This is a genomic window from Citrobacter europaeus, assembly GCF_037482245.1.
GTDB lineage: Bacteria > Pseudomonadota > Gammaproteobacteria > Enterobacterales > Enterobacteriaceae > Citrobacter > Citrobacter europaeus.
This window is the reverse complement of sequence record NZ_CP148084.1, coordinates 1152814-1268156: the sequence shown is the minus strand read 5'-3', so window position 1 is coordinate 1268156 and position 115343 is coordinate 1152814. Positions and strand designations below refer to the sequence as shown.

Annotated in this window: 92 protein-coding genes and 1 other RNA gene (2 of these 93 only partly in view); 42 read left to right on the top strand and 51 right to left on the bottom strand. The window is 48.1% G+C overall.

Annotation, left to right across the window (positions count from 1 at the left end; all coding sequences use genetic code 11):
• The 6 genes from WHR59_RS05855 to WHR59_RS05830 all read left to right on the top strand — a co-directional run.
• Positions 1 to 2750, top strand: partial view of a BapA/Bap/LapF family large adhesin gene (locus WHR59_RS05855; RefSeq protein WP_338843725.1) — the 3' end only. It extends 8491 nt beyond the left edge of the window; 2750 of the gene's 11241 nt are visible here — the last part of the coding sequence; the start codon falls outside the window, past its left edge; it ends in the stop codon at positions 2748 to 2750.
• Between the two features lie 100 nt (positions 2751 to 2850).
• Positions 2851 to 4260, top strand: a complete 1410-nt coding sequence (locus WHR59_RS05850; protein ID WP_338843723.1) for a TolC family outer membrane protein — start codon at positions 2851 to 2853, stop codon at positions 4258 to 4260.
• The gene (locus WHR59_RS05845) at positions 4257 to 6443 is read left to right on the top strand and encodes a type I secretion system permease/ATPase (RefSeq protein WP_075145811.1); all 2187 of its coding nucleotides are present in this window, start codon (positions 4257 to 4259) and stop codon (positions 6441 to 6443) included. Before WHR59_RS05850 ends, WHR59_RS05845 begins: the two co-directional genes overlap by 4 nt.
• A gap of 7 nt (positions 6444 to 6450) precedes the next feature.
• Positions 6451 to 7614: an HlyD family efflux transporter periplasmic adaptor subunit gene (locus WHR59_RS05840; protein WP_087050841.1), complete on the top strand. Its 1164-nt coding sequence runs from the start codon at positions 6451 to 6453 to the stop codon at positions 7612 to 7614.
• A gap of 72 nt (positions 7615 to 7686) precedes the next feature.
• Positions 7687 to 8050, top strand: a transfer-messenger RNA (tmRNA) gene (gene ssrA, locus WHR59_RS05835).
• Between the two features lie 165 nt (positions 8051 to 8215).
• On the top strand, positions 8216 to 9445 hold the full coding sequence (locus tag WHR59_RS05830; RefSeq protein ID WP_338843722.1) for an integrase domain-containing protein: 1230 nt from the start codon (positions 8216 to 8218) through the stop codon (positions 9443 to 9445).
• 121 nt (positions 9446 to 9566) lie between these two features.
• Here the strand turns inward: WHR59_RS05830 and WHR59_RS05825 are convergent, their stop codons facing one another.
• The 5 genes from WHR59_RS05825 to WHR59_RS05805 form a co-directional block, all read right to left on the bottom strand.
• Positions 9567 to 10247 (bottom strand): hypothetical protein, encoded by a 681-nt coding sequence (locus tag WHR59_RS05825; protein ID WP_258884153.1) that lies wholly within the window; start codon positions 10245 to 10247, stop codon positions 9567 to 9569.
• A 297-nt stretch (positions 10248 to 10544) separates the two neighbouring features.
• Positions 10545 to 12293 (bottom strand): response regulator receiver domain, encoded by a 1749-nt coding sequence (locus tag WHR59_RS05820; protein ID WP_338843720.1) that lies wholly within the window; start codon positions 12291 to 12293, stop codon positions 10545 to 10547.
• 1 nt (position 12294) lies between these two features.
• Positions 12295 to 15273 carry an ATP-binding protein gene (locus WHR59_RS05815; protein ID WP_258884151.1) on the bottom strand — a complete coding sequence of 993 codons (2979 nt, stop codon included), beginning with the start codon at positions 15271 to 15273 and terminating at the stop codon, positions 12295 to 12297.
• Positions 15254 to 16414, bottom strand: coding sequence for a DNA cytosine methyltransferase (locus tag WHR59_RS05810; RefSeq protein ID WP_422388590.1), 1161 nt, complete (start codon positions 16412 to 16414; stop codon positions 15254 to 15256). Before WHR59_RS05810 ends, WHR59_RS05815 begins: the two co-directional genes overlap by 20 nt.
• A 175-nt stretch (positions 16415 to 16589) precedes the next feature.
• Positions 16590 to 17174 (bottom strand): hypothetical protein, encoded by a 585-nt coding sequence (locus tag WHR59_RS05805; RefSeq protein WP_258884150.1) that lies wholly within the window; start codon positions 17172 to 17174, stop codon positions 16590 to 16592.
• Positions 17175 to 17283: 109 nt separating this feature from the next.
• Here WHR59_RS05805 and WHR59_RS05800 point away from each other — a divergent pair, with 109 nt between their 5' ends.
• Both WHR59_RS05800 and WHR59_RS05795 read left to right on the top strand, forming a co-directional pair.
• Positions 17284 to 17829, top strand: a complete 546-nt coding sequence (locus WHR59_RS05800; RefSeq protein WP_338843718.1) for a hypothetical protein — start codon at positions 17284 to 17286, stop codon at positions 17827 to 17829.
• A 368-nt stretch (positions 17830 to 18197) separates the two neighbouring features.
• Complete coding sequence (locus tag WHR59_RS05795) at positions 18198 to 19085, top strand: hypothetical protein (RefSeq protein WP_258884148.1); 888 nt, start codon at positions 18198 to 18200, stop codon at positions 19083 to 19085.
• Between the two features lie 128 nt (positions 19086 to 19213).
• Here WHR59_RS05795 and WHR59_RS05790 read toward each other — a convergent pair whose 3' ends face one another.
• The gene (locus tag WHR59_RS05790; RefSeq protein WP_338843716.1) at positions 19214 to 19981 is read right to left on the bottom strand and encodes a hypothetical protein; all 768 of its coding nucleotides are present in this window, start codon (positions 19979 to 19981) and stop codon (positions 19214 to 19216) included.
• 208 nt (positions 19982 to 20189) lie between these two features.
• On the opposite strand from WHR59_RS05790, the gene WHR59_RS05785 reads away from it, so the two are divergent.
• The 5 genes from WHR59_RS05785 to WHR59_RS05765 all read left to right on the top strand — a co-directional run bounded on the left by WHR59_RS05785 (position 20190) and on the right by WHR59_RS05765 (position 23056).
• Complete coding sequence (locus tag WHR59_RS05785; protein ID WP_338844061.1) at positions 20190 to 20612, top strand: hypothetical protein; 423 nt, start codon at positions 20190 to 20192, stop codon at positions 20610 to 20612.
• Positions 20581 to 21798, top strand: coding sequence for a relaxase/mobilization nuclease domain-containing protein (locus WHR59_RS05780; protein ID WP_338844060.1), 1218 nt, complete (start codon positions 20581 to 20583; stop codon positions 21796 to 21798). The genes WHR59_RS05785 and WHR59_RS05780 overlap by 32 nt, the downstream gene beginning before the upstream one ends.
• A gap of 224 nt (positions 21799 to 22022) precedes the next feature.
• Entirely contained in the window at positions 22023 to 22295 is a 273-nt protein-coding gene (locus WHR59_RS05775; protein ID WP_000651083.1) for a hypothetical protein, read from the top strand.
• A 41-nt stretch (positions 22296 to 22336) separates the two neighbouring features.
• Entirely contained in the window at positions 22337 to 22723 is a 387-nt protein-coding gene (locus tag WHR59_RS05770; protein WP_022065656.1) for a hypothetical protein, read from the top strand.
• A gap of 18 nt (positions 22724 to 22741) precedes the next feature.
• Positions 22742 to 23056 (top strand): cell wall-binding protein, encoded by a 315-nt coding sequence (locus WHR59_RS05765; RefSeq protein ID WP_338843715.1) that lies wholly within the window; start codon positions 22742 to 22744, stop codon positions 23054 to 23056.
• Between the two features lie 52 nt (positions 23057 to 23108).
• Here the strand turns inward: WHR59_RS05765 and WHR59_RS05760 are convergent, their stop codons facing one another.
• The 8 genes from WHR59_RS05760 to WHR59_RS05725 all read right to left on the bottom strand — a co-directional run bounded on the left by WHR59_RS05760 (position 23109) and on the right by WHR59_RS05725 (position 30351).
• The gene (locus WHR59_RS05760) at positions 23109 to 23534 is read right to left on the bottom strand and encodes a hypothetical protein (RefSeq protein ID WP_338843714.1); all 426 of its coding nucleotides are present in this window, start codon (positions 23532 to 23534) and stop codon (positions 23109 to 23111) included.
• Positions 23535 to 23630: 96 nt separating this feature from the next.
• Positions 23631 to 24017 (bottom strand): hypothetical protein, encoded by a 387-nt coding sequence (locus tag WHR59_RS05755; RefSeq protein ID WP_001062149.1) that lies wholly within the window; start codon positions 24015 to 24017, stop codon positions 23631 to 23633.
• Between the two features lie 14 nt (positions 24018 to 24031).
• Complete coding sequence (locus WHR59_RS05750; RefSeq protein ID WP_099705486.1) at positions 24032 to 25906, bottom strand: DNA-binding protein; 1875 nt, start codon at positions 25904 to 25906, stop codon at positions 24032 to 24034.
• Positions 25903 to 27207, bottom strand: a complete 1305-nt coding sequence (locus WHR59_RS05745) for a tyrosine-type recombinase/integrase (protein WP_338843712.1) — start codon at positions 27205 to 27207, stop codon at positions 25903 to 25905. The genes WHR59_RS05750 and WHR59_RS05745 overlap by 4 nt, the downstream gene beginning before the upstream one ends.
• Complete coding sequence (locus WHR59_RS05740; RefSeq protein ID WP_024135620.1) at positions 27200 to 28402, bottom strand: tyrosine-type recombinase/integrase; 1203 nt, start codon at positions 28400 to 28402, stop codon at positions 27200 to 27202. The genes WHR59_RS05745 and WHR59_RS05740 overlap by 8 nt, the downstream gene beginning before the upstream one ends.
• 295 nt (positions 28403 to 28697) lie before the next feature.
• The gene (locus tag WHR59_RS05735; RefSeq protein WP_338843711.1) at positions 28698 to 28997 is read right to left on the bottom strand and encodes a hypothetical protein; all 300 of its coding nucleotides are present in this window, start codon (positions 28995 to 28997) and stop codon (positions 28698 to 28700) included.
• Between the two features lie 20 nt (positions 28998 to 29017).
• Complete coding sequence (locus tag WHR59_RS05730; RefSeq protein ID WP_000795663.1) at positions 29018 to 29224, bottom strand: helix-turn-helix transcriptional regulator; 207 nt, start codon at positions 29222 to 29224, stop codon at positions 29018 to 29020.
• A gap of 281 nt (positions 29225 to 29505) precedes the next feature.
• Entirely contained in the window at positions 29506 to 30351 is an 846-nt protein-coding gene (locus tag WHR59_RS05725; protein WP_338843710.1) for a DUF6387 family protein, read from the bottom strand.
• A gap of 689 nt (positions 30352 to 31040) precedes the next feature.
• On the opposite strand from WHR59_RS05725, the gene WHR59_RS05720 reads away from it, so the two are divergent.
• Positions 31041 to 31397: a hypothetical protein gene (locus tag WHR59_RS05720; RefSeq protein ID WP_003826111.1), complete on the top strand. Its 357-nt coding sequence runs from the start codon at positions 31041 to 31043 to the stop codon at positions 31395 to 31397.
• 58 nt (positions 31398 to 31455) lie between these two features.
• Here WHR59_RS05720 and WHR59_RS05715 read toward each other — a convergent pair whose 3' ends face one another.
• On the bottom strand, positions 31456 to 32970 hold the full coding sequence (locus tag WHR59_RS05715) for an EAL domain-containing protein (RefSeq protein WP_080626216.1): 1515 nt from the start codon (positions 32968 to 32970) through the stop codon (positions 31456 to 31458).
• Positions 32971 to 33006: 36 nt separating this feature from the next.
• Complete coding sequence (locus WHR59_RS05710; RefSeq protein ID WP_338843709.1) at positions 33007 to 39945, bottom strand: autotransporter outer membrane beta-barrel domain-containing protein; 6939 nt, start codon at positions 39943 to 39945, stop codon at positions 33007 to 33009.
• Between the two features lie 975 nt (positions 39946 to 40920).
• On the opposite strand from WHR59_RS05710, the gene WHR59_RS05705 reads away from it, so the two are divergent.
• Together WHR59_RS05705 and WHR59_RS05700 are read left to right on the top strand one after the other, a co-directional pair.
• On the top strand, positions 40921 to 41691 hold the full coding sequence (locus WHR59_RS05705; RefSeq protein ID WP_087052111.1) for a winged helix-turn-helix domain-containing protein: 771 nt from the start codon (positions 40921 to 40923) through the stop codon (positions 41689 to 41691).
• Positions 41681 to 42193, top strand: a complete 513-nt coding sequence (locus WHR59_RS05700; protein WP_043017248.1) for a hypothetical protein — start codon at positions 41681 to 41683, stop codon at positions 42191 to 42193. Before WHR59_RS05705 ends, WHR59_RS05700 begins: the two co-directional genes overlap by 11 nt.
• Before the next feature lie 129 nt (positions 42194 to 42322).
• On the opposite strand, the gene iolB is transcribed toward WHR59_RS05700, so the two are convergent.
• The 10 genes from iolB to WHR59_RS05650 all read right to left on the bottom strand — a co-directional run bounded on the left by iolB (position 42323) and on the right by WHR59_RS05650 (position 55504).
• Positions 42323 to 43141 (bottom strand): 5-deoxy-glucuronate isomerase, encoded by an 819-nt coding sequence (gene iolB / locus WHR59_RS05695; RefSeq protein WP_047409379.1) that lies wholly within the window; start codon positions 43139 to 43141, stop codon positions 42323 to 42325.
• Positions 43142 to 43150: 9 nt separating this feature from the next.
• A complete protein-coding gene (iolE, locus tag WHR59_RS05690) occupies positions 43151 to 44041 on the bottom strand; it encodes a myo-inosose-2 dehydratase (RefSeq protein WP_043017250.1) in 891 nt (296 codons plus the stop codon).
• A 14-nt stretch (positions 44042 to 44055) separates the two neighbouring features.
• The gene (locus tag WHR59_RS05685; protein ID WP_043017251.1) at positions 44056 to 45960 is read right to left on the bottom strand and encodes a bifunctional 5-dehydro-2-deoxygluconokinase/5-dehydro-2-deoxyphosphogluconate aldolase; all 1905 of its coding nucleotides are present in this window, start codon (positions 45958 to 45960) and stop codon (positions 44056 to 44058) included.
• 12 nt (positions 45961 to 45972) lie between these two features.
• On the bottom strand, positions 45973 to 47106 hold the full coding sequence (locus WHR59_RS05680; protein WP_338844059.1) for a Gfo/Idh/MocA family oxidoreductase: 1134 nt from the start codon (positions 47104 to 47106) through the stop codon (positions 45973 to 45975).
• Positions 47107 to 47114: 8 nt separating this feature from the next.
• Positions 47115 to 48143 (bottom strand): ABC transporter permease, encoded by a 1029-nt coding sequence (locus WHR59_RS05675; RefSeq protein WP_003826102.1) that lies wholly within the window; start codon positions 48141 to 48143, stop codon positions 47115 to 47117.
• A gap of 11 nt (positions 48144 to 48154) precedes the next feature.
• Complete coding sequence (locus tag WHR59_RS05670; RefSeq protein ID WP_043017253.1) at positions 48155 to 49702, bottom strand: sugar ABC transporter ATP-binding protein; 1548 nt, start codon at positions 49700 to 49702, stop codon at positions 48155 to 48157.
• 60 nt (positions 49703 to 49762) lie between these two features.
• The gene (locus WHR59_RS05665; protein WP_043017254.1) at positions 49763 to 50692 is read right to left on the bottom strand and encodes a sugar ABC transporter substrate-binding protein; all 930 of its coding nucleotides are present in this window, start codon (positions 50690 to 50692) and stop codon (positions 49763 to 49765) included.
• A 38-nt stretch (positions 50693 to 50730) separates the two neighbouring features.
• A complete protein-coding gene (gene iolG / locus WHR59_RS05660) occupies positions 50731 to 51717 on the bottom strand; it encodes an inositol 2-dehydrogenase (protein WP_043017255.1) in 987 nt (328 codons plus the stop codon).
• 344 nt (positions 51718 to 52061) lie between these two features.
• Entirely contained in the window at positions 52062 to 53987 is a 1926-nt protein-coding gene (gene iolD / locus WHR59_RS05655; protein ID WP_075145771.1) for a 3D-(3,5/4)-trihydroxycyclohexane-1,2-dione acylhydrolase (decyclizing), read from the bottom strand.
• A gap of 11 nt (positions 53988 to 53998) precedes the next feature.
• Positions 53999 to 55504, bottom strand: coding sequence for a CoA-acylating methylmalonate-semialdehyde dehydrogenase (locus tag WHR59_RS05650; protein ID WP_087050862.1), 1506 nt, complete (start codon positions 55502 to 55504; stop codon positions 53999 to 54001).
• Between the two features lie 293 nt (positions 55505 to 55797).
• Between WHR59_RS05650 and WHR59_RS05645 the strand changes: the two genes are divergently transcribed.
• From WHR59_RS05645 to WHR59_RS05630, 4 genes are all read left to right on the top strand, one after another.
• Complete coding sequence (locus WHR59_RS05645; RefSeq protein ID WP_043017258.1) at positions 55798 to 56652, top strand: MurR/RpiR family transcriptional regulator; 855 nt, start codon at positions 55798 to 55800, stop codon at positions 56650 to 56652.
• 242 nt (positions 56653 to 56894) lie between these two features.
• Positions 56895 to 57461, top strand: coding sequence for a Slp family lipoprotein (locus WHR59_RS05640; RefSeq protein WP_075145769.1), 567 nt, complete (start codon positions 56895 to 56897; stop codon positions 57459 to 57461).
• Between the two features lie 279 nt (positions 57462 to 57740).
• Positions 57741 to 58898 (top strand): efflux RND transporter periplasmic adaptor subunit, encoded by a 1158-nt coding sequence (locus tag WHR59_RS05635; protein WP_047409348.1) that lies wholly within the window; start codon positions 57741 to 57743, stop codon positions 58896 to 58898.
• A 28-nt stretch (positions 58899 to 58926) separates the two neighbouring features.
• Positions 58927 to 62043, top strand: coding sequence for an efflux RND transporter permease subunit (locus WHR59_RS05630; protein ID WP_075145768.1), 3117 nt, complete (start codon positions 58927 to 58929; stop codon positions 62041 to 62043).
• A 202-nt stretch (positions 62044 to 62245) separates the two neighbouring features.
• Here WHR59_RS05630 and WHR59_RS05625 read toward each other — a convergent pair whose 3' ends face one another.
• The gene (locus tag WHR59_RS05625) at positions 62246 to 62593 is read right to left on the bottom strand and encodes an HdeA/HdeB family chaperone (protein WP_422388587.1); all 348 of its coding nucleotides are present in this window, start codon (positions 62591 to 62593) and stop codon (positions 62246 to 62248) included.
• Positions 62593 to 63189: an HdeD family acid-resistance protein gene (locus WHR59_RS05620; RefSeq protein ID WP_043017263.1), complete on the bottom strand. Its 597-nt coding sequence runs from the start codon at positions 63187 to 63189 to the stop codon at positions 62593 to 62595. Before WHR59_RS05620 ends, WHR59_RS05625 begins: the two co-directional genes overlap by 1 nt.
• Positions 63190 to 63469: 280 nt before the next feature.
• Between WHR59_RS05620 and WHR59_RS05615 the strand changes: the two genes are divergently transcribed.
• Entirely contained in the window at positions 63470 to 64096 is a 627-nt protein-coding gene (locus WHR59_RS05615; RefSeq protein WP_172862294.1) for a YfdX family protein, read from the top strand.
• A 74-nt stretch (positions 64097 to 64170) separates the two neighbouring features.
• Here WHR59_RS05615 and WHR59_RS05610 read toward each other — a convergent pair whose 3' ends face one another.
• Both WHR59_RS05610 and evgA read right to left on the bottom strand, forming a co-directional pair.
• Positions 64171 to 67413: an ATP-binding protein gene (locus tag WHR59_RS05610; RefSeq protein WP_338843706.1), complete on the bottom strand. Its 3243-nt coding sequence runs from the start codon at positions 67411 to 67413 to the stop codon at positions 64171 to 64173.
• Positions 67414 to 67417: 4 nt separating this feature from the next.
• On the bottom strand, positions 67418 to 68032 hold the full coding sequence (gene evgA, locus WHR59_RS05605; protein ID WP_043017266.1) for an acid-sensing system DNA-binding response regulator EvgA: 615 nt from the start codon (positions 68030 to 68032) through the stop codon (positions 67418 to 67420).
• 609 nt (positions 68033 to 68641) lie between these two features.
• On the opposite strand from evgA, the gene WHR59_RS05600 reads away from it, so the two are divergent.
• Complete coding sequence (locus WHR59_RS05600; RefSeq protein WP_075145766.1) at positions 68642 to 68884, top strand: hypothetical protein; 243 nt, start codon at positions 68642 to 68644, stop codon at positions 68882 to 68884.
• A 12-nt stretch (positions 68885 to 68896) separates the two neighbouring features.
• Here the strand turns inward: WHR59_RS05600 and WHR59_RS05595 are convergent, their stop codons facing one another.
• The 4 genes from WHR59_RS05595 to WHR59_RS05580 form a co-directional block, all read right to left on the bottom strand.
• A complete protein-coding gene (locus tag WHR59_RS05595) occupies positions 68897 to 70072 on the bottom strand; it encodes an ROK family transcriptional regulator (protein WP_338843704.1) in 1176 nt (391 codons plus the stop codon).
• Positions 70073 to 70311: 239 nt separating this feature from the next.
• On the bottom strand, positions 70312 to 71340 hold the full coding sequence (locus WHR59_RS05590; protein WP_080626205.1) for an N-acetylglucosamine-6-phosphate deacetylase: 1029 nt from the start codon (positions 71338 to 71340) through the stop codon (positions 70312 to 70314).
• A gap of 10 nt (positions 71341 to 71350) precedes the next feature.
• Positions 71351 to 72091: a glucosamine-6-phosphate deaminase gene (locus tag WHR59_RS05585; protein WP_047409330.1), complete on the bottom strand. Its 741-nt coding sequence runs from the start codon at positions 72089 to 72091 to the stop codon at positions 71351 to 71353.
• A gap of 43 nt (positions 72092 to 72134) precedes the next feature.
• Positions 72135 to 73472 carry an MFS transporter gene (locus tag WHR59_RS05580; RefSeq protein WP_075145764.1) on the bottom strand — a complete coding sequence of 446 codons (1338 nt, stop codon included), beginning with the start codon at positions 73470 to 73472 and terminating at the stop codon, positions 72135 to 72137.
• A 556-nt stretch (positions 73473 to 74028) separates the two neighbouring features.
• On the opposite strand from WHR59_RS05580, the gene melR reads away from it, so the two are divergent.
• From melR to galE, 6 genes are all read left to right on the top strand, one after another.
• On the top strand, positions 74029 to 74967 hold the full coding sequence (gene melR / locus WHR59_RS05575) for a transcriptional regulator MelR (protein WP_043017272.1): 939 nt from the start codon (positions 74029 to 74031) through the stop codon (positions 74965 to 74967).
• Positions 74968 to 75235: 268 nt separating this feature from the next.
• Positions 75236 to 76621, top strand: a complete 1386-nt coding sequence (gene nhaC / locus WHR59_RS05570) for a Na+/H+ antiporter NhaC (protein ID WP_231125731.1) — start codon at positions 75236 to 75238, stop codon at positions 76619 to 76621.
• A 122-nt stretch (positions 76622 to 76743) separates the two neighbouring features.
• Positions 76744 to 77916, top strand: a complete 1173-nt coding sequence (locus WHR59_RS05565; protein WP_075145762.1) for a MalY/PatB family protein — start codon at positions 76744 to 76746, stop codon at positions 77914 to 77916.
• A 154-nt stretch (positions 77917 to 78070) separates the two neighbouring features.
• Positions 78071 to 78706 (top strand): carbonic anhydrase, encoded by a 636-nt coding sequence (locus WHR59_RS05560; protein WP_043017275.1) that lies wholly within the window; start codon positions 78071 to 78073, stop codon positions 78704 to 78706.
• 207 nt (positions 78707 to 78913) lie between these two features.
• On the top strand, positions 78914 to 79852 hold the full coding sequence (locus WHR59_RS05555) for a glucosamine inositolphosphorylceramide transferase family protein (protein ID WP_043017276.1): 939 nt from the start codon (positions 78914 to 78916) through the stop codon (positions 79850 to 79852).
• A 62-nt stretch (positions 79853 to 79914) separates the two neighbouring features.
• Entirely contained in the window at positions 79915 to 80931 is a 1017-nt protein-coding gene (gene galE, locus WHR59_RS05550) for a UDP-glucose 4-epimerase GalE (protein WP_075145761.1), read from the top strand.
• A gap of 46 nt (positions 80932 to 80977) precedes the next feature.
• On the opposite strand, the gene WHR59_RS05545 is transcribed toward galE, so the two are convergent.
• From WHR59_RS05545 to tctD, 13 genes are all read right to left on the bottom strand, one after another.
• Positions 80978 to 82369: a DUF4832 domain-containing protein gene (locus WHR59_RS05545; protein ID WP_338843701.1), complete on the bottom strand. Its 1392-nt coding sequence runs from the start codon at positions 82367 to 82369 to the stop codon at positions 80978 to 80980.
• A gap of 31 nt (positions 82370 to 82400) precedes the next feature.
• Complete coding sequence (locus tag WHR59_RS05540) at positions 82401 to 82808, bottom strand: hypothetical protein (protein ID WP_043017279.1); 408 nt, start codon at positions 82806 to 82808, stop codon at positions 82401 to 82403.
• A gap of 2 nt (positions 82809 to 82810) precedes the next feature.
• A complete protein-coding gene (locus WHR59_RS05535) occupies positions 82811 to 83923 on the bottom strand; it encodes a glycosyltransferase family 4 protein (RefSeq protein WP_087050855.1) in 1113 nt (370 codons plus the stop codon).
• Between the two features lies 1 nt (position 83924).
• Positions 83925 to 85136 (bottom strand): glycosyltransferase family 4 protein, encoded by a 1212-nt coding sequence (locus WHR59_RS05530; RefSeq protein WP_080626199.1) that lies wholly within the window; start codon positions 85134 to 85136, stop codon positions 83925 to 83927.
• A 14-nt stretch (positions 85137 to 85150) separates the two neighbouring features.
• Positions 85151 to 86140 (bottom strand): glycosyltransferase, encoded by a 990-nt coding sequence (locus WHR59_RS05525; protein WP_043017282.1) that lies wholly within the window; start codon positions 86138 to 86140, stop codon positions 85151 to 85153.
• 4 nt (positions 86141 to 86144) lie between these two features.
• Positions 86145 to 87515, bottom strand: a complete 1371-nt coding sequence (locus tag WHR59_RS05520; RefSeq protein WP_047409313.1) for a hypothetical protein — start codon at positions 87513 to 87515, stop codon at positions 86145 to 86147.
• Entirely contained in the window at positions 87512 to 88723 is a 1212-nt protein-coding gene (locus WHR59_RS05515) for a lipopolysaccharide biosynthesis protein (protein ID WP_075145756.1), read from the bottom strand. The genes WHR59_RS05520 and WHR59_RS05515 overlap by 4 nt, the downstream gene beginning before the upstream one ends.
• Complete coding sequence (locus WHR59_RS05510) at positions 88720 to 90849, bottom strand: GumC family protein (protein WP_181634375.1); 2130 nt, start codon at positions 90847 to 90849, stop codon at positions 88720 to 88722. Before WHR59_RS05510 ends, WHR59_RS05515 begins: the two co-directional genes overlap by 4 nt.
• A 2-nt stretch (positions 90850 to 90851) precedes the next feature.
• On the bottom strand, positions 90852 to 91409 hold the full coding sequence (locus tag WHR59_RS05505) for a polysaccharide biosynthesis/export family protein (protein WP_043017286.1): 558 nt from the start codon (positions 91407 to 91409) through the stop codon (positions 90852 to 90854).
• Between the two features lies 1 nt (position 91410).
• Complete coding sequence (locus WHR59_RS05500; protein WP_047409304.1) at positions 91411 to 92697, bottom strand: outer membrane beta-barrel protein; 1287 nt, start codon at positions 92695 to 92697, stop codon at positions 91411 to 91413.
• Complete coding sequence (locus tag WHR59_RS05495; RefSeq protein WP_043017288.1) at positions 92687 to 94102, bottom strand: undecaprenyl-phosphate glucose phosphotransferase; 1416 nt, start codon at positions 94100 to 94102, stop codon at positions 92687 to 92689. Before WHR59_RS05495 ends, WHR59_RS05500 begins: the two co-directional genes overlap by 11 nt.
• A 452-nt stretch (positions 94103 to 94554) precedes the next feature.
• Positions 94555 to 95967: a sensor histidine kinase gene (locus tag WHR59_RS05490; protein ID WP_338843699.1), complete on the bottom strand. Its 1413-nt coding sequence runs from the start codon at positions 95965 to 95967 to the stop codon at positions 94555 to 94557.
• Entirely contained in the window at positions 95954 to 96628 is a 675-nt protein-coding gene (tctD, locus tag WHR59_RS05485) for a transcriptional regulator TctD (protein WP_003826032.1), read from the bottom strand. The genes WHR59_RS05490 and tctD overlap by 14 nt, the downstream gene beginning before the upstream one ends.
• 153 nt (positions 96629 to 96781) lie before the next feature.
• On the opposite strand from tctD, the gene WHR59_RS05480 reads away from it, so the two are divergent.
• The 3 genes from WHR59_RS05480 to WHR59_RS05470 are packed head-to-tail and all read left to right on the top strand — an operon-like array spanning position 96782 to position 99733.
• Positions 96782 to 97759, top strand: coding sequence for a Bug family tripartite tricarboxylate transporter substrate binding protein (locus tag WHR59_RS05480; protein WP_047409299.1), 978 nt, complete (start codon positions 96782 to 96784; stop codon positions 97757 to 97759).
• 14 nt (positions 97760 to 97773) lie between these two features.
• On the top strand, positions 97774 to 98208 hold the full coding sequence (locus WHR59_RS05475; protein WP_100194759.1) for a tripartite tricarboxylate transporter TctB family protein: 435 nt from the start codon (positions 97774 to 97776) through the stop codon (positions 98206 to 98208).
• Between the two features lie 10 nt (positions 98209 to 98218).
• The gene (locus tag WHR59_RS05470; RefSeq protein ID WP_043017292.1) at positions 98219 to 99733 is read left to right on the top strand and encodes a tripartite tricarboxylate transporter permease; all 1515 of its coding nucleotides are present in this window, start codon (positions 98219 to 98221) and stop codon (positions 99731 to 99733) included.
• A gap of 41 nt (positions 99734 to 99774) precedes the next feature.
• On the opposite strand, the gene WHR59_RS05465 is transcribed toward WHR59_RS05470, so the two are convergent.
• A complete protein-coding gene (locus tag WHR59_RS05465) occupies positions 99775 to 100665 on the bottom strand; it encodes a LysR family transcriptional regulator (protein ID WP_080626194.1) in 891 nt (296 codons plus the stop codon).
• Positions 100666 to 100763: 98 nt separating this feature from the next.
• On the opposite strand from WHR59_RS05465, the gene WHR59_RS05460 reads away from it, so the two are divergent.
• Positions 100764 to 101366, top strand: coding sequence for a short chain dehydrogenase (locus tag WHR59_RS05460; protein ID WP_172862302.1), 603 nt, complete (start codon positions 100764 to 100766; stop codon positions 101364 to 101366).
• 43 nt (positions 101367 to 101409) lie between these two features.
• Here WHR59_RS05460 and WHR59_RS05455 read toward each other — a convergent pair whose 3' ends face one another.
• Positions 101410 to 103584, bottom strand: a complete 2175-nt coding sequence (locus WHR59_RS05455) for an extracellular solute-binding protein (RefSeq protein ID WP_043017295.1) — start codon at positions 103582 to 103584, stop codon at positions 101410 to 101412.
• 338 nt (positions 103585 to 103922) lie between these two features.
• On the opposite strand from WHR59_RS05455, the gene WHR59_RS05450 reads away from it, so the two are divergent.
• The 9 genes from WHR59_RS05450 to csiR all read left to right on the top strand — a co-directional run bounded on the left by WHR59_RS05450 (position 103923) and on the right by csiR (position 114302).
• The gene (locus WHR59_RS05450) at positions 103923 to 104747 is read left to right on the top strand and encodes an MBL fold metallo-hydrolase (RefSeq protein ID WP_043017296.1); all 825 of its coding nucleotides are present in this window, start codon (positions 103923 to 103925) and stop codon (positions 104745 to 104747) included.
• An 11-nt stretch (positions 104748 to 104758) separates the two neighbouring features.
• Complete coding sequence (locus WHR59_RS05445; RefSeq protein WP_043017297.1) at positions 104759 to 105994, top strand: MFS transporter; 1236 nt, start codon at positions 104759 to 104761, stop codon at positions 105992 to 105994.
• A 31-nt stretch (positions 105995 to 106025) separates the two neighbouring features.
• Positions 106026 to 106739: an MgtC/SapB family protein gene (locus WHR59_RS05440; RefSeq protein WP_043017298.1), complete on the top strand. Its 714-nt coding sequence runs from the start codon at positions 106026 to 106028 to the stop codon at positions 106737 to 106739.
• Between the two features lie 240 nt (positions 106740 to 106979).
• A complete protein-coding gene (glaH, locus tag WHR59_RS05435) occupies positions 106980 to 107957 on the top strand; it encodes a glutarate dioxygenase GlaH (protein WP_047409287.1) in 978 nt (325 codons plus the stop codon).
• Between the two features lie 19 nt (positions 107958 to 107976).
• A complete protein-coding gene (lhgO, locus tag WHR59_RS05430; RefSeq protein WP_047409284.1) occupies positions 107977 to 109245 on the top strand; it encodes an L-2-hydroxyglutarate oxidase in 1269 nt (422 codons plus the stop codon).
• A gap of 23 nt (positions 109246 to 109268) precedes the next feature.
• On the top strand, positions 109269 to 110717 hold the full coding sequence (gabD, locus tag WHR59_RS05425) for an NADP-dependent succinate-semialdehyde dehydrogenase (protein WP_047409279.1): 1449 nt from the start codon (positions 109269 to 109271) through the stop codon (positions 110715 to 110717).
• 25 nt (positions 110718 to 110742) lie between these two features.
• Positions 110743 to 112026 (top strand): 4-aminobutyrate--2-oxoglutarate transaminase, encoded by a 1284-nt coding sequence (gene gabT / locus WHR59_RS05420; RefSeq protein WP_043017302.1) that lies wholly within the window; start codon positions 110743 to 110745, stop codon positions 112024 to 112026.
• Between the two features lie 144 nt (positions 112027 to 112170).
• Complete coding sequence (gene gabP / locus WHR59_RS05415) at positions 112171 to 113571, top strand: GABA permease (protein ID WP_043017303.1); 1401 nt, start codon at positions 112171 to 112173, stop codon at positions 113569 to 113571.
• 44 nt (positions 113572 to 113615) lie between these two features.
• A complete protein-coding gene (gene csiR, locus WHR59_RS05410; protein WP_043017304.1) occupies positions 113616 to 114302 on the top strand; it encodes a DNA-binding transcriptional regulator CsiR in 687 nt (228 codons plus the stop codon).
• A gap of 12 nt (positions 114303 to 114314) precedes the next feature.
• Here the strand turns inward: csiR and lysM are convergent, their stop codons facing one another.
• The gene (gene lysM / locus WHR59_RS05405; RefSeq protein WP_016154138.1) at positions 114315 to 114764 is read right to left on the bottom strand and encodes a peptidoglycan-binding protein LysM; all 450 of its coding nucleotides are present in this window, start codon (positions 114762 to 114764) and stop codon (positions 114315 to 114317) included.
• 96 nt (positions 114765 to 114860) lie between these two features.
• Positions 114861 to 115019, bottom strand: a complete 159-nt coding sequence (locus WHR59_RS05400; RefSeq protein WP_003037242.1) for a YqaE/Pmp3 family membrane protein — start codon at positions 115017 to 115019, stop codon at positions 114861 to 114863.
• Between the two features lie 184 nt (positions 115020 to 115203).
• Between WHR59_RS05400 and WHR59_RS05395 the strand changes: the two genes are divergently transcribed.
• Positions 115204 to 115343: the start of an ArsR/SmtB family transcription factor gene (locus WHR59_RS05395; RefSeq protein ID WP_006687216.1), read on the top strand. Its footprint extends 160 nt past the window's final position; only the first 140 of its 300 coding nucleotides appear in the window; its start codon is at positions 115204 to 115206; its stop codon lies off the right edge, out of view.

Sequence of the window (115343 nt, the reverse complement as noted above, 5' to 3'; positions counted from 1 at the left end):
TTCGCCAGATTGAAGGACAGTCGCTGTCCGCCACGGCGACCGATGCGGCGGGAAATACTTCATCGCCGACAAGCGCTCTCGCACCGGTATTGCCGCTGCTGGCGGAAGACAATGTCACCAGCCTGCCGCTACAAACCGATGTGACCGTCAGCACCGAGCATCAAAGCGATTATGGCTTCCTGTTGGTCAATGCGCTGGGGAATGTCGCCAACGTACTGGGGAACGATACGGCAAGCGTGAATTTCAGCATCGCTTCTGGCGGCAGCGGATCCATTACAATCAATGCCGCTGCGACCGGCGTGGTGCTGTCACTGCTAAACACGCTTGAAGTCGTTATCCAGCGCTTTGACACCGGGCTGAATGCCTGGGTGACAGTGGTGGATACCGGGAAACCAGACTTCGCCAGCCTGCTCACCCTGGGTGCCTCGGGCGTAACGCTCAATTACAGCGGGCTGACTGGCGGTGATTACCGCGTGGTCAGCTACAACACCAACCTGCTGGCGACCGGGGCATACACCAGCCTTGATGTCTCAGTGGTAAAAGCCAGCGCAGGGACCATCATCGGTGGTACCACGGAATCCGGGAATATCATCACCGATACCGATCCCGCCAACGGGCAGGATAACGCGCCTTCCGGCACGCTGGTCACCGCCATCACCGACGGCAACGGCAACGTTGTGAACATCCCGACGGGCGGCATTGATGTGCAAGGGAAATACGGTATTCTGCATATCAATCAGAACGGTAGCTACACCTATACCCTGACCAATACGTCAATCTCGGTGTATGGTCGTTCTGAAAGTTTCACCTACACGCTGACGCATGGCAGCGATCACTCCTCGGCAAAACTGGTGGTAACGCTCGGTCAGGCTCCAACCACCAGTACGGTAACCGCGGCAGACGATGTAGCTGCGCTGACTTACGGGACGCAGGTCATCGCAGTTGATCATGGCACATCACAGCAAACCGGGTTCACGCTCGCCAACGTCGGACTGGGTAATGTGCTGGATGTCAGCCTGGTTAACGGTTTAACCAATCCGATCAAATTTAACGTAGATGACGGCGCAACCCGCACGCTGACCGTCAAGGCCAGCGTGCTCGGCGTCACGGTGGGCGGTTTTGATCTCTATGTTTATCGCTTCAACGAGTCTATTCAGCAGTATGAACAGTTCCGCGTGAAACCTAACTGGGTCACGGCGCTGTTAGGTGGTAACTCAACGGACTACACCATCACCCTGCCGGGCGGTGACTATCTGTTCCTGCTTAACGCCTCCGGCGGTCTGACGCTGCTGACCGGTTACACCCTGGATATTAAGGCGGATCACACCTACGCCGTCGACAGTCTGACAGCGACAACCAATGGAAACCTGCTGGTCAACGATTCGGCTCCGGCCAATACCGTTATTACCGAAGTGAATGGTGTCGCCGTTAGCGGCACCGGCATTACCACCATTAACGGGCAGTACGGCACGCTGACTATCGATGCGAGAGGGAACTACACCTACACGCTGAGAAGCGGACTGGGCGCAGACGGTATCAACACGCCGGACAGCTTCGTGTATAAGGTCAGAGCGCCAAATGGCGATACCGGCAGCGCATCGCTGAACATTACGGCAACCCCACAGGCGCTGGATGCCGTAAACGACATCAGCAGCCAGATGGCGGTCACCACCCAGGCCGATACATCCAGGTCGTTTACCGACAACAGCGTTGGGAACGCCAGCTGGAGCGCCCAACTCCTTTCACCCACCTCACAAAATGGTACTGGCGTCATTGAAGTCGCGACGGGAACGGCGGTGCAAAACGCCATACTGCATTTTAACGTCGCTTCAGGTCTGACGCTGGGCGGACTGACCGTCACCTGGGCGCTGTATGACAGCAACAACGTCAAGATTGCCGGTAACTCATTCAATGGCGGATTGCTGATTGGCGGCAATATCGATATTGCCCTCAGCGGGGTAGTACTGCACCCCGGCAACTATCGCCTCGACTATACCGGCAGCGTCGGGGCTCTGGGGCTGGGGAATATCACCATCACCCCCAGCGTGAAAGGCACGATAATCGACCTGCAAAACTTCGAGACTTCAACAGCGAACAGCGTCACCGGCAATATTTATGACGGAGACCATATTGCCAGCGTGCATACCTTGCTAACGGTGAATGGCACGGGCGGTAGCGCCGCCACGCTGGATCCGCTGAGCAGCACGACCAGCGCCATCATTAACGGGTTGTACGGCAAACTGACCATTGGCATTGATGGTCATTACACCTATGCCCTCAACAGCGATGTCTCGCTCTCCACCATCGTCACCAAAGAGACATTTACCTACACCCTTAACGACCAGAATGGCCATACCGATACCGCTACGCTGACCATCAATATGAATCCGCAAGTGGTGAGTACCGTCGATGCCGATCGCCTGACTGGCAGCGCCTACGGCGATACGCTGATTTATCACCTGCTCAATGCCAACGACGCTACCGGCGGTAACGGAACAGCGGACACCTGGACCAACTTCTCGCTGGCCCAGGGCGACAAAATCGATATCGGCGACCTGCTGGTGGGCTGGAACGGGCAGAACGCTACGCTCGGCAACTACCTCACCGTGACCACCAGCGGTAACAACACGGTGATTGCTATCGACCGCGACGGTACGGGCAACACTTATCACTCAACCAATCTCATAACGCTGGAGAACGTACACACCACGCTCGATGAGCTGGTGCAACAAAATCACATTGTACCCTGACGTTAACGCAATGCGTTAAAGCGCCATAACTACAGCCCCGGATGCCATGACGTCCGGGGCAATAACAGTCGTCGCTGCCGTATTTTGTAAGGGATAAACTATGAGAAATGTCGCGCCTGTTGCCCTGCTGCTGGCATTAACGCTCTGTACCCTGCGGGTGAATGCCGAAGATGAACCGCAAATTATTACGCCGGAAGGACTGGCTACCAGCCAGATGCTTCCCTCGCTGGACGGCGCGGTTGCCGATCTGCCGCTGAGCGCTGCTGCCCCCGGCAGCCTGACGCTCAACGACGCGGTAAGTCGCGCCGTGAGCTGGCATCCTTCCATTCGTGAATCGATCGGCAAACTGCTTTCGCAAAACGAGCAGATAGACGTGGCGAAATCGAAATATTATCCGCAGGTTTCTGCCGGAATGAACAACGGTTACAGCAATACCTACACCGACCACGGCTTTAGCCCGGCGCTGGTTATTTCGGTGTCACAAATGCTGTACGACTTCGGCAAAGTGGCAAGCCAGGTCCGCGCCGAGACCGCCGGAGCCGCACAACAGCAGGCGAATGTGTTACTCAGTATTGATACCATCGCCCACGCAACCGCCAACGCGATAGTCCAGGTGCAGACATGGCAGCAAATGGTGGATGCCGCCGAAGAGCAACTCACCGCCTTAAACGGCATTGGTCGACTGACCCGTCAACGCAATGATGAAGGGGCAACCTCGCTGTCAGACGTGGTGCAAACCGATGCGCGCATCGAGTCCGCGCGTTCGCAGTGGGCGCAGTATCAGGCCAATCTTGACAGCAGCAAGGCCACTCTGATGAGTTACCTCGGCTGGAACTCGCTTAACGGCATCAGCAACGAATTTCCGGCCAAACTGGACAGCAGCTGCGATGTGGTCAAACCGGAAGATAAACTGGTTCCTGCGGTGCTGGCGGCCTGGGCGCAGGCAAATGTGGCGCAGGCAAACCTCGATTACGCCAACGCGCAGATGACGCCCACTATCTCTCTTGAGCCGTCGGTTCAGCACTATCTCAACGACAAATACCCCAGCCATGAGGTGCTCGACAAAACCCAGTACTCCACGTGGGTAAAGGTCGAGATGCCGCTGTATCAGGGGGGCGGACTCACCGCCAGGCGCAACGCCGCCAGTCACGCGGTAGAGTCTGCACAGTACTCCATCCAGCGCACCCGACTCGAAGTACGGCAGAAATTACTGGAGTCCCGCAGCCAGGCGTTGAGCCTCGCCACCGCTCTGCAGATTCTGCGTCGCCAGCAGCGGCTGAGTGAACAAACGCGTGAGCTTTATCAGCAGCAGTATCTGGACCTTGGCTCGCGTCCGCTGCTCGACGTGCTTAACGCCGAGCAAGAGGTGTATCAGGCCCGTTTTGCGGAACTCCAGACTCAAAACCAGTTGCGCCAGCTCCAGTTGAACTGCCTCTATAACACGGGCTCTCTTCGCCAGGCGTTCGCCTTAAATAACCGCAGTATTCAATCGGTGGAGATCAAGCTATGAGCGACCTCGATTCACATGCGGAAGATGCGATTGGCGAACACGCCCTGAGCCAGTGGGCACAGGCGATGACGCATATTGCCAATCACTATCGCGTTACCTGTTCGCCCGGCGCAATCCAGGCCAACGCCCCATGGTTTGCGGGAAAAAGCCGGGCCACGGCCCTGTCGCAACTGGCACGTCAGGCGGGACTATCATTTCATGCGCTGGATACCGCCACGCAGGCGTTCGGTCAGTGGCGTCTGCCGGTAGTCGCGGAGCTACGCGACGGCCAACTGATGGTGATAGAACATTTCAACGGTGAAGATACGTTAGATGTTTTTATCATCGCCGAAGAAGGCCAGCGTAACCGGTTAACGATTGCAGAACTTCTGCCGGAGATCGTGAGCATTACCGCGCTGCGCCCGCTGTCGGCGCTGAAGGACAGTCGGGTCGACCGCTATATTTCGCGCTTCAAGCCCGACTGGATGCGCGAACTGGTGTTAAAGGACATCCGCCCTTACCTGCCGGTCATGATTGCCGCCTTTTTGATTAACGTTCTGTCGCTCGCCGGGATTATCTTCTCCATGCAGGTCTATGACCGGGTGATCCCTGCCCAGTCTTATCCAACGCTGTATGTTCTCTCCACCGGCGTTCTGGTCGCGGTGCTGTTTGGCTTTTTGCTGCGCGAAGCGCGTACCCACATAATGGACCTGCTCGGCAAACGCGCCGATATGCGCATTTCCGATCGCGTGTTCAGCCACGCGCTGAGGCTGCGCAACAGCGCCGTTCCCCGTTCGACGGGGAGCTTCATTTCTCAACTGCGCGAGCTGGAACAGGTTCGCGAGATGATCACCTCTTCGACCATGTCGACCATTGTCGATCTGCCGTTTTTCTTTTTGTTTATCGTGGTGCTGGCCTTTATCGCCCCGCCGCTGGCATGGATAGCTCCCGTCGCAGCCCTGCTGATGATCCTGCCCGGTTTGCTATTACAGAAGAAGCTGGCGGTGCTCGCCAACCAGGCTGCCCATGAATCCACCCTGCGCAACGCAGTGTTGGTCGAAAGCGTTCAGGGGCTGGAAGACATCAAGCTGATGCAGGCGGAAAACCGCTTTTTACAGCAGTGGAACAGCTACATCCGCATTACCGGAGAGTCCGGGCTGCGCACGCGCAGGCTGACTCAGGGGCTGATTGGTTGGGGTATGTCGGTACAAAGCCTGGTCTACGCCGCCATCATTATGTTCGGCGCGCCGATGGTCATTGAAGGCACCATGACCACCGGGGCTGTGGTGGCCGCTTCGATGCTCGGTTCCAGAATGATTGCCCCGATGGCTAATCTGTGCGGCGTGCTGGCGCGCTGGCAACAGGTCAAGGCCGCGAAGATGGGGTTAGACAGCATCATGCAGCTTCCCACCGAAACGCAGTACGATGAAGACCGGGTGCATCAGGAGATTTTTCACGGTCATTATCTGTTTGAAAACGCGCACTTTCGCTACCACAGCGACGATCAGCGCGTTCCACTGCGCATCTCGCGTCTGGAGGTCATGCCCGGCGAACGGGTGGCGATCCTCGGGCGTAACGGTGCCGGAAAATCAACCCTGCTACAGGCCATGGCGGGCGGAGTGGAGATTATCCAGGGCGATGTCCGACTCGACAACCTCAGTCTGGCGCAGATCGATATGGCTGATTTACGCCGCAACATCGGCTTTCTTAGCCAGAACGCACGGCTGTTTTTCGGCACCCTGCGCGAGAATCTGACCCTCGGCGCACCGCACGCCAGCGACGCGCAGATCTTCGAAGCACTGGAGGTCAGCGGCGCGGCGGCTTTCGTTAAACAACTCGCCAAAGGGCTGGCACATCCCATTATGGAGGGCGGCAACGGTTTGTCCGGTGGACAACGGCAGTCGATCCTGCTGGCAAGAATGCTGCTGCGATCGCCCAATGTCGTGCTGCTCGATGAACCCAGCGCCTCGCTGGATGAACATACCGAGCGGGAGTTTATTCAGCGCCTGAACCAGTGGCTGGGCAACCGCACACTGATTGTCGCCACCCATCGCGTACCGGTCCTGGAACTGGTCGAGCGCGTGGTGGTGTTAAAAGAAGGCCAACTGGTCATGGATGCCCCGAAAGCGCAGGCGTTGAATGCGAGCCGGGCACCCGCCCCAACTCACGGTCGGGAGTGGAAAAATGAAAACCAATCCGCATGACGCCGCCATGGATGACCTTGATATCCGTCGCGAGCACCGTTTTTCCGGGGCCAGCCGCATTATTCTGCTCAGCACGCTGCTGTTTGCCGTCCTGGGTATCTGGGCATATTTCGGCAAGCTGGATGAAGTCTCAACCGGCAGCGGGAAAGTAATACCCAGCTCGCGAGAGCAGATCTTGCAGTCGCTGGATGGCGGCATTCTCGCCGAGCTTACGGTTCGCGAGGGCGATAAAGTGCAGGCCAATCAAATTGTGGCGCGCCTCGACCCCACCCGCTCTGAGTCCAACGTTGGGGAGAGCGCCGCCCGTTATCGCGCCTCACTGGCTTCCAGCGCAAGGCTTAATGCCGAAGTTAACGATCTGCCGCTGGTCTTTCCCGATTCACTGCGCGCCTGGCCGGATCTCATCGCCTCCGAAACTCGCCTGTATAAAAGCCGCCGCGCGCAGCTTGCGGATTCAATGGCGGAACTGCAGGATGCGCTGGTCTCGGTCAATAAAGAGCTGGCCATCACCCAACGGCTGGAGAAAAGCGGCGCGGCCAGCCACGTAGAAGTGCTGCGCCTGCAACGACAAAAAAGCGATCTGGGATTAAAAATCACCGACCTGCGCTCGCAATATTTCGTGCAGGCGCGGGAAGCGCTGTCAAAAGCTAACGCCGAAGTGGACATGCTGGCGGCTATTTTGAAAGGACGCGAGGATTCCGTCACCCGTCTGACCGTTCGCGCGCCGATGCGCGGTATCGTGAAAAACATCCAGGTCACCACCATTGGCGGCGTAATCCCGCCTAATGGCGAGATGATGGAGATTGTGCCGCTTGACGACCATCTGCTGATAGAAACCCGCCTGTCGCCGCGCGATATCGCGTTCATCCACCCCGGTCAGCGGGCACTGGTGAAGATAACCGCCTATGACTACGCCATTTACGGCGGTCTGGAAGGCGTAGTCGAAACCATCTCTCCGGACACCATTCAGGACAAAGTGAAACCGGAAATCTTCTACTACCGCGTGTTTATCCGCACCCATCAGGACTTCTTGCAGAACAAACTGGGACGCCATTTCTCCATCGTACCAGGTATGATTGCCACAGTGGATATAAAAACAGGTGAAAAAACCATCGTCGACTATTTAATCAAACCGTTTAATCGCGCAAAAGAAGCGCTGCGCGAACGATAAATCCTTGAGGATTAGGGGTTGCGGGGGCTGGTCACGCGTGTCACAAGTCTGTTATACTTGCTCTAACACATTGGGGCTGATTCTGGATTCGACGGGATTCGCGAAACCCAAGGTGCATGCCGAGGGGCGGTTGGCCTCGTAAAAAGCCGCAAAAAAATAGTCGCAAACGACGAAAACTACGCTTTAGCAGCTTAATAACCTGCTCTGAGCCCTCTCTCCCTAGCTTCCGCTCTTAAGACGGGGATCAAAGAGAGGTCAAACCCAAAAGAGATCGCGTGGAGGCCCTGCCTGGGGTTGAAGCGTTAAAACTAATCAGGCTAGTCTGGTAGTGGCGTGTCTGTCCGCAGGTGCCAGGCGAATGTAAAGACTGACTAAGCATGTAGTACCGAGGATGTAGGAATTTCGGACGCGGGTTCAACTCCCGCCAGCTCCACCACTTTTTAGTTGTTTGAAGTACAATGAAGTCTACTAAGCCCGCACAGCACAAGCTATGCGGGCTTTTTTACGTCTATTGTCGTCCAGTGAGAATTGCTGAGAACTATCACTTATGGCACCCTGAATGGGACCCACTAGGAAGGGTCCAAAAACCGAGGGTCCCAAAATGGCAAAAATCGCTAAGAAGCTCACTGACACTGAAATCAAAAGCACCAAGCCAGCCGACAAAGAAATCAACTTGTTTGACGGTGATGGCTTGATCTTACGAATCGCTCCTTTGTCGAAAGGAGGCAAGAAAAATTGGTATTTCAGGTATGCAGTGCCAGTGAGTAAGAAAAGAACCAAAATGAGCCTTGGGACCTACCCTCACCTCACACTGGCAAGAGCAAGGGCCTTGCGAGATGAGTACCTCTCCTTGCTTGCCAATGGCATTGATCCTCAAGTCCATAACAACGATAAGGCTAATGCCTTAAAGAATGCTACTGAACACACTCTCCAAACCGTGGCAAGGAAATGGTTGGATGAGAAGGTAAAGACCTCAGGTATCTCACAAGACCATGCAGAAGACATCTGGCGAAGCCTGGAGAGAAATATCTTTCCCGGATTGGGTAATGTTCCTGTCAATGAGATCCGACCCAAACTCTTAAAGCAACATCTTGACCCTATTGAGCAACGAGGAGTCCTCGAAACTTTACGGCGAATAATTTCCCGATTAAATGAAATTTTCCGTTATGCAGCAACTGAGGAACTTATCGAATTTAATCCGGCTGACAACCTGGGGCAACGGTTCAGTAAGCCTAAAAAACAGAATATGCCAGCATTACCCCCTTCCGAGTTACCCCGCTTCCTAATGGTGTTAAACAATGCTTCCGTTCGTTTGGAGACAAGATTGCTGATTAAATGGCAATTGCTGACGTGGGTTCGTCCAGGGGAAGCCGTTCGTGCGAGATGGGCCGATATAGATACTGACAACTCAATGTGGAACATCCCGGCTGAGTTTATGAAAATGAAGAAGCCCCATAAAGTTCCACTAAGCAAAGAAGCTTTGCGAGTCCTAGAGTCAATGAAAGCGATAAGTGGGCACAGAGAGTGGGTTTTTCCCAGTATCAAAGCTCCACTCAATCACATGCATGAACAAACAGCTAATGCGGCCATAATCCGTATGGGCTTCGGAGGTGAGCTTGTAGCTCACGGTATGCGATCAATCGCTAGAACGGCTGCTGAGGAGAGCGGTAAATTCAGGACAGAAGTGCTTGAAGCGGCTCTTGCACACTCAAAAAAGGATGAAATAATAGCAGCTTACAATCGAGCAGAATACTTAACAGAACGAGTTGCTCTTATGCAGTGGTGGAGTGATTATGTTCAAGCTCAAAGGCTAAAAGCCATCGCTGCTTAATTATATAAATATAATTAATTACCTTAAAGGAGTCAGGAAACTTAAGCTATAAAAGGATGACTAAATACACATAGTCATCCTCAGCTTTTAATTCGGAAAATTTGATATAAATATCCAAAGCTCAATCATCTTGTGTAATTTTAAGTTTAATTTGAGCACTTCTTATCTTAGCTATATGTACATAATCTTTCCCGTATGTCTTCCCTCTCCAGAAAAACAAAAGGCAAAACATTCCGGTAATACTAACAAGAGTAAAATAAAAAGGATTAAATGGAGAGGTGAAACGGATGTCAGGTAAACTTTTAAATAGTAGAGCAACCCATAAAATGGTCACAAACAAACTAATTAACTGGTTTATTTTAGACACTGAAAAAGATGTAGGACCTGTTAGTAAATGCTCACAATGTTCCTGAAAACCCTTCGGCATAGGTCGGGTTAAGACAACCTTATATAAAGGTCCGATAGTAGAATCCTCCAACATATCAACATGATTCTCCCAATTTTCTTGCCAGTGTTTGCTACCTCTGTTTACACATAACCATCCCGTAGAAAATATAATCCCAAGACAACATAATATAACGGAAAGATCAGTTTTATTAACGGAAGAAGATGCCTGCAATGTAATAAAACCAGCAAAAGTAGCAGCAATAAAAGTCCAAAAATATGATGCCCTTTTCCAGTAAAGATCAATTTCGAACTTTCGTATGTCTAATGCGTAGGTTAATGCCTTTTCATTTTTTTCAACATCATCCAGAAAACTTTTCTTGTAGTCTTCGCCAGAGAACTCATTAGTATGTTTCACAATATAACCTTATTTCCCTTCTCAGGATTGTTAAATCAACAATAAGAATTTTATATCCCCAGGATATTTACCAAAAATATTACAACAGCTTTAACACCTTGATTACAAATAAACCTAAAATCTAAAGCATTACAAAAAAACTTAAAGAAAATGAACATGCTTTGTCCGATGTTTGAATACTTCTATAATTGCCATAAGGAACACGAAGTTTAGAAGGTCACGAGAAAAGCAAACTATAATGTATGAAAAAAAATAAAAAAGGCATGATGAAAAATCACCATGCCTAAGACATAATCATTATGGCAACATCATTGATACATAATCAACTCCAATCCTTGCACCATATTGAGAGGCTATGGCTTGATATCGTTCAGCATAACCAGTCCTTAGCTGTGATTTAAGTTTAAGACTAACAGGGACATTTTGCACATTACCATCCATATTACTTAGAAAAACTGCGGAGATAACATTCTTTTCTGCACCATCGACCGCTGTCCCGTGATTTAACACCACCATATAATCAACAACTGGAATAGCTTTTTCACCCTCGAAAACAGATAGATACTTCCTTATATTTTTATGCATTACATAGATATACTTCGAATGCTCTGCATACGGCAACGCTTTATTTTGACTGGCATTGAAAAGCTCAAGTACTTTTATAATTCTATGTGGTTTTAATCTATGATGATGAGGTTCATTCCCTTGAGTTGGAACTAAATCACATGCAGCGGAAACACATAAATACCATTTATCCGAATCAGTATCAAAAAATATAGTACCCGTCGATATATGACCATCCTCGAAATTTTTGGAAGAAAGATTCATATTAAGAGCGTGATACATTTGATTGTATGCTTCATCTGTAGCAGGAAGATTCATTTTTGAAGAGCAATATTCAAGTGTTCTAGGAATCCCGCTACTTGCAAAATCATCAGAATAACTATCAAAAACAGTTTTGATAAAATCATCTAACGATCTGTTCTTTTTTAGTCTTTGGTATAATTCTTCTGATAAATTACCAAAAACAAAATCAATATTTCTGCGTCTAATATCTGGAGAGTTAGATCTTAAAATCTCATTTAGCCACCCTGCTTGCCCAAACTGATCATTAGCCAAATGATTAACAAAGGACAAAGCTTCAGATTCGATTGCATTTTGAATCTCAGATTTTATTATCTGATAATAAGAGGGATTCCACTCAATTAATGAATCATTCAGTTTTCTCCAAATTCTGTCCCCATCATCATCATGATCATTATGAACCTTATGAAATAAAGTGACAAATATATTACCAGTCTGAATCCATTTAACCCCATCCTGATCACCAAAGATAACATTATCAGTTATTTTGCTCTGAATAATATTATTTTTGGCTACGGCATATTCTGCAATCATTTCAGCAATAAAATTCTTATCGTTTTGCTCTAATAAAATGGCATCACCATGAATTAGTGTTTTAACTCTTCGACAACATTTTCTGTCTTTAATGTATGAGATAGTTTCTGCTCTTGTAAGGGCTTTATCACCGTTATGGGACAAATTAGGTAATACCGTATCTTCCCAATAACTCTGAAGCAATTCATTTTCTCTCTCAATGATCAATTCATTATAATCTGCAGCTCCCTTGAGAGTTGAGGCAATCTCCATCCATACAGTTTCCAGATCCTCTCTAGTATATATAACAACCATATTTAAATGTTCAGAGTCTTTTAATTCTTGCAACAAACTCAGTGTCTTATCAGGGGCATTATTATCTAAATGATAATCTACTATAATCAAATCTGATTTTCTAATACGATCAACATCAAAATTAACTGAACCATTGTCAATATCACAAATCATATTTTTTGCTTGGAAAAAACTTTCAAGTGTAGCGGCCCTTTTTGATGAGTCAATTTTTTTTGCATCTAGCTGGATTTCTCTGTTAAGGGCTTGTATAGATTCAGAGTATGTTAAAAAATCGTCATCAATCATGACGACAGAACGAATTGCATTATCGCAGAAAGTCTGCTGGACGAGAGAATTATAATTTGCCACTGTCATATTAGTACTCCACTCCATTGAACTGGATCACGAAATTAGCACCATCTTTTATTAAATAATTACCGTCTACATCTGGTTCCGAGTACCATATTTTATGATGTGCAACAGCAAGATTTTCTCGACAAAGATATAAACCCACTCCATGTCCATTAGCCCTTTTACTATAGAATAGTTCAAAGAGTCGAGGAACATCATCGGTATCAATTGCTGGGCCAGAGTTTGCTATGATGACTAAGGAATTTACAAAATCAATTTTTATAAGTCTGTTGTTTGCCAAACTGACCCAATACATCGCATTATTTACAATATTTGTAAAAACAGGATATATGCGTGAAGGTATATCATTGATAGATATGTTCTTGAAATCATCACCGAATTCAATCGTAATGCGTTGTCTTTCAAAACGGTCACCAAAAAATTTCAGGATATAATCCATTATATTTTTCCCGGTAATTTTTTGCCTTGACTGATATCCAGATATTTTCAAAGGTGATAAAAATCTGATTTGTTGTGTTAATGATCTATGTGCATTCAGTGCTAATGTGAAACCGGGATGTTCCTTCGCGGTTGAAGGCAAAGAATTTAGTCCTCGTGTAACCATAGAGTCCATTTCTTCAAGCTCGTGTGAGAGTATTTCGACACTGATACCTAACTGAGCCAGAGCATTTAGACTCTTAGCTTTATCCTCAAAATACTCTCTCTCTTCTTCTGATAGCGAAAAAGCAGAGTCTAAATTTACTCCTTCAAATAACCTTTCCAATCCTTTATTTATTGATTGATATTTGAATGTTAGTGAGTCAATTGTTTCAATATATATACTATCGAGTAAATTTAAAACATTCTCGATCTCAGTATTATTGTTAATTGAGTCAACTATTGATATAGCTTTAGAGTAATATATAGCTCTATCACTTTTAATTTCCTCTCCCCATTTCTTTAAGAGAGCATTTGTTTTTTCATCAATGTTATTACTAAACTTTGTTAATCTGGCATTTATGATCCCTTGATTTTTATCAAGATGATTTTTACCTACTAACGAAGGTTCTAACTTATTTAACTCAGAATCTAATTTATTAACTATTAATTTCATCTCTAATATATACGCAGAGAATTCATTGTATTTATCACGATAATTTCTATATCTCTCCTCATATACACCGATTTTAGGTGGCTTAGTTGGAGTTTTTATTTCTGTTCTTAATGATTCTAAATTAGCAAGGTCAGCATCTATTTCTTTTATATAATTATAATCATGCTTATTTTGATTACTATCTAATTTAGTCTTCAATTTTTTTACAGCTTCAAGCGAAGCATCTAAAACGGGAGTTTGCGTTTTTAGTGCCTCAGAGAAACTCTTTTGTGTAGATTTACGAGCTTGTTGCTGTGCTGATTTTCTTAATTCCTTTTCACGTTTTACTTGCTCAAGAAGTTCTTTACGATCTTCGGACTTTCCACCAAAAAATCTATCCGCTAATGATGTTAATAGATCTGAAACTAATGTTTTCAATTCTCTAGCAGCTTGGTTTCGAATGAAGCCTTCCCTCCCAGATTTATCCTTTAGTTCTTTATTATTTGATTGTGTGATACTGATAAATCCGAAAATCCTGCGGTTAGACCAATAGTACCGCCCAGCATTCCATGACCTTCTTTCCTCGATCTGAAAGAAATCATTATCAACTCGTCCATACGGCAACACTCTTAAATTATCCCGAAATACCATAAGCCCAGCATATTTTTTTGCCTTGAGGTCAAAATGTGTATGCTCTCGCTCGGTGTGCGAGGTATTTTGTGCCAAAAATTCTAATGTTCCAATTTGAATTTCAAATGGTCCGACTCCTGAATCAGAATTAACACTTATGCTGGCAGGAATAACGACTTCGCCCTTATCCTCGCCAAAAGCTTTTACGCGACCTCTAAACCAACCCTTCTCATCAACGTAGCCCACAACAGTGTGCTCTAAAGCATCAAAATCACTTTTACTAAATACATCCGATTGCTTTAATATTTGACGATGGTAACCATTGGCCTTAATTGTATATATCTCATAAGAGAATGATAGATCGTCTAAAATATAAGGATTTACAAATGCTCTTAAAGTGTCAACCAAGCTTTGCTCAACATCAGATAACTCTGCATTATCCTTAGCTAAATCCCCTGCATTGGTTAATAATGACAAATCTCGTCCAAGCTCCAATAAAAACAGAGCGGTACCATGCTTATCACCGTCTATCTTTTCAACTTTGATTAAGATTTCTTCCCAAGGAACGAAGACATTAGGATCAATTTTAAATTGATCACAAAAATTAATTATTTTATCTTGGGTAGTAATAAAGTCACTTTTTTCATTTACAGCTTTCTCATCTTCTGAGAATTTTTCCCAAGCTGATTTTGTGAGAATATGATTAAAATGACGAACTTCATCTTCATCTTTGCTGGGAAAGTATACATTCTTCTTAAGTTCAATGAGCAAATCAGACAAAACATCAGATAGAGAATCTATTTTTTCGAATTCTCTGAATGGAACAGTGACATCGTCAAATGAGAGATACGGGTTTTCGAAAAGCCTCCAATCAATTAGCAAGGCAACATAATTATTATCCATTTTCTTAGTGACAAGAAAAGTTACGGGAGATAGAAAAGCAGCAGATAATCGCCCAATCCCTTTTTCTCCTTGAGTTTTTCGGATACTTAATCCGAACCTCTCATTTTCTTCTAAGGTGTTCTTCCTCGTTTTAGATTCGGTACCAACAACAAGCCAATTATCAATAATTTGTTGCAAGGACATTCCGCAACCGTTATCTATAAGGGCTCCGCAAGGGTAATCGCCATCTATTGTGTATAAAGCCACATCTCTTGCATAAGCATCATATGCATTTTTCCATAGTTCGCTTACAGCAGTTGGGCAATCAGCAATTTGCCCCTTACCGAGATGTTCAATTGTCCTCGCTCTCGCTTTAAAGCTAAGAGATCTCATCTGCATTTTTATCATCCCTTTGAGAGTTACTTAGTATTATTTCAACACAAGATTTCAGAAGAATTTTTCCTAGATTCACAGGAACAGCATTCCCTACCTGTTTCCCTTGGCTAATTATGCCTCCAGAAAAAATGTAATCATCGGGAAATGTTTGAAATCTAGCCGCCTGCCTTACGGTAATTCCATGGTTATCCCACGGATGTAGGAAACGGCCCTTTGAAGGATTAAAACAACCAGTAGTTATTGTGGGGCCAGGTAATGATAGCCTTATCCGACCGTAAACGTCTTTATGACCAACATAGCCATTAGAATGACAAGGCAATCTAAAATCAACATCTTCCCGACTGCCATTAATTGGTGTCAAATTAAATCTTTCAATCATATAATCAGCATGATTCATATGAATATTATTTGGATCACTTTTATTTTCTTTAAGCGTATTTTTAAATTTTAATTTCTGTGCGACATCTTGCCCTAAAACAGCAGTAATTTTTTCAATAATAGAAGGTGTAGGTTTTTCAAAGATTTCAGAAGCATTAACCCAATAAGGTTTTTTATCTTTGAAATGAGTTGGGGAAGGCGGCCAATCACCTTCGCTGATAAAAATATCATCTCTGAGACCTAAGATAAATACCCGGTTTCTGTTTTGAGGGACTCCATAATCTTTTGCATTCAACTTTAATGGACCCAAGATATTATATCCACTATTAGCGGCAAGCCTTTTAAAGTTGTTTAAATAGTCTTTGTGTTTTTCCCAAAGCAAACCTGGCACATTTTCAACAAGAAACATCTTAGGCTGAAAAATTTTAACAAAATCATAGTAGCGAATAAGTAATTCGTTTCTAGGATCATTAACACCAGCATTTTTTATTCTATGTGATGAAAAACCTTGGCAAGGTGGTCCTCCAATGATTAGATCCAACTCTTTTTCTTTTAGTTGTAAGCTATTCATTAACTCATCAGGTGAAATAGTCATAATATCTTTGTTAAGTAATTTTATGCTATTTTCTCTTTTGTGAATTAAATTTTTGCTGTATGTATCACAAGCATCTTTATCAAGTTCTATTGCAGCTAAAATTTCAATACCCAGATCCAGAGCGGCTAACGAAAAGCCTCCCGCACCTGAAAAAAGATCTATGGCCTTGATTTTGTTCAATTTACCCTTCACTCATGTAAACGATTATGTCCCTATAGGAGATTTTACCGTATACCTCTCGTTATCACAATCCATAGATAACATCAAGTGACTGAGTGCGTATTAGAAGGCGCAAAGTTAATTTTTCGTATATCGAGATATTTAAAGTTAATTTACATTTTTTAGATTAAAGAATAATATTAATTTCATTTAGCCTTATTAAACCCAGCACCAACCTTTTAAGGTAAAAAATATTATTATCACAGAATTTTGGTGCAATTATTTTCAAATATTTTATATATAGGTTATATAAATAATAAACATCACCATTACTTAATACATTTCGCATTTTAATAAATTGAATTAAATTAAGTGCTTGTTTTACATCATTCATTTTTAAATGTGATAATAATTCATCAACTTTAACGTATCTCTCTCTGGTGCTTAGTTTGGTGACTAATCGTTTAGAAAAAGAAGTGACACATAACTCACTTTCATCAATTATTTTCTTTTCATCTTCAATACGGATAAATTTATTTATTTCCCCATAATTCATTTCTACATACAACTCCTTTATTCCCATCGACACTTTCATATTGACGATATCTTTGAGGCAACAACCCATAGGGTCATTAGTTTCGTTGTTCATGACGAACTCATAGCAAAACCCACACGCATCGAATTTGTTTAGAAAAACAGTATTTTGTTCTGTGATAAATATTTTAGCTGTGGTCAACAAACAATTACTACAATCAACTTCAATTAAACTCATATTTACCTCCATAGTTATATTGCTTATACACAATGATTTATAGTTGTCAAATCTCATAATAAGATTTAAGATAGTTATCCTTTTAACCTTCATCATTTTGGAAAATGATATGAGTAAACTAAGTTACCGACTTATAAAGGTTTGTTACCCTACTGCATTAATACCAATGAACAACTTCTTCCTAAATATGCTAATCAACAATTGCGGATGTCCTGAAAACCATATTGCAATATATTTCCTTCAAAGCATAAACAGGAGTAGTGAAAGTTATTTCTTCTTCAACTACTCTCAAGCACTAAAGGAATATAAAATATTAAATGGGATTACTAATAAAGATGACAGCAATATTGATGAGAATAATTTTTTGACATTCAAAGTGGAAATAGATAGTAATTTTAATTATTATATCGAAGATATCACCACATATGACTTTTTTGATGTGGGTTGTATAAACCTTGGTAATTATTTTGAAAATGCAAGTACACAATTGCTCAAAGATAAAGCCGAAAAAGAATTGGAATATATTTTAACGCATATAAAAGAAGATTCTTATTATATTTATGACAAGGTAAAAACAGAGAATCTTAACCTAAAAGAAACTTTGGGAAAATTAGTTCCAAATATCAATAATAGCAAAGAAATGCAGTTTAAATAACATGGCAGAATTGATTAAGCAAGGGCTAACTCTCCGAAGCTCCGCTTCTCTGAGTTTCCTTGCTTTTTCTGCTCTTTGATTGAAAAAGATACCAACCCAGTTACATTTAACTAACAATTACAAGATAGAATAATCTGTATTTTATTTGATAAAATCAGCATGTTGATTATTCGTCATATATCTATAAGATTTTTTTCAATATTAAGCCATATACCATTGTGCTTTTAGAACAAAATAAAGATTACCACAGATAACCTTTATTTTGTTGATTATTCACTTGCTAAAACCCTTCACTATAAATATAGTAAACAATTCTTCTCAAGGATTTAATAGACTTAATAATTAAAATTTAATTTAAGGTGATAATCATGAAAAACTTCGATGATAATAACATTGATAGGCTGCAAGCTTTAGCAAGCCTGAAAAGAAGATGTCTTCATTGGGAGTATATGGCGAAAGGACTGATGTTAGGTAGCACCTTCTTTTCAGATCTGAGTGATGAAATTGACATTCCACTATTATTCATAATGAATGATGAATTGACTAACTCCAATCACAGAAGTGGTATTTTCCAACTTATAGAATCTTTTGTATCGGAGAACAAATATTACAATTACATCGAAATTAGCAATGGCGATAAAAATACTGATTTACTATTAGAAGATCTGAGAAAATGCTTCGTCTCCGATGCTGATGATCTCCTGCATAGAGTTCTAACTCGTTTTTTTATCAATGCATTTTCCGTCTTTGAATTCTGGGTTTGCAAAACATATGAAAGCGTTAAATTGGCTAACCCAACAGGTTCAAAAAGACTAATAAAACTTGAAAAAAGATTATGTATTTATGTTGGGTTAATTAACGAAGGTAAACTTGAGGAGGCAGAAAAACTCAAAAATTTAATATTCAAAGATACTAACTCATATATTTCATCAAGAGAAAAAATTGATTTCATTATAAGTAAAATTAGCTATACGGGACTAAGTGACGAAAAATTAAAAAAAGATGCCATTGATTTAATTCATTTTCTATTCCCATTGCGGAACACAATACATAATATTGGAGTTAATAAATCAGGTAAGGACTTTAAATTAGAAATCAACAATACCGTAGTTTATTTGGAAAATGACTGTGCTCCAAAATATGAACACTATGCAAAATTTATAGATTCTCTTCATTTACTTATTGATTTTTATAGTGATCTATTTATGTATGCTGGAGAAAATCTGAGTGATTTCAATGAAATTGTCACAGGATAAACTTAGAAAATAGACCGTTTGCTAATGTGATATTTGTATTCATCTCGATTTGCAATCGTTAGTGCATTTTAGATGAGTTTATCAAGAAAAAATCACTCTAAATAAAGTTGATAAACTCATCGCATATATTACAGTAAATCTTTCAACGATAATTTTTCCACTCTAGTTGCCAGGAGGCAGGATGAGGATGATGGCCATCCCCATAAGATTCCGGTCACTTCAGCCATAGACGGTTCCCAATCCCTCTTTTCAACTAAACAAGCGATGCGTTTGGTATCCCATACCAAAGAACCACTAAAGCCGTGCGGGTCAGGTAGTGAAGAAGTACCATCAACGCTTGTAGCAAGTTCTGGTTTATAAGGTAATGAAAAATGAAAACCTGCATCAGCATCCTGAATATTATCAGGTAATGCAATTTCTTGTGTTAAATATGGAGTGCATCTGCTTATTAAATTGTTATAGTGAAATCCTGAACGTTCGCCACTGTAACCAGCTAAAAATAGCAATTCATTTTTATAAGGATTATGTTTGAGAGCAAATCTGTTGGATGGTATCGCTTGTGCATATTCCGTATGAGTAGACCATAAATTTTTATCAATATGAGATATAGCAACATCGATAGGATACGGTTTATTTTTAAATTTATTTTTTAAGAGATAAATATTATCGTCATTAAAAAACTGATTTTGCAAAGTTGTTTTTTTATCCAAACTACCTACATGCTCGTTAGTTATTAAATATTCTTTGTCATCGAATGTTATATAAGAACCTGTTCCGTGAAGTTTCCCATAATCTTCATCCGTAGTATAAGAAATCGGTGATAAAAACGGCTTAACATGTTCTATCATAGCATCAACAGTATCTTTACATAAATAATTCCATTGATCTTCGTTCATTCCCAATCATCCATTCTTAAATTAAATAGAAAAACAATTTGATCTGTTACAACTAAAGTTATGATAATTCACTTTTTCATAATCACCTACCTATAAAAATTGCATATGTAATAAATTCTAACCACAGGATATTGACCTTTTTTGAAAGTGATATATATTTTATTAAACTGTAATATGAAAAGGAGTTCATATGAAAAACGAACTATTAATGGAAAACATTACCAACACGCCCCCCCCGGTCATAAAAAAACCATCAAACCTTACTAACTTCATACCAGAAACGCTCAGAACCCATTGTGTTAGTGTCCGACTTAATAATGTAGAACTTCAACTTCTCAATACCAAACGCGGCTCTATGTCCAAAGGAGAATGGCTCCGCAAGGCTTTCATTCATAAACTACCCTCCATTATTCCAGAGATCAACATCGATGCATGGAAAGCTTTAACTGACATATCACAAAAGCTAAATAGAATTGCGATCCATATCGATGGTAAGAGCAGAGATAGCCAGCTTACTCATACAGAGCTTTTCGCTGTGAAGCGACAACTTGAAGAGCTTCGTCACAACTTGTTAAGAACAGATTTTTGGAGTGTCCCTCGTGAAGGGTATGCGGAAGATCAAGAGGGGTAAGAGCTTCGCTGGTGTTGTTCGTTATGTATTGCAATCGGGAGCACACCACAAAAGTGATCCAGTCGTCATTGGCGGGAACATGTTAAGTGATTCAGCCGTTGAATTGATCGCTGAATTCGATAGCACCAAGCATCTTCGCCTGGATGTCGCAAAACCAGTTTGGCACAACGCACTTCGCTTACCCGACGGTGAAACACTAACGAATGAACAGTGGTCCATTATCGCAGATGACTACATGAAGAGGATGGGGTTCAGTGATACTCACCTTCGTTGCTATGTGCTCCACGATGATGATGGTCAGCATATACATATCATCGCAAGCAGAATCGACATGGTCGGTGGGAAGCTTTACCTTGGCAGGAATGAGAACCTCATAAGTACCCGCATAATCAGTGAACTCGAAATCACTCATAACCTGACAGTGACCAAGACAGCCTCTTCAATTGCACCAAAGCAACAGAAGCGAAGAAAGGTATCCCGTAATGAACAAATGCTTTCAGAACGGACTGGCCTTCCCTCCTCCAAAGAAGCTCTCCAACAGATACTTGATAAAAGTTTGGAAGATACACCTGACCTTTTAACTTTTATCAAAAGGCTGGAAGAAGCAGAAGTCGGCTGGACGGCTAACATTGCTTCTACCGGTAAGATGAACGGCTTCTCATTCGAATACCGCGATATAGCTTTCAAAGCTTCACAGTTAGGCAAGGGTTACTCTTGGGCAAATCTTCAAAAGCAACTTAACTACAACCCCGACCACTTAGAAGCTTTACGAACCAACACACCGGCAAAAGACCACCCTGCTCCTGCTCCTGCTCCTGCTCCTGCTCCTGCTCCTGCTCCTGCTCCTGCTCCTGCTCCTGCTCCTGCTCCTGCTCCTGCTCCTGCTCCTGCTCCTGCAACAGTTTTGAAAACCGCTGAGAGAAAGGAAAGTATCGTTAAAAAAATTGCAGAACTGGAACTACGGCTCAGAGAAGACAAACGGAACGAAATCGTAGAAAAGATTCTTCAAAAGAATGCAGTCAAACAGCAAAAGCATCTCAGGCTCACCGGCTGGATTCCCTTTTTACAACGGCTCATAGAGCTTCTCAGAAAATATGGAAGGAGCATCCTCCACAAGGTTCCTACAAACTTCTCAGAAGTCTATTCAACACATCATCTGAAACCCGCAAGAAAAATTCGTTTATAGACAGCTAGTTGTAAACACCTTTCGTAACCACACTCTATTCTCTAGTAATAAATTTGTGTTTAGTCAAAAAAATATTGATCGTTATTACAGATCGATAAACCAATTATGATAGATATAAACTATCAAGTAACAACCATTGATCGGTACAAGCAATTTTACTAAAGCGAGCCGGTCATCGAGAATCTCTGTAAACGCACCATTTAATCTTCCACCCTGGGGTTGATATGAAAGACGAAACAATAAAGTGCCCGTTCTGCTTTACACAAAGTCCTCATGGTGTGCGGATTTGCAAAGGGTGTCATGCAAAGGTTGCTTACGGTGAAAGCCCGCTCAGTGTGGCATTCCTGTTTCAATTCGTGGCATTTGGTCTCGCGTGGTTAGCATTTTCGTGGACCGACAGCACTCTTGTATCAGTCATTACGTTTTTCGTAAGCATCATTATTCTTATCTATAAAATCAAAAGAATGTATGCAGACAGAGTTGTTTTTATACGGTGAAATTAATTTCACACAATCGCAAACATAAAATGAGAAAGTAAATGAACCGATTTATAACGTCCTCTTTTTTTATTATTGTCTTCCTGCTTTCTGGCTGTTCAACATCAGGGAACCAGAACCTTAAAAACGAAACACCACAAAGCCTCCAGTCAAAGATCATTAAAAACAAAACAACTAAGACGGAATTACTCTCTAAGTTAGGTGAGCCTGATACAAGAACCACACTCGATGACGGAAATGAGCAGTGGAAATATTTCATGTCTAACAATCAGTTCAGTGCAACGACTTTCATTCCAGTTGTGGGGCTGTTTACTGGCGGTTCTCAGACTCAGTCTAAAACTCTTGAGATCGACTTCAAGGGAGAGACCGTAAGTAAATGGACTTTCTCCTCTGATAACAACAACACCAAGACTGGTATTCTTAATTAATTATTTCTGGATAAGAAAATGAAAATATACTCAATCCTCACAGTTTTCCTTACCACACTTCTTTTAACCGCATGTAACAGTGAGCCATCCCAAGACGATATATACAATGCTTTCAAAAGTGTCGTAGATAGATCAAATGCAAGTATGAAATCTCTGAACTCAAGTATTCCCGAAAAAGACCTTTTGAAAATTGATTATGTAAAAAAAGTTAGTTGCACAGAAGAAGCAAATAATGTTTATAACTGCATTGTCGATGCCTCAATTAGCAATATGAAACAGACAAAGCCTGTTAAGCTTGTGAAAGCTGATGGTATCTGGAAAGAAGTTCAGTAGTAGCCTATATCAAGAAGTCTCTTTTAGCCCCTGCATAGGGGCTATTTATTGCCTATAACCTGACGGTTCTTACGCGAACTTCATGGGTTAACTCTTTCTCAATTACTTTCATTTCATATTGTGCTCTGACAGTAGCATAGATTTCCTCGGCTTTTTCTTGATTGTTATCTATGTAATTAACAAGCGAGTTTAGTTCCCTAATAACTCCTTCTTTGTTATTTAATCGTTGTAGAAGATTGCTTGTCAGACTTTTGTATACCGAGCTAAACATAGTCATTATGTTATCAATATTACGATTGGATTTGGAATAAATCCTTTTAGGGTAGAAATACTTCAAATAGTATCCCACAAAAATTAAGTAAAGCTGGTATGAGAAATTTTTATCACCTGGCTGGTATCGTTTTGAGATATATTTATCGACGATAATGATAAGTTGCTCTTCCAGAGTAAACTCTGGATAGATAATGTTCTTGTCCATAAAATGCATCCTTGCATTAGTTAAATAGTCTTCCTGACCATATATTTATATTTATCGCATTTATTAAACTTGTCAATAGGTGTAACCTATCAAATATTATTTTTTATTAAATGGCCTATTCAACTGTTCCATAGTAAGACCGTGTCTATAAGCATTATACTGCCAATAGCTAAATTGCTCTTTGTATCTATTGTTCTGTTTTTTCAACATTTCGTTTTCGGCTTTAAGGTTTATTATTTGTTGTGCCGCAATAGTTAAGTTAGCTGGTTTCTTTAGACCAGATTTTTTCAAATTGGACAAACTTTTCTTTATTCTATATGCTTCAACAACTTCATCATGAGCACTTAAAGATTGCCTTGTGATAGTTCTGTTTAGATTCTTATACACTGATTCACATAAATCACTCCATGTGATTTTACCGTCCCAAGTCAGTATAATGTGTTTAATTGCCTTTATTTCACTCCTGTTCAAATGTTTTGCCATAAGTATCTCCTGTTTTAATTATTCAAAAGCTTATTAATTCTTTCCAAATTTTTTTCATGGTGTTGCAACCATTTGTCTGCACCATAATCACCATTTTCATAAGCGATCTGAGTTATTCTCTTTAATTGCATTACTTTCTCTCGGACAGATTGCAGTCTAATTCTATCTACTGAGTTAATGTCCGGTGTTTCATTATCACATTCAATAAGATGATTAATTTTTGCACAAGGCTTGATTAAATAGTTATGTACACAGTAACCAAATTCAGTTAAGTGTATTGCACCTTGATTAAGGTTATCAAAATCAATTGTCAATTCATTTGTGGGTATTGACTCCCTTTGACAGTAATTACTCCTATTCAATTTAATAGCTTTGATTTTATCTAACATATCTTCTTCTGACACATGGTTATAAACTCTGTTCTGATTCGCATTGATACGACCAGACCATTTAGCTATATCCAGTTCAGACATTTCACCATAATGGGCTATTGTGTTTAAAAGGTGCCGTGGCTGGTGTGAGCGAATAAGTAGTGGTTTACCTTCATCATCATAATACCCATATCGGGAAAATATATTTTTATAATTCATCTCATAGCTTTTTTTACTTTGTATGTCACTGAAAAAGAAACTTTTAGTAGGTTTGTAAAATGTGAAAATTGAAGTCATTCTTGATAAAGAAAATTGATCAGTATTGAGCAAGCATAAAGCATTACTAAATTTTATGGATTTTTCTTTATCATACCATGGAAAGTCTCTGCTAAAATTAGAACTAATAATTTCCCACAAATTACTCAATGAATAGTTGTAATCATTGTGGTTTAAGAAACTTTTCCCACCATCCAAACTCGTTCTTTTAATTTTTAAAACACATGATTTATGATCAAATAAATTATACCCCAGTGCATGGCAAACTTGTACAACGGTCAATTTAGCTTTTTCATCGACTGTTGGGCAAAGCTCATGTCGGTAAAATTTATCCGGGTACTTTTCGCACCAGTAAGCAAGTGCTCTTGCATTTTGTGATAAGGAAAGTAATCTTCTAATTGCTTTCTTTGCAACTGGTATCATAACCCGTGGAATCCATTTGATATTAGGGCCATACCCTTTTACCGAATAAAATCTCAACCCATATCTTTCGATACCCTTGCCATCTATTTGTGTAATCTCACAATCAGCAGGTAAGGCTAAAATCTCAGAGATTCTGCTCGGACAACAAAGTAGAAGTGCAAATACTGAACTTGTGAACTTATCCCTTGGACTCAGTAACTCATCATTTTGAGAAAAAATATCAGCAATAGCGAGCAATGCCTCTTCATCTGGTAACTTATCGCTTCGGTGATAATCCTCAATCTCAGGAAGATAATTGTTTTTGACTTTCTGTTTTACATGGTTTTTCCATGAGATATATCCTGACTTCACAAGATTATGTTCATATAGAAACTTTGATATTTTTTCAAGCTGTATTCCACATTTAGCCAAAACGTTACCTTCAAAATATTTACTCCCGATCTGCATTGCCTCATCGAAAACAACGGCTGTAACATTATAAATGAGACCAGTGTTCTGAACCTGCAAAAGGGCCTGTTCGAGGCATCGCAAAGCCATCATAATAACCCCATAGTTTTTTAATGGTTTCAATGAGTGTTGATATCTGATATATGCTTTCGCAAAATTGATATAATCTTCGTGCATTGCATCAATGGAATCAAAGACTTTATTTCCAACCCCTATTTTTCTAAATGTGACATATCCTTTCCATGCATACTGCTCCCAATCCTGAGTTTGGGTTAGTCCGGGCAGTTGATAGCGACAAAATTTTATGAACTCATTATAATTTTCTTCTACAAGAATATGTTTTTTTGATTTGAACAAAATAATATTATTCATAGTTGATTCACCTCACTGCACTCAATCGGAATAAAAAACATACATTGATTACAAGGAAATCCTGAATTCTGACTCTGGCATCTACTTGAAGAAAAAAATTTGAAATGATTACTCTTTTTAGATTTGATTCCGTTCATAAAAATATCAGCGACAAATGACAATTGTTCTGAAACAGCGGAATCAATCCTTTCAACACTGTCAGCATGATTTTTAATATAAATACCCGCACTTGAAGTAGAGGAATGATCCAATAACTCAGCTATAGTATTAACATTATGCCCATCCTTAGCCAGCATAGTTGCTATTGTATAACGAAGCCTGCGAGGAGTAATATTTAGTATCGAACCGGTACGGTTGGATATTATATTCCCATTATTAACAATACCTTTCAATGCTACATTAGCAATTATAGGCTTCGCATATAATTTATTATATTCCAGAAGAATTGAACCTGTTATGGATAAATCTGAGAGTTTTTCCTCATTTAAGAAAATAGGAACTTCTCGTTTAGAATAATCATCAAGAGTTTTTCCAAGAGCTTGCTCAACGAGTTTCACTGATTGATTAGCTTGCAATTGAACAATTGATGCAACCTCTGATATTATTGCAAGTTCTCGATATCGTAGTTCTTTACCCCGTTGTTTAACTCGTGGCACTGAAATTACATATTCTACTTTGCCATTATCTAAGTTCTTTTGAAGAAGGTCTTTATATTTCAACATAACTAACTGCTGAGGTCTTCTACCTGTAAGGCTGATCAATAGTGATATTGCATAATGTGGCAGTGACAGTTCACCTTTTCTATATGCATGATTCATAGCCTTAATCAAAGAAGTATGTTCTTCTTTAGTTAGTGGTCCCTCTGTTGGATCATCTTGAAGCACAGACTGACCAGATTTTTTTATCTTTAGGTCCAAATGCTTTAACAGTTCTATCGCACTTTCATCTATTCCTGGATTTCCTAACTCAAACCATTTAATCAAAAATGGTCGTAAAACGCGAAGTGATGCTGGGGCTTTTGATAATTTCTTATTTTGATATTCAATTAGAACCTTATCATCAATATGAGTAGGAGATACTTTACAGATAAGACTCTCCATATTTCCAACAATATTTTTCACATACAAATAGCTGTTGCTATTAAAATAATATTGTACTGTATATACAAATCCACAAACCAAATTTTCGTTCATAGCATATATTAAGTTTGTAAGATTGATTCCATTGCTTTCAATCGAACTGACGATTTTATGCTCATGCAAAGACATTTTATCAGAGTTATATTTAATTAAATTATTCATCAAATTCTCCTTTGAATAGTTGCTCTTGTTGTTGAAGTGCAGTTTTTTTCGATAGCTCAAAAATATGCCTGCGATTATAAATCATTGAAGTTTCTGAACCCGGTCGCCATCCCATGAGATAAGAACGGATTTGTTGCTCTTTTTCATCGGATATGTCCTGATTCTTGTCTATTGCTTTCGAAAACTCATAATTCCATGTATGTCTGAGTTTGTGACCTGTCAATCCCCCTAGAAGTGAGGAGGATTGACGAACAACACTCACCACTTTGTGATATGAAGAAAATGAAATAGGTTGCCCTTGAGTTTTTCCTTCCTTATAAGTAATAAACAGGAAATCATGTTTGTTAGAATTTTTTATCTTTCTTCGATCATTCATAATATAATCTGAAATTTCAAACATGAGCTTTGTATCAGCAATTAATTTCCTCTCACAAGTTTTAACTAATGGCTGATACACTCGCGGATCTGTTTTATCATTTGCTCTTCTTCTTATTGCAATTGTCGATTCTGCAAAATCTATATCACCAATTCGCAGATTCAAAAGTTCACCTGCTCTCAGGCCAAAGCAGTATAATAGCAGGAATATTAGATTGTTTCTTTTTTGCACTTTTTCTGAAAAAGGATTTAATTTACTACCCGGTGCAAGAGTGCTAAACAAAGAATCCAATTGTTCTTTATCTAAGCTTTTTTCTATATCCATATTATATTTATCATTGTTTCTCGGTTTCTTTCGTTTTATGTTGTTAATGAAATCTAAAATATATTTGAGAGTATCCTTCTGCCCTGTATGAGAAAGATGTATTTTGCACAGCCATTCCAGATAGTTAGCTATGGTTGTAATCCGAAAGTACTTAGTTGGTTTTTTGACATTTGAACTCCTAAAATTATCATCCTCGCCATCTCGGAAATTGAATGAAGTGAATTCAATCAAATCTTCAATTTCATGAGGAGCCAGAAATATCTTTTTCTGAATTCTTTCATCAATATTGATCTCTTTCCTCATAAAGAATCGATATAACAATGAAATGCTACCGGCAATAACCTTCATTGTTGATATAGACTCTGACCGATTCCTGACCTGTGTTGTTATATACAAGTTAGGATAATACAATGGTTCACCAGTATTTTTATTTACAATATGACAATATCTCTCACCATTTTCGAACATAAAAGAATCCACACAAATACTACGCATATTTTCCTCCTAAACTTTACAAAAAGTATAATTCCAATATATTAATAATAAGCATTTCGTAGATTTACAAATTTATTTGAATCGATTAAGTCATTTAGTTAAATTGAAACAGTGAGATAGACGATTATTCCTGTCAAATTATCATCTGGTAGATCTAGTTAACATTATGTACACCTAATACTCCGAAAACTATCTCACTGCCTTGCTAATAAACGACAACCAAAATAATGTAATTTATTCTGTAAAGTTTTAAGGTAAATTATGCAGCCAAACTTTACACTTTCATAAAAAGCTCTTAATCCATTAGATATAAAATTATCCGCTTCGCTAGGAGTTTCAATTCATCAGGACATCTAATTAGAGATAACCAGGTCTCGTAAACATATATCTGTTTGCAAGCATTAAGCTCAGAGATCGAGTCTAAAGGTTCTCTCAGATTTCCTACAAGGTACTGACTGAGCCAGTAAATGATTTCTTTATTAAACTCGTTATTAGGTAAGTCATAAATCACTTCTTGGTCAAAGATCTTGTAAAAAAGATCTCCGCATAAATTGCACATATGGTTTTCTTCGCTTACAAATTCTTCGATATTCATAAAACCGCTCCTATGTTCAATTAAGCAACATTATTTCGACTTGTTTCGATAACAGACTGAATCCAGGTATCAATCTCACTTTCAACGAAAGCTACTGCACGACTTCCAATTTTGACAGGAGCAGGAAACTTACCATCGTTGATCAGACGATATATCCAAGCTTTTCCGTAGCCAGTTCGTTCGAGAACTTCTGGTAATCGTATTAGGCGGGTTGCTTGATTTTTCATTTCGTTATCCCTTGTCGTTGCGGTGAAGTCACTATACGAGCAGTTGGGTAAAGAAAAGAGCGAAGCTCCTGAAGCGGAGGTTCTTCGTAGCTATGCAGGATGGTTTTCTCGAAGTTGGTGCCGTACAGAAAAGGGGAACTTGAGAGTAGCTGAAATTCCCCCGTTTTATAGCAAGTGTCAAAATGCCCGGTTTAAAGTAAAAATCGCAAAAAAAAAGCACCATTCACAATGATGCCTTTAGTTAATTTTCACAATTAAAACAAATAGTTATAAATGTAATTCTAATCCGATAGTTTCATTACATCAGAGACTTTCATTTGCTTCAAATGGCTATTTTTGTTCATGAAGTAATGGAATTGTCGGATAAAGTCAGTTGTGCAGGATTTAAGAGCCAAAGGCCTGTCGGTATCTTTGATTTGGCTAGACTGCCTCATTTCGCTTTCTTCGTCATCGTCTGTATATAGCAGTCTGGATAACCTGTCGTCAGAGACACGGATTTTTTTAACGGCTGCCCACACCAGGATATCCAGCATAGGTATCACACGATAACTGATGAGTTTCTTGATAGTTCCATACCCAAAGCGAACTGATTCTAAAGGATCTGGTTCGATACCTTTGATTTTACGCCACTGCGGTAATGCAGCTTTAAGCGACTCTGCAATCTCTTCGTCTGTGCCACTTGCCAAATCAATCTCGAACATGACTGTTCGTGAAAACTGATCTGGCATAATATCTGAAAGTGATTCTTCCCGAAGATCTCTGTTTATTGAATAATTGTCATCACCATCCCAAACAAAACCTCCGCGTTGCATAGCAATGATGCTCGTTTCAGCAAGGCGATCAAGAGTTGTTAGAAAAAAATGGGGAGGCTGAAAAAGTTTGTTGGCAGGAGTCATGTATCCCAGTTGCCCTTCTTCAATTAAAAAAGGATTGCCACTGAAAATTTTTGAGAAGTAACCCATAAGAGTTCTGCTCTCAAACTCTTCCCGATACTCCTTAAAGAACAAGTTACGAGCCCATATCTCATGGTAAAACTGGAGCAATGAGAGGTCTTCAAATTTGTGATATGTATCAATCTTAAACCAACTCTTGATGTTTTTTGTGTGCTCTGGTGACCAGTTGTTCAAAATCCATTCTCCACCTATGCTGGTACTGCCCTACGGATAGAATTCAGTTTTGCTGAAAAACTACCGCATTCACTAATCGGTGAAAAGCAGATCCTGCTTGCGCAGTTCAGCTACCAGCAGGGAGTTGAACTGAAGAATTTGTTTCCTTTTGATACAATTCTCCAATCCGCTAATCGTGAGAACCCATACCATTACGATTTATGGTTCCTTTTTAGAACCACATATAAAATTCAAATTTTAAATAATATTGAAAATCAATGGAATGAATAGCTAATTACAGGGACGCCAGCCCAAACACCGGTGAAAAGCCCTCAGCGCAAGCTGAGGGCTTTTTTGTGTCTGTGTTGCCAGTAGCACTGGTCAAATCCAGAGAAATGGGTACACGTATAGTTTCACGTGTGAACGTGTGATTAAAATTCAACTTCACTTCTGATAAGCGAATTTCAGCCCCAAATAAATATCAGGCAGCATCATGATGCAGGCCCATGCTAAATAATGATGATAACTCGTTATTTAACCCAATATTAAATGTGGATTTCCCCCAAGACAACGTAACCGTATTAATTTCTCACACTGCAAAAGTGGAAAAATAGCGTTATCCGCACTTACAGTTTTTTCCTAAAGCCAGCGCTTCGTTTGTATGCCATGCTTAACCACGCTAATAACTTATAACGCTAAGCGAGGATATTATGAAAAAGACAATTATCGCATTATCTGCAATTCTGCTGGCTTCTCCCGTTATTGCCGCCACGACACACGCAACTGATAATGATGTAGCTGCCGCACACGAAAACGCCAATACTGCAAAAGAAAAACTGCATCAGGCGCAGAATCAGGGCGAAGAGCAAAAATTAAAAGCCAAACATGCTGCTGAAGGCAAACAAGATGACCTGAGCAGCAAAGTAAGTGAAGGTTCACAAAAAGCCTGGAATACAACCAAAGAAGGTACTGAAAAAGGCTGGAATGCAACAAAAGAGGGTACCGAGAAAGGCTGGAATAAGACCAAAGAAGGTGCTGCCTCCGTTGAGAAAAAAGTCAGTGAATAATCTTCCAAACAATGAAAAATAAAAAACCGCGAAAGCGGTTTTTTATTATCAGCTATTCTTATAATAAATGCAGAAACGCATTAAAGGGTACTGGTTTACTGAACAGGTATCCCTGACCAAAGCTAACGTCCATCCGTCGCAGCCTCTCCATCTGCTCTTCACTTTCTATCCCTTCCGCTACCAATGGGATCCTGGCCAGTTCAGAGAGGTGAACAATGTTGCTGATAATGCTATCACTCACGCCACCTTTACCCAATGAATCGATAAACATCTTATCAACTTTCAAAAATCGCGGCGAAATACGTTGCAGCGCAGCATAGTTAGAATACCCGGTCCCAAAGTCATCCAGGGCTAGTGCCGCTCCCGCCTCCTTCAAGCGCTTCAGCACGCTTTCACGAATCAGATTCTGCTGTCGCTCGGTGATTTCCAGCATCACACCAATATGAAACAAGTTCATCCGCCGAATAAAGGCGATAGTGGCATCGGTAAATTCATTATCTTCCAGTGACAGTGGAGGTATGTTAATACCGATGTGAAAGGGTATATCGCAATGATCCCTGAGGCACCGCATATCAGTCTCTACCTGCGTCAAAAGTTTCAGCGTCAGCGCATTGATCAAGCCGCTATGTTCAGCCGTGTGGATAAATTCGTTAGGGGGAATAATTCCCTGCTCAGGGTGATCCCAGCGAGCGAGAACTTCAGCCCCGACGATTTTTCCGGAAGCGAGTTCGACGACGGGCTGATAAAATGGAACAAATTCATCATTATGAATCGCACGCTGCAGTATTTTTATCGGTGAAATCCGCTGCACCCGGCGTAAGTGGAAATATAACAGCAACGACAGTAGAACAAATAAAATAAGAAGATAATGGTTATCTCGCACATAATCTGCAATGCCATCCTGTGAATCCGTCACAATCCAGAAAGGATAGTTTTGTGAGGCCATCTGCACGAAAGGATGTTTTGCTGGATACAATAAAAAATGCACATCAATTTTTGCTTTACGGGCAAAATCCATGAGAATTTTATCGATCGCCGCTTTATATACCGCAACCGCCACCACCTGCCCCTGAAACGGAAAATAGAGGATATACATCTCCGTCTTCAGCCGATAAATCTGTTCAATCATCAGTGAGTGTGTGGTCGTTCCTCTGGAAACAATCCCCGGCGATTCTCTGCCTTCGAGAGAAGAACAGTTCCACTCACCATTCCTGATAATACTGACTGAACGAATCTTCTCGCCAGATGCCGTAAGAAGACGCAATTTTCGTAGCAGATCGTCGGTGCAATTTTCCTGGATATTTGCGCTGGCCAACACAGCCAGCGTATTTACGTCGTCAAATATCGTGTCGATTTCTTCGATCAGGCTATTTATCGCGTGTTCCCTGACAAGTTGTCCCTCTCTATCCCATTGCTGCCATGACGTCAGCACACCGGCCAGAAGAAAAAGCAACACCAGCATGATGGGTGTGATTTTCTTGGTTACAGACATGATTAACTCGTGTTGTTGAACAAAGCGCCCTGAAGGACGCTTTTTAGATGTTATTTCAGGAGGAAATAACCAGACTGACATACGCCAGTCTGGCTGAACTTGCCCGGCAGAATCAGCTTAGAAGTTCCATTTCACACCGACCATCGCAGCGCTGTCGTTATAGCCTTTGTCGCCAGCCTGGACCCCGATGTTGCCCCACAGATTAAGACGCGGACTCACCTGTCCTTCCACACCCACTTTTACCTCGGCGATATTTTTCGCCCCATCCTGACGAACATTCACGCCGTCCATGGTCGTACTGAAATCACGTGAATTGTGCAGCCAGTTCAGTTCGGCAAACGGCTGGAATTCACGCTCTTTACCGTTATCCATCTGATGATGGCTCTTAATCCAGGTTTTCAGGCCCAGCCGGGTCTGTACATTGCCGTTACCGTTGCTGGTGATACGGGTGCCGTTGCTTTCCTGATGATCGTCCGCCTTCACGCCCATCCAGACCGCCTGCGCCTGAGGCTGGATGTACCATTCATTCAGCGTGCCCTGACTGCCGGAAAATTCGCCCATTTTCTGGGCATATCCCATTTCCAGCGAGGCGGTCACCCCTTTCGATTTATATGACTCGCCCTGCAGGTCATCGCCTTTAACATTGTTATCAAACCAGCTGTACTGAGCCCAGCTGTCCAGCCAGGCGCCGTTATGCGACGCATCATTGGCATACCATGTGGCATACACGCCGGTACTGTAGCCATTGACTGAACCCCGGGAACGATAACCCGTGCGTGATGACCGGGTGTTACTGTGGTCGTTCCCGTAGCCCGCCATCACGCCCAGGTGCCAGCGGTCAAGTCCGTTCTGGCTCCATTGCGCAATGTCGCCTCCCAGCTGCAATACATAACGGTTGCTCTGGGTTTTCAGCTGGCCGCTGCCGTCACGCCAGTTGTTGTGCCCGCCAACGTGGCGCATCCACATACTGGTGACTTTCTGCTCGCCGGTCAGGGCATCGGTATACTGCGTTTCGCCCAGGCGATCGTACAAACGGGTGACGAACATGTTGTTGGCTGCCGCCAGGTTAGCCGTGTAGCTGCCGCCTTCCGGGCGCAGATCTTTATCGGGATCCGGATCCGGATTTGGTTCGGGATCCGGATTGGTTTTGCCGCTGGTCAGATACCAGTTGCCGCTGTTCTCATCCTGACCGCGCCCAAGGCTGTAGTCATATGCCCCTGCCACAATACGGCCAGCCTGGGTGAACTCACCGTCCGATGCGCCATCAACATGAATAACTTCGATCCCATCAATCGTGGCGGCCCCTTTCCCACCGGCGTTGGTGACGCTGACGGAGGTGGTGCCACTGGTATCGCCTTTCACCACCAGCTTATCCGTAACGGAATTGTCATCCCCCAGCGCGGTGTTCAGGGAAAGATGCCCACCATTCCCCGTATAATTGCCATTGACCACCAGCTGGTTACCGGCCTGCTGACCATTCACACCGGTTGCGAGGGTACCGCTGTTAACCAGGTCGCCCCCCACCGTGAACAGGAGGTTGTCGCCGGTCCCGGTTCCCACCTGCAGCACACCGGCGTTATTCACATGACCTGCAACGCCCCCCGTGCCCGAGAGCATCCCCGCAGCCGCAATGTTGACTTCGCTACTGGCCAGCGTGACCGGAGATGTGCCGTCCCCCAGTACCAGGCCGCCCTGCTCAATCTCCGTTTTGCCCGTCCAGGCGGCGTTATCGCCGACGGTAATGGAGCCGGCTCCCAGCTTGGTCACATCGCCGCTACCATAAACGTCGTTATTAAGCTGCCAGTCGGTATTATTGTTCAGCACCAGTGAACCGCTGTTGCTCACCTCTGCGCTGCCCAGATTTTCTGCTGTGAACGCGGTAAGCCGGGAATCCGCATCCACAGCAAATTGCCCCGTAAAGGCACTGTTGTTGCCCATCAGCGCGACATCGCTTTCGCTGAGTTCAACCCGTCCGGCATCGCTGATGCTGTTATAAAGCGCGCCTGCCGCCTTGCTCATTGTCAGCGTTCCCGCCGCCACAATATCGCCGGTGCCGAGACCCAGCGTCGTGTTCATCAGCACGCGCGCGCCTTCTGCAATGGTCGTTTTTGCCGCCAGCGTGCTGTTTTCACCGGTGATGGTCAGCGTGTCGCCATTGATGTTTAACGCGCCGCTTCCGGTCAATATTCCATCGGCTGTGCCGCCCTGCGCCAGGGTCAGGCTACCGCCATTGATGTTCAGCAGTGAGTCAGCCGCCGCCGTCAGCTTACCGACAGTCTGGCTATAACCGTTCATGTCAAAACCGGTATCAGCGGCCAGACGCAGTTCGCTGGTCTGTCCCAGAACATTATCGTTTTTCATCAGCAGGTTGCCGCTGCGTACATCGGTAACACCGGTGTAATCGTTATCCATATTCGACAGCGATACCGTCTGGCCTCTGGCGCTGTCAAACGCCAGATCGCCAGTGCCTGTCACGCGAGCGCTGAGATCTGCGGCATTACCGGCTTTACCGTTCGCATCCAGGACCAGTGCATTGTCTCCGGGGGCCAGCAGTTCGACCTGTGTCAGACCATAGCTAATGTACAACCCATCATCGTTTTCCCCGCCGGTAAGGCGATAATCATAGGTTCCGTTCGCAACAATCTCTCCATTTTGGCTGATGCCGGCTTCAATCCCATCGCTGATGATATTGCCATTGCTATCGGTTAGCGTCAGATTGCCCGCACCGCCAGAGACGGCAGTATCTGATGTCGCCAGTTGGATCAGCGACTGCGCATCGTCCTGTTCAAGAAGTGACAGCGTGGTATCAGCCAGCGGCCGATCGTTGGTAATCGTACCTGTATCAACCTGCACAGTTCCGCGTCCGGACAGATCCATCGCGCCAGCATGAATTGTTCCTGCGGCACTGCTCTGCCCCGGCGTCACACCGTCAAAGCTGACGGTACCGCCGTTAAACGCCACGCCACCGATATTCTGCTCACCAGACCCCACGTGGGTGACGTTCCCCTCGCCGATATTTAATGTTGCCTGGTTCAGCGCCTGGGTATTTAATCCAGCCAGCTCAAAGGTGCTGTTCGTCAGCGCCAGCGTCCCCTTGAATCCATCAGCCGCATTGTTGCTGGTAAAATCAAACGCATTACCGCTGGCATCAACGGCGACCGTTCCCGTTCCCGCCAGATGGCTGTTAAAGGCCAGCGCAGCGTCAGAATTCAGCGTCAAGGTGCTGGTCGCATCAATATTGTAACCCGTACCGATCGCATCGTTTTGGCTATCACCCAACGCATAATCAACATTATTAACGGTAAATACTGAACCCGCGGTGAGATCGATATGCTCCATGCCGGTAATAGCATCGGCGCGATTGAGGATGTACTGTGCATTATTCAGCTGAAGTGTATCCTCCCCGTCACCACCATTGAGGCTGGTAAACAGCGAGGTTTCTGTCTCTTTGACATCTTTCAGGACGTACAGATCGTTACCACTACCCGTCTGGATGTCGGTTGCGGTACTGCCAGACTCCAGCATAACGGTGTTATCACCGCTCATCAGGTTAACCTGACCAACAATGCTGGCGCCCGCCGCGTTAGTAAACGCGATGCCTGCCCCCGAGAGCATTTCTACCGCTTTTTGCGACGCATCCAGCGCTTTAATAACGCCTTTATTGATAAACGTTTCCAGAGAACCGTTATCAACATTCACCACCGCGTGGCTGGTCGATTTCGACGTCAGCTCACCAGCCTGTTCAACATTTTTGGTCGTGCCACCAACAATCAACGCTTCACCACCGTTAGCGTCGAGCACGTTAACGCTGACGCCCGTTTTCAGGTCAGTTGACGCATTGGTGACGATCCCTTTCCCCGCAGCCTGCTCAACATTGATAACCAGTCCGCGCGAGTCAGACATATCCAGCGTTTGATTCGTTTCGCTGCCGTCGATATTTTCAAACAGGATCCCCGTACCGCTCCCCGTCACGTTAATCGTTCCGGAGTTGGTCTGCGCCAGGGATGCCCCGGTATGAATACCGATACCATTCCCCACGCTGATGGTTGTATCTTTTAGCTGAATACCCGCGATGTTGGCGACATTTTCAATGGCGCTGCCTTTACCCGTGCTGTCCATGGTGATAGTGGCTCCATCGACCAGCAGACCTTGCGCGCCAGCGGCCAGCAAGATACCGTGCGCGTCTCCTGATGCTTTGGTTTCTCCCGAACCCGTCAAACTTAATGACGCATCATTGCCGACGAGATAGGCTGCGGTGCCATCCGTCGCGCTAACCGTCGCATTGTTGTTCACAACGGAATCAGCGCCTTCAATGCTGACCGCCACGCCATTAACCTTGATGTCGCCGTCGTTATTCAACGTACCGCCGGAAACCAGCACGCCTGTGCTGCCCGCCTGATCAAAGTCGATTTTACCTTTATGGTTGAGCGTACCGCCGTTACGAGCGATGTAGCCGAAAGCGCCATCCGCCGTATTGCTGGTATTCAGCGTGGCATAACTGGTCAGGGTTGAGTCGCCTTTCTGGCTCTCATCAACATTCCCGGACAAGTCATAATAATTACCATCAACAATCCCGGCTGTGGTGTCTTTACCGGAAAGTTTCACGATCACCGCGTCTTTGGTGATAACCCCATCCGCTCCGCCTTCAACCCTAATCCCGGTCGCACCGTCCCCGGTAATACTCAGCGATTGCGAGCCGGAATCAAAATGGCTCCCCGCCCCGGTCACCTGCAGAATTGTGCTGTTTGTGCCTGATGCCATCATTGTCGTACCAGACGACCCGCTGCCATCAAAAGTCGCGCCACCCTCTATGCGATATAACGTTGAGCCTTCAGTCGAGACGTCCTGCGTATTAGTAGAAGAAGCGTTAACTTTTGATCCTGCACCATAAACAAAATAGCCAATTTGGTTCTTGCCGCTGGTAAATGAGACATTGCCCGTATTGGTAATATCGATAACACCGCCGTCACGAACGTGCAGACCAATGGCGTTATCTGCGGCAAGGTTCACACTCCCACTCATCGTAAGCTGAGACCCGGCCCCTTCGACCCAGGCGCCAATATTTTTTAACGAATTGTCCGTTGTGCTGCCATTGGTGATATTTATCGTGCCCGAATGCAGCGCCTGACTCCCTCCCTGCAGCTCAATGCCGCTGGCACTGTACCCATTGAGGTTAATCGTGCCGCTGTTTACCAGCCCTTTTGCACCGTTAATTCCCATCAAGCCAATATTTTGCGCAGTGCCGGTGCCATTGATATCAATGACGCCGTCCTGGGTAACGTTGATTGCGCCAGGAGACGTACTACCGTTGGCCTGAATGGCAACAGCATTCTCGACTTTTTCGCCAATCGTGATGTTACCGATGTTAGTGATGGTCCCACTCTTCACATACATACCAATGGCCGGAAGAGTGACCTGAACCTCGCTGGTCGCCTCATCTTTTACCGCTTGCGCAGTACGTCCGATGTAAATCGTGCCGTTATTGGTAGCAACAGCATTACGCTGCACAAATACGCCGTAGGTATAGACGCTATCGGAAGATTTCGCAGGCTCGCCTCCGGTGGCAATATTCATTACCCCGTTATTAATAAAGGTTGCCGTGTCATTCATCAGCACGCCATAAGCGTTATAGATATCCTGGTGCGAGGCGAGGTTGATAACGCCGTCGCTCTGTACCTTCGTCGTTCCGGTCGCGAGAATCCCGGTATGAGCGCCAACCCACGCATTTTTCACATCACGACTGGTTCCCGCGTCAATAATCCCGTTGTTATTTACGATGCTATCACGCGCGGAAACGACATAATCACCACCAGATGCACCGGCTGCAGCCCCCAGCGTACCGTTGTTATTGAGCGTGGCTCCGTCGGTTAGCGTCACCACGGAAGTATCACTGAACACCGCCTGAATATTGGCATCAGCAGAAATATTGACGACAGAGCGCGCCCCGGACGCTTTAATAAAGCTGTTCACATCACGATTTGCAGCCTGCAACACCGCATCGCCGTCCGGGATATTGGTGTCAAAGTGAATGTTTTTCTGTTCTGTAGTGTAGGCTTTATGCAGCTCAGCCTCGTAGTCCGCGGGCGAAAGTTGGCCAGCCTCTACGGCTTTCACCAGAGCATCATTGTAGTTTTTTAAATCATCCAGATTATTGACCGTATACTCGCCAAGCGAGCTGGAGAAGGTGCCGTTGTAGGTTGCGGTGTCAAAGTTATAATCTTTACCGGCATTGTTCGCGACATTGCCAACGCTACCGCTTTGCACGATAGTTTTGGCGTTGTAATTCAGTACCGCGTCTTTTGTATCGCTGGCGCTGCTCTCAACGTTATAAACTCCAGAGACCTTCGTGACAGCATTGAAGATATTTGCCGGGTTTGATGCCCAGTCGCTTCCCGTTGAACCGACATTCACATCCAGCGTACCGCCTGATTTCACCGTCGCCAGCTTCATGTTTACATACTGCCCATCACCGACGCCGACCCCCAGATAAGTCGTCAGATCGCCAACGCTATTTGCTGCAAAATTATTGCTGTCATACACCTGGAGTGTACGCGAAGCCCCGGTGATGGGGTCAACATATTGAATGCTGTGGGTTCGGCCACCTAAAGTCGTCTGCGTCAGGTTTATATTTTCACTCCCTGACGAAATATACCCATTATCCATTGCCTGTTGAATCGTCATCGTTTTAAAGCCCGATGCACCTGAGGCAATGCTGCCATATCCTTTGGTACCGGTGATAATATTCATAGTTTCACCGTCACCGACAACAAGTTGCCCTGCGCCATTAGCGTTAGTCGATGGTAAGTAATCTGGCAAGACGTAGTCGGCGGCAAAAGCATATATGGAATGCGTAGCCAGTACGGCACCGATTATGCTTAGCGCTATTTTTGAAATATTGAATTTATGTGTTTTAGATTCAATACTACCTGAGCTATTGGTTTCTATAGAAGCGCTGCAACGCTTTGCCAGTTCAGAAACAACAACAGCGCACGAGTGCGAAACACTCCATACCACTTTAAAGATCTTGTTCATCATTACCATTCCGAATAATTCCACGATTACCCTTCCTGGTAAAATTCGTGGTCACATAGCATTATGGGATGCTCATAATTACCCAGCGGTCAGGTACCTCTTCTCTGGAGATTTTCCCGCTAAAACATTGAGCAACTTGTACGTGACGAATGATATGGCTGCACCAACCAACAATCTATTTATACTGATAAATTAGCAATTTATAGATGATTTATCCATGTTGCAATTTGATTATAGGTTTAACTTTCGATGGAGCTGAAAAAACGAACAGATGAGTGTTAATGAATTGCATAAACAATGTAATGTGACAAATCCATCTCTGATACAACTAACAAACATTTCAAATTAAGTAAAACGCATATTAATTTATTTCGCGCCCCGTAAAAAATTACTTATCAGCACAGTTCTGAAATAACAAACAACTTATAAGAGCAATCTCATTGTAAGATTTATTCGATAAACGTAACTCATTGGAGTTAGTTAAATTGTGAAAGCGAGAAAGAGGGTTACAGTCAATCAAAAAACACAACTTCGCGATAAGCAAGTTCCGGGAAATCTGTACCATCAGGAATTGACCGTAATAAGTTAAAAATCTCAACCCGTTTCTAATTATTGTTTAAGACTCTTGATACCATACTATTTTTCGATTATTTTACTTAAGTAATTTATCGTTTTCTCATTATAAAAATTGCCATCTACTAAGCTACCGACAATTTGTAAATCAACTAGCGACCCAGAATTACGGAGTTATCAAACCGGTGAATGAATATAGTGGTCTATCTGAAAATAGTAGCGCTCTTATAATTTCATCAAAATGAAGCAGGTATTTATACTTAAAATGAGTAATTTCATGGTTTTTTATGCCGGGAGTGTTCTTTACGATGCTAAAATGAAACGCCCCTCCTCATGCTTCGGACTTGTAACATCCCGCGCTCCTGTAGTGAAGAAGAAATACCACTATGGTTTATAATTAAGTAATACTCTGTTAATGATGAAAAAATGAAATATCTAATTAACAATGAAGTTACATTCAGAACTGATGATGGCGTTTTGGCCAGTCTGAATCCGTCGGATAACGCCCTTACCCTGTCTATTACAGCAAACAGGATCTTCACCTATCTCCTCGAGCAGGAAGGAAAAGTGGTCTCGAGAGAAGAGATGTTTACCAATGTCTGGGACAAAAATGGTCTGCAGGCCTCAAATAATTCGTTAAGCCAATATATTTCTTTGATTCGTAAAGGATTACAGGAACTCGGTTGTGAACATGAGATTATTCAAACCGTGCCGCGGGTCGGCTTTTTCATCGCTGAAGGGCTGGTAGCCACCATTGAAGAACCGCCTTCAGTTACCGTGACTTCCCTTGCACCGCCGAAAGCCACGCCTTCCCTGTCTAAACGCGTAAAAATGATGTTGTTAGCTGCTGGGGGCATCTCCTTAATCATGCTTCTTTACCCAGTCAACACATTGTTTAACAGCGCTAAAACCAATCTTCCCGATGTACACCTGTATAAACTTGGCAATATCGACCTCTGTCCGGTCTATACCGTTTTTGAAAGCTCGCGAGAAGTAGCGACCGCAAAGCTTGAAAAAGCACAAAAAATGGCTGATTTACACCTGAAGTGTCTGGCTGGCGCATTGTTTATTTTCCAGCCTGACGATCTGTACGTCTACGGCGAAAAAGGTCGTGTATTTTTATCCCGCTGCACTTTCAATAATGTAGAAAAAACAAAGTTTGCTGGATGCAAGGACCTTTATATCCATGAATACTAAATATAAAACTAAGATATTACTTGCAGGAGCCGCCGTTCTGGTCGCCGTCAGCGCCTTGTTGAGCGCGAATGGAATTGCGCTCATTACAGTTAATCAGGGGATAAGCGTGCATTGCGTTTCAACACTCTCACTCCCCGAACTACCCGGGGGCGGGAAATACGACGGTAGCCTGATGCTCCAGTTGCAAAAAGATAACACCGGCGTCCTTGATTTTTCTGGAATTATTACCACGACGCCACCAGCAGACAACCGTCCAGGACATCGGCTTATCCTGCAACGCTCCGTCAGTTTTAATTACCGCATAGGAGACAAAGGCGTTGTGTTTTTGGAAGACATGAAAATGAGTAAACACAGTCTGGATAATGTGTCGGATGAGATGTTTACCCATAATATCTACGATCCGTTCACGCCCGGAAAACGTGCGCAAATGTATAAAATGAATAATGCCTATCTGTTAGGCAATACCTTTTCGCCCACAAACGTCTGCGTCAGTAAATTGTAGGAGTGAGCCGCCATCCAGCATTGGCTCCCTGTCTCAGTCTGTTCCTGCGGTTAAACCAGTGCAGGGCCACGGCAACGCACGGGCCCTGACTCCACGTGTGGCGATTCACTGTCGCCACACGCTTTCATCCTATCTCTCAACCGGATAATCGCTGTTAATCCACGCGTGATCGTCTTCCCAGGTAAACATCCATTTGCGTACCGGACCCGCCATCACATTAAGGTAGTAGCTGTCATATCCCGCCAGGGTGGCCACCGGGTGGTACCCTTTTGGCACCATCACCACGTCGCGGTTGTAGACCGCCATACACTCATCGAGCGACCTGTCGTCGGTGTATACCCGCTGCATACAAAATCCCTGCGGCGGGTTGAGCCGATGGTAGTAGGTCTCTTCCAGATACGTTTCGTGAGGAGGATTATCGGCGTCATGCTTATGGCTTGGGTAAGAACTGGTGCAGCCTTCATTGGTCCACACCTCCACCACCAACAAGCTATCAGCAGGTTTATCTTCCGGTAAGATGTTATGCACGTAACGCTGGTTATGGCCTTTGCCGCGCGCTTCACCATCGATATCCTTAGGTGCAATCAGCCGCGTCGGGTAGGTTCCTTTTCCTGGTGCAGCGCAAACTGCCAGCTCCAGTCTGGTCACCGCCTGGACCTGTATTGCCTCGCCAGAAGTGACATACACCGCCCACGGTTTGATGCGTTCAAACGGGCTCATCCGCTCGCCGATATCCGTAAAGGTTGCGCCCGGCGTGGTGATGGTCGCGCGTCCAGCGACCAGTACCAGACAGCGTTCTTCGCTGACAGCAGGCAACGTCAACTGCTGCCCTTCCTCCAGTTCATACGCTCTAAAGCCGACATATCCCCAGCCAGCAGCTTCAGGCGTCACCGACTGCGTACACCCTTGCGCGTCCGGCTGCTGCCAGCGTGATAATAAACGTGACATGTCACCTCCTCAGATAAGCCCGGCATCACGCGCCAGACGGCTAAGGTTGTTATAACCCAGACGCGCATACGTCAGCGGGTGCGCGATGGCCGGATCCTGCTCCGCCTCCACGACTAACCAACCCTGATACCGATTCTCCTTCAGCAAGGCCATGATCGGCGGATAGTCAACGCAGCCGTCGCCCGGCACGGTGAAGACCCCGCTCAGTACCGCATCAAGGAAGCTGGTTTTGCGATTTTTGACATCCGCCAGCACGTCGGCGCGCACGTCTTTGCAGTGAACATGGTTGATACGCGATGCCCAGCGCCGCGCCACCGCCAGCGGATCGGCCCCGGCGAAGGTCAAATGTCCGGTGTCGAGCAGTAACCCAACCTCATCACCGGTATGCGTCATCAGATTATCCACATCCTCAGCAGACTCAATCACCGTGCCCATATGATGGTGATAAGCAACTTGCACTCCCTGCTGCTGGGTGTAGCGCGCAAACTCGGTGAGTTTTTCACCGTATTCTTGCCAGCGTGCCTGCGGGAAACGCGGACGCAGATGCACCGGCGTCTGCTGCTCGCCGTGAATGCAGCCACTGACTTCGGCAAATACCAGCACCTTCGCGCCCAGTTCGCGCAGTAACGTCAGGTGCGATTGCACGGCGGCAATCTCCTCCTCCACGCTGCGTTCCAGCAGACGTCCGGAGTACCAACCGGAAACCAGTTGCAGGTCGTGACGCTGTAAAATGGGGCCAAGCAGTCGCGCCTCGCGCGGGAATTTATTGCCCAGTTCGAAACCGGCAAATCCGGCCTCTTTGCCCTCGCTCAGACAGGTATCAAGCGACGTCTCAGCGCCCAGTGAAGGAAGATCATCATTCGTCCATGTCAGTGGGTTAATACCTAATTGTACCGTCATCATCTTCTCCTGAATTATGCTTGTCCGCGCTCGCGCCACCAGGCGATAAGCTGCAGGTAGTTATCTTTAATGCGCGCCACCAGCTGCGCATCGTCAATATCGTGTTTCAACCACGCGCGGGAAGCGTCGCCGAACAGCGTGCGTCCCACAGCAAACCCTTTCACCACCCCGTGGCCCGCAGCCGCTTTGAAATCAGCACGCAGTTGCTCAGCCGGAGCATCCAGCCCGAGGATCACCACGCCACGGCAGTGCGGGTCGCGTCGCGCGATAATTTCACTCAGCGAGCTCCAGCCAGCAGAAGTGAGCGGCGGGAGTTTCCACCAGTCCGGGTAAACACCTAAGTTGTAGAAGCGGGAAATGGCGCGTAAATACAGTTCATCACTGCGCGGCATACTGGCGGGCAAAATCACCTCCAACAGCAGCTCATGCCCGGACTGGCAACAGGCGCGGTACACTTCGGTAATTTTCTGTTCTTGTTCCAGACGCAGCGCGTGGGCATCTTCCGGATGGAAAAAGACCAGACACTTCACCACATGCTCCTGCGGCCAACTGATGAGCTGCGAACCTATATTGCCGTGCTCCATCTCCAGCGGGCGCGATCCCGGCAGTTCGATAGGGCGACCGATCCACCATCCCTCTCCGGTTATCGAATTCAGCGCATCCTGACCAAACGTACCATCGCACAGCAGCCCGGCCTTGCCCTCCAGCCCGGCGCTGTTGGCCGCTTCACGGCTGGCCTGCAAAATAAGCTGTTTCAATGCCGGAATACGTTTCAGGGATGCGCCGCACTGCAGCGCCATCTCTTCAAGCTGACTGCGGTGATCGAAGGCCATCACGCACAGTTCCGGCCATGCACGGCGACGGGTCGTCACGCGATGCAAATGGTTGAGATGCGGATCGAGATCCGGACGTGGAACCTCTGCAGCGCGAGAAAGATAATCATCAAGCTCAACTTTGCTCGGCATCGCCGGCGCACAGCCGTGACGCGACACCACCAGCGCACCGCAGGCGTTGGCATAGCGGCATGCCTGCTCCCATCCCTCATCGTTGAGATAGCCGCGCAGCAGACCGGACATAAACGCATCCCCCGCCCCCAGCACGTTCAGCACCTCCACGCGCACGCCTGTCACCGTCAGGCCATCGTCAAGCCGGGGCGGGATCGCGTCGGTATACACCGAGCAGCCGAGCGCACCGCGCTTGCAGACCAGCGTCGCGTGACTCACACCGCGAACCTGCGCCAGCGCCTGCAACGTATCGGTACTGCCGCCCGCGATATGAAACTCCTCTTCAGTGCCGACAATCACATCAAAAAGATGCAACACCTCCTGTAACTGGCGAGTGACCTGATCGGCGGCGATAAAACGTGTTTCGCCGTCGCCTAAGGAAGTAAGTCCCCACAGCACCGGGCGATAGTCGATATCCAGCGCCGTACGCACGCCGTGACGCCGGGCGTAAGCGAGCGCCGTCAACACCGCCTCGCGGGTTTGTGGATGAGAGAGATGCGTCCCGGTGATGGCAAGACAACGAGCAGAAGCGATGTACTGTTCATCAACATCGCTGGCGGTAATCGCCATATCCGCGCAGTTATCACGGTAAAAAATCAGTGGGAAGGTGTCCCGGTCTTTAATGCCGAGTAGCACCAGCGCCGTCAGGCGGTCTTTATCGGTGATCAGATGGCTGGTATCGCAGCCTACCTGGCTTAATTCTTCACGCAGGAAACGCCCCATATGTTCGTCGCCAACCCGCGCCAGCATTGAGGAGCGCAATCCCTGGCGTGCCGTGCCGTAAGCCACATTGCCGGACGAGCCGCCAAGATATTTGGCAAAGCTCGACACATCTTCCAGGCGCGCGCCAATTTGCTGACTGTAGAGGTCAACCGCCACGCGGCCCATGCATATCACATCAAACTGCTTTTCCACGTTGATACCTCTTCAGACAATGTCGTTCACGTTCAGCCAGCGGCCTTCCTGGTGCGAGAGTGCGATAGCGTCAAGCACGCGCGACACCTTCCAGCCCTCTTCAAAGTCCGGCCACATCGGCGCATCGGCGGCAATACCGTCCACCAGGTCACGTACTTCCACGGTTTTCTGGTCGTTAAAACCGATACCATGCCCGGCCCCCATGCAAAATGCGCCGTAGTCCGGGTGTGCCGGGCCAACCAGCAAAGTACGAAATCCCTGGCGGTTGACCGGATCGTCATGCAGATAGAGCTTCAGCTCCGCCATACGCTCCTGGGTAAAACTGATAGTCCCTTTGGTCCCGGTAATCACATACGACAACCCCATCTTGCGGCCACAAGCCACGCGGGAGGTTTCAATCACCCCTTGCGCGCCGCCCGCGAAGCGCACCATTGCGTGAGCCTGATCTTCGTTTTCTACCGTCACCATTTGCGAGGAACCGATTTTCGCCGGACGCTGTGGCACCACGATCTTCAGGTCGCCGCAGACCTGCTGAATATCCCCCACCAGGTACTGCGCCATATTGACGATATGCGCCGCCAGATCGCCAAGCGCCCCAAGTCCGGCGGTCTCTTTAAAACAGTGCCAGTGGATCAGCGCAAGGGGATCGGCCATGTAGTCTTCGTTGTGGGTGCCGTAGAAATGGATCACCTCGCCAATCTCACCGCGCGCAATAATCTCTTTCGCCAGTTGCGCCGTTGGGTTCTTCATGTAGTTGAATCCCACCAGCGTTTTCACCCCCGCCCGTTTTGCGGCCTCAACCATTTCACGCGCGTCGTGGGCGTTCAGCGCCAGCGGCTTTTCTGAGTACACATGCTTGCCATGGCGAATCGCTTCCAGCGCCATCTCTTTATGCAGATGGTTGGGTGAGCAGATATCCACGACATCAATTGCCGGGTCGGCCACCAGCGCCCGCCAGTCTCCGGTTGAGCGATTGAAGCCAAACGCCTGCGCCCGCTCGGCCGCCAGCTCCGGCGAGACTTCCGCCACCATTTCACGCACCAATTTGCCGCGCAGGTTAAACACCGTCGGGGCCTGGGCATAGGCGATGGCATGCGCCTTGCCGATATACCCGGTGCCAATCAATCCAATACGAACCTCTTTCATCATGATCCTCACAGTGCGCCGCGACGGCTCTTGGCGTAGGTATCGAACGCCACCGCCAGAACGATAATTAAGCCGGTAATAATTTGTTGGTAGTAAGCCGAGACGTTCATCAGCACCAGACCGTTAATCAGGATGCCCATGATGATCGAGCCGATAATGGTGCCGCCGATACGCCCGTAGCCGCCCATCAGCGAGGTGCCGCCAATGACTACCGAAGCGATGACGCGCAGCTCGAACGAGATCCCGGCCACTGCTTCCGCACTGCCCAACCGCGCGCTGAGAATGAAGCCCGCCAACCCTGCCAGACAGCCAATTAACACGTAGACGCTCACCAGCACGCGCTTCACGTTGACCCCTGCCAGACGCGCCGCCTCCGGGTTGCCGCCGATGGCGTACACGAAGCGCCCCCAGCGGGTTTTATGCAGCGCCAGATAACCGCCTACGGCCACCAACGCGAATATCCAGATTGGAATAGAGATACCGAGCAGTTCGCCTCGCCCCCACCAGCGGTAACCCGCGTCAAAACCGGCAATCGGCGCGCCGTCGTTAATCACCAGCGTCAGGCCGCGCCAGATAGTCATCCCACCGAGGGTGACGATAAACGGCGGCAGACGCAGGCGGGTCACACCGAGGCCATGCAGGAAACCAATCGCGGTCCCCATAGCCATACAGATCCCAAGGCCAATCAGCCAGCTCATGCCGCCCCAGGCATTCGGGTCAACGGTAGTGAAGTTGTCGCCCTTAATCACATACGCGGCGGTCATAGCACAGACCGCCAGGATGGAACCCACCGACAGATCGATCCCAGCGGTCAGAATGACAAACGTCATCCCCACAGCCATGATCCCGTAGATGGAGACTTCGGTCAGGATGTTGAAAATATTGCGTTCAGAAAGAAAGTTGCTGTTCTGCAACTGAAAGAAAATCAGCAGCAGGATCATGAAAATCAGTACCCCAAAGCGCTCAAAAAAGGCAATGGGATCAAGACGTCCGCCGCGTTTGGCAGGAACCTGCGTTTTAGAAATAATCTGCGTCATGAATCACTCCGTTATGCCGCATTCAGGGCGTTGTGGTTGATGGCCATCATCGTCATTAGCCGCTCTTCATTGGCGTCGTCACCGTGGATCTCGCCAGTCACCCGACCCTCACTCAGCGTGATGATCCGATCGGAAACCGCCATGACTTCCGGCAGATCGGAGGAGATCACGATCACCGCCACGCCCTTTTTCGCCATATCAAACAGCACCTGATGGACTTCTGATTTGGTGCCAACATCGATGCCGCGCGTCGGTTCATCCACGATCAACACCCGAGGATTAAGCGCCATGCAGCGCGCGAGGATCACTTTTTGCTGGTTCCCGCCGGAGAGTTTGCGTACCTCCTGCGCGCTGTTGACCATTTTGATCTGTAGCGCCTGGCGGTAAGATTCGATCAGGGCATCCTCTTTACGGGTGTTCACAAACCAGCGCCAGTGCAGCAGTGACGAGAGGCTGGAGAGCGACAGGTTGTCACGGATCGACAGCCCAAGCACCGCGCCCTCTTTTTTACGATCTTCAGGTACCAGCGCCAGCCCTTGATCCAGCGCAAACAGCGGATCGCGCGGCTGATAGGGCACGCCATCAAGTTCAAAGCTGCCGGAAGTAAAACCGTCGGCGCCAAACAGGCAGCGGGCCACTTCGGTACGCCCGGCGCCAACCAGCCCGGCGATGCCTAACACTTCTCCGGCATGAACATGGAAGCTAATGTCATGGAGTGCGATACCATGCGGATCCAGCGGTGGTTTTTCGCGGCTAAGCCCCTTCACCGCCAGACGCACAGGTTTATCTTCATGGTGAGTTTCGCTGGCTGGGCGGCGATTAAAGGCCACATCGCGCCCTACCATCAGGCGGATCAGCTGTTCTACGGTGGTCTGTGCAACCGCACCGCTTCCGGTAAAACGCCCATCCTGGAAAACGGTGAACTGGTCGCAGAGTTGAAACACTTCATGCAGGCGATGGGTCACATAGATAATGCTCACGCCACGCCCTTTAAGTTCCCGCACCACCCGGTGCAGACTTTCTACTTCGCTGTCGCTCAACGCGGCGGAAGGTTCGTCCATGATGATGAGCTTTGCGTTCAACGTCAGCGCCCGCGCAATTTCCACCATTTGCTGCTGCGCCACGCTCAGTCGGGCCACGGCCGTGGTTGGCGCAACATTCAGTTGCAGATAATCCAGAATTACCTGCGCTTCCTGATTCACCGCCTTTTCGTCAACAATCAGATTGCGTTTGCGCGGTTCACGCCCGAGAAACATATTCTCGGCGACGGTCATATTCGGCAGCAGATTAAATTCCTGATAAATAGTGATAATGCCCTTGTTCTGCCGCTCTACCGGAGAGTCCTCTACCGGCAACGTTTCGCCGTTAAACCAGATATCCCCGCGTGTTTGCGGCTGCGCACCCGCCAGCGCTTTCAGCAGAGTCGATTTTCCGGCGCCGTTCTCACCTAACAGCGCATGAATTTCGCCTGCTCCGACGGTCAGTTGCGCGCTGCTCAGCGCCCAGACGCCGGAAAAGCTTTTCGCCAGGTCAGTCACTTTCAGTAAGGGTTGCGACATCGGTCTGCTCCTCCTCATAGTGAGCCGCCACTTACGCGGCGGCTGCGAAAATACACTGAATCAGTTACCGGCCTCACTAATACGCTCGGCCTGCTGCAGGTTCTCTTTGGTGATAAGCGTTGGCGGATAGTCAGCCCCGGTTATCGCGGTCTTCTCCCGTACGTTATTCACCAACTGGGTCATGGCCGTTTTCACCGCAAATCCCGGACGCTGATCCGCCGTCACCGCCAGCCAGCCCTCGCGCACGCGCGCCAGCGCTTCCGGCACGGCATCGAAGCCCGTAACCAGAACCTCACCCGGTTTCAGCCCTTGTCCTTGCAATGCTTCAATCGCGCCCAGCGCCATATCGTCGTTAGCTGAGAGGATCACCTGCGGACGTTTCGGCAGCGAAGGCAGCACGCTTTCGACAATGCGCATCCCTTCAGAACGCATCCAGTTTCCGGTCTGATCGGCGACAATCTTGTACTTTTCACCGCCCGCCTTCAGGCTGTCGCGAATGCCTTTAGTACGTTCAATGTTGGAGGAGGAGCCCGGCTGGCCGGTCAGCAGAATGATGTCCGCCCCGTCAGGGAATTTGGTTTTGACAAAGTCGCCAATCGCCTGGCCGCCTTTGTAGTTGTTCGCGCCGAAGTGCGGCACTTTTTTCTGGCTGTCAACGGAGCGGTCGAGGGTAACAACGGGCAGTTTCGCATCCTGAATTTCATCTACCGCACTGGACACCGCGTTGACATCGTTCGGCGAAACGATAAAACCCTGTGCACCACGGGTGATGGCGTTTTCCAGGTCAGCGACCTGTTTTGGCGAGCTACCTTGCCCGTCCAGGACCTGTAAATTCACGCCCATCTCTTTTGCGGCTTTCACCGCCGTACGCTGCATGTGAACTTCAAATGGCATCGCCAGGTTTGGCGTACTGAAAACAATTTGCTCATTTTCAGCAATGGCTGCCCCGGATGTCATGGCGATGAGGACAGCTAAGATCAGTTTTTTCATTATTATGTCTCTCTGTGTAGGGTAGGTTGTGGTGACAATCAGAGGAGAACTTCACGTTGGCTATGCAGTGACTCCAGCGCTTTATCCGCCAGATACAGCGCACGCTCACCATCGTCCCCGCTGCAATCAGGGACTGCTTCGCCGCGCAGAACCGCAACAAAGTGTTCCCATTCCGCGGCATAGGCCGATTTATAACGCTGCAAGAAGAAGTGTTCAGGTAACGCGCTGGTGCAGCCTGTCTTCGCGTAGTGTTGCACCTGGTTTTCGAGAATATTGCCCGCGCACAGCAGCCCTTCAGAGCCGTGTAGCTCAAGGCGCTGGTCGTAGCCGTAGGAGGAGCGGCGGCTGTTGACGATGGTCGCCATCGCGCCGGAGGCATATTTCAGTACGATGAACGCGGTGTCGATATCGCCCGCCTCGCCAATCGCCGGATCGACCAGGTTACTGCCCTGGGCATACACAGAAACCGGCTCTTCGCCCATGATAAAGCGCGCCATATCAAAATCGTGGATGGTCATATCGCGAAACATACCGCCAGACACGCGCACATATTCCGCAGGCGGCGGCGACGGATCGCGGGAGATTATCAGCAGCGATTCCGGCTTACCGATACGCCCGGCCAGTGCATCCGTTTTCACACGGCGGAACTGTGGATCGAAGCGGCGGTTGAAGCCGATGAACAACGGTACGTCGTACTCTTTGACCACTTTCAGACAGTCGCGTACGCGGGCCAGATCCAGGTGGACCGGCTTTTCACAGAAGATGGCTTTGCCATGACGAGCGGCCAGTTCAATCAGATCCGCATGGGTATCGGTCGCGGAGGCGATCAGTACGGCGTGAACATTAGGATCCGCCATCGCCTCATTCAGGCTTTGCAGACGAGCCTGGTACTGAGTGGCAAGACGGGTGGCAAATTCCTGATTCGGGTCGACGACGGACCAGAGGGTGGTGGCACTGTGACTGGCAATGTTAGCTGCATGTACCTGGCCAATTCGGCCAGCGCCCAGTAAAGCAATGTTAAACATAACGGCTCCCGGTGTTGGTGAATGCGATGAACTAACGACCCCTTAAATAAAACATTTATTTCATTTTTATAAATAGTGAAAATTATGTTTTTGAGTGCAAGTTAACACTTTTGAGATGAACGAGATAAAATTTGTTATCAATATCACAACATAAAGACAGGAAAGATGAAGGAATTAGCCCCCTTCCGTTCAGGAAGGAGGCGAAGGATGAAGGGGCAGGAAAAATGAAATGAAAATTTCGTTGTTGCAGGTTGCCGGATGACGGCGCGAACGCCTTATCCGGCCTACAGGTTAGAAGTAGTTGTAGGCCGGATAAGCGCAGCGACATCCGGCATTACCCAGCGTCAGTACTGACGAGCGTTTTTCACCTGTTCAAACGTCTGCTCAGCGGCTTTGCGCACCGACGGTGAATCAGCCACCTGCGCATCACCGGTTCGCCACCAGGCGGCGTAATCGTGGGTCATGGTTTTCGGCAGGACTTTAATATCCAGCAGCGTCGGGCCAGGATGCGCACGAGAGGCTTCCAGCGCCGCCAGCAGGCTTTTTTCATCATGCACCCGCCAGGCACGACAGCCGTAGCTCTCGGCATTCTGGGCAAAATCAACTTTCACCAGCGGCCCATCCAGCCTCCCGGTTTGCGGGTTGCGGTGACGGTTTTCCGTGCCGAAACTCCCCATCCCGTGCCCCATCTGCAGATTGTTAATGCACCCGAAGCTGGCGTTATCAAACAGCAGGATAGTAACTTTTATCCCTTCCTGAACGGCAGTTTGTAGTTCGGAATGCAGCATCATGTATGAGCCATCCCCCACCATGGCATACACCGGCTGCTGCGGCTTCGCCAGCCTGGCCCCAATAGCAGCCGCAATCTCATAGCCCATACAGGAGTAACCGTATTCCAGGTGATAGCTGTCCGGGGTTTTGACCTGCCAGATGCGTTGTAAATCGCCAGGCAGCGATCCGGCGGCGCCCACGACAATCGCGTTATCTTCGATGTGCTGATTGATAAGCCCCAGCACCCGCGTCTGGGTCAACCGCGTGTTGAGCGTGTCGCCATATTCCGCCAGTTGGGCGTCAAGATGCCCTGCCACTTCGGGAACATCGTCAGGACGCCAGTCGCGATCCCATAAACGTTGGCACTCATCACGCCAGGCCGCCTGCGCCTGTGCGATCTCGCCCCCCCAATCGCTACGGTAGTCTTGCAGCGTTTCGGTTAATGCCGTAAGCCCGGTACGGGCGTCGGCGATAAGCGCGGTGGCATCAAGCTTCAGTGCGTCAAACTCCGCCACGTTCAGCAGCAGGAACTCAACCTCCGGATGGGAAAACAGCGCTTTCGAACCGGTGGTAAAGTCGGTGAGTCGCGTGCCGATGCCGATCACCAGATCGGCCCGGGTTGCAAGCTGGTTGGCGGCCATCCCACCGGTTACCCCAATGCCTCCGAGGTTAAGTGGGTGGTCACTAACCAGCGCCCCCTTTCCAGCCTGAGTTTCAGCAAACGGTAGTTGCAGCGTTTCAACAAACGCACGCAACGCCTCATGCGCGCCGGAATATCGTACCCCGCCACCGCACACCACCAGCGGACGGCGTTTGCGGGCAATCAGCGCCCGCGCCATCGCCAGACGCTGCGGGTCGGGCGGGCGACGTTCGATCAGATGGACGCGGCGCGCAAAGAAACTCAGTGGATAGTCCCAGGCTTCTCCCTGCACATCCTGCGGCAGGCAGAGGGTAACTGCGCCAGTGTCTGCAGGGTCAGTGAGCGTTCGCATCGCGTTCAGCATCGCGCTCATTAACTGTTCCGGGCGATTAATCCGATCCCAATAACGCGAGACCGGGCGGAAGCAGTCGTTGGTGCTGATGCCAAGCTCATGGAATTGCTCAATTTGCTGCAATACCGGGTCCGGCTGACGGCTGGCGTAGACATCGCCTGGCAACAGCAACAGCGGAATACGGTTCGCCGTCGCGGTCGCCGCGGCGGTCACCATATTCGCCGCCCCCGGTCCAACCGACGACGTCACGGCAAAAATACGCTGGCGTCGATGCTGTTTAGCGAACCCGGTCGCCATGTGCGCAATTCCCTGCTCATTACATCCCTGCATTACCTGCAGATGACCGGGTTCCTGCTCCAGCGCCTGGCCGATACCGAGCACATTACCGTGACCAAAGATGGTGGCAACGCCCTCAACAAAGGGCGTTTCATGACCATCGACACAGACATATTGTTGATTAAGGAATTTGACCAGCGCCTGAGCCATGGTCATACGTTCGGTTTGCATAACCCCTCCTGTCAGCCCAGCGTTGGCATGGAGAACGCGGCCCCTGTGTCTTGCAGCATCTCCGGCCAGCGTGCGGTGACGGTCTTCATGCGGGTGTAGAAGCGCACGCCATCGTTACCATGCACGTTGAGCGCGCCAAAAATCGAACGCTTCCAGCCGCCGAAGCTGTGGAACGCCATCGGCACCGGAATAGGCACGTTTACGCCCACCATGCCCGCCTGCACCTCTTCGCAGAAGCGACGCGCGCAGCCGCCGTCGCGCGTGAAAATCGCCGTGCCGTTACCATATTCATGGCGGTTAATCAGTTCCACCGCGCTGTTGTAATCGGCTACACGCACCACAGAAAGAACCGGCCCGAAAATCTCTTCCTTATAGATGGTCATTTCCGGCGTGACGTTATCAAACAGGGTTGGCCCGACAAAATAGCCCTGCTCATGGCCTTTAACGCTAAAACGCCGACCATCCACACGCAGGCTGGCCCCCTGTGATTCCCCGCTGTCGATGTATCCGAGTACTTTATTACGGTGCGCCGAGGAGATAAGCGGCCCCATTTCGTTTTCCGGCGTCTGATCAAGCCCCGGTCCGACGCGCAGCGCCGCAATCTGTTTTTCCAGTCGCGAGCACAGCTCATCCGCGGTTTTATCCCCCACCGCCAGCACAACCGAAAGCGCCATGCAGCGTTCACCCGCCGCGCCGTAAGCGGCGCCCATAATGGCGTTGGTTGCCATATCCATGTCAGCATCCGGCATTAAAATACAGTGATTTTTAGCGCCACCCAACGCCTGGCAACGCTTACCGTGAGCCGAGGCCGTCTGATAAATATATTCCGCAATCGGCGTTGAGCCGACGAAGCTTACGGCCTGCACGCGCGGGTCAGTAAGCAGCACGTCAACGGACTCTTTATCTCCCTGTACCACGTTGAACACGCCGTCCGGTAATCCCGCCTCTTGCAGCAGTTTCGCCAGCGCCAGCGCGAGAGAAGGGTCTTTTTCGGAGGGTTTCAGCACGAAGGAATTTCCGGTTGCCAGCGCGATGGGGAACATCCACATCGGCACCATCGCCGGAAAGTTAAACGGCGTGATCCCGACGCAAACCCCAAGCGGTTGCATCAGAGAGTGGCTATCGACGCCGGTCCCTACGTTGGCGGAGTGTTCGCCCTTTTGCAGATGCGGGATGCCACAGGCAAACTCCACCACTTCCAGGCCGCGCGTCAGTTCACCGACAGCGTCAGAGAACACCTTGCCATGCTCTTCGCTGATGATGCGAGCCAACCTTTCCATGTTCTGTTCCAGCAGCGCCTTAAAGCGGAACATCACTCGCGCACGTTTTAGCGGAGAATGCCGCGCCCAACCGGGGAATGCGTCGTGCGCTGCCGCGATGGCCTGTTCGGTTTCCCGTGTCGAACTCATCACCACCTGGCGGATCTGCTCGCCGGTGGCCGGGTTGAAGATCGCCTGAACGCGCTGGCCTGAACCGGTGACACATTCGCCATGAATAAAATTCGCTACTGTCTCCATCCTTAACCTCTCGCTGTTGATACGTGATTGTTACCTGAACGCCGTTATCTGTGTACTATATATGAAACAAACATTCCATTTTAAGTTGAAATAAAATAAATAATGATTAATGTGATCAAGGATGGATTTTTATGTTAACAAGCGGAATCGCATGATTAACGTGTACTGGCAGAATGTTTCAGCAAGCGATTAGACTGAAGCTTTTGTTTCGTTTTTACGGCCAGATGAATGCGTGACATTTCAAAGACGCGGTTTTGCGTTTAGAATCATAAAACTATGCAACAGGAGGTAAAATGACGACAGCAACCAGCCTGAACGAGCTGCAGCAGCAGATCCGCGATCGCTACGATGGCCTGAGCAAAAGGCTGCAGCAGGTGTCCCGCTATGTGCTGGATAATACAAATAGCGTGGCCTTTGATACGGTTGCCGTCATTGCCGAACGTGCCGGAGTGCCTCCCTCGACGCTGATCCGCTTTGCCAATGCTTTTGATTTCACCGGCTTTAACGAAATGAAACAGCTGTTTCGTATGAATCTGGTGGAGGAAACTGCCAGCTACAGCGACCGCGCACGCCTGTTCCGTGAGATGGAAAGCGAAGCCGTGCCGGAAACGCCGCTCGATATCTTGCAGGAATTCGCCCGTTCGAATACTCAGGCCCTACAGCAGTTGGCAGCCCGTGCCGAACCAGAAATGCTGGAACGCGCGGTACAATTACTGGCAGAAGCCGACACCATCTACATCGCCGGTCTGCGTCGTTCGTTTAGCGTGGCGGCCTATCTCACCTATGCCCTGAGCCATCTTGAGTGTCGCCCTATTTTGCTCGATGGAATGGGCGGGATGCTGCGCGAGCAGATTAACCGCATCAAAGCGCGTGATATCGTCGTGTCGATCAGCTTCTCGCCCTATGCGGAAGAAACGGTGATGGTCAGCGAAACCGCGGCCAATGCAGGCGCGCGCCAGATTGTCATTACCGACAGCCAGATAAGCCCGCTGGCAACATTCAGCGATCTCTGCTTTGTGGTGAAGGAGGCACAGGTTGACGCGTTTCGCTCCCAGTCAGCAACGCTGTGCCTGGTGCAGTCGCTAGTGGTGGCGCTGGCTTACCGTCTGGGTGACGGGAGTAATGAACGCGGTCATTCCGTCGGGTAATAGCGGTCAGCAAATTGATCGCCCGCTTTATTAACACCCCCAGCGTGAGGCGCAAGAGCAATTGCACGCGTTGCTTTTATGGTCGTTGAAAATATAGTCCTCATTCAGCGACCAGCTACAACACAGTCTATTATTACCATAAGCTACAATTATATTAATTTTAGATAATCAACAGCACGTTTGCTGACAATAATACGCAAAGGTTTACTATAGGCCTGTCTTTTTTTAGCAGGAAAGTAAAAATGAAAAAAACAAAAGGGTTGATGATTATTGCCCTTGCTTTCACCCTGGCATCATGTGCTTCCATTCCTGAGAATATCAAAGGTAATAATCAACCTGATATACAAAAAAACTTTATCTCCGTGCATAACCAGCCGGGATTATATACCGGTCAACAGGCCCGCTTTGGTGGTAAAGTCATCAATGTGATTAACACCAAAACGGATACGTTACTGGAAATCGCCGTTTTGCCACTGAACGACTCTGCTAAGCCACAAATAGACGCGAGCTATCAGGGACGAATTCTTGCCCAGCAGAAAGGTTTTCTCGATCCGGTAAACTACAGAAACCATTTCGTGACTATTTTGGGAACAATTCAAGGAGATGAGTCAGGATTCATCAACAAGGTCCCGTATAACTTTGTTAAAGTTGATTTACAGGGTATTCAGGTCTGGCATTTAACTGAGTCTGTCAACACCACCTATAATATGTGGGATTACGGCTATGGCGCGTTCTGGCCTGAACCCATATGGGGAGGCCCCTACTACGCCAACACAGTAACTCAGGTAACTCCGGAGCTAGTGAAATAATCCCAGTAGTAAGATGGCGCTAATATATTCCGGAGTCGGGCGCTAACCAACGCCCACCACATCAACTCGCGTTTATCTAATTGCGCCATCCAGCTTCATGAGATCCTTCGCTTAACATGTATTCTTCCTGTTACATATAATTTTTAACCGCTAATTCTTTAGCGAAGAAATGGGCTTTACCCTTCTCATGCCTGACCATCTTTTTTTATTTACCGACAATTCCTCCACCCTGCATGCAATAAAAGAACCTTTGTGTTTTCACATTATTCAGGGATTACAATGAACAGAAAATGCTTACTGTTGATACCATTATTCTTTAGTAGCGCCATCATCACCGCCTGCGATAATAAACCTGCAGTAAAAACCACCGCCATGGCACCCGAGGTCGGCGTTGTTACCTTAGCGCCCTCCTCAGTGAATATTAAAAGTGAACTTCCGGGCCGCGCAGTTTCATTTGAGATCGCCGAAATTCGCCCTCAGGTTGGGGGGATCATCATAAAGCGCAACTTTATTGAAGGAGATAAAGTCAGCAAAGGAGAGTCACTGTATCAAATTGATCCTGCCCCGCTGCAGGCGCGACTGGATTCAGCCAAAGGTGCGCTGGCTAAGGCAATGGCGACGGCCAATAACATACGTCTGACATTAAATCGGCAGTCAGCGTTAATAAAATCCAATTACGTCAGCCGCCAGGACTACGACACGACGCGCTCACAGCTTAATGAAGCACAGGCCAATGTCGCCGTTGCTAAAGCGGAGCTTGAGCAAGCCACTATCAACCTGCGCTATGCCAATGTCACCTCGCCAATTGAGGGCATCAGCGGTAAATCCTCCGTGACCGTGGGTGCCCTGGTCACTGCCAATCAGGAAAATGCGCTGGTCACCGTTCAACGGTTGGATCCGATTTATGTTGATTTAACCCAGTCAGTACAAGACTTTCTTCGCCTGAAAGAAGAGAAAGCCAACGGCCAAATCGCCCAACAACAAGGCAAAATTCCGGTTGAACTGATGCTGGAAAACGGCAAGCCCTATCGCCATACCGGTACGCTTGAGTTTTCCGATCCCGCCGTTGATGAGACCACCGGTTCGGTGACCCTGCGCGCCGTATTTCCCAATCCTGAGGGTGAAATTTTACCCGGCATGTACGTCACGGCGCTGCTGGACGAAGGCAGTCAGCAGAACGTGTTGATGGTTCCCCAGCAAGGGATTACGCATAACGAACAAGGAAAAGCCACCGCGCTAATCCTTGACCCGGAAAACGTGGTGCAACTGCGTGAAATAAACGCCGTGAAGGCCGTTGGCAATCAATGGCTAGTGACCGCGGGATTAGGCCCTGGCGATCGGGTCATTGTGTCCGGACTACAAAGGATTCGTCCGGGAATCAAAGCCCGGGTCCTCCATTCAAAACTGAACACACCTGACGCGGTAACTGAACAGTAATATTTCAGGCATTAAGGACACTTTCTTCATGGCCAACTTTTTTATTGAGCGCCCGGTTTTCGCCTGGGTACTCGCCATTATCATGATGTTTACGGGCGGTATCGCGATAATGAACCTGCCTGTCGCCCAGTACCCACAAATTGCTCCCCCGACCATCACCATCAGCGCCGCTTACCCAGGGGCAGACGCAAAGACCGTTGAAGACTCCGTGACGCAAGTGATTGAACAGAATATGAATGGTCTTGATGGCCTGATGTATATGTCATCCACCAGCGATGCGGCAGGTAATGCCTCGATTATCCTGACCTTCAAAACGGGTACGTCACCCGATATTGCGCAGGTTCAGGTACAGAATAAATTACAACTGGCGATGCCTTCCCTGCCGCAGGAGGTACAGCAGCAAGGGATAAGCGTTGATAAATCCAGCAGCAACATCTTAATGGTCGCCGGCTTTATCTCTGATAATAACAGTCTCAGCCAATATGATATTGCCGACTATGTGGCTTCAAATATTAAAGACCCGCTAAGCCGCACTGCCGGGGTGGGAAGCGTACAGTTGTTTGGTTCGCAATACGCCATGCGCATCTGGTTGGATCCGCAAAAGCTCGACAAGTATAACCTCACCCCGCAAGATGTTATTACCCAACTCAAAGTTCAGAACAATCAGATATCCGGCGGGCAACTGGGGGGCATGCCTCAGTCAGCCGATCAGCAGCTAAATGCGTCGATCATCGTCCAGACGCGCCTGCAAACTACCGATGAATTTGGCCAGATCTTCCTCAAAGTCCAGCAAGATGGCTCCCAGGTTCTGCTGCGCGATGTCGCACGCATTGAACTGGGTGCGGAAAATTATGCCACGGTTGCACGTTACAACGGCAAACCCGCCGCCGGGATTGCGATTAAACTTGCCGCTGGCGCCAATGCCCTGGAAACGTCCCAGGCGGTCAAACAAGAGCTGAACAGATTATCGGCCTGGTTTCCGCCCAGTATGAAAACCGTTTATCCCTATGACACCACGCCGTTTATCGAGATTTCGATTCAGGGCGTTTTTCATACATTGATCGAGGCAATCATTCTGGTATTCCTCGTCATGTACCTGTTTTTGCAGAGTTTCCGTGCAACGCTTATCCCCACAATCGCCGTTCCGGTAGTTATCCTCGGCACCTTTGCAATACTCGACGTCGCCGGTTTTTCGATTAATACACTCACGATGTTTGGCATGGTGCTGGCGATAGGGTTGTTAGTCGATGATGCTATCGTGGTGGTTGAGAACGTAGAACGCATTATTGCCGAAGAACATTTGTCACCAAAAGCGGCGACGCATAAAGCGATGGGCCAGCTCCAGAGAGCGCTGATCGGTATTGCCGTTGTGTTATCCGCTGTATTTATGCCGATGGCATTTATGAGCGGGGCGACGGGGGAGATTTTCCGCCAGTTTTCTATCACCTTAATCTCCTCGATGCTGCTGTCGGTGTTTGTGGCGATGAGCCTGACGCCTGCACTTTGTGCCATGCTGTTGAAATCCCATGAGGGAGAAAAAGTAAACACACATTTTCTGTTTACCCGTTTCAATCACTTCATGGAGAAATGTACTCAGCACTACACGGACAGCACCCGTAAACTTCTCCGTTGCACGGGCCGTTACATGGTCGTGTATTTAGTGATTGGCGCGGGCATGATCGTGCTGTTTTCACGCACCCCGACCTCCTTTCTGCCTGAAGAAGATCAGGGGGTATTCATGACCACGGCGCAATTACCTTCCGGCTCAACGATGGTGAACACCAGCAAAGTGCTCGGAGAAATAACGGATTACTATCTGACGAAAGAACAGAAAAACGTCGCTTCGGTTTTCACCGTCGGCGGATTTGGCTTCAGCGGTCAGGGGCAAAACAACGGTCTGGCGTTTATCAGCCTGAAGCCCTGGTCAGAACGCGTTGGCGAGGAAAACTCGGTTACCGCCATTATTCGACGGGCGATGATGGCCTTAAGCACCATTAATAACGCCGTTGTTTATCCGTTTAATTTACCCGCAGTCGCGGAACTGGGGACCGCTTCAGGCTTTGATATGGAGCTGCTGGATAACGGTAACCTTGGGCATGAAAAAATGATGCAGGCCCGAAACGAGCTTCTGGCGCTGGCCAGCCAGTCGTCAGGAGAGGTTGACGGGGTGCGTCCGAACGGTCTGGAAGATACGCCGATGTTCCGCATTCACGTCAACGCCAGGAAGGCAGAAGCCATGGGCGTTGCGTTATCGGATATCAATCAGACCATCTCCACCGCGTTTGGTAGTCGCTATGTCAATGACTTCCTGAACCAGGGGCGCGTTAAAAAAGTGTATGTACAGGCCGATACGCCGTTTCGTATGTTGCCGGACAATATCAATCACTGGTACGTACGTAATGCCTCTGGCGCAATGACGCCGCTTTCCGCTTACTCATCCACCGAGTGGACCTACGGCTCCCCCCGCCTTGAACGCTACAATGGTCAGCCTGCAATGGAAATTCTCGGCCAGCCGGTCGAAGGAAAAAGCAGCGGCGATGCAATGAAATTTATGGCGTCGCTGATTAATAAACTGCCCGCAGGCGTTGGCTATGCCTGGACAGGTCTGTCTTATCAGGAAGCACTGTCCACAAACCAGGCGCCAATGCTGTACGGCATTTCGCTGATCGTCGTGTTTCTGGCGCTGGCGGCGCTGTATGAAAGCTGGTCGATACCCTTCTCGGTGATGCTGGTTGTGCCAATCGGGGTGGTCGGCGCTTTGCTGGCTACCGATCTACGCGGTCTGAGCAATGATGTTTACTTCCAGGTCGGGCTACTCACCACCATGGGGCTGTCGGCTAAAAACGCCATTCTGATCGTCGAGTTCGCCGTCGAGATTATGCAAAACGAAGGAAAAGCACCGCTTGAAGCCGCGGTGGAGGCCGCGCAAATGCGCTTACGTCCTATTTTAATGACCTCACTGGCTTTCATCCTGGGGGTTATTCCATTGGCAATAAGCGACGGCGCAGGCTCTGGCGCGCAAAATGCCGTCGGTACGGGGGTTATCGGTGGGATGTTGGCCGCAACCGTGCTGGCTATCTATTTTGTCCCGCTATTCTTTGTTCTCGTTGAAAACATGCTGGCGAGATTTAAAGCCCGACGCTGACTCGTTGTCCTATCCCTGGGATCTTATCCCAGGGATAGGGCTTTGTTTGTCAGATCTACGGTCATTAGCGGGCCTTGCTATCCAGCGAGTTTCTCGTGGCTAGCAAGGTAAACATTACACGGGTATTTTCTTGTAGGGGAACAACTGGGGTAGGTACAGAGGTTGTCAATTCTAACTAATGCCAGGCTATCAAAACGGTTAATTAATAGTGCAGACCGGAACCTTTCAGATTTACAGCCAGTTCACCCAGTTTTGTATTCGGATGCTGATAACACATTTTAACCATTTTCGGTACAGCTTCCGTTTCCACCTGATGCAGTGGAACATAATCATCACCTTTAAAGTCCGAATTTTTATTAACAATCACAAAGGCAATTGCCGTCTTGTATTGCTGACTCATATCAACGAATTCTTTACAGGTCATATCCTGTGGCGCAGCTTCCGTTGCCTGCGTAGCAAAAGCACGGCTCATCGGCGCCATAACAGAAGTCATAAGAATAACTGCAGAAACAACCAATTTAATATTCACAATGCACTCCAGAGGTAGCATTAATTTTTATCGGCGAGTTTATCAGTTTCTACCAACGTCGTATTTCTGCGCAGACTGATAAAAGCTAAAGAACTAAAGATCATCTCAACGCCAATAAATATTGAGGTAAACACATATGACCTGTCGGGATCCATATTCAGCCACACGGCTGCAATAAGCAGATCAAAAATACCGATGAAAATATTCCATCCATAACCCGGACTGCGGAACATTTTGACACCGGAAGCAACACGAAAAATACCGCCAAGAATAAACAGGCAGCAAAAAACCATTGCCAATGAATTCATGCCTATCACAGGATTCTCGAGGAAACAGTATCCCAGCAGTAACCACGCGATAGCAAAAAAGGCATAGGTAAATTTGGCTTTCAACTGCTTTTTACCAGAGCTAAACAAGCTATAGATAGAATAGAAACCACACACCAGAAACATAAAACCTGTTGCGTAGCTTAAGTAAACACCCGCAGCGATTGGATAGATTAAGCAGCAGATGCCACAAACCAACAACAGCACCGCCATGATTGTGGCGTGTCTCTTATAATGAGTTAGTGTTTTTTCATTAAACGCTTTCAGGCTACGCTGATTAAAAACAAACATACATCCTCCGTTACATAGAAACGCAATGTAACCTGTTAATTAAAGAGTAATTCTCACTTAATACATATTACTTACAATGAAATGATAAGACTTTCACTCAGCGTTCGTATATAAGATAAAAGGAATGCCGTTATCCGTATAATCCTACACGCGTCAGACGTCTGACACCTGTAGGATTAAACGCTCATTATTCTTTCCTGGCTCTGATTCCACTCTTTTAATTTATTTAATATGCTTATTTCGTTTGGTGACATATGCCAACTTTATTCAGGAGAAAGTAATGAAAAAGATTATTCTTGCGGGTCTGCTTGCAACCATGATGGGTTCAGCTCCGGTACTGGCAGCGACCACTACCACTCCGGCACAAACCGCTACAGCCAATGTACAAAAAGAAGCTGCCGATATTATGCAGGTCGCGGTGCAAGGTGCAAATGCGATGCGTGATATTCAGCTTGCTCGTCTGGCCCTGTTTCATGGACAGCCTGACAGTGCTAAAAAATTAACCGACGATGCCGCTTCCCTGCTGGCAGGCGACAGCAAAGATTGGGCGAAATTTGTAAAAACTGCGCCTAAAGCCAAAATGATTGACGATCAGTACGTGATTATTAACGCGACTGTCGCGCTGTCAGAAGACTACATTGCCACTCCGGCCAAAGAATCCGCTATCAATACAGCGAATGGTAAAATGGCCAAAGGCGACTGGAAAGGTGCGGTGGATACCTTACAGCTGGCGGGTATCAACGTACTTCAGACTCAATACCTGATGCCTTTAAATCAGACTCGTAAAGCCGTTGCCAGCGCACAAAAACTGCTGTCTTCTGGTAAATACTATGAGGCAAACCTTGTGTTAAAGGGTGCTGAAGAAGGCATTGTTATCGATAGCGAGATGCTGGGCGCAGGCCAGTAATACTCAGCACTACGGAGTGTTGAACCAGGACTTTCTCTCCCGATCGGGCAGCTACGGCTACCCGATCGGGGGGGTTAATGGCTAATCAGACTGTCGATCTCAATCTCAATTTCCCGCATGACCGCAACAATCTTCTGTAATGCTTCCTGGCGTACAGCCAAAGGAAGACAGTCATGTCGCATAGATTCAAAAGGTTCACACAGCGTCTGAAGAGCAGTAATACCCAGAATTTGCGCCGAACCATGCAACCGGTGAAGAGCCCGCAAAAACAGCTGAGGTTCATCTTGCAAAACGGCTTTTCCGGCCGCCTGTAAATCGCTGAGCGTTGCCTCGCGAAATGTTTCGAGTATCTCATTCATTAATGCACGATCGCCGCCGGTATTTTCCGTCAGAACATTGAATTTCAGATGTCGGATCGAACAAGGAGACGAATAACCGGTTTCGATTTTGCTCAGTTCATGCGTCAGCGTCTTAATCGACACGGGCTTAAATAGACACAAATTCATCCCATTTTGCAGACACCGATCGCGTGACTGCGGGAGCGCGCTGGCCGTTAGCCCCCATATTTGTAAATGAGGCTGCTGACGACGCAATGAAGCCGCGAGATCAAACCCGTCCTTCTTCGGCATATTCACATCGGTTATCAACAGGTCGTATGATTTTTTAACCAGTTTGGCTTCGGCCTCCTCGCCATCACACGCTTCATCCACGCTGTAACCAATGGCGTTCAACTGTCGCTTAAGCAGCAGACGATTGGTCGGGTTATCATCTGCTATTAAAATAGACAGGCACGGTAGCGGCAACAGAGCGCCTGGCGTGTCGCCATCCGGAACAACTGACTGTCGGGCAGTCTCAACCGGCAACGTGATGGTAAACGTGGTTCCTTGCGACGGGACGCTCATCAGTTCAAGCGTACCGCCCATCAGCGTCACCAGCTCTTTGCAGATAAATAACCCCAGACCGGAACCCGTTTGTTGACGCCCGCTGCGCCCCTGAGCATAACGATGAAATAGCCCAGCCTGCTCCTCTTCACTAATCCCACAACCGGTATCGCTAATAGCGATGGTCAGGTTGCCGTGATTCTCCTCGTCAGGCGTCAAACGGGCCGTCACGTGAATACTGCCCTGCTCGGTAAACTTCAGCGCATTACCCACCAGATTGGTGAGAATTTGCCGTAAAGCCTGCTGATCGACAAAGACCCGCTCGTTCGCCGGCAACTGGCTAACGCAGGCAAGCGTAATGCCTTTCTGTCTGGCTAAAGCATCGAAAGAGTGACACTGCAATTCAATGAGCTGCGAGAGATCCGTCCATTGAGGAACAACCTGGTATTTACCAGACTCAATCTTATCCACGTCCAGAATCTTACCAATCAGCCCAAGTAATGACTGGGCCGTCGCCCCGGTAAGGGCAATCGCCTCCTTTCGCTGCGCCGGACTGAGTTCTGAACTCGACAGTAATTCCAGAAAACCCACAATCGAGCTTACAGGGGTACGTAATTCATGGCTCATGCTCGCAAGAAAACGACTTTTGGCCTTGGTCGCTTCAATTGCTTTGTTCTTTTCGATCTCCAGCTCTTGAGACAATGCTTCTTTAAGATGGAGTTGCTCTTCCAGCAGACGCTGCGATTGCTTTCTTTTATTGACCTCACGCGAAAGTGAGATCCCCCAGATCAGGCTAATCGCTATCAGCAGCAGCGCAAACACCACCAGTTGATAGAACTGTTTGCTATATCGACTCCAGATATCGACCTGCGTATTGGAAATTTTCGACCACTTCTCCGTCATCTGCAAAATTTCACGTGGCGGTATGGCCTGCAGCGCTTTATCCATTACGGACTTCAACATGGGCTCGTGAGGAGAGACCGCAAAACTTACCGAGGCACCCGGCATATCAGGAAGCCTAAAAAAGTGCATATTTTTCTGGTAGTCATGATCGACCATGTACCTTGCCGACAATTCGGTAGCGATTGCCGCGTCAACCTTGCCATCCCTGAGCATAGTCATCGCGACGCTACCAGTATCGGCATCCACCCAGGTGGCCTTGGGGTAGCGTTGTCTCAGGTCACTTTCCAACACATGTCCAGCGGGCAACGCAATACGGATCGGTTTATCCAGTAGCGAGTCGGCCGTTTCCTCGCGGGAAGTGATAATCACAAATGCGACATTCATCAGCGGATCGCTAAAGGTCGAATTACGCTGATTTTGATTAGTCAGGGTGATGGTGGGATACATATCCCATTGTTCGCCGCTTATTTTTTTCATCTGTTCACTTTTCGAATCAGCTAAAACGGGTTCAAAATCAAGCCCCGTTTGCAGATGAATAATATTCAGCAAATCGCCAAGGATACCGCGTAATTCACCACTGCGATCAACAAGCGTATAGGGCGGGTAATCTGGATTGATCAAAATACGAATAGTATGTTTTTTCTTCAGCCACGCTTTCTCCCGATCGGTGAATGGAATCGGCGCATTCAGATAGGCCAGGTTGCCGCGGTTCAGCCAGTTCTGCATGACCTGCATATGAATTTCATTGCTGATTGATGTAATGAAACCATCAAGAATGTTTCTTAATACCGGCTGTTCTTCCTTAACCACAAAATAATTATATTGCTCTTGTTTATCAAAGTAGTGCGTAATAACCAGTGATTGTGAAAAATATCGGGAGATACAATGACTGCTGGTGATATTGTTACCAATGTAATATTGGCTATCACCATTCACAACCGACGCCATGGCCTGATATTCGTCATCGTAAAATGAGACTTTAGCATCAGGAAAAGCATCCTGGATAACATCAAGGAAAGGACAATCACGCACACACGCGACGCTAACCTGATGGTCCGTGGTCAGCGGCAGCATGGTGTTTTTTAGCGAGGTCACAAGCGTCGGCCACGTTGTCAGCAATGCCGAAGTGCGCAATAAATTCCCGCCGACATCCTGGCGCCTTGAAAGCTGGGTTATCAGCGTATCGACATCGTTACTGGCGAGCGCGGCCAGTGCTTCTTGCTCATTATCATACTGCTTTATAACAATTTTTAGATTGAGATTCTTTTGCATTAGCGCAAGATAATCCGCATTGACTCCCCGGTAATATTCCCCACTATTTTGGTAAACAATGGGGGAGACTTCCGGTAACCAGGTGCCAACAACCAAGGTTTTTTTATGCGCTAACCAGTTCGTTTCTTCCCTGTTCAGACTGATATTTTGTACAGAGGTACTATAGTTACTTTTCAGCTCAACTTGCCGGGCAGAGCTTACATCCGTAGACACCCCGATGGTAAATATGACCATCAAAAAAATAAACAAGCGTTCCAGCATTACTCTATCCTATTTTATTTCTCTGCGCGTAATCATATATTTCCATTAATGATGAGCAATCTAATTTCTCCATCAAACGACTTTTATAGGTACTTACGGTTTTATTGCTGATGTTCATTTTGCTGGCAATTGTGCTGTAATCCATACCGTTGAGAATATAACGCAGCACTCTCATTTCCTGGGTCGACAATGTATCAAGCTTATCCTGCTCGCTGACAGATGAACCCGTAAAATGCTCAAGAGAAAAGGGGAAATAGCTGTAACCATTTTTAGCGGCTTCAATGGCGGCAAGAATATTATTCATACCTTCTTTTTTACTCACAAATCCGTTGGCGCCATATTCGGCGCTACGTTTACCGTAAAAATATTCATTTTTAGCTGAAATGATAATGATTACACCAGCATAGTGCCGCTTTCTCAACTGCTCCAGCACTTCAATGCCGCTAATACCCGGTATATCCACATCAACAATCAGCAGTTCCGGTTTCGTTTTTTCAACGGTTTGAACCACGTGATCCCCGCAGTCGAGCTCGGTGGTTACGGTAATACCATTTGTATCGAGTAAGTTGCGGATGGCTATGCGAGCCAATGGGTGATCGTCAACGATTATCGCGTTCATTGCGTTTAAGAATCCCGATAAATAAAGAGAGGCGATGGCTATAGAGCAGGTGAGTCTGCAATATTATTGATTTATATATCATTAGACTCAGGATGCAAATCCTAACATAGCCATGCGCGTATTTTATGATTTTTTCATAATTCAAGTGAATAAATCATGAAAATAACATTTTGGTTTACAAAATTTAAACTTTGATACTTAGCGGACATCAAATCATTAACACGCAGCAAAGAGAATATTCCTACACATGTAGGACAAACCTTTCATGTATCACGGCTCATTCTTAATGAAAAAGTTAAAATAATCAGTACGCTGAGTATAAAAAATCACAGAGTGGACTACGTGACGTATATTCTTCTATTTTACAAGGCTTATCCCGGAAAATTAAACCGCATGGGAATTTGTCAACAAGCCAGACCATTAAACAGCAAAGTGTTAAACCATATAAAAATATATATTGCCCTAAAAATAAAGTTATTTATGTTTTTCCTGTTATAGCAAATAAAAACAACAAACCCTCTCATTTTTGCGGTTTAGAACACCCTGTATTATTTTCTCTGGAAAATTCAATTAAACGGTTGATTTAGAGACTCTGAGCACGTACGTATCATGCGAAAAATACAAAAGCTTATCAGCGCAGAGCGTGAGGAGTTCACCCCTTACTCCAGCCTGTCCGTTGGCATTGCTACGGGCTGCGGTCGGGATGAGATTGCTGATGCGCACATCCTGATGAAACAGTTTAAATCCGAACTGGTCACCATTCCTGAGTGGGATGGTGACACAGAGGATGACATCTGGCGCGCTATTCAGCTACTCCGCACAATTCTCGAGCAAATTCAGATCGGGCCATGAAGAAATGCGTCTTCACTGTAACAGCTTTGCGAGCCCTTGTTCGAGTATGGGTATCGCCGCACCGTAGACACCGAGATCGCGGCTAACCTGACTAACGGACAATTGCTGGATCGTCTGCCCAAAGAAGCTGTTTTGTTGCCCAAACCCTGCGCAAAACGCTTGCCAAATACCGGTATTTTTAACGAAAGGGCCAGAAACAATCAGCTTTTTAGGAAAGAATACGCGACAAACGTTTGAAGCTGCGGTTGTCATCTGATCAATCGCTTGCTGTATTGCTGGGTTATCTGCCAGATCCTTTGATGCCAGAAGAGTAGCAATATTCTCTTCATCATCACCCGCCTGAAACTCTTTTCCGAGCACTTCGTGTCCGATTGACCACAGCGCTGCAACCGTTTCCAGACACCCTTTTTGTCCACAGTGGCAAGGTGCATTTTGTCCTGAGATATGCCAGTGACCAATTTCGCCAAAAGCATACCCCCCTTCGACAATATTGTCCCCGGACTGACCAAACGCAAAACCAACACCGTATCCCCAGTGTAACAGCAATGTACTTTCATCTTGCTGGAGCAGATGAATCAATAGCTCATTGTCCAGCGTGCGAGAAAGCGTGATTGAGTCGCTTTCTTTTGGAAAAACAGCGCTGATATCCAGGTTGTGCATCCTGGGCCAGCGAGAGGTGTGGATCCAGCGATTCGTGGTCCGATCAAAAACCCCACCCAGCGAAAAGACAATGCCTGCTATTTCTGCATCTTCAGGTCGCCTGGCAATAATGTCGTTATAAAGATGACGAAAAATAGCTTCCAGAGCCTTATTGTCGCTGCCAGGAGGCGCCTCGGTATGCTCATGTGCAATAATCTGCGCCGCCAGGTTGACCATAAATGTGTGCACTGACTGACTAATCACCTGAAAAACAATCGTCACCACTCTGTTGGCATTGACGCCAAGCGTCAATGACGGCCTCCCTCGTCCGACATGCTCGCTGGGTTCTTCCGTTAACAAGCGAGCCTCCAGAAGTTCAGCCACATAGTCAGAGATCGTCGTTGAACGAATCTTCAATCGTTTCGTGGCTTCACTTCGGGTTTTAACCTCGCCCTTCAGAACCGCAAGAAACACGCGTTCCTTATCATTGAGCAAGCCGCGGGTAATCGGTAAATGGGTAAGAAAGTCTATTGTGCGTTTATTATTCATGCTCTTATTAACACGTTTCGGGTTCAGACCGGGAAGTTTGCCGCATTCCCCCACAGTAACTCTGCAGAGGCACATGTTGTCATCAGAGCTACCTGACGAAGTATCCAGAAAGGCAACGCATCGATCAACCCTGATTTACCTTTTCATATGAGCAGGAACAAAGAGTTACAACGTTGAGGGATATTACTAGATAAGGAAAAGACGGTAAGAATGTTACAGGGGCATTGCTGCCCCGTTTTTTAATGAAAGCACCTGCTTAAGGCAGTGCCAATGCGGCATTCAATAACGGTATTGTTTTCATCCCAAATGATTCTGCTCTCCATGTTTGCACACTGGTGGTGCGCCATGGTTTTTTGCATAAATTGCATGGGGTGAACGCTCGCCATCGCGACGGCCTCATCAAAGCCGACAAGTTGCCAGGTCACAAGATTACGCACCGCCCTGTCCAACGTCAGGCTGGAACCCGCCAAATTGCTTGCCCCTGGCTGGCGAACCGTACCGTCTTCAGCGCGTTCGACCATTGCCCCGGCAAAAGGGTACATCCCCGGGCGTTCACAGGCTGCAGCGCTCATCGCATCCGTTACCAAAATTGAACGGGGCACCGTTTTCGCCCGTAGCAGGTTTTTGAGCGCAAACGGCGGAATATGTAATCCATCAGCAATAAAACTGGCATGTAACGCATCGCAACTCAATTGCGCCTGTAATGTGTTATCCAACTTTGCCAATTCCTGAGGAATACCGTTTCCCAGATGTGTGCACAAACTGATACCTGCACTGACCGCTATCTGAAGCTGGGCATGACCAATACTGGAGTGTCCGACTGCAACGCGTTTTCCCCTTGCCGCTAGCCCTCGCACAAATTCCCCTCCTTCATCAAATTCAGGGGCGCAGGTGACCAGCAGAATCGGTCTTGAAAGGCCGTGTTCGAGGTCAGCAATGAACTGGGGGTCAGGTGGCGTCATATCTTCCGCAGGGTGACACCCGGCATATCCGTCTGCCGGGTTCAGAAAAGGTCCTTCCAGATGATATCCCGGAACCATTAACGCACCGAGCTCACTGTTAGCAACCGCTTTATCGAGCGCCTGAAAGCGTTTCATCAATACAGCTTTAGATGCTGTGATCAGCGTTGGCAGACAGCAGGTCACGCCGGTTTTCAGCATAGCTTCTAGCGCAGAGTCCAGCATCTCGGCATCAATATTTTCATCATTGAAATCAATGCCGGCAAACCCATTTACCTGTATATCAAACAAACCTGGAGTGACTTTCATCTTTCATCCCTTACCGTTCAGTCATTAGCGATGCGGATTCATTATCCAGAAATATCTGGCATGCGGGATGACGCTGAACAATAGAGGCTGGAACCGTATTTATCACAGGGCCTTGCAGGGCCTGTTTTACTGCCTGAGCTTTACGGCTGTCAGGGATACTTAGGATCAGCACTTGGGCGCACATAATCTGGCTTATGCTCATTGAAATAGCCCTGGACGGAACCTCTTCTATGCAACTAAACCATTTTTCGCCTAACTGTTGCTGGCGGCACGCATCATCCAGTGCAACCTGTAAATAGGGAACAGTGGTAGTAAAATCAGCTGGCGGATCGTTAAAGGCCAGATGTCCATTTTCACCAATACCTGCGAAGCAAACATCAATAGCCTGTGCGCCGATCAACCTGTTCAGACGGTCAATCTCCAGATCGATATCTTCAGCAGAACCATTAACGCCGACAAACTGCTTCAATGTAGGGAGTTTTTCAACTACGCGTTCACGCAGATAGCGGCGAAAGCTTGCCGGATGATCGTCACTTAAACCAATGTATTCATCCAGATGGAAAATCGTCACTCGGGACCAGTCAATATCCGCCTGAATGAGATTTTCCAGCATTTGGAATTGGCTGGCACCGGTCGCAAGAATAATGGCAATGTGTTCTTTCTGAGCCAATGCTTGTTGCATGGCAAGGATACCTGCTTCAGCGGCTTTCTGACCTAAAATATCTTTATTTTCTGCAATGATAATTTTCATCTTTACCTCATTAGTGAATTTTACGCTATTCCCTGAACGTCCATTAATGATGTTCTTTTAATCCCCTTGCCATTTGTACGGCCACTAAAGTCAACAAACTGCAAAACATGAGATAGCAAATTAAAAGAGTTGGCTCACCATCGCCAAAGGTGATAAGCGCTGCGGCAATAACGGGGGTCGAACCGGCAAAAATAACGCTGTTAAGCTCCCGTGATAAAGCGATACCAGAGTAGCGGTACTGAGTTGGAAAGAGATTCGCAAGGAATGCGCCTTGCGCCCCAGACGTCGCGCCATGCCCAATACCGTAAGCAATACACATTCCGATGGTTGCCAGCACGATATTACCGCTATCAAGAAACCAAAATAATGGGAAAGCGAAAGCACCGAGGAAAATCGCGCCAAAAGAGAAGACCACGGTAGTACCATATTTATCGGCCATTTTTCCCATTATCGGCGTCATAATGGTATTGACCGTCACGGCAATCATCAGCGCCATCAACCCCTCAGATTTCGCCATCCCCAGCGTATTAGTCAGATAACTGATACTAAAAACGCTGAGCAAATACCCATTTGCCTGATGGCCTGCCAGGCTGAAGAAGCCGCAGATGAGGTTTTTCGGGCTGTTAACGATCAACGCTTTAATAGGGACAGACTGGGTTTTCTTATTACTTTCAGCTTTTTCCATTGATCTTACATATTCAGGGGTTTCATCCAGATGTTTACGGATATAAATAGCCACAATAAACAATACAATGGAGAACAAGAATGGAACGCGCCACCCCCAGCTCATAAAGGCCTCATCCGGCAATTGCGTTACCAGAAAAAACGCCAGCGATGAAAGAAGAATAGCGACCCCGGTAGAGGCATTAATCAGCGAGGTATAAAAACCACGCTGTTTAACCGGTACGTATTCAGCAACAAAGGTTTGCGCCCCCGCAAGCTCCGCGCCCGAACCAAATCCCTGCATCAGGCGGATAACCACCAGCGCAATTGTCGCCCAAATACCAATATGGTGATACGTGGGTAACAGTCCCAACGCCAATGTGGCGATGCCCATTAATACCACAGCAAAAATCAAGGCCGGTTTACGTCCATAACGATCGCCAATATGGGCAATAATTACCCCACCTAAAGGACGAGAGACAAAGCCGACCGCAAAGGTTAAAAAAGCGGCCAGCGTGGCAATGGTTGGCGAAAGATTTGGAAAATAGAGTTTATTGATAACCAGTCCAGCAGCAGCTCCATACAGCGAATAGTCATACCATTCAATAACGGTTCCTGAAATGCTGGCGAACATAACTTTGCGGATCGTTTTCTTACTGGCACCCCGTTCTTCCGGGACATCCAGTTGGCTTACTCTGTCTAAATTGGCTTCACTCATTGCTCCCCCTGAATTTCTTTAACTAATTGTTTTCATGCAATAAAAAATTGCATGAGCTGGGTAACAAGCGGACATCAACCTCGCACAATCTGACGTTATCACTCTAAAAATAATTTTTGAACATGATCGTTCATAAATCAGGTTATAAATGTGACAGCGGTCATGAGATTAGGGTTCAAGGGGTAAAATCGGATACCAAAACGCATGATTGAGGGGACAGGATGAGAGCAAAAAACAGGCTGTAACAGGGCTGGAGATCGGCACAGCCTGATGACGCTTCGTTTATCAGGGCTACGGCTTACAAGCTTTAGTTGGCCGGATAAGGCGTCAGCGCCGCCATCCGGCAGGTAAAACAAAGCCTCCTATGTCTGACCGTTTTTAAGATTAAAACTCCCCTTTCCCGTTAACTCAGATCGGCAAGCGGCAGGCACAGGATCTGAGTTTTTGGGAATAACTTCGCGAAAATGGAGAGAAAACGGCGTTTTTTTTCAGTTAAGCTATGTTCATGCTTTGGCGCTACCCATGGTCAGATCCACTATTCAGGAACCCACCCATAATGGCAAAAAGTACCCCGCAGCTGCCGCTCGACCCACATATGTGTCGCAGCTATGAAAAAAAGTCGCGAAGTCCGCTGGCACTCTACTCTGAGTATCAGCGTATGGACGTCGAGCTGCGGGCGCCGCTGGCCATGAACTATAGCCACTGGCATGGTCAGGTTGAGGTGAATGTGCCGTTTGATGGCGATGTGGAGTACCTTTTCAATGACGAAGTGGTGAAGAGCAAACAGGGATTTATTACTCTGTTCTGGGCCTGCACACCTCATCAGTTGACGGATGCCGGGCATTGTAAACAGATGGCCATCTTCAACTTACCGATGCATCTGTTTTTGTCCTGGCCGCTGGACAGGGAACTGATTAACCACGTAACGCACGGAATGGTGATCACTTCGCTTGTTTCGCAGCAGTTGAGCGCATTTGAAGTGCAGCGTTGGCAGGGTGAACTCAACAGCGACAATGAGCAAATTCGTCAGTTAGCCATTGATGAAATCGCCCTGATGCTCAAGCGATTTAGCCTCGCTGGCTGGCGGCCGGTACTGGGTAACAAGACGTCACGCACCCAGAAAAACAGCATTTCACGGCATTCACAATTTTACGTTAGCCAGATGCTGGAGTTTATTGCCGCCAATTGCGACAAACAACTCACGGTCGATGCTATTGCCGAACACGTTAAGCTCAACCCCAATTACGCGATGGGTATTTTTCACCGGGTGATGCAACTAACCATGAAACAGTACATTACCGCAATGCGCATCAACCATGTGCGGGCTTTACTCAGCGATACGGATAAAACAATTTTGGATATCGCGACGATTGCAGGTTTTCGCTCCAGCAGCCGTTTTTACAGCTCGTTTCATAAATACGTCGGCATGCCGCCGCAGCAGTATCGCAAACTGAGCCAACAACGCCGAAATCATTCACCTTATGCCGAGGGGTAATTTATTCGCCAGACTCTCTCTTACCTTACTACCAAAATATAAGCACCAGAATAGCAGGTCAAAACAGATAATCTGCTGCAGTTAATAAAATAGGGTTCAGCCATGAGCTCTGGCAACTATGTTACTCAGACATGAGTGACCTGTAGCAGGTATTTATTTGACGTGTTCAACCATTAACGATTGGGATGGAATTATGGAATTAAATAGCTGCACCGCTAACAACAGAAAGCCATTGTCTTTCTTTTGGTCAGTTTTACCGATGGTTGTCATGTTGGGCGGAATTAGCATCGGGTATTTTATCTTTAATATTCGTGCTGAACCCATGATCCTGATGGGAACGGCAACCGCCTCGTTTATCGCCATCGCGCACGGCTACACGTGGGATGACATTCTACAATCTATTTGTAATAAAATATCTGAAGCGCTGCCTGTTATATTAATTGTTGCCAGTATCGGTTTCTTAATTGGCGCTTGGATGGTGTCAGGCACTATTCCAATGATGATTTATTATGGTCTGAAATGGATTAATCCGCAGTTTTTCTATATTTCAGCATTTATGCTGGGAGCGTTGATCTCAGTATGTACCGGCACTTCCTGGGGATCCATCGGCACCGTCGGGATTGCCATGATTGGCGTAGCAATTGGCCTGAATGTTTCGCTGCCGATTGCTGCTGGCGCTATTGTCTCCGGCTGCTGGTTTGGTGATAAGCTCTCGCCGGTTTCTGATTCAACCAACATGGCGGCGCTGGCTGCCGGGGTAAACCTGTACTCACATATCGGCCATCTGCTGTGGACCACCGGCCCGGGCTTTATTGTTTGCTGCGTTGTTTACAGCTATATGGGCATGGGCATTGATGCTTCGTCCAGCGCGCCGGCAAATATAACCAGCCTGATGAACTCTATCGGTCAGATTTATCACTTCAACATTCTGCTACTGCTGCCGCCGATCATCGTTTTGTATGGCTCACTATCAAAAAGACCACCAATCCCGATGCTCTTTTTATCCACAATCGTCTCAATGATTCTGGCATTAGTCTTTCAGCAATTTACCGCATCTTCGGTCGGTGAATCCGTGGTCAGCGGCTTTAAGCTCGCGATGCTCACCGGAGACAATCTGCCAACACTGTCTTCCGATGTTTCTCGCTTACTGGAACGCGGCGGCGCCATTTCAATGTTTAGCAGCTTCGTTACCGTTTTCAGCGCCTTCAGCTTTGCCGGAGCAATGAGTGCGACAGGCTCTCTACACACCGTGATAAACGCGCTTACTAAAGGCGTGAAATCCACATTTCGCCTGGTGGCTACCACAATTGTAACGACGGTCACCATTTGTGCCTGCACGGCAAATGGGACCTTGCCATTGCTGCTGTGTGGTGATGCCTTTAAAGAGGAGTACAAAAAACGAGGGCTTGCGACAAAGAATCTTTCGCGTACTACCGAAGATGCCGGAACCGTTGTCGAACCGATTATTCCCTGGTCTGCCTCAGGTGTTTATTGCGCCACGATGCTGGGCGTGGCAACGCTTGATTATTTGCCATGGGCAATCCTCTGCTACAGCGGGGTTATCTTTGCTTTGTTGTGGGCAGCAACCGGTATTGGCATTGCTAAATATGAACCCAACGAATCTACAGAGCATATGGTGGAGCAAAAGTCATAGGTTATTAATCGCTAAAATTAACCACCACCAGGGTTAATTACTATATCTATTAGATATACATAAACATTCTTCGCTGTATTGCGTTGCTTAAATTATTTTCAGAGACTTTCCAGGAGTCAGCAATGTCTTTGTTTGATGATATTGTCACAAGGGATGTGAATTGCCGTAAATACGGACAATTACAACAGATGTACGGTACCACCGATGTATTACCGCTGTGGATTGCAGATATGGATTTTGTAACGCCAGAGCCAATCTTGAGCACGTTGCGTTCGGTGGTGTCACAGCCGGTACAAGGCTATAATATGGATTATCCACAATGGAAAGAGTCCGTTATCGATTGGTATAAACAACAGTATGATACTGACATCAAGCCACACTGGTTACATTTTATTCCCGGTGTTATAAAAACTATCGTACTTTCTTTAATGGCGCTTACCCGTCCGGGCGATAACATTTTAACCTGTACGCCAATATATGACCCCTATCCTAATCTGGTAAAAACCAGCGGCAGGAATTTGATTCAAACGCGCCTCATTGAAAAAGACGGTCATTACGAATTTGACTGGCATGATTTCAGCGAGAAGCTCAAGCAGTGCAAAATGTTTCTTTTCCCTTCGCCGCATAATCCGGGCGGTATGGTGTGGTCGCGAGAAACGCTGGAAAAAGTCAGTCACTATTGCAAGCTTGCTGGCGTCATTATTCTGTCTGATGAAGTGCACAGTGATTTAACGCTGCCCGGCAAGCGCCATCTGCCGTTTTTTACTCTCGACGAAGCGGCAGGCAGCCAATCAATCGTGCTGACCTCTATCAGCAAGACCTTCAATACCGCTGCGATCCAGGGCGGAATAGCCATTATTAAAAATGATGAATTACGCCATCAGTTTTATGGTTTCCTGGATAACTGCTACCTTGCCGAGACGCATTCCTTACAGCAGGCAGCCATTTACAGCGCCTTTACCCATTGCGGCGACTGGCACCAGAAATTATTAGCCTACCTGGCCGACAATGTGGCATTTGTTAAAAGTGAACTTGAACAGCACTGCCCTTTAATCTCAATTGTGTATGGCGGCGCATCGTATCTTCTGTTTCTGAACGCACAAGAGATGAATCTTAGCGATGAACAGCTAAACGCTTTTTTTGTGCATGAAGCAAAGCTTGGTCTATCGCCCGGCGCGCAATATGGCCCCGGCGGCGAGGGTCACATGAGACTCAACGTTGGGTGCCCGCGCCCGGTACTGGTAGAAGCGATGAACCGGCTTAAAGCGGCGTACCAAAAACGGCAGAGAGCATAACGCACAGCAAACTATTCGCCCCACTACGGTGGGGCAAAATTATCCAAAGATGTTGCAGAACTGCTATAAACTCTTTCCCTTCCGTCGGCTGGTGTTAAACTGGAAAGTGTGATCTTCATCATAACCTGCTTAAACAGAGAAAAGAGACACTGCTATGCAACATATCATTGAGGGCTTCCTCAACTTCCAAAAAGAGATTTTCCCTCAACGTAAGGAACTCTTTCGCAGCCTGGCTTCCAGCCAGAATCCTAAAGCGCTTTTCATCTCCTGTTCCGATAGCCGTCTGGTGCCAGAACTCGTTACTCAGCAAGAGCCCGGACAGCTTTTCGTTATCCGTAACGCCGGGAATATCGTACCGTCTTTTGGACCGGAACCAGGCGGCGTTTCCGCGACTATTGAATACGCGGTAGTGGCACTTGGCGTGACGGATATCGTCATCTGCGGGCACTCCAACTGCGGCGCGATGAAAGCCATTGCCGATAGCCAGCCTCTGGATCCGATGCCTGCTGTCGCTCACTGGCTGCACTATGCCGATGCCGCGAAAGCCGTGGTCGATAAGAAAACCTGGGATAACCCAATCGATAAAGTTAACGCCATGGTGGAAGAGAACGTTATCGCACAGCTCAACAACATTAAAACGCATCCTTGTGTCGCGGTTGGCTTGCGAAACAACGCGCTTCGTCTGCACGGATGGGTTTATGACATCGAAAGCGGTGAAATCCGTACCCTGGATAAAAACAGCAAAACCTACGTTTCTCTTGCAGATAACCCGCAGGTGCATTTCGAGTAAATCATCCACTGGAGCAAGGATGCTCTGGATAGCTTTTACCTACTTTTGTGCTATAGACAAAAAACACACTTGCGACTAGCTTTAAAATAGCCACTGGTGTTCCCACATCGGTTTTCGCACATTAATATAACATTGCGGCAGGTCTCATGCACTGAGTCGCAAACGGCCGTTCATACATGGTGCAGGCGATAAAAGGAGCCGGTACGAATGCAAGCAAAAATAAAAAGAATAATAAATATGTTATTCTATCATGAGTCGTGGGATATCATGATTATTAAGGATCACGGCACACACTTATTCCCAAATAATACGCTGGAAATATTAAGTAAATCAGCCGCACAGCAGTTAAAAAAGAAATATACGTTTCAGGCCGATCCTTTTCTTATTGAAAAAGACGACAAACTCTATGTTTTTTATGAAGCTTTTAGCTTTCGCAACTCGAAAGGCACGCTCCGATGCCGCATTCTTGATCGTGAACTGACTGAAATTGATGATGTGAAGCTCGAAGGTTTTGACGACCTGATGTGTCATTTGTCATTTCCTTTCCTGATTAATATCAACGATCAGCTCTTCATGATTCCTGAGTCATCAGAAAGAAAAGAAGTAATACTGTTTCAGTCGGTAGAATTTCCAGCTCGCTGGAAGCAAATTAAAGTTCTAATCTCTGATACCGAAGTAACCGATAACATTTTTCTTTCAATGAATGAGACCTGCTATCTGATGTCCACCACCATGGATAATAAAATAATTATTCATTCAGCAGAGCATCTTTACGGACAGTGGCAGCGAATTACTCCTGCCTTGAAGGTGAGCAACCCTCATCACCGTGGAGCGGGCGCTCCTTATCTTGTCGATAACAAAATGTATTTTCTCACCCAGGAATGCACGCCTGAAACCTATGGAAAATCTATCTACATCAAGGAATTAGTCACCCTGAATAACGCTAATTTTGATGAGAATCTGATCGAACAAATCAACTCGTCGATCAACCACAGTGACGGTGTCCACACGCTGAATTTCTCAAGTAACTTTATTGCTTATGATACAAAAATAAACAAATTCAGCTTTTTATCTATACTTAAAAAAATATCTTACAAGTGTATGGTGAGGTATCGTAACTATTATCTTACCAGGCGTCACCCATAACCTTCTTCCAGGGCAGTGACGTGAATTAATGCCCATTTTGATAGCATTTTTCTGGAGTCTGTATGGCAATTCTTGTCACTGGTGGTGCAGGTTATATTGGTTCACATACTGTGTTAACGCTACTGGAAAGAGGCGATGATGTCGTAGTCATCGATAATCTGGCGAATGCGAGCCGAATCTCGCTGGACAGGGTCGCGGAGCTCACCGGAAGAGAACCCATTGTCTATATCGCCGATGTTCTCGACAGACAGGCATTGAAAAATATTTTCGCCAACCATAACATCACCGATGTCATTCATTTTGCCGGGCTAAAATCGGTTTCAGAGTCGATAAAAGAACCCCTCGCCTACTATGAAAACAACGTCACCGGTACGCTGGTTTTACTGGATGAGATGCTGGCCGCAGGCGTTAATCGATTCATTTTTAGCTCATCAGCTACAGTATATGGCAGTCCGGAAAGCGTACCGCTGAGCGAGCAATCGCGTACGGGCGGAACCACCAATCCGTACGGCACCTCTAAATTAATGGTCGAACAAATCCTGGCCGACTTCTCACGCGCGCAACCCGATTTCCGCATTACCTGCCTGCGCTATTTCAACCCGGTCGGCGCCCATCCATCGGGTCGGATTGGTGAAGATCCTAACGGTATCCCTAATAACCTGGTTCCGTACATCTCCCAGGTCGCGATTGGTAAGCTGGAAACCGTGTCGGTGTACGGTAATGATTATCCCACTCCCGACGGCACCGGCGTGCGTGATTATATCCACGTAATGGATTTAGCGACCGGCCATTTAGCCGCACTGGATTGCCAGAACAAAGGCGCTGCCTACAAGGTGATTAATCTCGGTACCGGAGTCGGTTATTCCGTAATTAATCTGATTGAGGCGTTTGAAAAAGCGGCGCAGACAAAAATAAGCTATCAGTTTGTCGACAGAAGACCTGGCGACATTGCCGAATGTTGGTCTGACCCGTCACTGGCATACAAAGAGTTAGGGTGGAAGGCCATCTATAACCTTGATGAAATGATGCGTGACACGTGGAACTGGCAAAAAAATAACCCGAATGGGTATCACATCTGATGTATGCGGCAACGCGCCTGACCGCCAGGCGCGTTGCCGTGCTGGGTTAGCGTGCCGTTATCGTTGATACGCGATACCAGCCGCTGCTCTGCTTACCCTGGTTGGCGAAGTTAATTCTCGGCGCACCGGATTTATCCAGCATCGCGACCTCAATCGCGTATTGCCCTTTCGCCAGTCCTCCCGGCATGGGCAAGGCATAGCTGACCTGATAAACACCCGGGAGCCAACGTTGTATATCATCCGCCGCATTCCCCTGCGCCACCACTTTATTAGCTTTATCCACCACACGAAATGCCAGCGTGTAGGGCAGATAAATCGGGGCGATACCTTCGTTATACCACGTGCTGTTTAATGTCAGCGTTTGTCCGCCGTCCCACACGGATTCATGGCTTAGAGACGCTAAGCGAAACCGATAGCCTAGTTTACTCAGCGCATCGTCAACAATCGGTCGATAATCGCTGGGAATCGCCCTCGATTTCAGGTTAATAGTGCTGGCGTGCTGCTTGATCGCCCAGTCAAAAATGCCCTGCACTTCGGCGCGCGTATAGTGGAAGGTATTCTTCCAGTCCTGCATATATGAACAGATTTCCAGACTAACCGGCGCACGTTTCCAGGCGTCATTAAACCCTGAATAACTCTGCTGCGCGGCCAATATTCGCTGCGGATAATCATCAGCCATATGGTTCCAGGTGTTTGAAAATACGCGCAGATCGCCCCAGCAGTCCGCCCGCCATCCCGCACCGCGCGCCACCGCATTCGCCAGGCTTTGCCCACCGCTCATTAACATAATTTTCGGCGTCGAAGGGAAGGCAGAAAAATGCATTGCGACGTAGCGGTCCAACTGCGCGGTGGTGTACCGTTCCAGCAGTGGCTGCAGATTAGAGAAATTGCTGTTATGCCATTCACCCCATGCCCCCACCATGCCGATATCCACAAACGCAAGATTCTCATTGCCGTCGTAGCGTTTTCCGAATGCGTTCAGCAGACGCTGGCTGTACTCAATAAACAGAGGGTCGTCTAAGTCTGGAATAAATGTTTTGTTATCGGGCGTCCAGGTGCCTTTCACGCCTTTTTTAATCAGCCAGTCGGGAATTTTTGTACCATCCCCCGGGTCAGCTAGCGCCATAAACCGCAGTCCAACGTTCATCGCGGGACGATGCGCCGCCGCGTATTTGAAGGCATCATCCACCAGCGCAAAATTATACTGACCTTCAATGGGCTCCAGGTCTCGCCAGTAAAACCGCTCGTACTCAAACCCGGTATTGGGATAATCAGCCAGCCCCAGCGTTTCACCGTATCCCTGATGAAAACTTGCCACGCCAATCCCTGGATTGGTCAGCGGGCCAGTCAATGCTTTGGGGGTAACGGTCGTTAATGCGGAAATGACCGTCAACGGAAAGGACATCAACAACAGCGCAGAAACCCATTTACACTTCATCGCAGTGACGCCCTCCACAGGTTTGTTAACGCTAGCGGTCTTTCAGGCTTAACCACCAGTCCCAGATACCTACATGAAAATTTTGGAACACATCAATACCTAACGCGGATTTGATCATATACAGCGTCAGCAATACGCAGCAGGTGACGAACAACACGGCAATCAGCAGCAAAAAAGTTAGCAACATTCTCGACAGGGTCGATTCCTGGCGGTGCTGGCGGCGTAAATCTCTGCCAAACAAAAAAACCAGATAATAACGCTTACTGAAAAAAGGAAAGCTTCGGCGAATATCGATCTGATGCCGCGAAGCCAGCGTCGATGCCAGGATAGCATTTTCCACCCCTTCCTTTTGTTCAGGGGTCAACCCCTCAACAATCGACTCATCAAGATGAGAATAAAATCGTTCGATGACGGGAGGACGATTTTGAGGACTGGTCAAAATTAACCTATATCTTTATCAATGGAGTGATAGACGTTAACCGTCTTTTTGGCGATTTCATGCCAATTGTAGTTTTGTAAATATACACGATAGTCCACGCTATTGGTTGTCGCCCACTGGGTTAATTTCTCGGCCAGACTGGCCACATCCCCCACCTTAAAATAGGCCTCGGCGGGCAGTTGAACTTCAAGATTAGCCGGAATATCACTGACGACGGCAGGAAGAGAGAATGACATCGCTTCCAGTAGCGCAATGGGCAATCCTTCATGGTATGAAGGCATCACAAACAGCCTGGCCTGCGAAAATACCGCCTGCAGCTCATCACCCCGTAAGAAACCGGTCATCACGACGCCTGGCGTGTCCGCGGCAAGCTTTTTGAGGCGCACGCTGTATTCGGTCGGATGATCCGCATCGCCAATTAACACTAACGGCATGGTCAAACCGCTGCGCTGATAGGCGGCGATGGCATCATGCATCCCTTTTTCTTCCACAAATCGCCCAACCACCACGAGGTAGTTTTTCGGCTGCAGCCCAAAGCGGGAGAGCGTATTGTCGATGGTCAGATCAGATAACAATCGCGGCTCGTTTACGCCATTGTGAATTAAATGTGCATCATAGCGACCGTGTTTTTTCTGGATCAGTTGATTAATAACGTCAGAAATCACAATCACTTCGTTGGCATATCTCACCGCCCAACGCTCACCGAGTAGCAATATTTTTTTGGCAACGAAACCCCATTTCTGCCGATCGTAATCGGGCCCATGGTGGGTAAAAACCACCTTCTTCCCTAACACGCGTAATAATGGGATCACAAGGCCTGGTCCAATAGCATGGACATGCACAATATCCGAATGGTCGATACTTGTCCTAAACGCCGCTAAAACGGAATGGACAATCGCTTCCAGCGAGCGCTTTTTGGGCGCCCACAGCGCGTAGGTTTCGACTTTCTTATATACCGATCGTTTGTAATTTACATATGGCGAGCGAGCAATCACGCAAATATCCACGTCGAACTGCTGCTTAATGGCAGGATATAGATTCTGACAGTGTGTCTCTACACCGCCCAATACATCGGGAATACCACGCGTTCCAAAAACCGTTATTTTTTTACTCATACTATGGCCTGCTCAGCAGTTCTTTATAGAGCGCCTGGAGGGTATCCATATGTTTACTCAGCGCATATTTTTCACTCAACCGCGCACGACCAAGTAAGCCCATGACCCGCGCTTTCTCTGGCGAGTCGGCCAGGGCATCCATCGCATTAGCTAACTCCTGCGCATTGCCCGGTTCGAATAAAATCCCTTCGATACCGTCACGAATTTGTTCGGGGATGCCGCCAATGCGCGACCCGATAACCGGCTTGCCTAAGGACATCGCCTCTAATATCGCCATTGAACAGTTTTCATAGCATTCTGAAGGCAGGATCACCGCCCGCGCATGTTTAATAAGGTTGTCGAGGGCTTCCCCTTGTTGCACATAACCTAAAAACTCAACGTCCGGGTATTTGGCGGCTAACTCATCGTGCAGCGGACCGTGACCCACAATTTTCAGCGGCGCTTTGTTCTGCATTTTCTCATGCGCCGCCAACAGCGTTGCCACACCTTTTTCACGGCTCAGGCGACCGAAGTACAGCATATAACCCTCGTCGCTTACCTCATCCAGGGGACGGCTGTCATCAACGCCATTGACGATGACATCAATACGCGAATTCGGCAGCGTACGCAGTAATACCCCGCGTAAAAAGACGCTTGGCGACACGATCACATCCAGCGCCTGGTAATTTTGCGCAATATACTGCCAGGTCGCCTCCAAAGAGAGCAGAAGACTTTTTGAGGCAGACCCTTCCTGGCAACGATACCTGAAAGCATTAAAAACCGTTCCGGTGATACAGGAATCACACACCTTGCCGTCGCGCAGCATGGAATAGGCGGGACAGACTATCTTATAGTCATGCGCGGTCAGCACTGTTTTGCAGCCAAAATTGCGGGCAACTTTAATTAACGCCGGCGTTAACTGATGGTAAATGTTATGAAAGTGGACGATATCCGGACGCTCTTTTTGTAGTAGCGCCAGCATCTTTTTGCAGGCCTGCGAATTATGAATAAAGTTAACCGCCGTTTTGAGCCCACCCAGCAGATTGCTTTCTTTGTGATAGTCCACATTGCTGACGAAATAATCCGCATAGTCTGAAGGGAAATTTTTCTCATGCTGCATCGAGAAATCAATAACCTGCACACCAGCCTGTTTCAGCATATCGCGCTCTTGAAAATAAACCGTTTCCGCGCCGCCTTTAATGAAAAAAAACTTATTCACTAATAAAACTTTCATTGCGCCAGCCTTAGTTATTCATGAATGATTTTACTGTCAGGCGGAGTCAACGGATCGCGTACTGGTTTAGTCAAGCCTTTAACCAGTCCGGCAGAAAGCACGGCCAGGTTCATTACGCTCTGCAATCCGTTCAATAACGATCGATTCTGCACGGTTTTCAGGACAATAAACGCAAGCAACGGCAAAAATGCAATGTCGAAAAGTTCGAGATTGAAGGTCACCGCCGCAATGAACAAAGCAATCAAATAAACAGAAAAAATCGCCTCGTTCCTGACCATTTTTAACGCTTTGCCGAAATAAGGTTTTCCCCAGGCACAACGTAAAAGCTCGCCCGGAGCCTGATAGTATCCGCTTTTCCAGCGGTGCTTGAGCATCTGAAAGGTCGGCATAGTATGGGAAGTATGAATAAAATACGGAATATTCAGACGACGCAGTTTATAACCCGCATCGAGCAAACGCAGGCCCAGTTCGGCTTCTTCATAAGCGTGCAAATTACGGTTGGTAAGATAACCAATTTTTTCAATTGCAGATCGACGATATAACCCGCCACCGCCTAAATGGTCACTATCCCCGAGCGGATAAATTTTATTAATACGCTGCTTACGCGATTTAAATTCATAGTTAACGGCATCGTCCATTTCAACGGTTCCCGCGACGCCTGCATATTCCGGCTCAGCCTGCAAAAATGCGACGGCTTGATCCACAAAGCCCTCTTCCAGCTCCATGTCGCCATCCATCAGTAGCAGATATTCCCCTTCACTATACAGATAACCTAACTGATGCCCGACGCCGCAGCAGCGATCGTCTGGGTTAGTTAAGGACACCACGGTCGCCCCTTTATCGATAGCGAGCTGTTGGGTGTTATCCGTTGACAAACTATCTGCCACTATAATTTTATGTGGATAATCAACAAGCTGCCGGCGAATACTGTCGATCGTTTTCTCAATACATTCAGATTCATTGAGTGTTTTAATACTCACTGAAATAAACGGTTTTTGGTCCATACAATTACCCTACACAGCGAAGGACGGTTCGACGAATCACTAAACTTGATCCTAGTGATAAATAGAACAGGAATTGTAACATCGGTGTAATCATCAGTATCTGGCTGTAAGGTAAGCTAATTAAGCAACTGATAGCAAAAGCGTTAAACGCCGGTGCAAAGCTCAATAACTGGAGGTCCTGCTGGTCCAGTTGTTCAAGCGTCAGTAATGGCTTTGGCTGACAAACTTTCAGGATATAAATGAATAAGCTAATAAAGAGTAACGTGCCGATCACCCCAACTTCCCACAGCAGCATACTCAGGGAAGTCGAGTCGAGAATTAAGTTATAGATGATATTCAAAAAGCCCGGCGACACCGTACTCCCGCTGTTAGTGGCGTTGAGCCCGTAACCAAATAACGTTCCTGAAAGCCCCCACAGATCGTTATTTTTTAACCAGAACAAAAACGTCGTAAAGCGCCCTAACTCCCCGGTAGACATAATGTAGTTCGGGTCAAAAATATAGCTTAAGGAGTCGATGAAAATGCTTAGCGAGCTTTTCGAGGGATCGCCGCCAAACGCGGAAGAATAATAGTACGCGAGGATCACGATCGACAGGCTAATCAGCAGTAACATGCCTGCCACAATAACCAACAGCGTCTTCAGATTGACCTTACTAACGTCTTTGACGTAGCTCGGTGAGATCCACACCCACGCCAGAAACAGAGGCGAAAGCAGAATGACGAACTTCACTTCGCCAATGATACAAAGCCCGATCCCCAGAACAATGTGCAACGCCATTGACTTAAACGAGGTCAGCCCATGCTTATACTCAGAGACTTTTAACAACATAATCAACAGGCAAAACAGGCCCATCGCGGCAGTGTTACCGCCCCCCATGGGGTCTCCGCCAAACGTGCCAACCACGGAGTCCCATTTCTCATCTTCACCACGCACCGCGACGCGCTGGGGAACGACCAGTAAAACCTGATAAATCATTACCGGGATCTGCGCGTAAAACACCCAATACAGATAGCGCGTTGCCCGATAAATCTGCGATTCCCGGCAAAATCCCAGCAGCAAACAGATCATCACCAGCGACAATGCAATTTCGTTTTTAAATGCCACAATCGCGACGGTGATCCCGCCCTGAATCAGCGTCGATGTTCCAGCCAGCACCAGGAACGAGAAATACAACGCCAGGACAATCGTCTCCTGCGCATCCAGTTGCAGCGAGCTATCACGCGTCTGCATCACCAATAATCCCACCATCAACAGGGTCAGGAAAAAGGGGATCCACAGCACCGACTGCATGCCGGTAAAGTATTGCACCAGACCACACAGGATTAGCGTGACAAAGGTATAAACCTGCAAATAGTATCCGGTATTCAGCGTCATAGTATCACCGGCTTATCTTTCAGGAGATTGGCTCGCTTATTCATTTTCAGATAAATGAAGGCGTAGCGAATAAATGTCAGTGAAGAAAACAGGATAACCGACGTGGCATAATCTTTATAAAAATAGGGGATGACGACAAAAGCGAATAACACGATCGCCAGCTGTTCCAGTTGGATGCGCAGAAAATAGCGGTGGGAGCCAAAAATAAGTTCAATCACCGTCAGAGGGCTTATCGCCAGTGCCGGGAACAAATAGGGCAACATGTAGCGCGACGTTTCAATGGAGTTAATCCAGTCTTCGCTAAAGCCCAGACGCATCACTATCGGATAGAAAATAAACACCCCAAGGGTACAGATGACACCCAGCACCAACAGCAGCATCCGCACCCTGGTATATTCCTGATAATTAAAGGTGTTATTTCTGAAATCGATAGACCACTTGGAAAAAATAGTATTGCGCACCGCGTTGCCAATGATCACCACCGGCGCCAGGCAAAAGCGGCTAACCACGGAAAAATAACCCGCCGTCAGCGCCGAGAACCAAAAGTTAATCAGCATAACCGGCAAATTGCTGCTGGCCATCGCCAGCACTTCCGCACTGCCCACTTTGGTAATGTGATGAATATTCTGTTTGAAAAAATGCCAATTACTGGCGGGTCGCAGATGTCGGGCCGCCACCGCCCGAATATCAAACGAGTGCAAAATACAGCTAATGGTCAGCGCCATCGTTGCACAGGCCCATGACCAATAAAACAGTTGCACATGATGCGTAGCCAGAACCGAAAGTAATACCACCACCGAGACAGAAATGCGCTGGAAAATCAGAAAACGAAAATTGGCCGTGCGTAGCGACAGGTTTTCCGAGATTAAAACCCATGCCGTTGCCAGCGTCAGCAGATAGAGGAACAAGATGTTCTGATGAAACAGCCACGCGGTGAGCACAGCGTACGGTAAGGCAATGATCGTGCTTTGGAGCAGGCAAAATACAACGTTTTGTACCAGTTCGTCGTCGTGCTGTTTTGGAATTAAAAGCTGCGATGCAAAGGTACATACCTGAGCGCCCACCACGGCGATGCTGTAGTTGAGCGCATAAAGCCCCACTTCAGCCATATCGTACTTGTGTGAAATCAACCAGATAGACAGCGCACCAATCAACTGCGAGATGACTGATGAACCGGCTATCGTGGAAGCGCTCTTCAGTAGACTCATACGCGGCCTGGCGTCGTCATCAGTTGATCGGTACTGAAGTTGAGTGAACGCAGACCTTCTTGCGTCTCAAGATCTTTTTCTTCAACTGCATTGAGCACCGCGCCAATCACAACACCGTTATTTTCCTCGATCTTATCCAGCGCGTTGGCGATTTGTCCCGCCGATCCGGCCCCGGCTTTCACAATGAAAACAACCCCATCGACGGCACGTTTGATCAGTTGAACATCCTGACTCTGATTCACAGCAGCAACATCAATAATGATGCGCTGATAATGCGATTTCAGCTCGCGCATTAAGGGTTCAACGTGCTCCGACGACAGCATCAGTAAAGAAGAGATGCTGCTCTTGCCGTGCGGGATAAAGTCGAGATTATCACTGAGCGTGATCCGCGCCTGTTCAAGCTCAGTCTCCCCGCGCAGCAGTTCCGCTACGCCTGCGGATGTGGCTGATGCCAGCTCTGAAGAGAGCCCGCCAGTGTTAAAGAAATCCGCATCAATAAGCAGCGTTTTCTGGTCGAAGCTAAAGGAGTTCGCTAACAGATTCGCTAACAAAGAACGCCCATCGCCATGCTCCGTCGACGCCACGGCGAGCGTCTGTAATGGTCGATTATCCAGCATAATCCGGGTACGGATACCGTGCACAATATCGGCATTTAGCGGGTTCTTCATGATCATGTCCCGCACCTGCGCGCGCCCAGAAGTTCCGCTAAAACGACGGATTTCACCCAGCGGAGCAACATTGAGCCGTTTTTTCATGCGACTCAGGGTTGCGATTGAGTTATCCATCGCCGCTTTGACAATGAAATACATGATGCTGAACACGACCACCAGCATGACCACCATCACCAACAGCAGTGATTTATTCGGTTTCGCCGGTTTTAGCGCGGGTACGGCAGGGTCGTATAACACCGCATCGGCACTCACGCCGGACAGCGATAGCTCCTGAGTACGCTGATAAAGCGATTTATACAGGTCTTCCATTTTATCTAACGATAGTTTTTGGCTGTTATAAGCATCCCGCTTAGACGCCATTTTCTGGAAGACCTCTTTCTGCTGCGCCACCTGCTGCTGATAGTTCTTTTCATCCGCCAGCGCCGCCAGATATTGCTGGCGCAAACCGACTTTCAGCTCTCCCAACACCCGTCCGGTCTGGCTTTGGATCGACTGAACATCGGCCTCGGCTTTTAAAATAGCGGGGTTTTTTGGCCCATACACTTTGCGTAGTTCAGACAAGGTACGCTGCGCCTGAATCAACGCAATGCGCAAATCCTGGATCTGAGCGTGGTTAGAGACTGAAGGCAGTGAGATAACGCTCTCAACGGACTTCCCTCCCCCGTTCACCTCGTTATAGACGGATTCAGCCGCAACACGACGCTGGGTCGCATCGGCCAGGCGATTGGTCACGATACTTAACTGTTCGGTTTCAAAACCATCAATACCGCGGAAGGTCAGCAGCCCGGCGTTTTTCAGATAGCTGTCTATCTCTTCTTTTTGCCTGGCTATCGACTTCTGAATCTCTTCCATTTTTTCATAATTCAGTTCGCGGGCTTTCTCTGCTTTCAGACGCTTTTGTTCCACCGTATAGTTGATGAAAGCCTGCGCGACGCCGTTGGCAATATCAGCCGCAACCTGAGGCGAAGTTGATTCATAGGTAATGGAAGCCAGATTCGTCGTGCGAATACCGATGACATTCAGGTTTTTCGATAACGTTTTCAGCGCTTGCTCCATTCTCAGCTGCCGACCTTCACTGCTATCGGCCCCCTGAGCACCGGCTTTTTCCCCGGTAAACTCCGGGTTTTCATCCAGCTTCATATCGCGCACGGCTTGCTCAAGCACAATCCGCGAATGCATCAACGCATATTGCGTTTCGTAGTAACCACTGCGCGTTGAATCGAACCCATCAACCTGTGGAAACGGAGAAACGTTATCGGCCTGCGCTTTGATCAGCACCGTCGCCGTTGAAACATACTTTGAGGACATCATGCTGATTAACGGATAAGCCACAACCCCGGCTATAATACCGGCCAGCGCGATTTTCCAGGCGTTCTTTTTCAGCTCTTTGGCAAAGCGGGAGAATTCGACCGTGCTTTCTCGTTTTTTGCCGTTTTCCACTATTGATAGTTTCATCGTCAGAAGAACCCCATGCCAATAATCACGACATCCCCAGGATGAACAGAGTGCGTTAAATCAACATTCTCCAGCAGCTGATTGCTACCTGACAGACGAATGTTGATATCTTTTCGGTCAGCACGATCTGTAAATCCGCCCGCCTGCGCAATAGATTTCTCGACGGTAAGTCCTGGCTCCCAGGCGAATCCATTCGGACTTTTCACCTCGCCAGAAACATAATATTTACGGAACTCGGCAATACTCACCGTCACCATCGGAGTTGTAAAATAATCTCCGGTCAGGCGTTGAGTTAATTCGTTGGTCACTTGATCGACAGTTTTATCTTTTAATTTAAGAGCGCCAACAAACGGGAAATTGATCTCCCCACTCTTATCCAAAATAAATCGCATCGTCATATCGGGTTGACCATGAACAGCGATATTGACAGTATCCCCTGCCCCAAGTCGGTAATCCTGCTGAACAGTAGCAGGATCGTCCATTAATCTCGGGCTGGACGTTGTGCATCCGACCATCAGGATACTGAATAGCAAAACCGCGCACAGTTCTATTATTTTCATTTTAGATCTGAACCTTAGCTTTAAGCATAATCATAGAATTATCATAACCCAACGTTCTAATGACTTCCTGATTGTCGTTGGGACCGATATAAAACGAATCAGTATCCTTATTCGAATTCAATGTATCTATTTGATATTTAATCTCAAAATTAACTGACGGCGTGTAGTCATAGCTCATGGTTACGCTAAATACTCCATCTTTATCATGCCGATCCTTATTCTGTTTTTTATAGTCTTCTGAAGTGTATGAGTAATCCAGCAAGGTAGAAAAACGGTTGCCTAACCAGAAATGTTGATAAGAAAGACCATACTGGGTCACTAAAATATAACCCCCAACTTCCGATGGGTCTTTAATGCTTTGCGCCGAGTGAACCGTGAAAACAGACTGTTGTAACGGTTTCCACTCCCCTTTTATGTCCCAGTTTAGACCATTAAAATCATGCGAGTTTGCGTTGTTTTCAAATGTCTTGTACAGCCATGAAATATTCATGTCGACATTGGTTTTGCCCGTCAACTGCGACTTCAGGCCATACAGCAAATAATACTCATTAGTGTCTTTTTCTGAGTTGTTATCATAGCGACGCTGGTTAGTAATAAAGCTATAGCGAAAACGCGTTTTGGATGTGTATTGGTCAAAAATTTCTGCCACCAGGCTATTTTCGTGCCATTCCTGTTCCTGAATATAATTGTAGAAATCTTCACTACTGTCCTGGACATCAGACGTATTGCCGAAGGTCAGTTTTTTGTACAACAACGCCAGTTCCGCTTTTCCGCGCCCATCGGGTGCGCCGTAGCTGTAGCGCAATTCACTGTTGATAAAATTCGTCGTCAGCGGAGATTTAATCCCATACTGCTCGAACTGCCCAGGGAGAAAACCTTCGGTGATACCACGACCGCGGGACTCATGCCCAAGCGTATCCTCCAGATTGAGGGTTAAGCCATGCTTGAGCCCATACCGCCAGGCGCCGTTAAAACGAAAAAAATGGTCGTTATAGTTATCCGCGGAATCGCTTGAGTAATTACGATAATCTCCGGAGTACATCAGCAAATACTTATCCTGACCGCGTTCTCCGCTCATACTCAGAACGGGCGCCGCGCTCTGAAACGAGGAACCGATAGCATCGCTGCTATGTGGCTGATAAGTCACGTTATCATTATAACCATAGTCCACAGCGACCTTGCTCTGGAAGTCGATCCCTGCAAAGCCAATGTGTGATTTCGGTGTTAAATCAGCCCATGCGGGCTGCGATATCACGATTCCGGTAATAACGAGTAATTTAGTATGCATTCTTACCGACAAATCCTTTGAAAATAGTTTTAATAATAATTTTTATATCCAGCCATAACGACCAGTTTTGAATGTACTCAATATCGTACTGAACCCTTTTTTCCATCTTATAAAGCGCATCGATTTCCCCGCGGAAACCGTTAATCTGCGCAAGCCCGGTGATCCCAGGCTTAACTTTATGGCGGATCATGTAATTTTCGACCTGTTTGCGGTACTGCTCATTATGCGTAACCGCATGAGGTCTGGGGCCAACAATCGACATACTTCCCTGCAATACGTTGATAAATTGCGGCAGTTCATCCAGCGAGGTTCGGCGTAAAAAGCTCCCGAATTTGGTTACCCGTGGATCGTTTTTCGTAGCCTGAATAACCGTGTCGGCGTTCTCCATGACGCGCATTGAGCGAAACTTCCAGACCTTAATTTTTTGTCCGCTAAGACCATACCGATCTTGTTTAAAAAACACCGGCCCGCGGGAAGTGAGTTTGATTCCAATGGCAATTGCCAACATCAGCGAAGAAATCATCACCATAATGATGCTGCCAAGCACCAAATCTTCCGCCCGCTTGATAAATGAACCCGCCCCTTCAAACGGCGAACTAAAGATTCCGATAGTTTGCAGGTTGTGAATGGAGCGCAGCTTGGACATGTTGTTACTGTAGGTATAGAAGTCAGGAACAATATAGGTGTCTACAGTGGTGTCCGACATCATCGCTAAAAAATGACGAATACGGTGTAAAGCGACCATCGGTAAGGCGATGTAGATTTCGTCTATATTTCCCTGCCGGGCTTCCTCAACCAGATTGATCACCGGGCCACGGAAGGGGCTTTTCACCTTATCTACGATATCGCCGCAGCGGGATAAGGCGCGCTCATCGTAAAACGCCAGATCGAGTGTGATATTGGCGTATTCATTCATTAACGCGTTTTCTGCAGCCAGGCCATTGTCGGTCAGACCAATAATCGCCACGCGCATACTCTTTTTCGTTGAATATTTAAAAATGAAAAAGCGAATGTAATAAAGAAAAGGTAATGGGATAAAGTACCAGTAAATAATGGCTGAATAAAATGGTGAAGGCAGTTTGTCGAGGTAGCCGAGTGATTCGGGTTCAGCCACCGTCATGCTGACCAGTTCGTTAAAAAAAATCGCCAACAGCGTACAAAAAACCAACCGTTTTTGATTACGTAGACCGATCGTCTTGATCTTTTGCTGATACATTTTTATGTATTCAGCAAACAGCAAGAAAAAGACTGAGAAGAGAATACTCAGAATGGCAATGGTGTTAAATGGCGCCAGACCTAACAGATGGGCGCTAAAGACCAACGTCGCATTGATTACAATGAAATCGACCAGTTTTAAAAAGACTGGATATCCTTGGCTGCTAATCTTTAGCGATTTTTTAAGCATATCTCAGCCCATTATTTATTGATCTTTAATTGTTTTTTTCTCATTTATGTTGCTAATTATATCACAAGTCTAAAAAACGCAATGGCACATTGTCAGTAAATGTAAAAAATAATGTCTCTTACTGTGATAAATATCCCGAGCACAATCATATCTATATGATTTTGATGATGATTGAGTCAAGAAAAGTTTTAGCCAATTCAGCAAAAAAGATGACTTTTAACAACACTTTTGCTATTGACAGGTAACAATTCGTGGTCTATGAAAAAGTGATTTATGTATGATAAATAACGCAAAAGTTTAGTTTAATTGACGCTAAATTGTCGCAGAATTGCTGTTAAATACAGCAAGTAAAATATAATTCACGGCCTCGCGGCGAAATTTAAAATTACAATAACAATACAATTAATTACTTTTAATTATATTAATACCGTTCGCATCATCAAAAAGGTATTTCAGCTCGCTACGCTTAAAAATCGCACCCGCACGCTTAACCCGTCTAATGTTTCGCTCCGTGAGAGCTGAGGGTGCGTGCGGTGCAGACGAGCAATATCGTTGACCAGCGCGAGTCCGATCCCGGCACCGGGAACATTACCGACGTTATCAAGACGATGAAACGGCAGCAGCGCCTGATGCACCATCTGCTCATCAATACCCGGCCCGCTATCTTCAACCACCAGCACCACCGCCTCTCCTTCTCGCAGCAATCGGGCAGTCACCACACCATGCGGCGGCGTATATTTCAGTGCGTTATCCAGCAGATTTCCGCTCAGTTCGCCGAGCAGAACTTCATCCCCCTCAATCCACACCGCGTCCTGCTCTCCTTCATAGCCCAGATCGATCCCTTTACTACGCGCCTGCGCCAGCCGGGTAAAACAGCTGCTTTGCACCACCTCATACAAATTAACCGGCGAGAAGTGCCTTTCTCCTTGCTCTTTGCGCTTCACCGCCGACAGCTGTAACAGCCTTTCAGTCAGTTGAATGGTGTTATCCAGCGTGGCGCTCATGGCTTGCAGACTCTCATACCACTGCTGCGGCTGCTGGCTGGCGAGGGCCACCGAGGCCTGGGTTTTCAGCACCGCCAGCGGCGTTTTAAGCTGATGTGAAGCATCCGCGCTGAAGCGTTCCTGGCGAGAGATCAGGCCGCGAAGTCGGTCCAGATAACGATTGAATGCCACAATCAGCAGACGGGTTTCCGACCACGGCAGCAGCTCTGGCAACGGCGTCAACAGGCCTGGCTCACGACGCACCATCAACGATGATAACTGGCGCATCGGACGCAACACCCGACGCAGCAGCCAGCCAACCAGCACCAGCGTGAGCAGCACCAGCAAACCTTGTGAAACCCATGAGGAAAACAGCAACTGTCGCGCCAGATAACGCCGAGATTGCAGCGTTTCAGCGACATAAATCTCCGCCATGCCGGCAATACCGCCCTCGTTGACGGGCTGCAGCAGACGCGCCACGCGAATGGCCTCGCCGCGATATTCAGTGTGATAAAACCACGCCAGCGCCGGATATAGCCGCGTACGCGAGGTTGCAGGCGGCATCGCCGGTAAATCGTCATAACCTGAGATAACCTTCCCCATCGGATCGACCACCTTGTAATACAACCTGTCGTTCATGTTGAGTTCGAAGCTGTCCAGCACCACCCACGGCACATTTACCTCCAGCTGTTTATTGCGCACCACCAGTCGTTCGGAGACAGTCCTCGCGGACGAAAGCAACGTTCGGTCATATGCCTGCGTCGCCGCCTGTAGCGCGCTGACATAGCTGTTAAATGCAGACAGTCCCCACAGCAACATGAGCGGCAGGCCCAGAAACATCAGCAGTTGCAGATACAACGATTGGGGTTTAGCCCACTTCATCGCTACGCTCCAGCACATAGCCGAGGCCGCGCAACGTGGCGATACGCACATCGCTTCCCTGTAGTTTTTTACGCAAGCGATGGATATACAGCTCGATACTTTCGGGACTGACCTCATCGCTCAGACTGAAAACCTGTTCAAACAACTGCTGGCGCGAAACCGGTCGTAATCGACGGTACATCAGCACCGTCAGCAATGCCTGTTCGCGCGGAGTGAGCGCCAGGGGCTGCCCCTGCAACAGAAAATAGCCTTCATCGTGAAAGGCCAGTTCCCCCAGTTGCTGTATACCTTGCACCTGCCCCGCGCTACGGCGTAGCAAGGCCCGCAGTCGGGCATCCAGTTCCTCGATTTCAAACGGTTTTGCCAGATAATCATCGGCCCCGACATTCAACCCCTTCACTCGATCGGCCACCGCGCTGCGCGCCGTCAGCAGCAGGACAGGAAGCGTCTGCCCGCGTTTGCGCAGCCGCTGAACGACTTCAAGGCCGTCCAGCCCCGGCATATTGATGTCCAGCACCGCCAGCGCGTACGTTTCACTATGTAAAAGATGGTCGGCCGCCAGGCCATCAAAAACGCAGTCGACGGCAAAACCGTTTTGCACCAGCGCTTTCTCCAGCCAGTGAGCTAACTCACGGTTATCTTCCGCTAATAAGAGACGCATATCACATCCTGTAAAGTTTCTGCCGCATTGAAAGGGAATTGAAAGGTTAATGTTTTAACAATCACGCAACCGAACTGCTACACATCGGCTCACATAATCACAAAAATCTTCTTCCGTACCCGAAAATCCGGTTTTCCGGCGTGAGGATAAACAATGAAAAAACAGTTACTTCGTACCCTTACTGCAAGCATTTTACTGATGAGTACCTCTGTTCTGGCCGAACAAGCGCCATCGCGCACGGAATGTATCGCTCCAGCTAAACCCGGCGGTGGTTTCGATCTCACTTGTAAGTTGATCCAGGTGAGCATGATGGAAACTGGCGCGATCGAAAAACCGATGCGCGTAACCTACATGCCCGGCGGCGTTGGCGCCGTGGCCTATAACGCGATCGTCGCTCAACGCCCGGCTGAAGCGGGAACCGTAGTGGCCTTCTCCGGCGGCTCCCTGCTGAATCTGTCGCAAGGCAAGTTTGGTCGCTACGGCGTGGATGATGTCCGCTGGCTGGCAAGCGTGGGTACCGACTACGGCATGATTGCCGTACGCCAGGACTCTCCGTGGAAAACGCTGAAAGACCTGCTAACGGCAATGGAGAAAGATCCCAACAGCGTGGTCATTGGCGCAGGCGCCTCTATCGGTAGCCAGGACTGGATGAAGTCGGCGCTGCTGGCGCAAAAAGCCAACGTTGATCCGCATAAGATGCGCTACGTCGCCTTTGAAGGCGGCGGCGAACCGGTTACCGCATTGATGGGAAATCACGTGCAGGTGGTTTCCGGCGATCTCAGTGAAATGGTGCCTTATCTCAGCGGCGACAAAATTCGCGTGCTCGCGGTGTTCTCGGAAGAACGCCTGCCGGGTCAGTTAGCTAACGTGCCAACCGCCAAAGAGCAGGGTTATGACCTGGTGTGGCCCATCATTCGCGGCTTCTACGTGGGCCCCAAAGTCAGCGACGCCGAATATCAGTGGTGGGTTGATGCCTTTAACAAACTCCAGCAGACCGATGAATTTAAAAAGCAGCGCGATCTGCGCGGTCTGTTTGAATTCAACATGAGCGGTAAGCAGCTCGACGAGTACGTAAAAAAGCAGGTCACGGATTATCGTGAGCAGGCGAAAGCCTTCGGTCTGGCGAAATAAGCACAGAGGCAAAGATGATGAGCGATCGTATTTTTGCAGGTATCTGGCTGTTGCTCTGTATAGCCGGGCTGTTCGTGGCCTGGCAAATCACCAGCGAATACAGCTATGAACCCGTAGGGCCGCGTCCCTTCCCGCTTGGCATTATCAGCCTGATGCTGGTCTGCGCCGTGGCGCTGCTGTTGCGCCATCCCGATACCATCAGTTGGCCTCGTCGCCACGTGCTGCAAAAGCTGCTGACGATGGTGATTGTTTTGTTGATGTATGCCTGGGGTTTCGAATGGCTCGGTTTTCCCATCGCCACCGCCATTCTCACCATGGTGATTGGCATGCTGTTCGGCGCAACCATCCCGGCTGCGGGTATTTCCGGCGCGGTGCTTGGCATTCTGCTGTGGTATGCCTTTGACCGACTGCTTGACGTCACCTTACCACTCGGCGCCTGGCTGGGTTAATGGAGAAACGATGGATACCTGGATTTATCTTTCTCAGGGTTTCGCGGTGGCAATGACACCGGAAAACCTGGTCATCGCCCTGATTGGCTGTTTTGTCGGTACTATTGTCGGACTGCTGCCTGGACTTGGGCCCATTAACGGCGTGGCGATCCTGCTGCCGCTGGCATTCGCTTTGCATCTGCCCGCAGAATCTGCGCTGATCTTGCTGGCGACCGTCTACATTGGTTGTGAATACGGCGGGCGTATCTCCTCCATCCTGCTGAATGTTCCCGGCGATGCGGCGGCGATTATGACCGCGCTCGATGGCTATCCGATGGCGCAGCAAGGCCGCGGCGGCGTCGCACTCTCTATCTCGGCGGTCAGTTCTTTCTTTGGTTCGCTTATCGCTATCGGCGGCATCATTCTGTTTGCCCCAGCGTTAGCCCAATGGTCGCTGGCCTTCGGTCCGGCGGAATACTTCGCCTTAATGGTTTTCGCTATTGCCTGCCTCGGCAGTATGATGGCACAAAATCCGCTGAAATCATTTCTGGCAGCGCTTATCGGTCTCGGCCTTGCGACCGTCGGCGTAGACGCCAATACCGGGGTTTATCGCTTTACCTTTGACAGCGTCCATCTCTCCGACGGTGTGCAGTTTATCGTGGTGGTGATTGGGCTGTTCTCCGTCTCTGAAATACTGTTAATGCTGGAACATACCAGCAGTGGCCAGACGCTGGTGCGTAAAACGGGCCGCATGTTATTTAACGCCAAAGAAGGTGCGCAGTGCGTTGGCGCAACCCTGCGTTCATCGGTGATTGGCTTTTTCGTCGGCGTTCTGCCTGGCGCTGGCGCGACCATTGCCAGCGCAATCACCTACATGACCGAGAAAAAGCTCAGCGGCAACAGCGACAGCTTTGGCAAGGGTGATATTCGCGGCGTGGCGGCCCCCGAAGCCGCCAACAACGCCTCGGCCTGCGGATCTTTTATCCCGATGCTGACGCTCGGCGTACCGGGCTCCGGCACCACGGCGGTGATGATGGGCGCGCTGACGTTGTACAACATCACCCCGGGCCCGGCGATGTTTACCGAACAACCGGATATCGTCTGGGGGCTGATTGCGGCGCTGCTGATTGCCAACGTGATGCTTCTGGTAATGAACATCCCGCTAATCGGCCTGTTTACCCGTATGCTGACCATCCCACTGTGGTTTTTGGTACCGGCTATCGCGGCAGTCTCCGCGGTTGGCGTGTATGCCGTCCATAGCACCACCTTCGATCTGGTGCTGATGGTCGCCCTCGGCGTACTGGGCTACATTTTGCGTAAAATGCACTTCCCGATGTCGCCGCTGATTTTAGGCTTCGTTCTCGGGGAAATGCTGGAGCAGAACCTGCGCCGGGCGCTGTCTATCAGTAACGGTAATATGGATATTCTGTGGGCCAGCGGCGTGGCGAAAGTGCTGCTGGTGTTGGCGGTACTGGTTATCGTAGTCCCGCCAGTGCTGCGACTGATCCGCAAACGTAACAGCAAACCGCAGGTGGATATCGGTTAGTATTAAGCCGGATGGCGTAGCGCCATCCGGCATTTTCATCTTCAACGCAAACTTCGCGTTCCTTCCAGCACGTGCTCAACAAACCTTGTGAGCTTGGGCAGAGGACGCAAATCCTGTCGCCACAGAAGATGAATCGACCGCGGCTGCGGCGTAAACCCTTCCAGCACCCGAATCAATTTCCCCGTAGCCAGTTCTTGCGCCAGCAACACCTCCGGTTGCAATAACAGTCCGGCCCCCGCGACCGCCGCCATACGCAGGCCGTGGCCATCGTTACAGCGCAGGATCGCATCGCGTTTCCATCTGACCTCACCCGCCACGCCGGGCAGTATCCACTCGTTGCGAGCCGTCCACACGGTATGGGACAGGCACAGATGGTCCACCAGTTCCGCGGGCGTCCGGGGAGTACCATGGCGCGCAAGATATTCTGGCGAAGCACAGATTGCCATACGGTAGGGACACAGGTATTTTGCCACCACGTCAGTCTGATGGATATCACCAATACGGATTGCCAGGTCAACGCCTTCATTCACCAGATCAACCATCCGGTTAGTCAGATCCAGCTCAATGCGCACCTCTGGCCAGGCCTGTAAAAATGCAGCGGCCAGCGGCGAGATCACGCAAGCGCCAAAAGAAGTGGGCGCGCTAATGCGTAGCGTCCCCGCCGGTGCCAGCCGCAAACGCTCTACCGAACGTTCGGCTATCGACACCTGCTCCAGCACGCGGCGGGCTTCTTCAAAATAGACTCGCCCGGCATCGGTCAGGCTCTGGCGGCGCGTATTACGCTCCAGCAGACGCGTGCCAAGCTGCGCTTCCAGTTGGGTAATATATTTACCCACCATCACCGCAGACATCTCGAGTCTCGTTGCTGCAACGGTGAAGCTCCCGCTCTCCACCACGGCGATAAACGTTTCCATGCCGCGCAGTTTATCCATATTACAAACCCCTGGTTAGTAATCATCTAACTTTTAGCCAGTTTATCCGATTTCATTTTCATTAAAGAATAGCGGCTCACACTATTGCGGAGGTGGTTATGAAAATCGTCATTATTGGTGCCAGCGGCACAGTGGGGCGCGCAGTCACAGAAGCGTTAAGCCGTAAACATGAGGTGATCCGCGTAGGTCGCACGCAGGGAGATTACCAGGTTGATATCACCTCGCAGGAGAGTGTCGAGGCATTGTTTGAAAAAGTCGGTCGGGTAGATGCGATCGTTTCCGCCACCGGCAATCTGTTCTTTGGGCCGCTGTCGACGATGACCGATGAGGACTTTAATCAGGGGTTACAGGATAAGCTGTTAGGCCAGATTCGTCTGGCACTAACCGGGCAGCATTTTCTCAATGATGGCGGCTCAATTACGCTAATTAGCGGCATCATCGCCCATGAACCCATCACACAAGGAGCGAATGCGGCAACGATCAATGCCGGTCTGGAAGGATTTGTTCGCGCCGCGGCCTGCGAATTAGAGCGTGGTCAGCGTATTAACCTGATAAGCCCAACCGTGCTCAGTGAGTCCGCCGAAGCTTACGACGATTTCTTCCCGGGCTTTGAAAGTGTGCCCGCCGCCACCGTCGCCAACGCCTATCGCCGCAGTGTGGAAGGCATCCAAACCGGGCGTATTTATAAAGTCGGTTACTGACAAAGCATTACCCTGCCTCTTACGTCAACAGGAAGAGGCAGGCTCAGGCACCCGTTTCGTTTCTTATTCGCACATTGATATATTCCACGGCCTCAGTGACATTCATAATGCCGTTAATTGCATTCGTCACACCTTGCCCGATAATAATCTCTGCCTGGCGCAGGTTGAAAGGTTCACCTTTACTTCCCTCAGACTCCCTTATTCCCGTCATGCCTTTTTCATTCAATAAATTAAACCACGGGTAGAGATTGAGAACGTTTTGATCGTGACATATTCCAGACCAGGCGCTATTTCCTCCCAGCAAAACCAGATGGCGCGCAATTTCATCGGAATAAAGCCAATGAAAGAACTGCTCAACCTGTTTTTTCTTTTTACTGTAGCGGGACATTCCAATGGAACCGCCCCCCAATTGTGGAAGTTGCCCTGGAACGGGAGCATAGCCGATAGTGGGCGCTATGGCCGTGTGCGCCACATCGTTAAACAAATTGAGATACATGATCAGCATGGCAAGATTTCCACGCTCAAACTGTTTTACCGCGTCACTCCACCACTCACCGGGGAGATTCACGGCGATAGAAAGCTGTTGTAGATATTGTTCGAGTGCAGTTGCGGCAAGTGAAGGCTCGAGTTGTACCGGCTCGCCTTCACGCACTAAACGCCCACCGAGCGCGTAGTAACGCAGCAGATACTCGGTAGCAATAAGCCCCGAGCTTCCCAGGGTCACCGCAGTTCCCATCGGGCGCTGTCTGTTTTCTGGCTGATGTAATTGACTAAAGAAAGCCGCTATCTCATCAAATTGCGCAAAGCTCTCTGGCAGCGTTAACTCTTTTCCCGTTGCTTCATAAAACATTCGTTTAATCGTCGCGTCTTCAAACAGATCTCGTCGATAAAACAGAAGCTGCATACTGGCATCAAAGGGTATTGCCCATGCCGTCCCATTCACCATGCTGAAGTGCTGTTGAATTTGCTCAGAGAAATTTTCCAACAGCAGCGGAAGCTCAGAAGAGACGGATTCCAGCGGCAATAGTGCTTTCTCAGCAAACCAGGGAAAACACGCCATATCGATTCGCAATAAATCGTAATAAGGATGTAGATGAAGATGGGAAAGGATTTCAAAAACTTCATCATAGGGATAAACCGCCAGATTAACCTTAATACCGGTCTGACGATAAAAGTGGGGTAACAGTTTCTTCAACGCATCAGTCGAAGGACTCGGTAAAATTAACATATTCAGCGTCGCCTCGGTTTCAGGCGGCGGCACGTACTGCCCATTCCAGGAAAAACCGCAATTCGTCAGAATACGATGCTTTTCTTTACTTTTGGGCAGGCGAATACTGGAGGCAATAGTTGTCCCCAAGCGACCATAATCCATCTGGTAGCTTGTGATCCCGTCGAAGGATGCAGGAAGATTATCACTCAGTTGCAATATCGGCGGGCAGGACTGGGAGCTACCAAACCAGGCTGCTTGCGTCAGTGCTCGCGTTCTCTCAGAGTCCTGGACAATAAACAGATCGGGAATTGCCCCGCGAAAAAAGTCAAAAGCGACGGTGTTAGCTTCACTGGCATGTGCAGGTAAAATCGTTAGCTTCGTATGCGGACTTAATTCCCGGCAGGTTTCCTGTATCGCCTGAGTAAAGCTCGCGCTATGGGAAAATTCCAGACGTTCGCAGAATATACCAATATGGCCCGGCTGCTGCGCCAGCGCCCTCCTCGCTGTTTCTTCGCCTGCAGTCACATAGTCAAGGCTAAAATAACAAACTGCGCCGACAGGCTGGCGATATGCAAACAGAACATTTTCCGGGGAGAGCCTGAGCAAGTCGTAATAGGGCTGACTGTCATTCAGGCAACTGACCGAGACAACAGCCTGGTAGGACTTTGCCGCCAGCGTTTGCAGAATCTCCAGCTCAAGATTGGGCAGATCGTTGGTCAGGTAAAGGTCAATCGGTTCGCTTAATGAAGGCTGCCAAACCTGATGCAATCCCCGATAGAGTTGAAAGTACTGTTCGGCATTGATGTCGGGCAGAATCAGTGCCACTCCCTGACTTTTGCTGGCTCTCAACGATTGCGCCTGCGCATTCAACTGATAGCCAACTTCTCGGGCTGCACGTTGAACCGCTTCAATCTTCTCGACGCTTACATTCCCTCTGCCATTGAGCACATTCGAGACAGTTCCATGCGACACACCGGCAATTCTTGCTATGTCTTTGATAGTTGGCATTTTTACATCCTTCCCCTGATGCTTTGATGCTAGCACGGCGCTCATCAGGAAACTATCTTCAGCACTTAAATTTGAACGTTACAATATTAAAAAGTGCATTTTATAAACATGTCATAATAAAAAAGCCTGATGTTGTTGATAGTCAAGTCTCATAACATAAAAACATTAACACAATGAAATATAAGTATAAATTTTATAATATTTGAAGAGGATCACTTCTGAGGAAAAAGATCGTTGTTCATATAAAACGCCGGAATCATAATTGACACGTTCCAATTACGTTTTATTACATTATTGCCTAAAAAAACAACGATCACATTTGTCATTAAGAGGGAAACATGAAGATTCATTTTCTGGGAACCGCTGCATCTGAAGGGATCCCCAATCCTTTTTGCCGTTGTGAGCACTGCCAGCAAGCCCGCATTCGGAAAGGCAAAGACTTACGCACACACTCTTCAGCGATTATCGACGATGAACTGCTCATTGACGTGGCGCCTGAATTCAGCCAACAACTGCTGCGAGATGGCCTGGACGCAACAGAGATCAGATCGCTATTGTTCACACATACTCATCCCGATCATTTCAACGTCGGCGATCTATTTAGCCGAATGGAAGGGTATGGATTTGAAATTACTCATCCGTTGCACATTTTTGGTAATGACCGTGCAATTAACGGTGCCGCGGAAGTGTTACCGGGCTACAGCGCTGAAAGATTTGCTTTTCATTGTCTGGTTCCTTTCGTGACCGTTGAAACTCGCGGATACCGCATCACTCCGCTGCTGGCTAACCATGCCAAGTGGGAGCTTTGTTATACCTGGTTTATCGAAAAAGAAGGCCAGTCAATTTTTTACGGACATGATTCAGGCTGGTTTCCTGAGCTCACATGGCAGTGGCTGAAAGGAAAAAAAATCGATCTGGCTGTCCTGGAGTGCACCTACGGTTTTAATGGTGATAATCGTACGAATAACCACATGAGCCTGGAAACCGTCTTCGCCGCCAGAGACAGGCTTGCGGAACTCGGTTGCCTCGAGAAAAATAGCCAACTTATCGTCTCGCATATTTCACACAGCGGAGGTCTGCTGCACGACGATCTCGTTGCGGCATGCGACAAAGAGAACATTCTTGTCGCCTGGGACGGGCTTAACCTGAGCATCAACCAATAAGGATATGCAATATGGACCTTAATAAAACACCACGCCTGTTGATTATGATGTTCATACAATATTTCATGCAGGGTGCCTGGAATATGACCATGGGGCTGGTATTGAGCACCTATGGTATGGCGACAATTATTGGCTCATCCTATGCTTTGCTTGGCCTGGCGACTATTCTTTCCCCGCTATTTATTGGCATGGTCGCCGACCGCTTTTTTTCGTCACAAAAAGTCATGGCGATCCTGCATTTAATTAATGCTGGTGTACTGTTGTTTGTTCCGCAATTTATTGAGGCACAAAATACAGGTATGACGTTAACCATGATTTTCCTGGTTGGTCTGCTGTTTTATCCTACAACTGCGCTGGCGAACAGTATCAGTTTCAGCCACATTAACGGGGTAAAATACTTCCCATTTATTCGTGTATTCGGCACATTTGGCTTTATGGTCATCGGCTTTATCATTGGTGAAATGGGTTATTCTGGAAATACCATCACCTGGTATATCGCGTCGGCTTCCGGTGTCGTTCTCGGCCTGTACTGTTTTACGTTGCCAAATACCCCACCGAAAGCAAAAGGAAGTGTGTTTACGCTTCGCGATCTGTTATGTCTGGATGCTCTGGCGCTCTTCAAAGACCGCAGTTTCTCGGTTTTGATGCTCAGTATTTTTGTCCTGATGATCCCTAAAACGGCTTATTCCGCCTATATCCCGGTCTTTTTAAAAGCGCTTGGATTCGATAACGCCGCCTCAATGATGCAGGTTGGCATCGCCTGTGAAGTCATTTTCATGTTCCTGCTGTCGTTCTTCTTACTGAAAGCTGGCTTCAAAATCACGCTGATGTTAGGCGCCGTTTGCTGGATTATCCGCACACTATTATTTGCTAATGCCTCGCTGGATGCCAACATGATGTTTGTGCTGATCGGCCTGATGTTACAAGGATTCTGCTGGGACTTTTTCTTTACCGTGGGCGACATTTATGTTGACCGTAAAGCAGCGCCAGAGATTAAAGCACAAGCCCAAAGCTTGCGATTTATCGTCTCCAACGGCGTTGGTCTGCTATTTGCTTCCACCGTATGCGGGCAAATCTTTAACAACACCGTGACGGAACAAGGTCCAGAGGCGTTGCCACAATGGGAGACATTCTGGCTAGTTTCAGCAGGCGTTGCTGCAGTGGTCAGCGTATTCTTCCTGATTTTCTTCCGGGACGATATTTCGAAACGCAAAACGGACCTCACATTGAAAAAAGCAAACTCCTGATCGTTAAAGACTCTCTTATTAAGGTAATTGCATGAATAATCTGGCCGCCATCATCAATGAGCAAGGATTGTTGCCTTTAACTACGATCATCAAAATCAGTATTGCATTTATTCTGGGTGGCATTATTGGCCTGGAAAGAGAATCGAAAGGGAAACCGGTCGGCTTCAAAACCTGCGTTATTTTATCCGTAGCCAGCTGTGTGTTAACTGTCGTATCAATACAATCTGCTGAATACTATGCTGAAATTTCGATGAATATCCGTAGCGATCCTATGCGCCTGGCGGCGCAGATTATCAGCGGCGTTGGTTTTCTCGGTGCGGGAGTCATTCTGCACCGACACGACGATGCTATCTCTGGTCTCACTACTGCGGCAATTGTCTGGGCATCTGCAGGGGTGGGAATTACCTGCGGAGCCGGTTTTTATTTGCATGCTGTTTTTGCCACGGCTTTATTTTTATTAGCGATCAAACTAAGCCCATTCATAATTTTCTTACAGACCAGAAACCAGTTTCCCGGAAAAGTTAAAGTGCGGGTTATTCTTGATGAACGAGACGCTCTTGAAAGTCTGATAACCCGCATTCATCAACAGAAAAACATTATCGAAAACATCACGATCAGGGATATCAAGAAGGGCAAAATTGAGGTCAATCTCAAAATCGTAATTCGTCAAAAGATGACCTTGCCCGACTTATACCACGATCTGACCCATGTGGAACACGTCTGCGCCATCGCTCTGGAACATTAATACACCTTATCTTCCTCTTTAAAATCAGGGGTTTTCGCCCCTGAAATAGCCACTCAGTATCCATCCAGCCTCTAAATCCTCACCTTTCGCAATGTTAAATAATTGTTGTTTTTGATCACAAATAATAAACAAACAAGCTCATTCTGTGCGCGTTTTTCAAAAATGTAGATATTTTTAATTTATGGCTACGAAACGAGCTGCGCCATATCTCCCTGACAATCTACTGAGAGGAACGATTTGATGAACGCACTGACTGCCGTAAAACAGAACGCTGAAGATCCTGCCCAGCACTACAGCGGTTTCACGCTGAAACCATCAGCCCAGTCCCCACGTCTGCTGGAGCTGACTTTTTCCGCTGAGACCACTGAACAATTTATACAGGCCGTTGCGCAGTGGCCGGTACAGGCCCTGGAATACAAATCCTTCCTGCGCTTCAAAGTGGGCAAAATCCTCGATGATCTGTGCGGTAATCAGTTGCAGCCTGTACTGCTGAAAACGTTGCTCGATCGTGCCGAAGGCGCGCTGTTGATCAATGCCCTCGGCGTAGATGATGTCGCGCAGGCGGAAGAGATGGTTAAGCTGGCGACGGCGGTGGCACATCTGATCGGACGCTCCAATTTTGATGCGATGAGTGGGCAATATTATGCGCGTTTTGTGGTGAAAAACGTTGATAACTCAGACAGCTACCTGCGCCAACCACACCGTGTCATGGAGCTGCATAACGACGGAACCTACCTCGAAGAGATCACCGACTATGTGCTGATGATGAAGATTGACGAACAGAACATGACCGGTGGTAACTCGCTGCTGCTGCACCTCGACGACTGGGAACATCTGGATCACTACTTTACCCATCCGCTGGCGCGTCGCGCGATGCGTTTTGCCGCGCCGCCGAGCAAAAACGTCAGCCAGGAAGTGTTCCATCCGGTGTTTGACGTTGACCAGCAGGGGCGTCCGGTAATGCGTTACATCGACCAGTTCGTCCAGCCTAAAGACTATGAAGAAGGCGTCTGGCTGAGCGATTTGTCCGATGCGCTGGAAACCAGTAAGAGCATTATTTCCGTTCCGGTTCCAGTGGGTAAATTCCTGCTGATCAACAACCTGTTCTGGCTGCATGGTCGTGACCGCTTCACCTCGCATCCTGACCTGCGCCGCGAACTGATGCGCCAACGTGGTTATTTTGCTTACGCGACAAACCACTACCAGACTCATCAGTAAGCGCGAAGGAAAAAAGCGGATGTATGATTTTGTGATTATTGGCGGCGGCATTATCGGCATGTCGACCGCCATGCAACTGATTGATGTCTATCCGGACGCCAGAATAGCGCTGCTGGAAAAAGAGTCCGGTCCGGCCTGCCACCAGACGGGCCATAACAGCGGCGTAATTCATGCCGGGGTCTATTACACCCCCGGCAGCCTGAAGGCGCAATTTTGCCTGGCCGGTAATCGCGCCACAAAAGCCTTTTGCGACCAAAACGGCATCCGCTACGACGTCTGCGGAAAAATGCTGGTTGCCACCTCCTCACTGGAAATGGAGCGCATGCGGGCGCTTTGGGATCGCACCGCCGCTAACGGCCTGGAGCGCGAATGGCTGAATGCGCAGGAGCTACGTGAGCGTGAACCCAATATCACCGGGCTGGGCGGCATTTTCGTCCCGTCGAGCGGGATCGTCAGCTACCGTGAAGTGACCGCCGCGATGGCGAAGATTTTCCAGGCCAAAGGCGGCGAGATTATTTACAACGCCGAGGTCAGCGCGCTAAAGGAGCACGCTGCGGGCGTGATCGTCCATACCCGCCAGGGGCAGGAATTTGAGGGGGCAACGCTGATTAGCTGCTCTGGTCTGATGGCGGACCGACTGGTGAAAATGCTCGGCGTTGAACCCGGCTTTATCATCTGTCCATTCCGTGGCGAATATTTCCGCCTGGCGTCAGAACACAACCAGATAGTTAACCATCTGATCTACCCCATCCCCGACCCGGCGATGCCGTTTCTCGGCGTTCATCTGACCCGGATGATTGACGGCAGCGTCACCGTGGGCCCCAACGCGGTACTGGCATTTAAGCGTGAAGGCTATCGTAAACGCGACTTCTCGCTCAGCGATACGCTGGAGATCCTCGGTTCTTCCGGCATTCGCCGCGTGCTGCAAAACAACCTGCGTTCAGGGCTTGGCGAAATGAAGAATTCGCTGTGCAAAAGCGGCTATCTGCGGTTGGTGCAAAAGTACTGCCCGAGTCTGACGCAGAACGATCTGCAGCCCTGGCCTGCGGGCGTGCGGGCGCAGGCGGTGTCACCTGATGGCAAGCTAATAGACGATTTCCTGTTTGTCACCACGCCACGCTCAATTCACACCTGTAACGCCCCTTCTCCGGCGGCAACGTCGGCGATCCCTATCGGTGCGCATATTGTCAGCAAAGTTCATGCGCTACTGGAGAACCAGAGTAATTCCGGACGCACGCTGCGTGCGGCACGTAGCGTGGAGACATTACACGCCGCATTCACCCGTTAACACGATTAAGACAGGAAGCAATTATGCAACTTAACGATCCAACCTTATTCCGCCAGCAGGCATTGATCGACGGCAACTGGTGTGACGCCAACAGCGGCGAGACCCTCGCGGTGACCAACCCCGCCAACGGTCAGCAATTGGGCAGCGTACCGAAAATGGGGGCGGATGAAACCCGCGAAGCGATCAACGCTGCTAACCGCGCTCTGCCCGCATGGCGTGCGCTGACCGCCAAAGAGCGGGCCAACATCCTGCGTCGCTGGTTCAACCTGATGATTGAGCATCAGGACGATCTCGCCCGCCTGATGACCCTGGAACAGGGTAAACCGCTGGCAGAGGCCAAAGGTGAAATCACCTATGCCGCCTCATTTATTGAGTGGTTTGCCGAAGAAGGTAAGCGCATTTATGGCGATACAATCCCCGGCCATCAGGCTGATAAACGTCTGATCGTCATCAAACAGCCGATCGGCGTTACCGCCGCGATTACACCGTGGAACTTCCCGGCGGCGATGATCACTCGTAAAGCTGGCCCGGCGCTGGCGGCAGGTTGCACCATGGTGCTTAAACCCGCCAGCCAAACCCCCTACTCCGCACTGGCGCTGGCAGAGCTTGCCAATCGCGCAGGGATCCCAGCAGGCGTTTTCAGCGTGGTGACCGGTTCTGCGGGCGCGGTCGGCAACGAGCTGACCGGCAACCCGCTGGTGCGCAAGCTGTCATTTACCGGCTCAACCGAAATTGGCCGTCAGCTAATGCAGCAGTGTGCCAAAGACATCAAAAAGGTGTCGCTGGAACTGGGCGGCAATGCGCCGTTCATCGTTTTTGACGATGCCGATCTCGATAAAGCCGTGGAAGGCGCGCTGGCGTCGAAGTTCCGTAACGCTGGGCAAACCTGCGTTTGCGCCAACCGCCTGTACGTGCAGGACGGCGTGTATGAGCGTTTTGCCGAAAAACTTGAGCAGGCGGTAAGCAAGCTGCGCCTCGGCGATGGTCTGCAACCTGACGTCACCACCGGACCACTGATCGACGAGAAAGCGGTAGCCAAAGTGCAGGAACACATCGCCGATGCCCTGGATAAAGGCGCGCGCATTATCGCGGGCGGTAAACCTCACGCGCTCGGCGGGAACTTCTTCCAACCCACCATTCTGGTGGATGTGCCTGATAACGCGAAGGTCGCCAAAGAAGAAACGTTCGGCCCGCTGGCTCCGCTGTTTCGTTTTAAAGACGAAGCTGACGTCATCGCTCAGGCCAACGACACCGAGTTTGGTCTGGCCGCCTATTTCTACGCCCGTGATTTGAGCCGCGTCTTCCGCGTTGGCGAAGCGCTGGAGTACGGCATCGTCGGGATTAACACCGGCATTATCTCCAACGAAGTCGCCCCGTTTGGTGGGATCAAAGCCTCCGGTCTTGGCCGTGAAGGATCGAAATACGGCATCGAAGACTACTTAGAAATCAAATATATGTGCATCGGCCTTTAATAAAATAAATACTGGAGAACACCTGATGAGCACCAACAAAGAACTTATGCAACGTCGCAGCAACGCCGTTCCCCGTGGCGTTGGACAGATCCACCCAATTTTTGCCGAGCGCGCAGAAAACTGTCGGGTGTGGGACGTTGAAGGCCGTGAATTCCTCGATTTTGCTGGCGGTATCGCGGTGCTGAACACCGGCCACCTGCATCCGCAGATCGTCTCTGCGGTAGAAGCGCAGTTGAAAAAGCTGTCCCATACCTGTTTCCAGGTGCTGGCCTATGAGCCTTACCTTGAGCTGTGCGAAATCATGAACAAGAAAGTGCCGGGTGATTTCGCCAAGAAAACCCTGCTGGTAACGACTGGTTCCGAAGCGGTGGAAAACGCGGTAAAAATCGCCCGCGCCGCCACTAAGCGAACCGGCACGATCGCTTTCAGCGGCGCTTACCACGGTCGTACGCACTACACCCTGTCGCTGACCGGGAAAGTCAATCCCTACTCAGCCGGAATGGGGCTGATGCCAGGCCACGTGTATCGCGCGCTATATCCGTGCCCGCTGCACGGCATCAGTGACGACGATGCTATCGCCAGCATTCACCGCATCTTCAAAAACGATGCCGCACCGGAAGATGTTGCTGCCATCGTGATTGAGCCCGTCCAGGGCGAAGGTGGTTTCTACGCTGCCTCACCTGCATTTATGCAACGTCTGCGCGCCATTTGTGACGAGCACGGGATCATGCTGATTGCCGATGAAGTACAGAGCGGCGCGGGCCGTACCGGTACGCTGTTCGCTATGGAGCAGATGGGCGTCGCCCCCGATCTCACCACCTTCGCCAAATCCATCGCCGGCGGCTTCCCGCTGGCCGGAGTGACCGGACGCGCCGAAGTGATGGACGCTATCCCACCGGGCGGGCTGGGCGGTACCTATGCCGGTAACCCGATTGCCTGCGCCGCCGCGCTGGCGGTACTGAACATTTTCGAACAGGAAAATCTGCTGCAAAAAGCCAACGAGCTGGGACAAACCCTGCGCGAAGGCCTGCTGGCTATCGCGGAAACCCACCGCGAGATTGGCGATGTGCGCGGACTGGGCGCGATGATCGCTATCGAACTGTTTGAAGACGGCGATCGCACGAAGCCAGACGCCAAACTGACTGCGGAAGTGGTGGCGCGTGCACGCGATAAAGGGCTGATCCTGCTCTCCTGCGGACCTTACTACAACGTGCTGCGCATTCTGGTTCCGCTGACCATTGAAGACGCGCAAATCCGCCAGGGGCTGGACATTATCGCTCAGTGTTTTGCCGAGGCGAAGCAGGGTTAAGCCCTGTATCCGAACGGGGAATTTTAAGCCGGATAAGGCGGAGCCGCCATCCGGCAAACAGGGTCAATAACAATAATACGCGTGCCCCGGCGCGGGAATGCCGGGGTGCTCTCCCAAGTGAAATACTTTCGAGAGGTTTAAAAGATGGGGCAAGTGTCACAATCACATGATTTAGGGGGCGGGCTGAAATCACGCCACGTCACCATGCTGTCTATTGCCGGGGTTATCGGCGCAAGTTTGTTTGTTGGTTCAAGCGTGGCGATTGCAGAAGCCGGCCCCGCGGTATTATTAGCCTATCTTTTCGCCGGGTTGCTGGTGGTGATGATTATGCGCATGCTGGCCGAAATGGCCGTCGCCACACCAGATACCGGTTCCTTTTCCACCTATGCCGATAAGGCCATCGGTCCGTGGGCAGGTTATACCATCGGCTGGCTGTACTGGTGGTTCTGGGTGTTGGTTATCCCGCTGGAGGCGAATATCGCCGCCATCATTCTACACTCCTGGGTGCCGGGCATTCCTGTCTGGCTGTTTTCTCTGGTTATCACGCTGGCATTAACCGGCAGTAATTTGCTGAGCGTCAAAAATTACGGTGAGTTCGAATTCTGGCTGGCGCTGTGCAAAGTGATTGCCATTCTGGCGTTTATTACCCTCGGTGCGGCGGCAATTAGCGGTTTCTACCCTTATGCTGACGTCAGCGGCGTTTCACGCTTGTGGGATCAGGGCGGCTTTATGCCCAACGGTTTTGGCGCAGTGCTCAGTGCGATGCTAATCACCATGTTCTCCTTTATGGGGGCGGAGATTGTCACCATCGCCGCCGCCGAGTCCGACACACCGGACAAACATATCGTCCGCGCCACCAACTCAGTTATCTGGCGTATCTCCATCTTCTATCTGTGCTCCATTTTCGTGGTGGTGGCACTGATCCCATGGAATATGCCGGGACTGAAAGAAGTGGGTTCGTACCGCTCGGTATTGGAGTTACTGCATATCCCGCACGCGAAACTGATCATGGACTGCGTTATTTTGCTGTCGGTGACCAGCTGTCTGAACTCCGCGCTGTATACGTCCTCGCGTATGCTCTACTCCCTGAGCCGTCGTGGCGATGCGCCCGCCTTTATGGGTAAAACAAACCGCAGTAAAACGCCTTATGTGGCGGTATTGCTGTCTACGGGGGCCGCGTTCCTCACCGTGGTGGTCAACTATTACGCCCCAGCCAAGGTGTTTAAATTCCTGATCGACAGCTCCGGCGCCATCGCGCTGCTGGTGTATCTGGTGATTGCGATTTCACAACTACGGATGCGCAAAATCCTACTGGCGCAAGGCGGCGAAATTAAACTGAAAATGTGGCTCTATCCGTGGCTTACCTGGCTGGTCATCGCGTTTATTATCTTTGTACTGGTAGTCATGTTATTTCGGCCAGCACAACAGTTGGAAGTTATCTCTACCGGGTTGTTAGCCATAGGAATTATTTGTACCGTGCCCATTATGTCACGCTGGAAAAAACTGCTATCGTGGCAAAAAGCACCGTTGCAAAATACGCATTAAACCTGTTCCCGGCGCAGGCCGGGGATCCGTTCAGGAGTAAGACCATGACCGCCATTCCCCAACCGACGGCCATTGATGGATACCGCTGGCTGAAGAACGACATTATTCGCGGTGTTTATCAGCCTGATGAAAAACTGCGTATGAGTCTGCTGACCTCGCGCTACGATCTTGGCGTGGGACCGCTGCGTGAAGCGCTTTCGCAGCTGGTCGCGGAGCGGCTGGTGACGGTGGTTAATCAGAAAGGGTATCGTGTCGCCCCGATGTCAGAACAAGAGTTGCTCGATATTTTCGATGCCCGCGCCAATATGGAAGCCATGCTGGTCGCGCTAGCGATTGAACGCGGCGATGACGCCTGGGAAGCTGAAATTCTGGCGCGGGCGCATATGCTCAGCAAACTTGAAGCCATTGACGCCAGTGAACAGATGCTCGACGAGTGGGATCAGCGCCATCAGGCGTTTCACTCGGCGATTGTCGCCGGCTGCGGTTCACAATACTTGTTGCAAATGCGCGAACGTCTATTCTCTCTGGCGGCGCGCTACCGGTTTATCTGGCTGCGTAAAACGGTGTTGTCAGTTGAAATGCTGGAAGATAAACACGATCAACACAAGACGCTGACCGAAGCAATTCTGGCACGCGATACCGCGCGCGCCAGCGAATTAATGCGCCAGCACCTGCTGACGCCAATTCCGATTATTCAACAGGCGATGTCCGGCAAATTACTGACGGAATAAGCCTGAATAATATTACTGTTCCGGAATACGTAAAACCTGCCCAGGATAGATTTTATCCGGGCTTTTCAACATCGGTTTATTCGCTTCAAATATCTGGTTATACAGGTTGGCATTACCGTAAACCTGTTTGGCAATAGCGCTCAGGGTATCCCCAGATTTTACGGTATAAAACTGGCTTTCACTCGCGGGCGCAGAGGTTTTAACCTGATCGTCTACACTGGCGATACCGGAGATATTACCGATCGCAATCAGGATTTTTTCTTTCGCTTCCTGACTTAAACCATCGCCAGAAACGGTGGCTTTGCCTTCGTTAATTTGCACGTTCACTTTATCCGCATCCGGGATGCCGGTTTTATTCAGGTGTTCCTGCACCTTTTTTGCCAGATCGGCTGTGTCATGGTTTCCAGTGACCGCATCCCACAGTTTTTCACCCGCATCTTTTACAAAATTGAAAAGTCCCATATCCACCTCGGTTATTAACAATCAACACCCAAAAGTGTAGCAGAGGAGAACGAGACGCAAAGAAAACGGCGCCAAAGCGCCGTAGCAGAAGGAGGATTAGTTACGCGTCTGTATCCAGAAGGCGTGGATCAAACCGGGGATGTAGCCCAGCAGCGTCAGAACGATATTGAGGATAAATGCCCAGCCGAATCCTTTCCCCAGCAGCACGCCAAGCGGGGGCAGAATAATAGTAAAAACGATTCTCCAGAAACCCATACACACTCCCTACAAGCAAAAAGTTAATCATTGTTTAAAAAGAGATTTTATCTCTAAGATTAATCAGTGTAGCTAACTCCGTCCGTCTCGCCCTGCTGTTTTACCCTCTTTTACGCTCTTTACGCTGGCGTACGTTGGCTTTTTATTTTAGAATTTACTTAATTTAGACTATGCTTAAATACATATGACAGAACTTGAACAACTCCAGGCCAGCGCGGAACAGGCTGCCGCTCTGCTCAAAGCGATGAGTAACCCGAAAAGGTTGCTGATTTTGTGCATGCTCTGCGGTTCGCCCGGTACCAGCGCAGGCGAGTTAGCCCGCGC

Excerpts from the sequence above, each read along its gene's own strand:
- WHR59_RS05635 (WP_047409348.1), top strand. The coding sequence starts at position 57,741 with ATGAACAGAAAATGCTTACTGTTGATACCATTATTCTTTAGTAGCGCC.
- WHR59_RS05465 (WP_080626194.1), bottom strand. The coding sequence starts at position 100,665 with ATGGATAAACTGCGCGGCATGGAAACGTTTATCGCCGTGGTGGAGAGC.
- WHR59_RS05600 (WP_075145766.1), top strand. The coding sequence starts at position 68,642 with ATGCGAAAAATACAAAAGCTTATCAGCGCAGAGCGTGAGGAGTTCACC.
- WHR59_RS05400 (WP_003037242.1), bottom strand. The coding sequence starts at position 115,019 with ATGGGTTTCTGGAGAATCGTTTTTACTATTATTCTGCCCCCGCTTGGC.
- WHR59_RS05620 (WP_043017263.1), bottom strand. The coding sequence starts at position 63,189 with ATGTTTGTTTTTAATCAGCGTAGCCTGAAAGCGTTTAATGAAAAAACA.
- WHR59_RS05480 (WP_047409299.1), top strand. The coding sequence starts at position 96,782 with ATGAAAAAACAGTTACTTCGTACCCTTACTGCAAGCATTTTACTGATG.
- iolB (WP_047409379.1), bottom strand. The coding sequence starts at position 43,141 with ATGTCACGTTTATTATCACGCTGGCAGCAGCCGGACGCGCAAGGGTGT.
- csiR (WP_043017304.1), top strand. The coding sequence starts at position 113,616 with ATGACCGCCATTCCCCAACCGACGGCCATTGATGGATACCGCTGGCTG.
- WHR59_RS05795 (WP_258884148.1), top strand. The coding sequence starts at position 18,198 with ATGAAAAACTTCGATGATAATAACATTGATAGGCTGCAAGCTTTAGCA.
- WHR59_RS05705 (WP_087052111.1), top strand. The coding sequence starts at position 40,921 with ATGAAATATCTAATTAACAATGAAGTTACATTCAGAACTGATGATGGC.
- WHR59_RS05760 (WP_338843714.1), bottom strand. The coding sequence starts at position 23,534 with ATGGACAAGAACATTATCTATCCAGAGTTTACTCTGGAAGAGCAACTT.
- WHR59_RS05775 (WP_000651083.1), top strand. The coding sequence starts at position 22,023 with ATGAAAGACGAAACAATAAAGTGCCCGTTCTGCTTTACACAAAGTCCT.
- galE (WP_075145761.1), top strand. The coding sequence starts at position 79,915 with ATGGCAATTCTTGTCACTGGTGGTGCAGGTTATATTGGTTCACATACT.
- WHR59_RS05645 (WP_043017258.1), top strand. The coding sequence starts at position 55,798 with ATGACGACAGCAACCAGCCTGAACGAGCTGCAGCAGCAGATCCGCGAT.
- WHR59_RS05475 (WP_100194759.1), top strand. The coding sequence starts at position 97,774 with ATGATGAGCGATCGTATTTTTGCAGGTATCTGGCTGTTGCTCTGTATA.
- WHR59_RS05720 (WP_003826111.1), top strand. The coding sequence starts at position 31,041 with ATGAAAAAGACAATTATCGCATTATCTGCAATTCTGCTGGCTTCTCCC.
- WHR59_RS05675 (WP_003826102.1), bottom strand. The coding sequence starts at position 48,143 with ATGACGCAGATTATTTCTAAAACGCAGGTTCCTGCCAAACGCGGCGGA.
- WHR59_RS05545 (WP_338843701.1), bottom strand. The coding sequence starts at position 82,369 with ATGAAGTGTAAATGGGTTTCTGCGCTGTTGTTGATGTCCTTTCCGTTG.
- WHR59_RS05580 (WP_075145764.1), bottom strand. The coding sequence starts at position 73,472 with ATGAGTGAAGCCAATTTAGACAGAGTAAGCCAACTGGATGTCCCGGAA.
- WHR59_RS05735 (WP_338843711.1), bottom strand. The coding sequence starts at position 28,997 with ATGAATATCGAAGAATTTGTAAGCGAAGAAAACCATATGTGCAATTTA.
- WHR59_RS05515 (WP_075145756.1), bottom strand. The coding sequence starts at position 88,723 with ATGAGTCTACTGAAGAGCGCTTCCACGATAGCCGGTTCATCAGTCATC.
- WHR59_RS05640 (WP_075145769.1), top strand. The coding sequence starts at position 56,895 with ATGAAAAAAACAAAAGGGTTGATGATTATTGCCCTTGCTTTCACCCTG.
- WHR59_RS05805 (WP_258884150.1), bottom strand. The coding sequence starts at position 17,174 with ATGAGTTTAATTGAAGTTGATTGTAGTAATTGTTTGTTGACCACAGCT.
- WHR59_RS05670 (WP_043017253.1), bottom strand. The coding sequence starts at position 49,702 with ATGTCGCAACCCTTACTGAAAGTGACTGACCTGGCGAAAAGCTTTTCC.
- iolD (WP_075145771.1), bottom strand. The coding sequence starts at position 53,987 with ATGCAAACCGAACGTATGACCATGGCTCAGGCGCTGGTCAAATTCCTT.
- WHR59_RS05615 (WP_172862294.1), top strand. The coding sequence starts at position 63,470 with ATGAAAAAGATTATTCTTGCGGGTCTGCTTGCAACCATGATGGGTTCA.
- WHR59_RS05700 (WP_043017248.1), top strand. The coding sequence starts at position 41,681 with ATGAATACTAAATATAAAACTAAGATATTACTTGCAGGAGCCGCCGTT.
- WHR59_RS05450 (WP_043017296.1), top strand. The coding sequence starts at position 103,923 with ATGAAGATTCATTTTCTGGGAACCGCTGCATCTGAAGGGATCCCCAAT.
- WHR59_RS05445 (WP_043017297.1), top strand. The coding sequence starts at position 104,759 with ATGGACCTTAATAAAACACCACGCCTGTTGATTATGATGTTCATACAA.
- evgA (WP_043017266.1), bottom strand. The coding sequence starts at position 68,032 with ATGAACGCGATAATCGTTGACGATCACCCATTGGCTCGCATAGCCATC.
- WHR59_RS05530 (WP_080626199.1), bottom strand. The coding sequence starts at position 85,136 with ATGAAAGTTTTATTAGTGAATAAGTTTTTTTTCATTAAAGGCGGCGCG.
- gabT (WP_043017302.1), top strand. The coding sequence starts at position 110,743 with ATGAGCACCAACAAAGAACTTATGCAACGTCGCAGCAACGCCGTTCCC.
- iolE (WP_043017250.1), bottom strand. The coding sequence starts at position 44,041 with ATGACGGTACAATTAGGTATTAACCCACTGACATGGACGAATGATGAT.
- glaH (WP_047409287.1), top strand. The coding sequence starts at position 106,980 with ATGAACGCACTGACTGCCGTAAAACAGAACGCTGAAGATCCTGCCCAG.
- gabP (WP_043017303.1), top strand. The coding sequence starts at position 112,171 with ATGGGGCAAGTGTCACAATCACATGATTTAGGGGGCGGGCTGAAATCA.
- iolG (WP_043017255.1), bottom strand. The coding sequence starts at position 51,717 with ATGTTTAACATTGCTTTACTGGGCGCTGGCCGAATTGGCCAGGTACAT.
- tctD (WP_003826032.1), bottom strand. The coding sequence starts at position 96,628 with ATGCGTCTCTTATTAGCGGAAGATAACCGTGAGTTAGCTCACTGGCTG.
- WHR59_RS05585 (WP_047409330.1), bottom strand. The coding sequence starts at position 72,091 with ATGAAAATTATCATTGCAGAAAATAAAGATATTTTAGGTCAGAAAGCC.
- WHR59_RS05625 (WP_422388587.1), bottom strand. The coding sequence starts at position 62,593 with ATGCTACCTCTGGAGTGCATTGTGAATATTAAATTGGTTGTTTCTGCA.
- WHR59_RS05555 (WP_043017276.1), top strand. The coding sequence starts at position 78,914 with ATGCAAGCAAAAATAAAAAGAATAATAAATATGTTATTCTATCATGAG.
- WHR59_RS05740 (WP_024135620.1), bottom strand. The coding sequence starts at position 28,402 with ATGCGTAGTATTTGTGTGGATTCTTTTATGTTCGAAAATGGTGAGAGA.
- WHR59_RS05665 (WP_043017254.1), bottom strand. The coding sequence starts at position 50,692 with ATGAAAAAACTGATCTTAGCTGTCCTCATCGCCATGACATCCGGGGCA.
- WHR59_RS05840 (WP_087050841.1), top strand. The coding sequence starts at position 6,451 with ATGGATGACCTTGATATCCGTCGCGAGCACCGTTTTTCCGGGGCCAGC.
- WHR59_RS05770 (WP_022065656.1), top strand. The coding sequence starts at position 22,337 with ATGAACCGATTTATAACGTCCTCTTTTTTTATTATTGTCTTCCTGCTT.
- WHR59_RS05755 (WP_001062149.1), bottom strand. The coding sequence starts at position 24,017 with ATGGCAAAACATTTGAACAGGAGTGAAATAAAGGCAATTAAACACATT.
- WHR59_RS05470 (WP_043017292.1), top strand. The coding sequence starts at position 98,219 with ATGGATACCTGGATTTATCTTTCTCAGGGTTTCGCGGTGGCAATGACA.
- WHR59_RS05845 (WP_075145811.1), top strand. The coding sequence starts at position 4,257 with ATGAGCGACCTCGATTCACATGCGGAAGATGCGATTGGCGAACACGCC.
- WHR59_RS05495 (WP_043017288.1), bottom strand. The coding sequence starts at position 94,102 with ATGCTTAAAAAATCGCTAAAGATTAGCAGCCAAGGATATCCAGTCTTT.
- WHR59_RS05520 (WP_047409313.1), bottom strand. The coding sequence starts at position 87,515 with ATGACGCTGAATACCGGATACTATTTGCAGGTTTATACCTTTGTCACG.
- WHR59_RS05765 (WP_338843715.1), top strand. The coding sequence starts at position 22,742 with ATGAAAATATACTCAATCCTCACAGTTTTCCTTACCACACTTCTTTTA.
- WHR59_RS05790 (WP_338843716.1), bottom strand. The coding sequence starts at position 19,981 with ATGAACGAAGATCAATGGAATTATTTATGTAAAGATACTGTTGATGCT.
- WHR59_RS05850 (WP_338843723.1), top strand. The coding sequence starts at position 2,851 with ATGAGAAATGTCGCGCCTGTTGCCCTGCTGCTGGCATTAACGCTCTGT.
- WHR59_RS05565 (WP_075145762.1), top strand. The coding sequence starts at position 76,744 with ATGTCTTTGTTTGATGATATTGTCACAAGGGATGTGAATTGCCGTAAA.
- lhgO (WP_047409284.1), top strand. The coding sequence starts at position 107,977 with ATGTATGATTTTGTGATTATTGGCGGCGGCATTATCGGCATGTCGACC.
- WHR59_RS05500 (WP_047409304.1), bottom strand. The coding sequence starts at position 92,697 with ATGCATACTAAATTACTCGTTATTACCGGAATCGTGATATCGCAGCCC.
- WHR59_RS05650 (WP_087050862.1), bottom strand. The coding sequence starts at position 55,504 with ATGGAGACAGTAGCGAATTTTATTCATGGCGAATGTGTCACCGGTTCA.
- WHR59_RS05800 (WP_338843718.1), top strand. The coding sequence starts at position 17,284 with ATGAGTAAACTAAGTTACCGACTTATAAAGGTTTGTTACCCTACTGCA.
- WHR59_RS05460 (WP_172862302.1), top strand. The coding sequence starts at position 100,764 with ATGAAAATCGTCATTATTGGTGCCAGCGGCACAGTGGGGCGCGCAGTC.
- melR (WP_043017272.1), top strand. The coding sequence starts at position 74,029 with ATGGCAAAAAGTACCCCGCAGCTGCCGCTCGACCCACATATGTGTCGC.
- WHR59_RS05815 (WP_258884151.1), bottom strand. The coding sequence starts at position 15,273 with ATGCAGATGAGATCTCTTAGCTTTAAAGCGAGAGCGAGGACAATTGAA.
- WHR59_RS05745 (WP_338843712.1), bottom strand. The coding sequence starts at position 27,207 with ATGAATAATTTAATTAAATATAACTCTGATAAAATGTCTTTGCATGAG.
- WHR59_RS05820 (WP_338843720.1), bottom strand. The coding sequence starts at position 12,293 with ATGACAGTGGCAAATTATAATTCTCTCGTCCAGCAGACTTTCTGCGAT.
- WHR59_RS05750 (WP_099705486.1), bottom strand. The coding sequence starts at position 25,906 with ATGAATAATATTATTTTGTTCAAATCAAAAAAACATATTCTTGTAGAA.
- WHR59_RS05510 (WP_181634375.1), bottom strand. The coding sequence starts at position 90,849 with ATGAAACTATCAATAGTGGAAAACGGCAAAAAACGAGAAAGCACGGTC.
- nhaC (WP_231125731.1), top strand. The coding sequence starts at position 75,236 with ATGTTGGGCGGAATTAGCATCGGGTATTTTATCTTTAATATTCGTGCT.
- WHR59_RS05535 (WP_087050855.1), bottom strand. The coding sequence starts at position 83,923 with ATGAGTAAAAAAATAACGGTTTTTGGAACGCGTGGTATTCCCGATGTA.
- WHR59_RS05440 (WP_043017298.1), top strand. The coding sequence starts at position 106,026 with ATGAATAATCTGGCCGCCATCATCAATGAGCAAGGATTGTTGCCTTTA.
- WHR59_RS05455 (WP_043017295.1), bottom strand. The coding sequence starts at position 103,584 with ATGCCAACTATCAAAGACATAGCAAGAATTGCCGGTGTGTCGCATGGA.
- WHR59_RS05630 (WP_075145768.1), top strand. The coding sequence starts at position 58,927 with ATGGCCAACTTTTTTATTGAGCGCCCGGTTTTCGCCTGGGTACTCGCC.
- WHR59_RS05590 (WP_080626205.1), bottom strand. The coding sequence starts at position 71,340 with ATGAAAGTCACTCCAGGTTTGTTTGATATACAGGTAAATGGGTTTGCC.
- WHR59_RS05525 (WP_043017282.1), bottom strand. The coding sequence starts at position 86,140 with ATGGACCAAAAACCGTTTATTTCAGTGAGTATTAAAACACTCAATGAA.
- WHR59_RS05560 (WP_043017275.1), top strand. The coding sequence starts at position 78,071 with ATGCAACATATCATTGAGGGCTTCCTCAACTTCCAAAAAGAGATTTTC.
- WHR59_RS05785 (WP_338844061.1), top strand. The coding sequence starts at position 20,190 with ATGGAAAACATTACCAACACGCCCCCCCCGGTCATAAAAAAACCATCA.
- WHR59_RS05610 (WP_338843706.1), bottom strand. The coding sequence starts at position 67,413 with ATGCTGGAACGCTTGTTTATTTTTTTGATGGTCATATTTACCATCGGG.
- WHR59_RS05680 (WP_338844059.1), bottom strand. The coding sequence starts at position 47,106 with ATGAAAGAGGTTCGTATTGGATTGATTGGCACCGGGTATATCGGCAAG.
- WHR59_RS05715 (WP_080626216.1), bottom strand. The coding sequence starts at position 32,970 with ATGTCAGTCTGGTTATTTCCTCCTGAAATAACATCTAAAAAGCGTCCT.
- gabD (WP_047409279.1), top strand. The coding sequence starts at position 109,269 with ATGCAACTTAACGATCCAACCTTATTCCGCCAGCAGGCATTGATCGAC.
- lysM (WP_016154138.1), bottom strand. The coding sequence starts at position 114,764 with ATGGGACTTTTCAATTTTGTAAAAGATGCGGGTGAAAAACTGTGGGAT.
- WHR59_RS05830 (WP_338843722.1), top strand. The coding sequence starts at position 8,216 with ATGGCAAAAATCGCTAAGAAGCTCACTGACACTGAAATCAAAAGCACC.
- WHR59_RS05490 (WP_338843699.1), bottom strand. The coding sequence starts at position 95,967 with ATGAAGTGGGCTAAACCCCAATCGTTGTATCTGCAACTGCTGATGTTT.
- WHR59_RS05505 (WP_043017286.1), bottom strand. The coding sequence starts at position 91,409 with ATGAAAATAATAGAACTGTGCGCGGTTTTGCTATTCAGTATCCTGATG.
- WHR59_RS05595 (WP_338843704.1), bottom strand. The coding sequence starts at position 70,072 with ATGAATAATAAACGCACAATAGACTTTCTTACCCATTTACCGATTACC.
- WHR59_RS05730 (WP_000795663.1), bottom strand. The coding sequence starts at position 29,224 with ATGAAAAATCAAGCAACCCGCCTAATACGATTACCAGAAGTTCTCGAA.